Source organism: Dissulfuribacter thermophilus (assembly GCF_001687335.1).
Classification (GTDB): domain Bacteria; phylum Desulfobacterota; class Dissulfuribacteria; order Dissulfuribacterales; family Dissulfuribacteraceae; genus Dissulfuribacter; species Dissulfuribacter thermophilus.
Genome location: NZ_MAGO01000009.1, coordinates 1 through 115,343, shown reverse-complemented (window position 1 = coordinate 115,343; position 115,343 = coordinate 1). Strand labels below are relative to the sequence as shown.

Annotated in this window: 106 protein-coding genes, 3 tRNA genes and 4 pseudogenes; 54 read left to right on the top strand and 59 right to left on the bottom strand. The window is 45.6% G+C overall.

Going from position 1 to position 115,343, the window contains the following annotated elements:
* Nucleotides 1-123: 123 nt before the first annotated feature.
* The 9 genes from DBT_RS11820 to DBT_RS08850 all read left to right on the top strand — a co-directional run bounded on the left by DBT_RS11820 (nucleotide 124) and on the right by DBT_RS08850 (nucleotide 9,935).
* Nucleotides 124-1,362 carry a ribonuclease R family protein gene (locus DBT_RS11820; protein ID WP_083186735.1) on the top strand — a complete coding sequence of 413 codons (1,239 nt, stop codon included), beginning with the start codon at nucleotides 124-126 and terminating at the stop codon, nucleotides 1,360-1,362.
* Between the two features lie 121 nt (nucleotides 1,363-1,483).
* The gene (locus DBT_RS12900) at nucleotides 1,484-2,251 is read left to right on the top strand and encodes an RNB domain-containing ribonuclease (RefSeq protein ID WP_083186734.1); all 768 of its coding nucleotides are present in this window, start codon (nucleotides 1,484-1,486) and stop codon (nucleotides 2,249-2,251) included.
* 4 nt (nucleotides 2,252-2,255) lie between these two features.
* Nucleotides 2,256-4,301 carry an NAD-dependent DNA ligase LigA gene (ligA, locus tag DBT_RS08880; RefSeq protein ID WP_208600909.1) on the top strand — a complete coding sequence of 682 codons (2,046 nt, stop codon included), beginning with the start codon at nucleotides 2,256-2,258 and terminating at the stop codon, nucleotides 4,299-4,301.
* Nucleotides 4,285-4,578 carry an acylphosphatase gene (locus DBT_RS08875; protein ID WP_067619361.1) on the top strand — a complete coding sequence of 98 codons (294 nt, stop codon included), beginning with the start codon at nucleotides 4,285-4,287 and terminating at the stop codon, nucleotides 4,576-4,578. The genes ligA and DBT_RS08875 overlap by 17 nt, the downstream gene beginning before the upstream one ends.
* A gap of 46 nt (nucleotides 4,579-4,624) precedes the next feature.
* Nucleotides 4,625-5,188 (top strand): elongation factor P, encoded by a 564-nt coding sequence (efp, locus tag DBT_RS08870; RefSeq protein ID WP_067619358.1) that lies wholly within the window; start codon nucleotides 4,625-4,627, stop codon nucleotides 5,186-5,188.
* Complete coding sequence (locus tag DBT_RS08865; RefSeq protein WP_161939950.1) at nucleotides 5,169-6,080, top strand: amino acid--tRNA ligase-related protein; 912 nt, start codon at nucleotides 5,169-5,171, stop codon at nucleotides 6,078-6,080. Before efp ends, DBT_RS08865 begins: the two co-directional genes overlap by 20 nt.
* Nucleotides 6,081-6,349: 269 nt before the next feature.
* On the top strand, nucleotides 6,350-7,507 hold the full coding sequence (locus DBT_RS08860) for a PAS domain-containing sensor histidine kinase (RefSeq protein ID WP_083186732.1): 1,158 nt from the start codon (nucleotides 6,350-6,352) through the stop codon (nucleotides 7,505-7,507).
* Nucleotides 7,508-7,965: 458 nt separating this feature from the next.
* Complete coding sequence (locus DBT_RS08855) at nucleotides 7,966-8,538, top strand: glycine cleavage system transcriptional repressor (RefSeq protein WP_067619352.1); 573 nt, start codon at nucleotides 7,966-7,968, stop codon at nucleotides 8,536-8,538.
* Nucleotides 8,539-8,561: 23 nt separating this feature from the next.
* Nucleotides 8,562-9,935: a PFL family protein gene (locus DBT_RS08850; protein WP_067619349.1), complete on the top strand. Its 1,374-nt coding sequence runs from the start codon at nucleotides 8,562-8,564 to the stop codon at nucleotides 9,933-9,935.
* A 27-nt stretch (nucleotides 9,936-9,962) separates the two neighbouring features.
* Here the strand turns inward: DBT_RS08850 and DBT_RS08845 are convergent, their stop codons facing one another.
* Nucleotides 9,963-10,601: a shikimate kinase gene (locus DBT_RS08845; protein ID WP_067619348.1), complete on the bottom strand. Its 639-nt coding sequence runs from the start codon at nucleotides 10,599-10,601 to the stop codon at nucleotides 9,963-9,965.
* Between the two features lie 128 nt (nucleotides 10,602-10,729).
* Between DBT_RS08845 and DBT_RS08840 the strand changes: the two genes are divergently transcribed.
* On the top strand, nucleotides 10,730-11,149 hold the full coding sequence (locus DBT_RS08840) for a secondary thiamine-phosphate synthase enzyme YjbQ (RefSeq protein ID WP_067619345.1): 420 nt from the start codon (nucleotides 10,730-10,732) through the stop codon (nucleotides 11,147-11,149).
* On the opposite strand, the gene DBT_RS08835 is transcribed toward DBT_RS08840, so the two are convergent.
* A complete protein-coding gene (locus DBT_RS08835) occupies nucleotides 11,136-11,936 on the bottom strand; it encodes a DUF3786 domain-containing protein (RefSeq protein ID WP_067619342.1) in 801 nt (266 codons plus the stop codon). The two genes, DBT_RS08840 and DBT_RS08835, sit on opposite strands and share 14 nt — an antisense overlap.
* A gap of 756 nt (nucleotides 11,937-12,692) precedes the next feature.
* On the opposite strand from DBT_RS08835, the pseudogene DBT_RS08830 reads away from it, so the two are divergent.
* Both DBT_RS08830 and DBT_RS08825 read left to right on the top strand, forming a co-directional pair.
* Nucleotides 12,693-13,500, top strand: a pseudogene (locus tag DBT_RS08830) (AAA family ATPase).
* 128 nt (nucleotides 13,501-13,628) lie between these two features.
* A complete protein-coding gene (locus DBT_RS08825) occupies nucleotides 13,629-16,007 on the top strand; it encodes a nitric oxide reductase activation protein NorD (protein WP_161939949.1) in 2,379 nt (792 codons plus the stop codon).
* An 84-nt stretch (nucleotides 16,008-16,091) separates the two neighbouring features.
* Here the strand turns inward: DBT_RS08825 and DBT_RS08820 are convergent, their stop codons facing one another.
* The 9 genes from DBT_RS08820 to nifH all read right to left on the bottom strand — a co-directional run bounded on the left by DBT_RS08820 (nucleotide 16,092) and on the right by nifH (nucleotide 25,250).
* A complete protein-coding gene (locus tag DBT_RS08820) occupies nucleotides 16,092-16,499 on the bottom strand; it encodes a winged helix-turn-helix domain-containing protein (protein WP_083186731.1) in 408 nt (135 codons plus the stop codon).
* Nucleotides 16,500-16,584: 85 nt separating this feature from the next.
* On the bottom strand, nucleotides 16,585-17,832 hold the full coding sequence (locus DBT_RS08815) for a radical SAM protein (RefSeq protein WP_067619336.1): 1,248 nt from the start codon (nucleotides 17,830-17,832) through the stop codon (nucleotides 16,585-16,587).
* A gap of 30 nt (nucleotides 17,833-17,862) precedes the next feature.
* Nucleotides 17,863-19,221 (bottom strand): nitrogenase component 1, encoded by a 1,359-nt coding sequence (locus DBT_RS08810; protein ID WP_067619333.1) that lies wholly within the window; start codon nucleotides 19,219-19,221, stop codon nucleotides 17,863-17,865.
* A gap of 2 nt (nucleotides 19,222-19,223) precedes the next feature.
* Nucleotides 19,224-20,567, bottom strand: a complete 1,344-nt coding sequence (nifE, locus tag DBT_RS08805) for a nitrogenase iron-molybdenum cofactor biosynthesis protein NifE (protein ID WP_067619332.1) — start codon at nucleotides 20,565-20,567, stop codon at nucleotides 19,224-19,226.
* Nucleotides 20,568-20,631: 64 nt separating this feature from the next.
* Complete coding sequence (gene nifK, locus DBT_RS08800; RefSeq protein WP_067619330.1) at nucleotides 20,632-22,005, bottom strand: nitrogenase molybdenum-iron protein subunit beta; 1,374 nt, start codon at nucleotides 22,003-22,005, stop codon at nucleotides 20,632-20,634.
* A 16-nt stretch (nucleotides 22,006-22,021) separates the two neighbouring features.
* Entirely contained in the window at nucleotides 22,022-23,653 is a 1,632-nt protein-coding gene (nifD, locus tag DBT_RS08795; protein WP_067619329.1) for a nitrogenase molybdenum-iron protein alpha chain, read from the bottom strand.
* Between the two features lie 23 nt (nucleotides 23,654-23,676).
* Entirely contained in the window at nucleotides 23,677-24,075 is a 399-nt protein-coding gene (locus tag DBT_RS08790) for a P-II family nitrogen regulator (protein ID WP_067619328.1), read from the bottom strand.
* A gap of 2 nt (nucleotides 24,076-24,077) precedes the next feature.
* Nucleotides 24,078-24,407 carry a P-II family nitrogen regulator gene (locus DBT_RS08785; protein WP_067619325.1) on the bottom strand — a complete coding sequence of 110 codons (330 nt, stop codon included), beginning with the start codon at nucleotides 24,405-24,407 and terminating at the stop codon, nucleotides 24,078-24,080.
* Between the two features lie 18 nt (nucleotides 24,408-24,425).
* Nucleotides 24,426-25,250 (bottom strand): nitrogenase iron protein, encoded by an 825-nt coding sequence (nifH, locus tag DBT_RS08780; RefSeq protein WP_067619323.1) that lies wholly within the window; start codon nucleotides 25,248-25,250, stop codon nucleotides 24,426-24,428.
* 394 nt (nucleotides 25,251-25,644) lie between these two features.
* On the opposite strand from nifH, the gene nifA reads away from it, so the two are divergent.
* The gene (nifA, locus tag DBT_RS08775; protein WP_279614877.1) at nucleotides 25,645-27,276 is read left to right on the top strand and encodes a nif-specific transcriptional activator NifA; all 1,632 of its coding nucleotides are present in this window, start codon (nucleotides 25,645-25,647) and stop codon (nucleotides 27,274-27,276) included.
* Nucleotides 27,277-27,319: 43 nt separating this feature from the next.
* Here the strand turns inward: nifA and DBT_RS08770 are convergent, their stop codons facing one another.
* From DBT_RS08770 to DBT_RS08695, 18 genes and pseudogenes are all read right to left on the bottom strand, one after another.
* Nucleotides 27,320-27,676, bottom strand: coding sequence for a gamma-glutamylcyclotransferase family protein (locus DBT_RS08770; RefSeq protein WP_067619321.1), 357 nt, complete (start codon nucleotides 27,674-27,676; stop codon nucleotides 27,320-27,322).
* 525 nt (nucleotides 27,677-28,201) lie between these two features.
* Entirely contained in the window at nucleotides 28,202-28,510 is a 309-nt protein-coding gene (locus DBT_RS08765) for a DUF2513 domain-containing protein (RefSeq protein ID WP_067619319.1), read from the bottom strand.
* Nucleotides 28,511-29,026: a hypothetical protein gene (locus DBT_RS08760; RefSeq protein ID WP_067619316.1), complete on the bottom strand. Its 516-nt coding sequence runs from the start codon at nucleotides 29,024-29,026 to the stop codon at nucleotides 28,511-28,513.
* The gene (locus DBT_RS08755) at nucleotides 29,023-29,580 is read right to left on the bottom strand and encodes a hypothetical protein (protein WP_067619314.1); all 558 of its coding nucleotides are present in this window, start codon (nucleotides 29,578-29,580) and stop codon (nucleotides 29,023-29,025) included. The genes DBT_RS08760 and DBT_RS08755 overlap by 4 nt, the downstream gene beginning before the upstream one ends.
* A 15-nt stretch (nucleotides 29,581-29,595) precedes the next feature.
* Nucleotides 29,596-29,676, bottom strand: a pseudogene (locus tag DBT_RS12895) (type II toxin-antitoxin system HicB family antitoxin); the annotation flags it as partial.
* 79 nt (nucleotides 29,677-29,755) lie between these two features.
* Nucleotides 29,756-30,172: a type II toxin-antitoxin system VapC family toxin gene (locus DBT_RS08750; RefSeq protein WP_067619310.1), complete on the bottom strand. Its 417-nt coding sequence runs from the start codon at nucleotides 30,170-30,172 to the stop codon at nucleotides 29,756-29,758.
* 2 nt (nucleotides 30,173-30,174) lie between these two features.
* Nucleotides 30,175-30,354 (bottom strand): hypothetical protein, encoded by a 180-nt coding sequence (locus DBT_RS08745; RefSeq protein ID WP_067619307.1) that lies wholly within the window; start codon nucleotides 30,352-30,354, stop codon nucleotides 30,175-30,177.
* A gap of 39 nt (nucleotides 30,355-30,393) precedes the next feature.
* The gene (locus tag DBT_RS08740) at nucleotides 30,394-30,975 is read right to left on the bottom strand and encodes a hypothetical protein (protein ID WP_141674262.1); all 582 of its coding nucleotides are present in this window, start codon (nucleotides 30,973-30,975) and stop codon (nucleotides 30,394-30,396) included.
* A 162-nt stretch (nucleotides 30,976-31,137) separates the two neighbouring features.
* Complete coding sequence (locus DBT_RS08735) at nucleotides 31,138-31,323, bottom strand: hypothetical protein (protein WP_067619300.1); 186 nt, start codon at nucleotides 31,321-31,323, stop codon at nucleotides 31,138-31,140.
* Nucleotides 31,324-31,416: 93 nt separating this feature from the next.
* A pseudogene (locus tag DBT_RS12890) lies at nucleotides 31,417-31,632 on the bottom strand (SOS response-associated peptidase family protein); the annotation flags it as partial.
* Between the two features lie 226 nt (nucleotides 31,633-31,858).
* Complete coding sequence (locus tag DBT_RS08725) at nucleotides 31,859-35,158, bottom strand: Swt1 family HEPN domain-containing protein (RefSeq protein WP_067619295.1); 3,300 nt, start codon at nucleotides 35,156-35,158, stop codon at nucleotides 31,859-31,861.
* A gap of 150 nt (nucleotides 35,159-35,308) precedes the next feature.
* Nucleotides 35,309-36,427, bottom strand: coding sequence for a Fic family protein (locus DBT_RS08720; RefSeq protein ID WP_067619290.1), 1,119 nt, complete (start codon nucleotides 36,425-36,427; stop codon nucleotides 35,309-35,311).
* Nucleotides 36,428-39,142 (bottom strand): DUF1156 domain-containing protein, encoded by a 2,715-nt coding sequence (locus DBT_RS08715; protein ID WP_067619284.1) that lies wholly within the window; start codon nucleotides 39,140-39,142, stop codon nucleotides 36,428-36,430.
* Between the two features lie 135 nt (nucleotides 39,143-39,277).
* Nucleotides 39,278-40,612, bottom strand: a complete 1,335-nt coding sequence (locus DBT_RS08710; RefSeq protein ID WP_067619282.1) for a hypothetical protein — start codon at nucleotides 40,610-40,612, stop codon at nucleotides 39,278-39,280.
* Nucleotides 40,613-40,646: 34 nt separating this feature from the next.
* Nucleotides 40,647-40,772: pseudogene (locus tag DBT_RS12885) on the bottom strand (DUF1156 domain-containing protein); the annotation flags it as partial.
* A gap of 83 nt (nucleotides 40,773-40,855) precedes the next feature.
* Nucleotides 40,856-41,146: an AlbA family DNA-binding domain-containing protein gene (locus DBT_RS08705; protein ID WP_067619280.1), complete on the bottom strand. Its 291-nt coding sequence runs from the start codon at nucleotides 41,144-41,146 to the stop codon at nucleotides 40,856-40,858.
* Complete coding sequence (locus tag DBT_RS08700) at nucleotides 41,143-44,661, bottom strand: helicase-related protein (RefSeq protein WP_067619278.1); 3,519 nt, start codon at nucleotides 44,659-44,661, stop codon at nucleotides 41,143-41,145. The genes DBT_RS08705 and DBT_RS08700 overlap by 4 nt, the downstream gene beginning before the upstream one ends.
* 104 nt (nucleotides 44,662-44,765) lie before the next feature.
* On the bottom strand, nucleotides 44,766-45,389 hold the full coding sequence (locus DBT_RS08695; RefSeq protein WP_067619275.1) for a S24 family peptidase: 624 nt from the start codon (nucleotides 45,387-45,389) through the stop codon (nucleotides 44,766-44,768).
* Nucleotides 45,390-45,514: 125 nt separating this feature from the next.
* Here DBT_RS08695 and DBT_RS08690 point away from each other — a divergent pair, with 125 nt between their 5' ends.
* The 6 genes from DBT_RS08690 to DBT_RS08670 all read left to right on the top strand — a co-directional run bounded on the left by DBT_RS08690 (nucleotide 45,515) and on the right by DBT_RS08670 (nucleotide 48,279).
* Entirely contained in the window at nucleotides 45,515-45,889 is a 375-nt protein-coding gene (locus DBT_RS08690) for a helix-turn-helix domain-containing protein (RefSeq protein WP_067619273.1), read from the top strand.
* 97 nt (nucleotides 45,890-45,986) lie between these two features.
* Complete coding sequence (locus DBT_RS08685; protein ID WP_067619271.1) at nucleotides 45,987-46,520, top strand: replication protein; 534 nt, start codon at nucleotides 45,987-45,989, stop codon at nucleotides 46,518-46,520.
* Nucleotides 46,521-46,784: 264 nt separating this feature from the next.
* Complete coding sequence (locus tag DBT_RS08680; RefSeq protein WP_067619270.1) at nucleotides 46,785-47,114, top strand: VRR-NUC domain-containing protein; 330 nt, start codon at nucleotides 46,785-46,787, stop codon at nucleotides 47,112-47,114.
* Nucleotides 47,107-47,271, top strand: a complete 165-nt coding sequence (locus DBT_RS12115; protein WP_153304060.1) for a hypothetical protein — start codon at nucleotides 47,107-47,109, stop codon at nucleotides 47,269-47,271. The genes DBT_RS08680 and DBT_RS12115 overlap by 8 nt, the downstream gene beginning before the upstream one ends.
* Before the next feature lie 61 nt (nucleotides 47,272-47,332).
* On the top strand, nucleotides 47,333-47,986 hold the full coding sequence (locus tag DBT_RS08675) for a hypothetical protein (protein ID WP_067619268.1): 654 nt from the start codon (nucleotides 47,333-47,335) through the stop codon (nucleotides 47,984-47,986).
* Nucleotides 47,983-48,279, top strand: a complete 297-nt coding sequence (locus DBT_RS08670; RefSeq protein ID WP_067619265.1) for a hypothetical protein — start codon at nucleotides 47,983-47,985, stop codon at nucleotides 48,277-48,279. Before DBT_RS08675 ends, DBT_RS08670 begins: the two co-directional genes overlap by 4 nt.
* Before the next feature lie 348 nt (nucleotides 48,280-48,627).
* Here the strand turns inward: DBT_RS08670 and DBT_RS08665 are convergent.
* Both DBT_RS08665 and coaE read right to left on the bottom strand, forming a co-directional pair.
* Nucleotides 48,628-48,704: transfer RNA gene (locus DBT_RS08665), tRNA-Arg, on the bottom strand.
* 32 nt (nucleotides 48,705-48,736) lie between these two features.
* Nucleotides 48,737-49,390 carry a dephospho-CoA kinase gene (gene coaE, locus DBT_RS08660; protein ID WP_083186729.1) on the bottom strand — a complete coding sequence of 218 codons (654 nt, stop codon included), beginning with the start codon at nucleotides 49,388-49,390 and terminating at the stop codon, nucleotides 48,737-48,739.
* A 120-nt stretch (nucleotides 49,391-49,510) separates the two neighbouring features.
* On the opposite strand from coaE, the gene DBT_RS08655 reads away from it, so the two are divergent.
* The 7 genes from DBT_RS08655 (at nucleotide 49,511) to glmM (ending at nucleotide 57,354) form a co-directional block, all read left to right on the top strand.
* Nucleotides 49,511-49,996, top strand: coding sequence for an FKBP-type peptidyl-prolyl cis-trans isomerase (locus DBT_RS08655; protein WP_067619262.1), 486 nt, complete (start codon nucleotides 49,511-49,513; stop codon nucleotides 49,994-49,996).
* A gap of 2 nt (nucleotides 49,997-49,998) precedes the next feature.
* Nucleotides 49,999-51,456, top strand: coding sequence for a tRNA lysidine(34) synthetase TilS (tilS, locus tag DBT_RS08650; protein ID WP_067619259.1), 1,458 nt, complete (start codon nucleotides 49,999-50,001; stop codon nucleotides 51,454-51,456).
* A 50-nt stretch (nucleotides 51,457-51,506) separates the two neighbouring features.
* Nucleotides 51,507-53,309 carry an ATP-dependent zinc metalloprotease FtsH gene (gene ftsH, locus DBT_RS08645; protein WP_067619256.1) on the top strand — a complete coding sequence of 601 codons (1,803 nt, stop codon included), beginning with the start codon at nucleotides 51,507-51,509 and terminating at the stop codon, nucleotides 53,307-53,309.
* 98 nt (nucleotides 53,310-53,407) lie between these two features.
* Nucleotides 53,408-54,226: a dihydropteroate synthase gene (folP, locus tag DBT_RS08640; protein ID WP_067619424.1), complete on the top strand. Its 819-nt coding sequence runs from the start codon at nucleotides 53,408-53,410 to the stop codon at nucleotides 54,224-54,226.
* Nucleotides 54,227-54,229: 3 nt separating this feature from the next.
* Nucleotides 54,230-55,030 carry a diadenylate cyclase CdaA gene (gene cdaA / locus DBT_RS08635; protein ID WP_067619254.1) on the top strand — a complete coding sequence of 267 codons (801 nt, stop codon included), beginning with the start codon at nucleotides 54,230-54,232 and terminating at the stop codon, nucleotides 55,028-55,030.
* The gene (locus DBT_RS08630; RefSeq protein ID WP_067619247.1) at nucleotides 55,027-55,929 is read left to right on the top strand and encodes a CdaR family protein; all 903 of its coding nucleotides are present in this window, start codon (nucleotides 55,027-55,029) and stop codon (nucleotides 55,927-55,929) included. The genes cdaA and DBT_RS08630 overlap by 4 nt, the downstream gene beginning before the upstream one ends.
* Before the next feature lie 12 nt (nucleotides 55,930-55,941).
* Nucleotides 55,942-57,354 (top strand): phosphoglucosamine mutase, encoded by a 1,413-nt coding sequence (gene glmM / locus DBT_RS08625; protein WP_067619245.1) that lies wholly within the window; start codon nucleotides 55,942-55,944, stop codon nucleotides 57,352-57,354.
* A 3-nt stretch (nucleotides 57,355-57,357) separates the two neighbouring features.
* Here the strand turns inward: glmM and ftsZ are convergent, their stop codons facing one another.
* From ftsZ to mltG, 15 genes are all read right to left on the bottom strand, one after another.
* Nucleotides 57,358-58,575 (bottom strand): cell division protein FtsZ, encoded by a 1,218-nt coding sequence (ftsZ, locus tag DBT_RS08620; protein WP_067619242.1) that lies wholly within the window; start codon nucleotides 58,573-58,575, stop codon nucleotides 57,358-57,360.
* A gap of 21 nt (nucleotides 58,576-58,596) precedes the next feature.
* On the bottom strand, nucleotides 58,597-59,823 hold the full coding sequence (gene ftsA / locus DBT_RS08615; RefSeq protein WP_067619421.1) for a cell division protein FtsA: 1,227 nt from the start codon (nucleotides 59,821-59,823) through the stop codon (nucleotides 58,597-58,599).
* A 19-nt stretch (nucleotides 59,824-59,842) separates the two neighbouring features.
* Nucleotides 59,843-60,646 (bottom strand): cell division protein FtsQ/DivIB, encoded by an 804-nt coding sequence (locus DBT_RS08610; protein WP_067619239.1) that lies wholly within the window; start codon nucleotides 60,644-60,646, stop codon nucleotides 59,843-59,845.
* Nucleotides 60,643-61,656, bottom strand: coding sequence for a UDP-N-acetylmuramate dehydrogenase (gene murB / locus DBT_RS08605; protein ID WP_067619236.1), 1,014 nt, complete (start codon nucleotides 61,654-61,656; stop codon nucleotides 60,643-60,645). The genes DBT_RS08610 and murB overlap by 4 nt, the downstream gene beginning before the upstream one ends.
* Complete coding sequence (gene murC / locus DBT_RS08600) at nucleotides 61,625-63,031, bottom strand: UDP-N-acetylmuramate--L-alanine ligase (protein ID WP_067619234.1); 1,407 nt, start codon at nucleotides 63,029-63,031, stop codon at nucleotides 61,625-61,627. Before murC ends, murB begins: the two co-directional genes overlap by 32 nt.
* Nucleotides 63,032-63,036: 5 nt before the next feature.
* Nucleotides 63,037-64,314 carry an undecaprenyldiphospho-muramoylpentapeptide beta-N-acetylglucosaminyltransferase gene (gene murG / locus DBT_RS08595; protein ID WP_161939948.1) on the bottom strand — a complete coding sequence of 426 codons (1,278 nt, stop codon included), beginning with the start codon at nucleotides 64,312-64,314 and terminating at the stop codon, nucleotides 63,037-63,039.
* The gene (gene murD, locus DBT_RS08590; RefSeq protein ID WP_141674261.1) at nucleotides 64,268-65,659 is read right to left on the bottom strand and encodes a UDP-N-acetylmuramoyl-L-alanine--D-glutamate ligase; all 1,392 of its coding nucleotides are present in this window, start codon (nucleotides 65,657-65,659) and stop codon (nucleotides 64,268-64,270) included. Before murD ends, murG begins: the two co-directional genes overlap by 47 nt.
* Before the next feature lie 7 nt (nucleotides 65,660-65,666).
* On the bottom strand, nucleotides 65,667-66,746 hold the full coding sequence (mraY, locus tag DBT_RS08585; protein ID WP_067619229.1) for a phospho-N-acetylmuramoyl-pentapeptide-transferase: 1,080 nt from the start codon (nucleotides 66,744-66,746) through the stop codon (nucleotides 65,667-65,669).
* 10 nt (nucleotides 66,747-66,756) lie between these two features.
* Nucleotides 66,757-68,280: a UDP-N-acetylmuramoyl-tripeptide--D-alanyl-D-alanine ligase gene (locus DBT_RS08580; protein WP_067619226.1), complete on the bottom strand. Its 1,524-nt coding sequence runs from the start codon at nucleotides 68,278-68,280 to the stop codon at nucleotides 66,757-66,759.
* On the bottom strand, nucleotides 68,274-69,809 hold the full coding sequence (locus DBT_RS08575) for a UDP-N-acetylmuramoyl-L-alanyl-D-glutamate--2,6-diaminopimelate ligase (RefSeq protein WP_083186726.1): 1,536 nt from the start codon (nucleotides 69,807-69,809) through the stop codon (nucleotides 68,274-68,276). The genes DBT_RS08580 and DBT_RS08575 overlap by 7 nt, the downstream gene beginning before the upstream one ends.
* The gene (locus DBT_RS08570; RefSeq protein WP_067619224.1) at nucleotides 69,784-71,016 is read right to left on the bottom strand and encodes a hypothetical protein; all 1,233 of its coding nucleotides are present in this window, start codon (nucleotides 71,014-71,016) and stop codon (nucleotides 69,784-69,786) included. The genes DBT_RS08575 and DBT_RS08570 overlap by 26 nt, the downstream gene beginning before the upstream one ends.
* Nucleotides 71,017-71,027: 11 nt before the next feature.
* Complete coding sequence (locus DBT_RS08565; protein ID WP_067619222.1) at nucleotides 71,028-71,372, bottom strand: hypothetical protein; 345 nt, start codon at nucleotides 71,370-71,372, stop codon at nucleotides 71,028-71,030.
* Entirely contained in the window at nucleotides 71,365-72,318 is a 954-nt protein-coding gene (rsmH, locus tag DBT_RS08560; RefSeq protein ID WP_083186725.1) for a 16S rRNA (cytosine(1402)-N(4))-methyltransferase RsmH, read from the bottom strand. Before rsmH ends, DBT_RS08565 begins: the two co-directional genes overlap by 8 nt.
* Nucleotides 72,281-72,721: a division/cell wall cluster transcriptional repressor MraZ gene (mraZ, locus tag DBT_RS08555; protein WP_067619209.1), complete on the bottom strand. Its 441-nt coding sequence runs from the start codon at nucleotides 72,719-72,721 to the stop codon at nucleotides 72,281-72,283. The genes rsmH and mraZ overlap by 38 nt, the downstream gene beginning before the upstream one ends.
* Nucleotides 72,722-72,919: 198 nt before the next feature.
* Entirely contained in the window at nucleotides 72,920-73,945 is a 1,026-nt protein-coding gene (mltG, locus tag DBT_RS08550) for an endolytic transglycosylase MltG (RefSeq protein ID WP_067619207.1), read from the bottom strand.
* Nucleotides 73,946-74,408: 463 nt separating this feature from the next.
* Here mltG and DBT_RS08540 point away from each other — a divergent pair, with 463 nt between their 5' ends.
* A complete protein-coding gene (locus tag DBT_RS08540; protein ID WP_067619199.1) occupies nucleotides 74,409-75,134 on the top strand; it encodes a PP-loop family protein in 726 nt (241 codons plus the stop codon).
* On the opposite strand, the gene DBT_RS08535 is transcribed toward DBT_RS08540, so the two are convergent.
* Nucleotides 75,109-75,711, bottom strand: a complete 603-nt coding sequence (locus DBT_RS08535) for an L-threonylcarbamoyladenylate synthase (protein ID WP_067619196.1) — start codon at nucleotides 75,709-75,711, stop codon at nucleotides 75,109-75,111. The genes DBT_RS08540 and DBT_RS08535 overlap by 26 nt on opposite strands.
* Before the next feature lie 116 nt (nucleotides 75,712-75,827).
* On the bottom strand, nucleotides 75,828-77,612 hold the full coding sequence (purD, locus tag DBT_RS08530; RefSeq protein ID WP_067619414.1) for a phosphoribosylamine--glycine ligase: 1,785 nt from the start codon (nucleotides 77,610-77,612) through the stop codon (nucleotides 75,828-75,830).
* A gap of 105 nt (nucleotides 77,613-77,717) precedes the next feature.
* Here purD and DBT_RS08525 point away from each other — a divergent pair, with 105 nt between their 5' ends.
* Together DBT_RS08525 and radA are read left to right on the top strand one after the other, a co-directional pair.
* A complete protein-coding gene (locus DBT_RS08525) occupies nucleotides 77,718-78,989 on the top strand; it encodes a sensor histidine kinase (protein ID WP_067619195.1) in 1,272 nt (423 codons plus the stop codon).
* Between the two features lie 11 nt (nucleotides 78,990-79,000).
* Complete coding sequence (gene radA / locus DBT_RS08520; protein WP_067619192.1) at nucleotides 79,001-80,377, top strand: DNA repair protein RadA; 1,377 nt, start codon at nucleotides 79,001-79,003, stop codon at nucleotides 80,375-80,377.
* Here the strand turns inward: radA and DBT_RS08515 are convergent.
* Nucleotides 80,355-81,074, bottom strand: coding sequence for a sulfotransferase family 2 domain-containing protein (locus DBT_RS08515; protein WP_067619189.1), 720 nt, complete (start codon nucleotides 81,072-81,074; stop codon nucleotides 80,355-80,357). The genes radA and DBT_RS08515 overlap by 23 nt on opposite strands.
* A 97-nt stretch (nucleotides 81,075-81,171) precedes the next feature.
* On the bottom strand, nucleotides 81,172-82,830 hold the full coding sequence (locus DBT_RS12230) for a glycosyltransferase (protein WP_067619187.1): 1,659 nt from the start codon (nucleotides 82,828-82,830) through the stop codon (nucleotides 81,172-81,174).
* 595 nt (nucleotides 82,831-83,425) lie between these two features.
* On the opposite strand from DBT_RS12230, the gene DBT_RS12110 reads away from it, so the two are divergent.
* The 5 genes from DBT_RS12110 (at nucleotide 83,426) to DBT_RS08490 (ending at nucleotide 88,015) form a co-directional block, all read left to right on the top strand.
* A complete protein-coding gene (locus tag DBT_RS12110) occupies nucleotides 83,426-83,563 on the top strand; it encodes a hypothetical protein (protein WP_153304059.1) in 138 nt (45 codons plus the stop codon).
* Nucleotides 83,564-83,629: 66 nt separating this feature from the next.
* Entirely contained in the window at nucleotides 83,630-84,685 is a 1,056-nt protein-coding gene (locus DBT_RS08505; RefSeq protein ID WP_067619185.1) for a radical SAM protein, read from the top strand.
* Between the two features lie 137 nt (nucleotides 84,686-84,822).
* Nucleotides 84,823-85,092: an amphi-Trp domain-containing protein gene (locus DBT_RS08500; protein ID WP_067619182.1), complete on the top strand. Its 270-nt coding sequence runs from the start codon at nucleotides 84,823-84,825 to the stop codon at nucleotides 85,090-85,092.
* A 180-nt stretch (nucleotides 85,093-85,272) separates the two neighbouring features.
* Nucleotides 85,273-87,399: a ribonucleoside triphosphate reductase gene (locus DBT_RS08495; protein ID WP_244155341.1), complete on the top strand. Its 2,127-nt coding sequence runs from the start codon at nucleotides 85,273-85,275 to the stop codon at nucleotides 87,397-87,399.
* Between the two features lie 7 nt (nucleotides 87,400-87,406).
* Nucleotides 87,407-88,015: an anaerobic ribonucleoside-triphosphate reductase activating protein gene (locus DBT_RS08490; RefSeq protein WP_067619180.1), complete on the top strand. Its 609-nt coding sequence runs from the start codon at nucleotides 87,407-87,409 to the stop codon at nucleotides 88,013-88,015.
* On the opposite strand, the gene DBT_RS08485 is transcribed toward DBT_RS08490, so the two are convergent.
* From DBT_RS08485 to pyrF, 3 genes are all read right to left on the bottom strand, one after another.
* On the bottom strand, nucleotides 88,012-88,203 hold the full coding sequence (locus DBT_RS08485) for a hypothetical protein (RefSeq protein WP_067619177.1): 192 nt from the start codon (nucleotides 88,201-88,203) through the stop codon (nucleotides 88,012-88,014). The genes DBT_RS08490 and DBT_RS08485 overlap by 4 nt on opposite strands.
* A 162-nt stretch (nucleotides 88,204-88,365) precedes the next feature.
* A tRNA-Phe gene (locus tag DBT_RS08480) sits at nucleotides 88,366-88,441 on the bottom strand.
* Nucleotides 88,442-88,481: 40 nt separating this feature from the next.
* Nucleotides 88,482-89,213, bottom strand: coding sequence for an orotidine-5'-phosphate decarboxylase (pyrF, locus tag DBT_RS08475; RefSeq protein ID WP_067619174.1), 732 nt, complete (start codon nucleotides 89,211-89,213; stop codon nucleotides 88,482-88,484).
* Between the two features lie 108 nt (nucleotides 89,214-89,321).
* Here pyrF and acs point away from each other — a divergent pair, with 108 nt between their 5' ends.
* Entirely contained in the window at nucleotides 89,322-91,223 is a 1,902-nt protein-coding gene (gene acs, locus DBT_RS08470; protein ID WP_067619171.1) for an acetate--CoA ligase, read from the top strand.
* Nucleotides 91,224-91,242: 19 nt separating this feature from the next.
* Here the strand turns inward: acs and DBT_RS08465 are convergent.
* Nucleotides 91,243-91,318 (bottom strand) — tRNA-Arg (locus tag DBT_RS08465).
* Between the two features lie 34 nt (nucleotides 91,319-91,352).
* Between DBT_RS08465 and tsaD the strand changes: the two genes are divergently transcribed.
* The 3 genes from tsaD to rsmA are packed head-to-tail and all read left to right on the top strand — an operon-like array spanning nucleotide 91,353 to nucleotide 93,710.
* Nucleotides 91,353-92,372 carry a tRNA (adenosine(37)-N6)-threonylcarbamoyltransferase complex transferase subunit TsaD gene (tsaD, locus tag DBT_RS08460; RefSeq protein ID WP_067619408.1) on the top strand — a complete coding sequence of 340 codons (1,020 nt, stop codon included), beginning with the start codon at nucleotides 91,353-91,355 and terminating at the stop codon, nucleotides 92,370-92,372.
* Nucleotides 92,335-92,922 (top strand): DUF2062 domain-containing protein, encoded by a 588-nt coding sequence (locus tag DBT_RS08455; protein WP_141674259.1) that lies wholly within the window; start codon nucleotides 92,335-92,337, stop codon nucleotides 92,920-92,922. Before tsaD ends, DBT_RS08455 begins: the two co-directional genes overlap by 38 nt.
* A complete protein-coding gene (rsmA, locus tag DBT_RS08450) occupies nucleotides 92,919-93,710 on the top strand; it encodes a 16S rRNA (adenine(1518)-N(6)/adenine(1519)-N(6))-dimethyltransferase RsmA (RefSeq protein WP_067619165.1) in 792 nt (263 codons plus the stop codon). Before DBT_RS08455 ends, rsmA begins: the two co-directional genes overlap by 4 nt.
* Nucleotides 93,711-93,726: 16 nt before the next feature.
* Here the strand turns inward: rsmA and DBT_RS08445 are convergent, their stop codons facing one another.
* The 3 genes from DBT_RS08445 to DBT_RS08430 form a co-directional block, all read right to left on the bottom strand.
* Entirely contained in the window at nucleotides 93,727-94,437 is a 711-nt protein-coding gene (locus DBT_RS08445; RefSeq protein WP_244155340.1) for a polysaccharide deacetylase family protein, read from the bottom strand.
* Between the two features lie 17 nt (nucleotides 94,438-94,454).
* A complete protein-coding gene (locus DBT_RS08440) occupies nucleotides 94,455-95,552 on the bottom strand; it encodes a glycosyltransferase (RefSeq protein ID WP_067619405.1) in 1,098 nt (365 codons plus the stop codon).
* A gap of 1,093 nt (nucleotides 95,553-96,645) precedes the next feature.
* Nucleotides 96,646-96,912 carry an RNA recognition motif domain-containing protein gene (locus DBT_RS08430; protein ID WP_067619156.1) on the bottom strand — a complete coding sequence of 89 codons (267 nt, stop codon included), beginning with the start codon at nucleotides 96,910-96,912 and terminating at the stop codon, nucleotides 96,646-96,648.
* 503 nt (nucleotides 96,913-97,415) lie between these two features.
* On the opposite strand from DBT_RS08430, the gene DBT_RS08425 reads away from it, so the two are divergent.
* Genes DBT_RS08425 through DBT_RS08410 form a run of 4 tightly spaced genes read left to right on the top strand, consistent with a single transcriptional unit; the run spans nucleotide 97,416 to nucleotide 101,856 of the window.
* Complete coding sequence (locus tag DBT_RS08425) at nucleotides 97,416-97,607, top strand: hypothetical protein (protein ID WP_141674258.1); 192 nt, start codon at nucleotides 97,416-97,418, stop codon at nucleotides 97,605-97,607.
* Entirely contained in the window at nucleotides 97,597-100,341 is a 2,745-nt protein-coding gene (gene glnE / locus DBT_RS08420; protein WP_067619150.1) for a bifunctional [glutamate--ammonia ligase]-adenylyl-L-tyrosine phosphorylase/[glutamate--ammonia-ligase] adenylyltransferase, read from the top strand. The genes DBT_RS08425 and glnE overlap by 11 nt, the downstream gene beginning before the upstream one ends.
* Before the next feature lie 20 nt (nucleotides 100,342-100,361).
* Complete coding sequence (purM, locus tag DBT_RS08415) at nucleotides 100,362-101,447, top strand: phosphoribosylformylglycinamidine cyclo-ligase (RefSeq protein ID WP_067619403.1); 1,086 nt, start codon at nucleotides 100,362-100,364, stop codon at nucleotides 101,445-101,447.
* A gap of 7 nt (nucleotides 101,448-101,454) precedes the next feature.
* Complete coding sequence (locus DBT_RS08410; RefSeq protein ID WP_067619147.1) at nucleotides 101,455-101,856, top strand: 2-thiouracil desulfurase family protein; 402 nt, start codon at nucleotides 101,455-101,457, stop codon at nucleotides 101,854-101,856.
* Between the two features lie 8 nt (nucleotides 101,857-101,864).
* On the opposite strand, the gene DBT_RS08405 is transcribed toward DBT_RS08410, so the two are convergent.
* Entirely contained in the window at nucleotides 101,865-102,158 is a 294-nt protein-coding gene (locus DBT_RS08405) for an HU family DNA-binding protein (RefSeq protein ID WP_067619144.1), read from the bottom strand.
* 158 nt (nucleotides 102,159-102,316) lie between these two features.
* Between DBT_RS08405 and ftsY the strand changes: the two genes are divergently transcribed.
* From ftsY to DBT_RS08365, 8 genes are all read left to right on the top strand, one after another.
* The gene (gene ftsY / locus DBT_RS08400) at nucleotides 102,317-103,300 is read left to right on the top strand and encodes a signal recognition particle-docking protein FtsY (protein WP_083186721.1); all 984 of its coding nucleotides are present in this window, start codon (nucleotides 102,317-102,319) and stop codon (nucleotides 103,298-103,300) included.
* A gap of 584 nt (nucleotides 103,301-103,884) precedes the next feature.
* Nucleotides 103,885-104,361, top strand: a complete 477-nt coding sequence (locus DBT_RS08390) for a hypothetical protein (RefSeq protein WP_067619139.1) — start codon at nucleotides 103,885-103,887, stop codon at nucleotides 104,359-104,361.
* Nucleotides 104,362-104,367: 6 nt separating this feature from the next.
* A complete protein-coding gene (gene mfd, locus DBT_RS08385; RefSeq protein WP_067619136.1) occupies nucleotides 104,368-107,865 on the top strand; it encodes a transcription-repair coupling factor in 3,498 nt (1,165 codons plus the stop codon).
* A gap of 29 nt (nucleotides 107,866-107,894) precedes the next feature.
* On the top strand, nucleotides 107,895-108,827 hold the full coding sequence (locus tag DBT_RS08380) for a peptidylprolyl isomerase (RefSeq protein WP_067619134.1): 933 nt from the start codon (nucleotides 107,895-107,897) through the stop codon (nucleotides 108,825-108,827).
* A gap of 9 nt (nucleotides 108,828-108,836) precedes the next feature.
* A complete protein-coding gene (locus DBT_RS08375; RefSeq protein ID WP_067619131.1) occupies nucleotides 108,837-109,283 on the top strand; it encodes a helix-turn-helix domain-containing protein in 447 nt (148 codons plus the stop codon).
* Complete coding sequence (gene recO / locus DBT_RS08370; protein WP_067619129.1) at nucleotides 109,267-109,953, top strand: DNA repair protein RecO; 687 nt, start codon at nucleotides 109,267-109,269, stop codon at nucleotides 109,951-109,953. The genes DBT_RS08375 and recO overlap by 17 nt, the downstream gene beginning before the upstream one ends.
* A 37-nt stretch (nucleotides 109,954-109,990) precedes the next feature.
* Nucleotides 109,991-110,224 carry a hypothetical protein gene (locus tag DBT_RS11960; protein ID WP_141674257.1) on the top strand — a complete coding sequence of 78 codons (234 nt, stop codon included), beginning with the start codon at nucleotides 109,991-109,993 and terminating at the stop codon, nucleotides 110,222-110,224.
* A gap of 17 nt (nucleotides 110,225-110,241) precedes the next feature.
* The gene (locus tag DBT_RS08365; RefSeq protein WP_067619127.1) at nucleotides 110,242-110,952 is read left to right on the top strand and encodes an LOG family protein; all 711 of its coding nucleotides are present in this window, start codon (nucleotides 110,242-110,244) and stop codon (nucleotides 110,950-110,952) included.
* Here the strand turns inward: DBT_RS08365 and DBT_RS08360 are convergent.
* Nucleotides 110,938-112,665 carry a DUF6178 family protein gene (locus DBT_RS08360; protein WP_067619123.1) on the bottom strand — a complete coding sequence of 576 codons (1,728 nt, stop codon included), beginning with the start codon at nucleotides 112,663-112,665 and terminating at the stop codon, nucleotides 110,938-110,940. The genes DBT_RS08365 and DBT_RS08360 overlap by 15 nt on opposite strands.
* A 154-nt stretch (nucleotides 112,666-112,819) precedes the next feature.
* On the opposite strand from DBT_RS08360, the gene DBT_RS08355 reads away from it, so the two are divergent.
* The 4 genes from DBT_RS08355 to DBT_RS08345 form a co-directional block, all read left to right on the top strand.
* Nucleotides 112,820-113,494, top strand: a complete 675-nt coding sequence (locus DBT_RS08355) for a response regulator (RefSeq protein ID WP_161939947.1) — start codon at nucleotides 112,820-112,822, stop codon at nucleotides 113,492-113,494.
* 5 nt (nucleotides 113,495-113,499) lie between these two features.
* On the top strand, nucleotides 113,500-114,621 hold the full coding sequence (locus DBT_RS11800) for a response regulator (RefSeq protein ID WP_083186720.1): 1,122 nt from the start codon (nucleotides 113,500-113,502) through the stop codon (nucleotides 114,619-114,621).
* Nucleotides 114,572-115,063: an HD-GYP domain-containing protein gene (locus DBT_RS08350; protein WP_161939946.1), complete on the top strand. Its 492-nt coding sequence runs from the start codon at nucleotides 114,572-114,574 to the stop codon at nucleotides 115,061-115,063. The genes DBT_RS11800 and DBT_RS08350 overlap by 50 nt, the downstream gene beginning before the upstream one ends.
* A 6-nt stretch (nucleotides 115,064-115,069) precedes the next feature.
* Nucleotides 115,070-115,343, top strand: a 274-nt coding sequence (locus DBT_RS08345; protein WP_279614876.1) for a histidine kinase dimerization/phospho-acceptor domain-containing protein, incomplete at its 3' end; no start/stop codon positions are given.

Sequence of the window (115,343 nt, the reverse complement as noted above, 5' to 3'; positions counted from 1 at the left end):
CGACTCCATCCAGAGACTAGAGCGGGCAGGTTCCAACTCAAAAGGACCTAGTGATCTACATTGTAGCCTCTGAAGAGGCCACTACTTATTGCTTTTTCACCAAAAAAGTGTCTAATATCATCAATGAAGAAGAAAAAGAAAAAAGAAAAAAACAAGAAATTAGCCCTTGATTCTAGGCTCTTAAATGCCCTAAAAAATGCGGGACGTCCCATATTCAGAAGGGAGATATTTCATCTTGCCCACGTACGTCCTGAGGAAAAAAATGAGGCCAAGGCCCTCTTAAATCAATTAGTACGAGCAGGCAACATAGTAAAGCTCAAGGGGAGCCGCTATGGTCTCCTTGACATGATGACCCTTATCCAGGGAGAGCTGAGGCTCCATCCCGATGGATTTGGATTCGTCATACCGGAAAAAGAGGGGCAAGAGGATATATTCATCCCTCCAAGCGGTATAAAGGGTGCCCTTCACGGAGACAGAGTCTTGGCCCGGATCGACAGAGTCGCAAAAAAAGGGCCTGAGGGGACAATCGTAAGGATATTGGAGAGGGGAAGAGACAAGATAGTCGGCACTCTATACAGAAGCAAGAATATTGCCATTGTAACCCCTGAAGATGAAAGATTTGGACCTGAAATTATAGTCCCCAAAAAAGACGTTAAGGGTATTAAATCCGGAAGGGCAGTGGTGGTGAAAATTACCTTCCCTGATCCTGAAAAGGTCATCAGCCCAAGGCCTGGCCCGCTTAGGGGAAGGATTGTGGAGGTACTGGGAGACCCTGAGGACCTCAACGTCCAGACCAAGATCGTCATACGCTCCCATGACCTTCCCTACAAATTTGAAGATGAAGCACTCCAGGAGGCGGAAAAACTACCCAAAAAAATCCGTCCAGAGGATCTAAAAGGTAGACGAGACCTTCGCGACCTTCCGTTCGTCACCATAGATGGTGACACTGCAAAGGACTTCGACGATGCCGTGTACGTAAAAAAACATAGGTCTGGTTATACACTCTACGTCTCCATTGCAGACGTCAGCCACTATGTACCCATTGGATCTGCCCTCGACCTAGAGGCATATAAACGGGGGACGAGCGTGTACTTTCCCAATGACGTTGTCCCAATGTTCCCCGAAGCACTCTCAAACTGGATAGCCAGCCTTGTTCCCTACGAGGACAGGCTGACAGTAACGGCAAAGATATCTTACGATCTCAAAGGAAATGTAAAGCGTTGTGCCTTTTATCCTTCAGTGATCAGGAGCTCCCGTAGGTACACCTACACAGAGGTGCGAGACCTACTAGAACAGGATTCATGCCCTAAAGAACTCAAGTGGATGGAAGAGCTATGTAATATCCTCAACAAAAAAGGATAGATAGAGGGAGCCTGGATTTTGATCTGCCAGAACCCAAAATCGTTATTGGTCTTCAAGGTGAGCTGGAACAGATCGTAAAGAGGGAGAGAAACAAGGCACACAGGGGATAATTGAAGAATTTATGATCGCCGCCAATGAGGCAGTGGCGACCTTCTTCCTGGATAGGGAAATTCCAACCCTGTTGAGGGTCCATGAACCACCAGACAAGGAAAGGCTAATGGACTTTCAGCGTTATGCAGAATCTGTTGGGATACACGTAGAGATTCCAGACGAGATAACCCCTGAATTCTGCCAGAAGATCATAAACAATGCCAAGGGGAAATCCTACGAGCACATGATCAATACGCTCCTATTAAGGAGTATGAAACAGGCAGTGTACTCTCCTCACAATATTGGTCACTTTGGACTCGCATCACCCAAATACCTCCACTTCACCTCTCCCATAAGGAGATATCCGGATCTCATTGTCCACAGGGTGTTGAAGGCCAATAAGAGGAGAGTAAGAAAAAGGCCAGTCTATACATTGGAACAGCTTGAAAACATTGGAAAACACTGTTCAGAACGTGAACGGACGGCAATGGAAGCAGAACGTGAGATGTTTGATAGAATCAAGGTCCGCTACATGAAAGACAAAATTGGCGAGGTCTTTCAGGGGACTATTACAAACTGCACTGCCTTTGGCTTCTTTGTGGAACTAGATGAACTATTTATAGATGGTGCAGTGAAGCTCGTAGACATGGCAGACGACTATTACGTATTCGATAAAGAGGCCATGCTCCTAAGAGGCCGCAGGACCGGCAAAATCTACAAGGTAGGCCAAAAGATAAGGGTAAGACTCCAGTCCGTTAACATCCAGAGGCGACATATTAATTTTGTAGTGGAGGAATAGGACTGTGCCAGCACCTGCTGAGGTCATTGAACGACTAAAATGGCTAAGGGATGAGATAAACTACCATAACTACCTCTATTACGTACTTGATCAGCCCAAGATCAGCGATGAGGACTACGATGCCCTAATGCGCGAACTAAAGGAGCTCGAGGAACAGTATCCTGAGCTCATTACCCCTGACTCTCCCACACAGAGGATAGGGGCAGCGCCGTCAGAAAAGTTTGAAAGTGTCCCTCACCGCGTGCCCATGCTGAGTCTTGATGACGCATTCAGCGAGACAGAAGTCTTGGAATTTGACGAAAGAGTAAGGCGGCTTCTGGATATCCCAGGCCCAATCGAATACACGGTTGAACCCAAAATGGATGGCCTTGCAGTGGAACTTACCTATGAAAACGGGGTATTTGTACGGGGTTCTACCCGCGGAGACGGTTACTTCGGTGAGGATGTAACCCAAAACCTGAGGACCATAAGGCAGATCCCCTTGAGGTTGATACATAGGCACCTGGATATACCAGAACTAATAGATGTGCGAGGCGAGGTCTTCATGACAAAAGATGCCTTCTATGCCCTGAATGCAGAGCGAGAAAAGGCCGGGCTTCCTCCATTTGCAAATCCCAGGAATGCTGCAGCAGGGAGTTTGAGGCAACTGGATCCAAATGTAACTCGAAAGCGCCAACTTGACTGTTTCTTTTATGGTGTTGGTGCAGTCTCAGGCCATAGATTCCGTACCCAGTGGGACATATTGTCTTCGCTAAAAAAGTGGGGTCTTAAAATCAATCCTCACTCCAAAAAGGTAAAGGCGATCAAGGAGGCCATTCATCACTATGAACACCTAAGAGACATAAGGCCGACTCTCCCATATGAAATCGATGGCATGGTCATAAAGGTAAACGACCTCGAGTATCAGAAAAGGCTTGGGTCCAAGGCGCGGAGTCCTAGATGGGCAGTAGCCTTTAAGTTTGAGGCAGCACAGGCTGTTACAAAGATCCTAGACATAGAACTCAGCGTAGGAAGGACAGGCGCCGTTACCCCTGTGGCCATAATGGAACCTGTAAAGGTTGGAGGGGTAGTTGTCTCGAGGGCAACCCTTCACAATCAGGATGAAATAGCAAGAAAGGATGTCAGAGTCGGGGATTGGGTCATAATCAGACGGGCCGGAGACGTAATACCAGAGGTAGTAAGGCCATTAAAAGAAAGACGCTCAGGCAATGAAGTCCCCTTTACAATGCCAAAGGCCTGTCCTGTATGCCATACTCCCCTTGAAAAAAAGGAGGATGAAGCCGTTTGGAGGTGCCCGAATCCCGATTGCTTCCCAAGACTTGTAAAAAAGATCTCCCACTTTGCCAGCAAAAATGCCATGAACATAGAGGGACTTGGGGGGAAGGTGGCTGAACTCCTAGTAACAAACGGCCTTGTCCGTGATATATCTGATCTCTTTAAACTCAAGATGCCTGACCTCATGAGCCTTGAGGGTTTTGCAGAAAAGAGTGCTCAAAATTTGATCGACGCAATTTCAAAGAGTAAGAATGCCCCTCTTTCTAAACTAATTTATGCCCTTGGCATCAGGCATGTAGGCGAGGTAACAGCCCAGATACTTGCAAGGCAATTTGGCTCTATTGAACGATTAAAAGAGGCCTCCCAAGACGAACTAGAGGCCATAGAAGGCATTGGACCAGAGGTAGCAAAGAGCATTAGGAACTGGTTCAAGGATGAGGACAATTTAAAGGTCCTGGAGGCATTGAAGGAAGCGGGTTTTGACCTTGGGGCAAGAGAAGGCGGGCCTCAGAAGACGCCCGACAACCCAATTTCTCAAAAGACGTTTCTCTTTACAGGGGGGCTCAAAAACTTTTCCCGAGAAGAGGCAAAGGCTGCTGTTCTTGAACGTGGCGGCAGCGTTACGAACTCTGTCAGCCGTCGCGTAGACTTTGTGGTAGTTGGAGAAAAACCTGGATCAAAACTCGAAAAGGCCCAAAAACTAGGACTAAAAATAATCTCAGAAGACGAATTTTTAAACCTTTTGGGAGGATTGAACGATGACAACACAGAGTGATAAAAAGGCAGTCCATGCCTTTATTTCAGGGAAGGTACAGGGAGTATTTTACAGGTCCTCTACCTGTGACGAGGCAACAGGCCTGGGACTCGAGGGCTGGGTAAAAAATCTCCCAGACGGTCGAGTCGAACTCTTTGCCCAGGGGCCAGCCGAACTGGTTGACAGACTCCTTGAGTGGTGTAAGGTTGGGCCTCCAGCGGCCAGAGTAGACAATATTGAGCTGGAGGTCGTGGAACCAAAAGATGAATATACCTCCTTTGAGGTAAGATTCAGGTAAGGGAAAAGGAAGCAGGATTTAGGTAAAATATTAAAAGGAGCCAAATATGTACGATTCTTCAGACCTTAGAAAAGGACTAAAGATAGTCATTGACGGTGAGCCTTACATCATTACAGACTTTGAGTTTTCAAAGCCTGGAAAAGGCCAGGCCCTTTACAGATGCAAGTTAAAAAACATGCTCACCGGCTATACCATGGACAGGACCTACCGTTCAGGAGACAAGTTCGAACCTGCCAATCTGAATGAAGTAAAAATGCAGTTCCTTTACAAAGACGGTGATGGCTACCATTTCATGAACATGACAACTTATGAACAGATCGACATGACAGAAGACCAGGTGGGAGATGCCAAAAACTTCCTCAAGGAAAACATGGAGGTCAGCATACTCTTTTTTGACGAGACCCCCATCTCCATCGATCTACCAAACTTTGTGGAACTTGAAGTAATAGATGCTCCTCCTGGGGTCAAAGGAGACACTGCTACAGGTGCCACGAAACCTGTCACGCTTGAAACGGGCTACACCATTCAGGTGCCGCTCTTTGTGGAGGAAGGAGACTGGCTCAAGATCGACACGAGAACTGGCCAGTACGTTGAGCGCAAAAAGAAGTAGAATTATACTTAAGGCCCGGATCATACAGGCTATTCGGGCCTTTTTTACTAACAAGGGGTTTGTAGAGGTCTTCACCCCATTCCTTACCAGGGCCCCGGCCCCAGAGCCTTATATAGAGGCCATGGGGGTAGAAGATGGTTTCTATTTGATCCCCTCCCCTGAACTCAATATCAAGAGGCTCATGGCCGAAACCGGCCTTGAAAAGGTATTTCAACTGGGGCCGGTCTTTAGAAAAGAGGAGAAGGGAAGATTTCACAACCCCGAATTCATAATGCTCGAATGGTATAGTGTTGGTAACAACTATTTTGATCTAATGGACGAATGTGAAGAGCTCATAGGTTTTGTACTTGAGTCTTTGGGTATGAATAGGGCAATCGAATACCGGGGGAAACAAGTGGATTTTACACCCCCCTTTAAAAGATTGACTGTCAAAGAGGCCTTCAGTAGGTTTGCTGGCTGGACGCCATCTTCTCCACTGGACGAAGAGAAGTTCGACCTCGATTTCGTCGAAAAGGTAGAAGTGGGCCTGGCCTCTATGGGCCCTGCATTTGTCTATGATTGGCCCAGGGAACGGGCATCTCTTTCACGCCTCAAAGAAGACGATCCCACTGTAGCGGAGAGGGTGGAACTCTATGCCGGAGGACTCGAGCTTGGAAACGGTTTTTCAGAGCTCACTGATCCGGGCCTTCAGGCCGAACGCTTTAAGGTCATGATAGAAGAACGACAAAAGATGGGCAAAAGGGTCTACCCGTGGCCTAAGGACTTTTTAGAGTCCCTTTCAAAACTCCAACCCTGCGCTGGCATGGCCTTTGGCGTTGACAGGTTCACAATGCTTATTGCCAATGCCGAGACAATTGATGAGGTTTTACCCTTCTCAATTGATAATGCTTAATCTGGCATAAAGTCCAGCTAACGGTCTCCTGATTAATGAATAACAGGCATCTAGACAGATAGTGAAAAAACACGCCAAACTAAAAATATGATTTTTAGCTAAGAATTAGTATAAATGCATATATTTCGTCATTTTCTACAATTTATTGACATATATTTTTATCATGCTATGTTATATTTTAAATAATTATAAAAAATCAAGCTTGCTCCATATTTAATAAAATCAAAAAAATATTTTTTATCTTTTCATTTAATTAATAATTTAGCCGTATGACTGATTCACTAAAAAAACAACTTTCTATATATCAACATGTTATAGACGCGGCACCAGACGCGATCCATATCATATCGCCTGATATGCGTATTATCCTCAGGAATCGTCGTAGTCGTGAATGGTTTCCATCTCTCAAGACTGGCGGTCTATGTTACCGGTGGCTACATGACATAGACAAACCATGCCCTCACTGCTCGGTCCGCAGAGTGTTTCTAGACGGGCACAGACATGAGCACGAGTCCGTCATAGAGTTTCACGGCCAAGAACGTATGGTGGTTCACTCAGCAGCCTCCCCCATCTATGATGAAAATGGCGAGCTGATTGGTGCACTGGAGATCTTGCGCGACATCACCGAACGAAAGCAGATGGAACAAGCCCTTCAGGAAACAGCTGTGGGCCTGTCAAGGGCCAATAGGCTAAAGGACCTGTTATTACGCATGGTACGTCATGATCTTGGGACCCCTATTGGAGCCATACTACATGCCACCGAGATGCTACTGGATGAACCGGAAAAGCTCGGTCCAATCAAGGATGATATAGAAGACATATATCAGAGTGCTAGCCATATATTACAGCTCATACGGGACGTAGATGTACTGTCAAGCGTACTCAATCGTCAGCAATTGACTTTCCAGGATGTCGACGTGGCCGCCCTCATCAAAGAATTGGTATCTCAACTTGAGCCTACCTTCAAACAGGCTGGTATGAAGGTGGAAAACCTCATTGATCAGAGCCTTCCCATAAAAGGACTGTCCATACTCAAGACAGTATTTGAAAACATCCTGGTAAACGCAGCCAAATACGCATCCAGTGGCGGCAAACTGATACTGTCTGCCAAAGAAGACCCAGAATACATATCAGTATTTATCACTGACTTTGGTCCGGGCATACCAGACAAGTATAAAAAACGCATCTTCAAGCAATTTGAAAGGCTGGCCAAAGACATACCTGGTACAGGACTTGGACTGGCCATTGCCAGTCAGACAGTTGCCCTGCATGGCGGTTATATCAACGTAGAGGACAACCCACAGGGGGGTGCAATATTCCACGTCCGCCTGCCCAAAAAACCCATTGTATGGCCGTCTTCTAGTGGTTCCAAGGAACAGGAAGATATAGATTTCCCTGAACTGTGCCGTCGTTTATCAGAATACTGACAAAAACGAGGTATGGTATGGGAGCATTCCTGGTTCGTACCAAACACAGGCGTTACTCGTGTACCCTAAGGCCTGTAAGTGCATCATACTACACGACACCAGGATAATATGCTGTAATCATGAAAAATTTACCCCGTACAGTGTAACAGGTAGAAGGAAGAAGGTAGAAGGGAGAAGCATGAATTGCTGATGCCACTGCCTATGGGCCACTGGGTGGAACTTGGAGTAGGGTTTGCCAGGCTTTCCCGCAGGCCTGCAGGCAATAGTATCAGCTTTTGCCAAGCTTCTACCTTCTTCCTTCTACCTTCTTCCTAATAACTATATCATAAATTGGCAGAATGTGGTGTCGTGTAGTATGAAGTGTATAATTCGGGAAAACTATTGACTTTTGGGTAGATCTTGAGCTATACCGGATTGTACATAGAGAAGATGTAATAGAGAGTATTTGATTTGATACCATGAACGTACAAAAAAAAGGGAAGAAAATAGTTATCTCGGTCTTGGGTACTGACAGGCCAGGTATAGTGGCACTGGTAGCCAGACATCTTTTCGAAAATGGTTGCAATATTGAAGATGTAAACCAGACAAGGCTCCAGACAGAATTAGCTGCCATATTCATCGTTTCCATCCCAGATGGTTTGGAGGCACATGGTCTCCGCTCACTGTTACAGGATGCCCTTGACCCCCTAGGACTCCACGTGCTGGTAAAGGAGATGGTAACAGACGAAAGGTATGTACATAATGTGGAGGGAGAGCCTTTTGTCGTTACCACTATTGGCCCAGACAGGCTCGGTCTTGTGGCTGGAATTACCGAAGTCATGGCTGACTTCGGGGTAAACATCACCAATTTGAGAGCTGTGTTCAGAGGGGGAACAGATCCTGCCCGCAACATCATGATCTATGAAGTTGACATCCCCAAGGACATCGATCAGGAACGTTTCAGAAAGGCCCTTAAAGACAGGGCTGAAGCCCTGGGCATAGACCTAAACCTTCAGCACAGGAAGATATTCGAGGAAATTAACCGGATTTAAACCGTTGATTAGAGGCTGACCCTATGTTGACTGAAAGAGAAATAGTTTCAACCCTTGAAATGCTTAAAAATGAACACCTGGACGTCCGCACAGTTACTCTTGGAATAAGCCTACTAGACTGTGCAAGCCATGATCTAGACACCTTTAGGTCCAGAGTCAAGGAAAAGATTACTGGTGTGGCAAAAGATCTGGTACGGGTCTGTGACGAGGTGGGAGACAAATACGGCATACCCGTAATAAATAAACGCATAGCTGTGAGCCCTGTGGCAGTTGCGGCAGCACCTTTTTCAAGTGAACAGATGGTTAGTGTGGCCTTGACTCTGGATGAGGCCGCACGTGAGGTAAATGTAGACTTTGTAGGCGGCTTCAGTGCATTGGTTGAAAAGGGTTTTGCAAATGGCGACATCTCCCTCATCGAGGCGATCCCAGAAGCTCTTGCTGTGACAGATCGAGTCTGTGCGTCTGTAAATGTGGCCTCAACTCGTGCGGGTATCAATATGGATGCTGTCTACCTCATGGGGAAGATCATCAAGGCCGCTGCTGAAAAGACTGCTGACAAAGACGGACTGGCCTGTGCAAAACTGTGCGTTTTTGCCAATATCCCAGAAGATATCCCCTTCATGGCAGGTGCCTATCTAGGCATTGGAGAACCAGACGTAGTCATAAACGTTGGAGTAAGCGGGCCCGGAGTAGTTAAAAAGGCTATAGATAGGGCACGGAATGCCAACCCCTCTCTTACCCTTGGAGATTTATCAGAGATCATAAAAAAGACTGCATTCAAGGTCACAAGGGTTGGTGAGCTTATTGGTCGTGAGGTGGCTGACAGGCTAAATGTAGCCTTCGGCGTGGCAGACCTATCCCTTGCCCCTACTCCAAACGTTGGAGACAGTGTTGGGGAGATATTCCAGAGCCTTGGCCTCGCAAGTATCGGCTCCCCAGGCTCTACAGCCGTACTTGCTATGTTGAACGATGCAGTCAAGAAGGGAGGGGCTTTTGCCAGCTCCTACGTCGGTGGGCTAAGCGGTGCATTCATACCGGTTAGCGAGGACCTAAATATTGCTCAGGCCGCAAGAGACGGCTTCCTCTCTCTGGAAAAACTAGAGGCCATGACCAGTGTGTGCTCCGTGGGGCTAGACATGGTGGCACTGCCTGGAGACACCCCTGTTGAGACTATTGCTGCAATTATCGCTGATGAAATGGCAATAGGGGTGATCAACAAGAAGACCACTGCTGCTAGACTCATCCCTGTTCCCGGTAAGAAAGCAGGGGAGAAGGCTTGCTTCGGTGGCCTCCTGGGAGAATCCACCATCCTTCCAGTAATGGACAAGGGAAGCTCAGAGGATTTCATACGTATAGGGGGAAGGATTCCCGCACCGACCCAGAGCCTGGTAAATTAGGATCGAACAGATTGACTCTATTCACAACTAGTGGGAGTGTGAAGAGATAAGTTTTAGTAGATCCTCAACAGAAAAGTCCTGTCCTCTTTCTACACGGTAATCTATGGTTACATTAGCGTATTGACTGTAAAGTCTCTCTCTTTTGGAAAGTAGTATAGGGTAACACCGTCTCATGGCATCCATGCCGCTCTCGCCCTCTTTCTTGTCATAGGAGTCCAACCAAAGCATTGGAGTCGGCCTTTGCACAAAGGCGGAAAACATCTTCTCCTGGACATCAGGAGGTGTGGAAAAGTGCACGATACGGGTCTTCTTTTTTAGTCGTTCGAGAATTTCGTCACCTGTGTATATGACGCTTCCGGTGGTATCTATTACTATGTCTTTCATCTGTCCATAGTGATCGGCTCTTTCAAGTTCATCTAATATCCAGTTCATTACCTCTTTCTCATATTTTAGGTAAAGGGCCTCCCGCTCTCTAAATCCCTTCTCAAACGGGAATCCCATCCACTCTCCCATGTTCATTCGTGTTCCATCGGCTCTAATAAGTACCGAAGAAAGCTTTTCTTCTATAAGATCATCACAGCAATAACGGACAAACCCCTGCCCTTCCAGCTGCTTAGACCAATATGATTTTCCAACACCAGACATCCCTATAAGAGATATTCGCATTCCAGATTCTCCTTTTCCTGAACAGTATGTTTTGAATATTTTTGACGCGTATTCCAGATCTTAAAATTGATATAAAAAAAATACTAGTTTATTTTTATTAGACAAAGCTTTGAGAGGAGACGAACTTCATGAAATCTTACAGAAAAGAACTTTGGTTCCAGGTGCCAAGTAGGAGGGCTTTTATAAATATCACGCCTCATGTAGAGGAGTGTTTGAGGGAAAGCGGCATAAAAGAAGGACTCTGCCTTGTAAATGCGATGCACATCACAGCCTCAGTCTTTATCAATGATGATGAACCAGGGCTTCATCAGGATTATGACCAATGGCTGGAAGAGCTTGCTCCACACGAGCCAATAGAACGCTACAGACACAACAGGACTGGTGAGGACAATGGCGACGCACACCTGAAACGCCAAATCATGGGACGCGAAGTAGTGGTTGCAGTAACAGATGGACGTCTGGATTTTGGTCCCTGGGAACAGATCTTTTACGGTGAATTCGATGGAAGACGCAAAAAGAGGGTATTGGTAAAGATTATTGGTGAATGATCTTTTCAACAGCCCTCTCTGCTGCAAACACAAGGGACTCTAGGTCCAGGAACTCTATGGCACGTCTGTCATAGAGGACCTTTGCCCTGGCGCTAAAGCCCTCCTCAGGCTCTTCCCCCCAAAAGTGAAATCTAAGGATAAGCTTTGGAAATACCTGTATCTCAAAACACAGGTCAGCGCTACAGGGCTCTACAAGCTGGCCTCCAATGGCCGTGACTCTCTCTGTCAGGGCCTCGATGTTACTTGAAAATTCTTCTGATAGCTTATCCTCAGTGTAACGCTTGAGGGTGCTAACCTTTGAAACAGAATTTGGGAAAGACTCAAGGCCAACCCATTGGCCTGACACAGGGCCTCTGCCCCCAAAAAAGCAGTAGTTGTAAATGAGGATCTGGTCCCTTGGGTCTAGCTCTATATCTTTTGCTGAAGTCAATTCGTCTTTGGAGACATAAACAACATCGTCAAAGAATGGGAGTTCTAGGACTACTTCGGCACCTTTGTTGGAAGTTTTTAGTCCTGCCCCCAGGTCTGCTGCTATTCGACTAAGATCAATACCTCGTATCTTCTCTCGGAGTTCCTTTAGTAGTGCTGTTTCAGGATCATTGTCCCTTGGACCTCCTCCCTCAGTCTTTTCTGCCAACTCAGCTGGAATCTCTTTGATATAGGGACATCCTCGTATGTCCAATCCTCTGGTAACCACCTTTGTGGCAAAGGACATGCAGGTTGGCTCTCCGCACTGCCCGCAGTTATTTTTTAAGGTTAACTTGATAATATCAAATACTGTAACCATTATGCAAACCTCATAAGCAAAACTAATATCTTTCGACTACACTTTCCAAATCTTAACAGGTAGAAGGCAGAAGGTAGAAGGTAGAAGCAAGCCCTGCTCGTACAATAGCCAGAGGCCCTCCCTTCTAGCTTCAACTCAAAACTTCCAAAGTTCTTTTCCTTCAACTCATAACTCAACACTTAAAACTCAACACTTCTGAAGTGCTCATAACTCAACACTTTTAAAAAGCTTCTAACTTCTCCCTAATCTTAACAGGTAGAAGGCAGAAGGTAGAAGGTAGAAGCAAGACCTGCATGTACCAAACTCAGAGGCCGAAGGCCGAAGACATTATAAAAAGGTAAAGGTTCAAAGTCTTTCCTTCAACTCAAAACTCATAACTCAAAACTCAACACTTCTGAAGTGCTCAACACTTTTAAAAAGCCGGCCAAGCGGAGCATGGAGGAAAAAGCGAGACCATGTTCCGTTTGAAGACGCCACCGCCCGCACGTCTTCCGCCTGGCCCTATTACTGCTTTGACCAAGTCCTATGTCATGACTATTGACTCTTCTTTGGTCTCTACAATTGCATAATCCGCTTTCCTGCTTAATTTGAAATAAGACCTAAATCCTGCACTCGGCGATTTTACCCGGGTCTTTGCGTTGTCAGGGGCTTGGAATACCTAAGTAGGCTTACGCCCCTTCCGCCTTGCATCTTGGGCAAACTCGCCAATTACAGAATTTTGGTAAGAATTAATTTTTAATTTCAAGAGGCGTATAAATGGCAATTAAATCAGACAAATTTTTTATTGAAAAACAACCATATTATAAGCCCCAGGCAAATGAAATCGACATTGCAACCGCGGCATATGAACACAATCTCCCTCTCTTACTCAAAGGACCCACTGGGTGTGGCAAGACAAGGTTCATGGAATACATGGCTTGGAGACTAGAGCGTCCCCTTATAACTGTTTCCTGCCACGATGACCTGACTACCAGTGATCTTGTGGGACGCTATCTCATACGCTCAGGCGAGACTGTATGGATAGATGGCCCTTTGGCCCTGGCTGTAAAGGCAGGGGGCATCTGCTACCTAGATGAGATAGTGGAGGCCAGAAAGGACACCACAGTGGTTATTCACCCACTTGCAGATGACAGGAGGACCCTTCCAATCGAAAAACGTGGTGAGATCCTCACAGCCCCAAAGGAATTCATGCTGGCCATATCCTATAACCCAGGCTACCAAAGCGTTTTAAAGGATCTAAAGCCCAGTACTAGGCAACGTTTCGTGGCAATTGAATTCTCTTATCCAGAACCAGAGCTAGAAGCTGAAATCGTTGCCCATGAATCAGGGATAGATGAAACCCTCGCCAAAAGTATCCCCTGTGTGCCTTGGACACCTTACACGAAACCTGAAGGAACAGGGCCTTCAGGAGGGTGCAAGCACGAGATTGCTCATCCATGCCGGAAAGTTGATACGAGGCGGAATTGAGCCGAGGTTGGCATGTGAGGTGGCTATATGCCAGCCATTGACAGATGACCACGAACTCCTTTCCGGTCTTTCGGAGATGGTAAAGGCCGTGTTCTGACACAGTGGCCGCTTTGTCTATGGAATTTCCAAGTGTGCCATCAGAGGTCCTAGACCTCATACCTTTGGTGATCCTGGTCATTCCATAAGAGATGGCACGTAAAACTTAATGTGAAGCAAATGGATTATATGTCGACAAAATCTTATTCTAAAAATTTGTGTGGTCCAGATAATCTAAAAACTGAACAGGCGCTTAGATCTGCGCTATTGGAAATCTTTTTTTCAGAAAACATCGGCCACTACCACGTAGACCAGGCTGTTGAATCCCTTTTAAAAGTCCCGAAACGCGACATAGGCCCTGTGCTTTCTCTTGTAAGATTGATAGCATATTCTGTATCTGATCTTTTGGCCTTCAGTTTTATTGAAAATGTACCACGTGCCCTGGAATTCCTAGACACAAATCAGTTACGCGACTGGGTCACAGGGGCCTTGGCTGTTTATGAGGAACAAGGGCTGCATCCTGCAGAGGACTATCTAGCAAGACCAGAAGAGACATCTCTTCAATTTTGCAGGGCGAATCAGTTTGTCTCTCTGGACGAGGTGGCCTCCAGACTCACACTGCTCGTTACAGGCATCACAGGCAAGATTATGCCCATAAAAAAGGGGGATAGGCTGTTCACTGACACTGAAAAGATATATCTACGGGACCACTTGTCACTTTTTCCCAGCCGCCAAGACAATGAACTCCTTTTGAAAATCATGATCCTCCACAAATGCGCACAAACACGTTACGCATCTTTCAATCTCCCTCTACTGCCCTCTGATACCTTGAAGACGCCTAAATCAAATGCATTGACCGTTGACCATGAAAATACTGGTATATTTGTTTTCCTCAAAAATCTTCACAAAGACATAGAAGTTGCCAGCAGGCTTTATGTCCTGGTTGACACCGTACGGATAGAAGCCGCACTAAAAAGGGACTTTCCTGGGATCTTTCGCGACCTAAACCGCTTAAAACAGACTTTAATACTGGGGATGCAAAAATCCTTCGAAAATAATTCATCTCCTGTCCTTAAACTTGCCTCCTGGATCCTACAAGGATACCACCCAATAGATCAACTCGATATACCACCTGAGATGAGAAGAATGCTTTCGGAACTTATTCAACCTTGGGCCACGGCGAGTCAAAGTGCTGTGGTTGCGAAGTTCTTGGCAGGTTCCAATGAATTGGAAACAGCTCTTGACGAAGCAGAAAAGATTCTACCCTATATTGGTACTGCAAGCCCAACGTTAATCAATAAGGCGCTGCTAAAGAGACGCAAAGAGTGCGAAAAAAAATTCCTGGAGATCATGGCAGCCATAATAGCCACTGGTGAGGCCAATAGGGGCAAAAAAGATAAAAATGCCTGTATAGCACCCCTTGGTCCAAGCCTCTTGGACAAAGACAAGGCAACTGCACTCATCACTGGGTTTGGGACTAGTGAAAATGAAAGAACTGACATCAATGAAATCCTAGAGTGCATCCTTTTGTCATGTCAGGACGAATCCCTAGCAGAGGAGCTTCGCAATTTGATCTCTGAAATCAAATCGGATCTAGGGCACGTCCCTTCTTCATACGTATCAAGTGGTTTCGGGCTATCTACTAATGCATGGGCAGACGTGAACCTAGACCTTGAAGAAGAAGGCGAAGGAAGTCATTCGTTTTTCGCCTATGACGAATGGGACTTTAGAAGACAGGCCTATAGGAAGAGGTGGTGCACCTTAAGAGAAATCCAACTTACTGAGACCACTGGAGATTTTGTAGATCAGACCCTCAAAAGATACAGAGGACAGATCTCCATCCTAAAAAGACAATTCGAAATGTTGAGACCCCAGCACTGTTTCCTGAAAAGACAATCTGAGGGAGAAGAAATCGATTTGGATGCAGTTGTTGAGGCATACTCTGATATCCATGCGCGCTGTAGCCCTTCAGAACATCTTTTCATAAGACAGGAGAGAAAAGAAAGGGACATAGCAGTCACCTTCTTGGTTGACATGAGCGCCTCTACAGAAGGATGGATAAATCGTTCAATAAAGGAGGCACTCATATTGCTGTGTGAGTCGCTTAACGTATTAGAGGACCAATATGCCATTTATGGCTTCTCAGGCATGAGACGCACTGGCTGTCACTTCTTCCGTATAAAAGATTTTGATGAGGCATATGGCCACAGTGTCAAGGCAAAAATAAGCGGGATAACACCACGAGATTATACGAGAATGGGACCGGCAATCAGACATGTCACTAAACTCTTCAAGGAGGTTGAGGCCAGACTTAAAATACTTGTCACCTTGAGTGACGGAAAGCCCGAGGACTATGATGAGTATAAAGGACCTTATGCAATAGAAGATACGAGGAAGGCGCTCCTAGAGGCACGAGAACAAGGCATAAAACCATTCTGCATAACCATAGACAAAGAAGCCAAACAATATCTGCCCCACATGTATGGGGAAGTTAACTATGTCTTGGTCAAAGATGTTTCTCATCTACATAGAAGGATAGCAGAGATATATCGCTTACTTACCACTTGACCCTCTATATATTATCAACATCTCAATATCCTGATAAATCCGAATTTGGTGGGACCAGCCTTGCATCGTACAAAGGAGCTTCACTTAAAAATCCAGGCTCTTCATCTCTTCCTTTAAAAAGGTTTCAAATTTAGAATAGAGCCTCCAGAAAAATTCTATTGCCCTTTCACCTTCCCTGGTGACTTGGGCTCCCCCGCCTCCTTTCCCCCCTATAGAGGTAATCACGAGAGGGGACTTGGCATTACGATTGATAGAATCCACAAGCTCCCATGCATGTCTATATGACATGCCCATGGAACGGGCTGCCTTAGAGATCGATCCATACTTCTTAATTCGCTCTAAAAGCACTACTCTACCATAACCAAGAAAAGTGCCTGATGAGCCTTCAAGCCAAATCCTGCCTTTGAGTTCATAGTTTCCATTTCCCACCGAGATATCCGGTGGAGATCGATCCTTTTCACTGACTCTGAATTTGGGTTTGGTTATTTTCATTCCAGTACACTCCATTTCATTGTACTCTTGGCAAAACTATAACGCCGACAATAGGCCCTTTAATTCATAATACTCGGAATTTCTGCTAAAGGCATCCTTTTCGCCCCATGCCCCCAGAACAACAGGCCTTTTTTCTCTTTTTAAAGGCGTTGATGTTACCGTCATTGAAGATGGCATCTAATCCCTCTTCAATGAAACCTGACATCTCTATGGGTCTTATACCCGACTTCTCAAGGATCTGTCTTGGATTTTCACCAATCCCGCTTACCAAAAGATATTTACAATCAAAGAGGAGTTGGGACAGCTTTACCCAGCGACGTATACCAGTTCCAGGAGGTGGTGTTTCCCTTTTACAAATCAACTTGAAACCATCTCCACTCTTTCCCCATATCTCTAGGGATGTTGCTTCACCCAGATGTTGATTTACCAATATCCCTTCCCTGGTAGCCACTGCTACATATTTGCGGTCCTTCGAACCATCAATGGAAAGCTTGGAGCACGCTGATAGACATCCCCTGAATTCGTCTGTTCTATCCGCCTCCAATAACCCCACTGCATCTGCCCTACACCTTGTACAGTGGCGCATCTGGGGAAGGTATTCCTCTGCAATGGCCCTTACGCGATCCATTTCGTCCTTTGACGGCTGAGGCAACGTTCCAAATGGGGCTCCAGGATTGGGAAACATGGCCATACAATTGAAGAGATCCACGCCGTAGCCCTTCATTTCCCTGGCCACATCAGCTACATGATGATCATTTATACCAGGGATCACTATATAGTTAGTCTTTACGGTGATACCACAATCTTTTAATTTTTTTATGGCCTCTTTTTGCCTTCTAAGCAGCAATTCAGCGCCCTTTATGCCTCTATAAACCACCTTTCCATCCCTTACCCAGCTATATATCTTGCTCCCAATCTTGGGGTCCACTGCGTTGATAGTGATGGTCACGTGGGTTACGCCAATATCTTTAAGTTCCTCTACATATGGACCAATATTTAGACCATTTGTGGCAAGACAGAGTATGATGTCTGGAAATTCCTTTTTAACAAGCCTCAAGGTCTCCATTGTCTCCACTGGGTTTGCAAACGGATCCCCAGGGCCGGCAATGCCTACAACTGTGATACGGGGTTCTTTTTCTAGGACCTTCTTTAAATAGGCAACTGCTTGATATGGCGAAAGCACAGTGCTTGTGACACCAGGCCTGCTTTCATTTACACAGTCGTACTTCCTATCACAGTAATTACATTTAATATTACATTTTGGAGCCACAGGAAGATGCACTCTGCCGCATTGTCCCTTGACCTTTTCGTTGAAACATGGATGTAATATCATGATGACCTTCCTTTCTGTCCATTGAATATTTTAAAAATATCCGTAACCTATGTCAGAATCTCTTTGTTTCTTGGCGATGATTGCATTCGCTACCCTGTCAAATAGCATCTGGGCCCCTCGGTAGCCTATGTGAAGAATTCGCTGTCCACCTATACGATCGTGAATGGGAAATCCTATGCGAATAAGTGGGATTCCAAGGGCCCTCGAGATCTTGTAACCTTTGCTGTGCCCCATAATGAGATCTGGCTCCAGCTGCCTTGTAAGCTCTTCTATCTCCCAAAAGTCCACATCTTCTCTAATCTCTGGTAAATCCCTCAAGATACCGTCTACAACGGACTTGATTGCGCTCTTGAACCTTCCGCTCTTTCCTCCTGTGGCACAGAGAACAGGCCTTGCACCTATCTCTGCTAAAAATGAGGTTATGCCCACCACCAGATCCTCCTCACCATAGACCACGACCTTCTTTCCAAAGACATACTTGTGGCCGTCTACCATGGCATCGATGAGCCTATCCCTTTCCTCTCTGTGAAAGGATGGGGTCTTTTTCCCTGAAATCTTTTCCAGAAGACTGAAAAAACGATCTGACTCTCGTATGCCTATTGGCGTTCCTATCCTAAAGTCCTGGACTCCAAACCTCTCACGAAGATATAATGCCGCAGACAACTCATCTGAAACCGTACGACCGAACTCAATAGATGCACAGGCGCTACCCATGTCTCTGATGGCATCTATAGGGGTTCCACCAGCAGGAATCTTCGGATATTCCAGCAGTATTGGAGCATCAAGAGTCTCTGATAGGTCCGGCAGAATAGTGAGTGGAAGTTCAAAATCTCGAGATAGCTCTTTCAAGTATCTGATATCCTGGGGCGACAAAAAACCAGGCAGGAGATTCACCCTTTTTTCTTCTGCACTTGTAAGCCGATGCTGGGCCAGTTTCTCTACGATGCTTCTAGTTGCCCCTCTGAAACCCTCCATATGGGTCCCTGCATAACTTGGGGTGGAGGTATTAATGAGGATTGGGCTATCTGCATCAGCCAGAAATTCCCTCTTGAACTCATCGAGCATCATGGAGACATCGTCGCCAATAGTCTCAGTGAGACAGGTGGTGGCAACACCAATTAGAGAGGGCTCGTACTTTTTGATAACATTTATGATCCCCTGTTTGAGATTGGGGCCGCCGCCAAATACGGCGTGCTTTTCCCCCAGGGCTGATGAAGCTATATCTATGGGTTCTCCAAAGTGACTTATGATGTATCGTCTCATATAGGTTGCACACCCCTGAGACCCGTGTAAAAAGGGTACTGCTCCTTCAACCCCTCTGAAGGCAAGACATGCCCCTATGGGTCTACAGAGTTTACAGGCATTGGTGGTTGATACGTATTGTTTCATCTTTAGCCCTCCTTTCTTGGCACAAAACGCCAAACCGGGCTCATGACAGTGGAATAGACCTCTTTTGCAAAGTTATACATGCCTATGAACCCCTCTAAGGCCTCTTTTCTCTCATGATTGTGGTCGCAGAAACCTATCCCCAGCTTGTATGCAATGGGCCGTTCCTTCACTCCACCGACAAAGATGTCTACCTTCTTTTCTTTGAGAAATTCCGAGAGCTCAAGGGGGTTTGAATCATCAACAATGATGGTCCCTGGGTCTGTGATGGCCTCAAGCTCTTCGTAGTCCTCTTTGGTCCCGGTTTGGGATCCCACAAGGACCACCTTCATTCCCAGGAGCCTGAAGGCCTTTATAAGCGAGAAGGCCTTAAATGCCCCTCCCACATAGATGGCAGCCCTCTTACCAGCCAGTTCCCTCCGAAATTCTTTGAGAGCTGGATAGAGCTTATTCAGTTCGTCATTTATGAGGGCCTTTGTATTTTCCATAATCTGTCTGTCTTTAAAGAAGTCCGCCACCCTGTAGAGGGCATCAGCCATGTCATCCACACCAAAATATGAGACCCTTATGTACGGGATCCCGTATTTTTCCTTCATCATCTTGGCCAGTGCCAAGGTTGCACCAGAGCACTGCACCACATTCAACTTGGCCCCGTGGGCCCTGCTAATATCTTTGACCCTTCCATCACCGGTAATGGTGGAGACCACTTCAATCCCCATCCGTCTGTAATAGTCCTTTATGATCCAGATCTCTCCTGCGAGATTAAAGTCTCCGAGTATGTTGACGCTAAAGGGGGAGATCCCTTCTATATCTCCATCGCCTATCAAATTGATCAGTGCCCTGCAGGCGGCCTCATAGCCAGCCCTTTTGTTCCCCTTGAACCCCTCAGACTGGACTGGAATGCACTTGATCCCAGTTTTTTTGGATACCCTCTTACATACCGCACCAATGTCATCTCCAATGATCCCAACGATGCAAGTTGAATACACAAATGCAGCTTCTGGATTATATCTTTCGATGAGTTCCAAGAGAGCTGCCTCAAGTTTCTTTTCACCACCGAAGATCACGTCTTTTTCCCGCAAATCTGTTGAGAAGCTGAATCTGTGAAGTTCACGATCTGAGGAAAGGGCTCCCCGAATATCCCATGTATAGACGGCGCAGCCGATGGGACCATGAATAAGATGCAAGGCATCTGTGATGGGGTAGAGCACCACCCTTGAGCCGCAGAAGACACACGCCCTCTGACTCACTGCGCCAGGCAGACTGTCTAAGTTGCATTGCAACTTAAAAGGACCGGCACCCTTTTCATACACCTGTCCTGTACGTTCTTTTAAGACGACTCCGTTCATGATTCTCTCCAGTGAATTTAGGGTTAGAGGGGGCAATTAAGAAATTTTGCCCCCTTTTTATGCACTACATTACAAGTTCGAATTTGGAATCTGGGGCATCTCGATCCTGTCTGTCCAGAAGGGCATCGAGCATCTTTTCAAGTAATCTCATAGCCCCTCTATAGCCCACGGTTGGGAAGTAGCTATGACCGATCCTGTCTAGAATTGGGAATCCAAAACGCACAAACGGGATGTCTTCGGCCCTTGCAATGTATTTGCCGTAGGTATTACCAATCAACAGATCAACTGGTTCATTTTTGATCCACTGATGGAGCAAAAAGAGGTCCCCGAAGGCCTTTACATTCGGATTGTCCACCACGCCTTTAACTATTTCCTTTATGCGTCTTTCAAAGTACTTACCAGGAGTCCCTGTGACTATGTGTACGGGTTTCATTCCGAGATGAACCAGGAATTCCGTCATGCTAATCACCTGGTCTGGATCTCCAAATACGGCGACCTTTTTTCCATGAAAATACTGGAGCATATCAGTCATTATGTCCACGACCCTCCCCCTTTCATCTGTTATGGATTCAGGGGGCTCTTTGCCAGTAACTTCAATGAGGGCCTCGATGAACCTGTCTGTTGCCGCAATACCTATGGGTAGATCAAGGACCTTGTATGGTACCTCACACATCTGATCCAAGAGTGTTGCCGCACCTTCTGATGCAAATTTTCCCAGGGAAAGCGTAATCTTTGATGATCCTGTGTCCTTGAGATCCTCAATTTTCACTCCTCCCTTTGGATACATGCTGAATCGCGCCCTCTGTGGCGAGTCAAGGACGTCTGAGGTATCGGGGAAGAGTATGTACTTTATCCCCATTTGACCAACCAGTCTCTTGATCTCGCGCATGTCAGATGGCTCAACGTATCCTGGAACGACGTTTATGGTGTCTTTAGAGGCACCATTTTTTTTCGCAAAATACTTGACCATGGCCGCTGTCATGTTGGAGAATCCAGTGACATGCGAACCCACATAGCTTGGTGTATTTGTATGGATTACGAACTTTCCCTCAGGAATTATCCCGTCTTCCCTCGCCTTTTTTATTAGGCTTGGGAGATCGTCTCCAATGGTCTCAGACAGACACGTGGTATGTACTGCCACGATCTCTGGGTCATAGACCTGAAATATGGTCTTCAAGGCCTGTCTAAGATTTGCACCCCCTCCAAAGACTGAGGAGCCTTCAGTAAATGAACTTGTAGATGCCATTATGGGCTCTTTGTAATGACGTGTTAGATGGCTCCTGTGATATGCACAACAGCCCTGGCTCCCATGGCTATGGGGAAGACAGTTGTGGATACCAAGTGATGCATAAAGGGCCCCAATAGGTTGACAGGTCTTGGCAGGATTTATTCTCAAGGCCTTTCTTTCAAATATCTCTTTTGGTGTCATGTTGAGCATGTTCTAGATCCTCCTTCTACTCAATAATAAGAGCGCCCTTTATGAGTGGAGATGCTTCCCATGGGGCCTTTGCAAAGGACCACGACGGATTATTGATTAACATGTCGATTTCCTTTGCAAAATTCACTGCGCCTTTATAGCCAGCAAAGGGACCGCTATAGTCGTAGTTGTGAAGCTGCTTAGATGGCACCCCCATCTTCTGGATTACGTACTTGTCCTTAATGCCTGAACAGACAATGTCTGGCTTCAGTTCTTTCATTAGGTATTCGAGTTCGAAATGGCTGATATCGTCTACCACCAGGGTCCCAGACCCCATGTCCTTCATCATTCCCTCGTAGGTGTCTACGATGCCCATTTCCTTCAATTTTTTAAGCTTCTCAGGGTCTTTCCTTGGTTTAAAACGCTCTGGATCAGGCTCTACATCAAGTTCTGGGATGTTCCTACTGTCTGCATCGACTTTAATGTAAGGGAGTACATCACGTCCTTCGTAATCATCCCTGTGGGCAAACTCATAGCCTGCCACAATGGTCTTCATTCCAAGATCTCTAAAAAGATCTTGATAATGGTGGGCCCTGGAGCCTCCTACAAAGAGGAAAGCGGTCTTGCCCTCAAGCCTTTCCCTGTAAGGAGCTATGGCCTCTTCAGCCGCTCTTTCTTCTTCTTCAATAACCTTTTCAATCTGCTCTGTAAGGGCATCGTCCTCAAAGAAGGCTGCAAGCTTTCTAAGAGATTTTGAAGTGGCCTTTACGCCAATGAAATTCACCTTAATCCATGGAATACCGAACTTAGTCTCCATCATCTCTGCCATGTAATTTATTGAACGGTGACACTGAACGAGGTTGACGTTTGCCATGTGAGCACGCCTGTATTCAGTGTAGGAACCGTTACCGCTAAAGGTAGAGGCCACCTTGATACCACAGCGATCAAGGATGCGTTCAATCTCCCACGCATCTCCACCAATGTTGTATTCTCCCAGACAGTTTACTGTGTAACCGTCCAGCTCTATGTCATCTTTTCCAACAATGTGTTCAAAAAGGCCATTATTTGCTATATGATGGCCTGCAGACTGGCTAACACCACGATATCCTTCACAACTGAAGGCAACTATATCGATGCCAAGCTCTTTACTCATTTCCTTGGCAACGGTATGAATGTCATCGCCAATAAGGCCTACAGGGCACGTTGCGTGAATGCTTATGGCCTTGGGTTTAAAGATTTCATAGGCCTCTCGTATTGCGGCCCTTAACTTTTTCTCACCTCCGAAGATGATATTGTCCTCCTGCATGTCTGTGGAGAAACAATATTCCAGGTAATAGTGCCCGTCTTCCCTTGGAACCCCCTGGTTTCTGCGGGTCATCCAGGAATAGTAAGAGCAGCCAATCGGCCCATGGACTATGTGAATCATGTCCACTATTGGGCCTATGACAACTCCCTTACACCCGGCAAAACAGCAACCGCGCTGGGTAATTATTCCTGGCACCGTACGGACATTGGCCTCTATTTCCTGAGGTTCTGAAGGGTCTCGTACAACAATGTGTTTTCTCCTCTTTTTGGCCACCTTTGTTGGATAGACCCTTATAATATTTTCAACGACGTCTTCTATATCGAAATCTATGTCTCGCCTCTTTTCTTCTATTACAGCAGTCATATCGCTCATCCTCCTGCTAGATTTCAGGCACTCATCATCTCATCAATTGCCTGTTCTCCGGTCTCGCCAGTTCTAACCCTTACTACGTCTGAAATAGGTAAGACGAATATCTTCCCATCTCCCGGGCTATTAGTCTGGTTCACCTTGATTATTGTCTCAACCACCTCACTCACAGCACTATCAGGTACCACCAACTTCACCATTCGTTTTGGCATTAGCCTCGGTCCCTGAGCCACCAGGGAGAGGGCATCCAGACTGTCTTCAGGGTTTTCCTCGATGGCGGCGACCAACTTCTGGTCCAGTGCCTTTTTCCCCCTTCCCATCACCTTTGTCGCTGTAAATGCGGGGAATCCAGCCTGGACAAGGGCCTCTTTGGTCTGGTTCATCTTGTTTATCCTTATGACGGCAACCACTTCCTTCATTATCACGCCTCCTTTGTCCCTGAACTGATGGTGTAGATCTCTTCAACTGGGGAGACGAAGATCTTGCCGTCACCAAAGGCGCCCTTTTCTCCTGTCTTTGCACTCTCCATTATGGCCTTGACCACGAGGTCCTTTTCTTCTTCAGGGACAACTGTAAAGAGCATTACCTTGGGAAGTTCGTCATAGTAGACATCCCCTACCTTGATTCCCCTCTGCTTTCCCCTTCCATAGACCTCAATCTTTGTGACTGCTGGATATCCTGCGTCGAGAAGGGCACTCATCACCGCGTCGGATTTTTCAGGCCTCACTATGGCCCTTATCATTGTCATCATTTTTCATTTCCTCCTTTTTTAGTCGTATAGACCGTATTCCATGAGAAGAGATTCGAGTTCGTCCTGAGTCATTGGTTTCGGGATGACGAACATGTCATTGTCCTCGATGGCCTTTGCCAGGTTTCTATAATGGTCTGCCTGTGGATGATCAGGGGAATAGTCTATGACAGTCTTTCTGTGGATCTCAGCCTTTTGGACTATATTGTCTCTGGGGACAAAATAGAGCATCTGTGTCCCAAGCCTTTCTGCAAAGGCCCGGATGAGCTCTTCCTCCCTGTCGACCTTCCTGCTGTTACAGATGAGACCGCCAAGCCTCACCTTCCCAGACTCTGCATACTTCCTGATGCCCTTACTAATGTTGTTGGCGGCATACATCGCCATCATCTCGCCAGATAGAACGATATAGATCTCCTCTGCCTTACCTTCACGAATTGGCATGGCGAACCCACCACAGACAACGTCTCCAAGGACATCGTAAAAGACGTAATCGAGTTCATGCTCATCATCATATGCTCCTAGTTGTTCAAGGAGACTGATGGATGTAATGATACCCCTTCCAGCGCAACCAACGCCTGGTTCAGGCCCACCAGACTCCACACATCTCACGCCCTTGAATCCCTCTTTCATGACGTCATCGAGTTCAACGTCCTCACCCTCTTCTCTCATGGTATCCAGCACTGTCTTTTGAGCCATGCCGCCCAGCATGAGCCTTGTAGCATCTGCCTTTGGGTCGCAACCAACGATCATCACGCGCTTGCCCATCTCGGCAAGGCCAGCCACTGTATTCTGGGTGGTGGTTGACTTTCCAATTCCGCCTTTTCCGTAAATAGCAATTTTTCTCATAGCATCACTCCTCCGGTTTTTTTTGGTTTTGCCTTCTTACAGAGCAAGACCGATGCCAAAGGAGGGAACAAACTCTATCATGGAATGTTAATATATTGATTTCATTGTTTTTTCATAAAAAACACAAACTAAGATCACAAAAAAATCCATCAAGGCAGGATACTCGTTTATGAAATAAAAGATTCATTTTTGAAATATCTGTAACAATTCTGTAAGGAATGTCCCAGAACGGAATTAGTTAACAATTTTGTAATTTTTCAACTAAAATGATCCACAAAATTGTTATGCAATTGAGAGAACCACTAACCTCTTAAGCATAACATGCTGAAATAATTAATCTTACCTCCTGGAACAGTTTTTGCTTTAATAGCTTTGAAGGAGAAAAGGAGTAGCCATGAGGACCAATATCATTCAAAAAGGGACCCGGAGTCGTATGACTTTCATTAAAACAAATGACCTTAATATAAAAGGGCTGGAACTCGAGACACTTTACGAGATAGCTAAGCTCATAGGTTCAGCTCTAGATCTGGACAAAGCCCTTAACAAGGTGTTGTACATCCTAAACAAGAGACTAAAAATGGAGAGGGCAACCCTCCTATTGTTAGATGAATCTGGGACTACCCTTAAGATAAGGGCATCGTATGGACTGACCCCAGAACAGGAAAAAAGGGGAATTTATAAGATTTCCGAAGGGGTGTGCGGAAAGGTATTTAGGACTGCCACCCCTTTCGTAGTTAAAGACGTAAATAGCGAACCACTATTTCTGAACAAGACTGGGGCTAGAAAAAATCTCAAAAAAGGCACTATTTCGTTTATAGGTGTCCCTATCGTATTAAACAATGAGGCCGTTGGGGTATTGACCGTGGATAGGCTCTTTGGGCCCAATATCTCGTTTGAGGAAGACATCAGTTTTCTATCTGTAGTTGCCACCCTAATCGGACAATTTCTACTCCTAAATAATGCCATCAAACTCAAACACGCCAAACTCGTTGAAGAGAATCTGGATCTAAAGGCTGAACTCCAGAGCAAATACAGTTTTCCCAATATAGTGGGGAACTCTAAGGCCCTTAGAGACATCTTTAAGATAATAAAGAGAGTCGCACCAAGCACTGCCACAGTGCTCATATTAGGAGAATCAGGGACTGGTAAGGAATTAATAGCAAGGGCGATTCATCAAGCTAGCGACAGGGCAAATGGCCCATTCATCAAGGTGAATTGTGCTGCGCTACCAGAAAATCTCCTAGAAAGTGAGCTCTTTGGCCATGAAAAGGGCGCCTTTACAGGGGCCAGCTCCAAGAGAATGGGGCGCTTTGAACTTGCCCACGGAGGCACACTGTTTCTGGACGAAATAGGAGAGATGCCAATCTCTATCCAGGCCAAGCTCTTGCGAGTAATCCAGGAAAGGGAATTCGAGAGGCTTGGGGGCACCAAGACCATATCCGTGGACGTGAGGCTGATTGCTGCAACCAACAGAGACCTCCACGATGAGGTTTCAAAGGGAAGATTCCGAGAAGATTTGTACTATAGGCTAAATGTAGTACCAATTCCAATACCGCCCTTGCGGTCACGAAAATCGGATATCCCCCCCCTAATAGACCATTTCTTGAGGGAAAGTAACAAGAGGCACAAAAGACATGTCACTATATCAAAGGAAGCCCTTGACATCCTCCTAAAATACAACTGGCCTGGTAATGTGAGAGAACTGGAAAATCTAATTGAACAGCTCGTAATAATGTCTGAAACTTCGCGGATCCTGCCTCAGAACTTACCTATGTACATAAATGTCGATGAAAAAGTAGCCTGCTCCAACCACAGACCGCCAACCAGAAATGAAGGGCATAACGAAGAGACCGTAACACAAGCTACAACCCTAAAGGAACTGGAAAGGCGGGAAATAATATCTGCCCTCGCTAGAAATGGTTGGATACAGGCAAGGGCTGCCAGAGAACTGGGGCTTACGCAAAGGCAAATTGGTTATAAGATAAAAAAATATAATATAAAATTTCCATGGGAGTATGAAAACTAAGAGATCCACCTAGGGCAACAATGCCCTATGGTGGCATCACGATCTACTTGAAGACCCCATCCCTTACAAGCCTTCCCCTGGGTCTTGGGAAAAAGTATATCCAAGCCAAGACCTCTTCCTCTTTCTCTTCAATTATAACAGGGACCTTTTCCCTACAGTATAAGTCAGGATGTTCCTCTAGCTCATCCACGTGAGATAGGATCGCTTCATTAATTTCATATAATTCACCAAAAATGTTGGAAAGAGGCTGATTCTTGACAACGAATGGGTACTCCCCCACATAGAGTGCATATTTTGATTTGGTATATGCCTTACCAACAAATTTGGCACCCCTAAGATATGAGTGATTCACAAAGCCCTTCTTTAGTGTCCCGTAAACAAAAAGATAATCCTCACTCATAGATGCACCATTAACAGGATTTTCTAAAAGAAACAAGTCATAGGCAGACAGATTTTCTAGAAAAAGGAGGTGGATATGGTCGAGAGAAATCAGTCGTTGCTCTCTTCTTTTAAAAAAGACACCTACGAAAGCTCATAAGTACCTGAAATCATTGGCCCGCCCACAGGGATTCGAACTCAGAACCTACGGATTAGAAGTCCGTTTTTTGAGGAAAAGGCAGGAATTGACAGGTGTTGAAATATGGGTAAAAAAGTCTTTGACTACAGTAAGTTATCTATATTATTTACATGATAGAAAAGTACTAAAGGTGCAAGAAAATCCCGAAAGATGTTTAGCCCTGATTTAGCCCTGGATTTTCTTTTGAGACCAACGGATTCCATTGAAAGGGTCTGAAAGTGGCTTCCAAGTAAAAAAAAATCAAAAAATATACTGGGGTCTATTACTCAGAAAACAAGGTCAAAAAATGGCGGGAAAGACCAGACAGATGTTTCTGGGTGGTATTCCAAGACTCCCAAACTGGCAAGCTCAGGTGGGAAAGATGCGGATGGGCTTCCGAAGGCTGGACGCCTGAGGCTGCCCAGAGAAGGCGTTTCGAGCAGCATCAAGGAATTCATGCCCGTCCCATGTGAGGCGATGAACAATAACAGCTTCTACACCTGCCTGATCACTTTCCAAAAAAGTTGCCTTTATAAGTCCTGCTTCAGCCAATAAAACAAGGTGGTACTTGATTTCATCGTCCTGGTACCCGGGTATGTTAAAATTATCTGTCCCCTTTATTTCACCGGCCTCGACGCGGTGCAACAGTTCCCGAATAAGGTCAATATTGCGTTTCATTCAGGCCAAGACCTCCTCAAAAAACTGCAATAAATATCTTGAATGATCATCTTTTCTAAAAAGAATATGGTGATGAGCAAAATCTCTGCTGGCTTTTTCTCCTTGAGACCACCAGGAAACATCCCTCTTGGACGTATTTGAAATGATAAATGCCTCAAGTTTTACGTCAGGATCGCCAAGGCGTTTTTCAAGCTCCTTGTTCTTTTTTTGAAAAGCGTATCTTTGATCCTTAAAGCCGTGAACCTGTCTTAGTCCTTTGGAATCAATGAAGACCACGTGCTGTCTCTGGCCCTTTTTTATCCACATGATAAAATCTGGATAGAAATTGCTTCCCACAAAGAAGCCTATGCCTTTTTTGGACATATTTCTGAGGAGATCAAGCTCGCAATCTTTCAAAATATCAGGCATTGAACTGTAAAATTCCCTGAGATCCGAAACAAACTCATATTCTCCCTTGTTTAAAGGGACAGGAGCTATGCGTATCACTTGTGAAAAGAGGGCCGGCAGACTTTTCAAAAAGGGAGCCGCTTATGGGCCTTTTTGAGATAGTGCTGAAATTGTAGGATGTTTACGTGCATTATAAGGGTCTTACCGCCGCCTGTGGCTATCCAGACGGCAAGCTTGTTAAGATCCCTTTCAGCAAAGGGTAAAATGGCCTCGGCCTTTGGAAGCCTTTTATTGAACTCCTCTTCCAAAAATTGATTGAGTTCATCACAAAGGCCTTCCTTTCCAGCAAAGTACCTGTCCAGATAATATTCTGTAAACAGCATTGAAAGGTACTGAAAATAGAGAGGATAGAGCACATGGCCAGAGCTGTTTCTTTTCTTGGTGATCTTTTTCCAGTGCCTTACGATGTTGGCATCATAGGAAGAGAGCATCTCTTTGCTAATGGGGCTTTGGCTGGCCTTAAGGTGTTCTGAAAGCTCATGGGAAAAAAGTGTGGAATTTTCCTCGTCAAAGCCGATGAGGTCATCATTTGACAGGATTTTTTTAAGCTGAACAAATTCTTCTGCCCCAAACTGGCAGAGCAGCCAGTGAAACAGTGCAAGCTTTTTGTCAAAAGAGGCCATCTTCAGTTACACCTTTTCTTTCAAATTCTTTTTCGCTTCTTCCATGGTCGAACCTTGAGACGCAATATCCAGCTCAGGGCACAAGGTCACATACATATCGTCGAGGGTCAGTTGCCGCCAAGGAGCGCCAGTGGAATAGCGGTCAACTGCACCCAATTATTAGCGCAATATCTATCTATATTTCTATAACTTCCAATTCTGCAATACGTTTAAAATCAGCGATATTGTTAGTAGCGATCACTGATATACCATGTGCCATACCAATACTGGCTATTTCCACATCATGAATCCATAAACCACGAGGATTATATTTGCGAACTAATTTCTGAAAGACATCCATTGATATAGGAGTAGGATACAGGATTTCAATATCACTTAGTAAGCTGCTAAGGATATCTAAACATTCACTGGAAGATAGCTCTATTTCCGCGTTCCTGGTTAATACAACCAAAAACTCGGAAATATTTTTGGAAGTCGTAAAAAGCTTCAATGCTGAATCAGACAAGAACTTGACTGCCTGATTATTAAATTGAGAGTCGGCATCCACAGCATAAATCAGCACATTTGTATCAACTAGTATTGAATTATCCATAATTATTCATATGCCAATTTTCTTATATTCGCATTGTCATATTTTCCTTTTAAATGTACAGTCTTGATACGCAGGTTCCTTCGCTTGCCGCTTTTTATTATTTTAAGATATTGCTCAAGTTGAGGTAAATACTCCTCGGGTATCAAATCGATCTCCTTTTTTATTTTTTCTTTTAATTCCATTTTTAGGCCCCTTAGTGCTTTTGTTACATCGAATTACATTTAAGCGCTAACATCTTCTTTATGCAACGTGGAATATAATGCGCCTGTCCCCTTTTCTTCTTTTCTGATATCTATCACGGCCAAACCTTTTCCAGGCTCTCGACCGCTATCTGGAGTGACACCCGCCAGTTCGTTTATTTTTTTATAAGAAATATCACCATGAGAAAGATGATTAGCCAAAAGACTTCTAATGGCAACTTGGGCACAGGCCTTGTTTAATGAATTCTGCTGACAATATAGGATTCCTTTTATTGAAAAACGTCTGTTCCCACAAGCAAGTTGGAAGGTTTTGGGTCTAGCAACATAATTATGAGGATGCGGATATTTTTTGAAAACAGCTTCAAAGATATGCCACCGATCAAATTTTTTTGACGATACCACGTCATGCTTTAATATGGCATAACCTATGAGATTTCGGCTAGTTACCTTTTGTAGTCCATCCTGATTTTGAAACCGCGGTTTCCAGAAACAAAGCCTGATTGCTTCTTTAAATTCATAATCAGGAAAATATTCTTTCAGTTCATTATTTTCTTCTAAAATTAGCCCATGGGCGGGAAGTTTTTCTAATGTGATTGTCTGCATCCCAAGGGATCTTGCAAGAGAAAAACAACACCTTGTAGAGTCTATGCCCTTAAAATAGGATTCTACAAAATCAAAGCTGGAAGATGGCGAAATAGCTGGATGAATTTCAATTTGATCAACTGAAATATTTCTATGACTGGACATTACAACAAAAACGCCCTTTTAAGAGAAGAAGAGGGTGCTTTTTTCTGCCTTCTTGTGAGCTCGTTCAATTTTCCTGATAAATCGCCCTATATTTCTTTTATATTTCAAATTTATAGGAATAACTTCGGCCTGATTGGCAAACTTTTTTCTTAGTTCTTTAGCAATCTTAGGGCTGGTAAATTTTGCCTGTTCCTCCTTTGTCATACAAACCTCCTTGATAGCAAAACCTTAGCATAACTATAAGAAATTGTGAAGGCTATCACTAAAAATTGCTTTTTTCCAATAATTGCGGTGCATTCAAAAAAACAATGCTGGAAATTTCAACAGAACATAATTAGCCTGTCCCCTTTTCCCTTTTAAAGTGATGGACCAGGGCTGTTTTCTGCCGTCTCTTTTTTGCCACTCATAAAATCCATTTGCAGGTATTAGACACCTTCGATACCGAAAGGCATTTTTGAAGGCAGGCTTTGTGGTAACAGACTCGGCACGAGCGTTTATCATACGGTAACCTGCCTTTTTGTCCTTTGGCTATGATGGGATAAAGCTCCCAGCGGACAAGGGCAAGCTGGCGCGGATGCCCTGGAAGCTGCCTTATGGCCGTAATATCGGTTCCTGAGGCGATGTTGTAACAGAGCGGAATCTCTGGGGCTAAAGGAAGGGGAGAAGTGTTCCAGGAGCTGCCTTTTCGAGGCTGTGAAGGCGAAGCGGCCACACATTTACTTTTTTGGCCCTTCTCTGATTACTCCTCTTCAAAATCGAAGCTATCGAATTTGAGCGTATGGCAGTTTTCTCTTAGAGAGAGCATAGTTTCTTCACTGATGCCATCTGGAATATTGGCCTGAATTTCTAAAGTTACCTGGACATCTGCTCCCATGAGCTTAGTGAGATGCTGAATGACCTCATCAGCAATCTGTGCGGCATCCCGGCCCACACGCAGGGGATCCAACTTAACCGAACCATAAAACCTTCGATAAACAGGTTTTTTGGGCCGTTCTTCATACAGGATTTCTTCCCGATTTTCCGATATCGTTGGATCTTTTTTTGATTCCTCTTCAAAAAGGGGATATCTTTTTTCCTTTCTTTCAGCCTCCCTTTCAGCCTTTTCTTTTTCGATCTGCTTAATTGCTACATCCGGCTTTACGATGAGATTTCCCGACTCGGCCTGGATATTCACGTTCGCCCGTCCAGCAACCAGGCCAAGATAGCGTCCTGTGGTCTCATCTTTCCCCTGGGCATAGGCAAATGTATCTGTTCCCCAGGTTAGAAGAGAAACGCCCTCTCGAATGGCGGCAAGCAGCACTTCCCTATCGCGAAGCCTCGGAAGATAGTTATAGGTTGCGAAATATTCTACCAGCTTTTTTATAGCCACATCGTCGCCGTTCCACAGGGGTACCCGGTCAAGTTCCATGCGCAGCCGGATCCCGCCCATCTGGGTAAGGAGCAGTTCCTCATTCTTTAGTTTCTTGCTGGCCCTCACAGCAAGACTCCCCGAGCCCTGCAGCCTTATTTCCACCCACTCCATATCTCCATGAAGTTCAGGCTGATCCGGCACCAACAGCCAGATCCAGGTCTCCGGAATCCTGGCCCTTACGGTCTCATCTGCACTCTTCAGCTTTGTCTCAGCCTGTTTTGTCTGAAAGGGATCGAGATTGAGCTGTTCCCGCTCATCAAAAATGGATTTCCAGGCAAGATATTTCCGGACAGCGCCACTTTGTTCCTGCAATCTTGTAGCGTCTGCTGCCAGAAAGACAAGGCTGTTCTTGTAATTCCTTGGGCTGCTGCCACGCTTTTCCAGGATCTGGGCCGCCTCCTTCCTTGCCGGGCTGTCATGGTTTCCTTTGCTGTGGGGGAATTCTGGCCCCAGGATCACCAGGCGGGCCTCCTTCTCATCCGGAATATCACTGCCTGGCGAACAGCTATGGACCCTATGGAAATCTCCTCGGCTCCTAGCCTCTTTCCTGAGTCGAGCCGTAATCTCATCTATAACCTCATGCTCATTGAGCTGACCCGCCCTGTCTTCGGCCAGTCTTGTAACTGTAGGCTGCGTGGAATACCAATATCTATTTCCATCAACATAGAGATAGGTGGCCCTGTCTGTCAGCCTCCTCAGGGCGTCCCCAAAGGTTGCCACCGTCTCTCCCGGCTGCAGGCATCCTAGCTTTATCTGTTTGTCGTCGATTCCCTTGTTGGCCACCCGCTGGAGAGGGGCTGAGCCGATATAGATGGTCCTTGCCACCCTGCGACAGGCAGAATACCGGCCAAGATTGGGAACCTCCCTGTCAATGGCAAGGGGCAGGGAATGCTCTCCGTCCACATCTTTGGCAATAACCGGATTCCAGTGGTCATCAAGATATCGGGTAAGCTCAAACTGCACTGCCGGGTCATCGATTGGTACCGTGGCGGGCATTATCAATAGGTTTGAATCCTGTCTCTCCCAAAGGGAGTGAATAACTGATGCCATTAGACGCAGCACACCTCTGGTGCGTTGGAACTTATCAAGGGTTGACCAGTCATTGTAAAGCCTGTCAAAGAGTTCAGGATGTATAGGATAGGCCATTTTGATACGCCGTTCATATTCTGCTTCCCGGCATTCAGAGGGAAATTCATTGTGCTGGCTCCCATACATTTCAACAAAGGCCCTGGCGACTGCATCACGGGCCACAAAGGCCTGCTTATGGGTAATTGGCTCAAAAAGCCGCCGCCTTACTATCTCAAATCCCTCATCCGGGCTTGCTGGCCTCCAGCTTGACTCCACCCTGCCTATGGCGTTTTTGAGCCGCTCCAGTGCCCTTGCGCCCCATTCTCCTCCAATTTCATTGTCAGAGGCAGGTATGCTAACCACAAGAAAGGTATCATTGGCCGCCTTTGCCGCTTCACTAAGGGCCTGGGCAAATGTGAACTGGGTGTCAAATGAGCCTGCAGGTAGATCGCTTCCGGCATGAAGCTGACGGGCAAAGGCCACCCATTCGTCAATGAGGATGAGGCACGGTGCATAACGGTTGAAAAGGTCTTTGAGCTTGTCTCCTGGATTAGTGGCCTTTTCATCATCCAGCCGCACCATCTCATAGCCCTCTTTGCCGCCAAGCTGCCAGGCGATCTCACCCCACAGAGTCCGGACAACTGTTCCGTCCTCCTTCTTACTAGGATTTCCAGGTGAAATTTTGGTGCCTACGAGAACCGCCCTTCTGACAGTAGTTGCCGGTATCTTGCATTCGGTCTCTCTGATGAGCTCTTCAACTCCTGGGAGTTCTGCTACAGGTGTTCCGGAAAAGAGGTGATACAGGGCCAGCATACTGTGAGTCTTGCCGCCTCCAAAATTGGTCTGAAGCTCCACCACTGGATCTCCACCCTTTCCGGTAAGACGGCACACCGCGTTCAGGAGTAGTTGCCCAAGACCCTCTGTAATAAAGGTCCTGCGGAAAAACTCTGATGGATGTTGATATTCAGATGAAGCTTCTCCCAGGTAGACCTGCCAGAGATCTGCTGCGAACTCTGCCTGCTGGTATTTTCCGCTTGCAACGTCTGGATGCGGAGTTACGATCTCGCGCCAGGGTTTGAGCCCTCCTTTCGGCTTTCCGTCTGTGGCCTGAACAGCAATCTTCCGCATCTCATTTCGGCGCTGCTCGTCAAAACGCACCCGTAAAAGGGCCATCTTCTGGCCCTCGATCTCCCTGGCTTCCGGGGCAGACACTGCAGAAAGGAGCCTTCCCATGCTATCAAGTGCCCTGTAGGCATCGTCGCTCGAAAAGGCCTCCTGGTGCGCCCACCTGTTCCGTACATCCCTCAGTTCGCTGACCAGAGAACGCTCAGAGCGGCCGAGTACATCCCTGAAGACCACATTCCAGGCATTCCACATGAGCTTGAAAATGGCTGCAATGTCCCAGTTGATGTTCCCAGATTCGATATTCAAGAATCCGGCCGCCTCTTGTTCCCACCTCTCTCCATATTTGGCCCGGAATTCCCTTTCAACAAAGGGCATCAGCCCCTTTCTCAAAAGCTCCAGTGCATCTCCTACTCTGGCATGGTTGGTCTTGGCCATGGTTTCATTCCCCTACAGTTTTATTAAAGAATCCTTAATGCATCCTTCAAATGGTTTGATTAGCAGCTCATGAAATGACCGCTACTCATTTTGTGGATCGTAAAATAAAAAATATGATCCACAAATGATTTTGTTGCTATTCTATTAGAGTCAAAATGCATCGTATCCTTCCACAATGTTCAATAGTTTTGTTAAAGCAAGTATAGCGGCCCTGCGGCCTCTGCCTGGGGCCAGGATATTTATTATCTTCTCTTGTTTCAACACCTTTAGAATTCTCTTGGCAGTAGGCTCTGGTATATTTGCCGACCGCACGAAATCGGAACTCTTGAAAATCGGCTGCTGGAATATCCAGTCCAGTGCGGTGATGGCATACTGAGAATGGGTCAGCTCAACAAACCTGTCCTTCATCTCGTCATAGAGATCAAGGATCTGCCTGGCCTTTTGCTGATTCTCATTGGCCTGCTGCCGAATGGCCTCCAGGAAAAAGGCACACCACTCGGTCCATTCATCATGGCTTGAGATGCGCCTTAACCTTTCATAGTATTCATCACGGTGTGCTTCCAGATAGGCGCTGATATAAAACATTGGGCTGTTGATGATCTTGGTGTAATACATGAAAAGCGGAATGAACATCCGCCCCAAGCGGCCGTTGCCATCAAGAAATGGATGGATGGCCTCAAATTCCGCATGAAGTATGGCAAGCTGCACCAGCCGGTCAGGGGCCGTCGAGTGGAGATACCTCTCCCACCTGCTCATGGCATCTGGCACATTCTCTGGTTGAACAGGGACGAAATAGGCCTCATCTTGTGAACAGCCCTTTGGACCTATCCAGTTTGGGACCTTCCGGTACTGGCCGGGAGCCTTGTTTCTTCCCCTGACCCCTGTCATCAAGACCTCGTGACAATGCTTTATTACCCGCTGGCACAGGGGAAGCTCTTTCAACATCTCCTCTGCCATACGCATGGCAGCTCGGTAGTTCAGGATCTCCTGTATATCCGCCTTGCGCTCTGAAGAGAACCTGTGGGAGTCACCCTCTGCCTCATACTCCAGCACCTCTCCCATTGTGGCCTGGGTCCCCTCGATCTTGGACGAAAGGACTGCTTCCTGGGTAGTCAAAGGGCTGAGGAGCACTGCGGCATTGGGAATGGCGGACAAGAGCCCGTCGTATCTGGCAACCGCGGCATTTGCAGGCCCGATGGATGGGATCAGCCGCTCCCAGTCGAGCCTCTTGGGAGGGAATTTGTTATCATGGTAATAAACAGGCGGCATTTAAAAAAGCTCCTTATTCCTTAGCCTTTCTTTTCCGACTTCCTGACTCATGGCAAGTCTGCTTATCTCCGGCCAGGCGATGACTAGGCTGTTGTACGCCAGTGCCTCGCCGGACCACCCCTTACGCTCGCAGATGCTGAACAGACGATAGGCCAGATCTCTGGCCGTTTCACCAAGACCGCCCAACTTTCTCAGAAGTCTTGCGGCACCGCTTTCACCGTCTTGATCCAACGCCCGAATTAGGTGCTGCGTGGCTTCCCATACAGTCAGACGGCTTTCTGTTGCAGGGTCCCAGTCTTTTGGCATTTGATCGCGGGGAATCAATCTGACCTTGCCTGAACGTGCAGTGATAAGCCCCGCATCAACAAGACCGTTAACTGCCGTATTCTTTGCGCGTGAAAGAGTTTCTGCCTCGCCAAACTCTCCTTCATCCATCCCGTACTGTTCAAACCAAGCCAATGCCCAGCGAGTATCAGCATCAAATTCGCCTTCCTGTTCAGCAAAGACTTCATCCAGCACTCGGTTGATAAGCTCCAAAGCTGCACGAACCGTCATATACGACCCATCAGCTTCAAGAACGTGGGCATATCTTGAAAATACGCTGATACCAGGTCCAATGGATGCCTGTGCCAAATCAACTGGCGCGATATTACTCTGCGTAAGCCCTGCCACGGCCTGTGGCAGTTCCCGCCGGAGGGCAGCAATGAATTCCTTACGGGTGGCCAAGGAAGCATCGACTCGACGTTTCCGCGTCACCAATACAATGGCAGATGCCAATGCATTGGCGTCTTTTGCAACAGATCTTGCCTTTTTGGTCGTTCGCACAGGCCAAGTGCCAGTAATTTGAAATCCTGCTTCAATCAGGCCTGTCAACATTGTCTCCCAACCGGTGGATGCGCGGTTATCGGTAGATTTGTCCGTTTCTTCCTGTTTGAACGCATAATAAATCGTGCAGGGAACATCATCTCGACTGACAGCCAACAGGTTCCTAAATACCGCTTGAAAGCCACTGCGAAAGTGCTCCTCAGCTTTTTCCACAGATCCGTGGCGTGTCGGAGAGGCGATCAATTCCGGAGCTTTGGGTGTATTAAGCGTTGCAAATGTTTGCGGATCAACACTCCGCAACACTTTACGTAACCAACAGTAGAAGAAGTCGCCCAGCTCCGCATAACTGATATTGTCATAGTAAGGGGGATCGGTTGAAATAACCGCCCCTTGTTCGAAGTCCAGTTCTGCCCGGCAGGCATCCAGTTGTCGAACTCGTGCTGGAATCCGATTCTCTGGCAAGTTGGTCAAAGATGATGCGACCCACTCGGTTGCCACTTCATAACTCAATTTCCCCTCGATGGGATTCGCTTCGCAGAAATCCCATGCCATTGGAATGGCCTGTCGTTGAAACAGATGGCTTACATTTTCATTCGTGGGATTCCATGTGCATAAATTGCAATGGTAGTCAGCCATTCTTGATAACGCACAGGCCAGATATGTAACCAGTGCATCGGTATATTCAACATCATTGTCAGTACGAGCAAGAACCGCCTTTTTCACGTCTTCATTAATGATCCTGGCGAAGGTGTTAAAGGCCACAAGCTGACGGTTGGTGAAAAGATCACCCACATTGTCCATCCCATAGACAGGTGGCTGAAAATTCCTGTGTTTCTTGGGTAGCTCACAGTCCGGTCTCCATTCCGGTTGAGCGGATAAGGCTATCTGCTCCTGTTCCTCTGTCGGGGCGTAATAATGGCGAGCTCGGTTTCCCTGGCAAACAAACGCCATTAAGCGAATCCCCATTTGCCCGTTTCTTGCGGATTCCCGGATGTGTGCGAATGGGATATTTGCACCGCTGAGGATGCAGGTAGCGCCCTTATTCTTCCCGGATACAGTTGTTTTGATAGTTGGTTCTGTAGTGTCTATAGAAAAGCTGTAAGAATTGTTTTCTCGATCAACTTTGAGATGAACCCAAACTGGATGTTTCTTGCCTGCCAGTTTCATAGATCGCACGAGCGGAACAGCTGCGCCCTTGGTGGAAGGATCTGGACTGGGAATTGTTCTTGCCCAAATCCAGGCAAACACAGCCTCACCACCTGGCCCATGTGGATAGAGATTGGCAAGTTGTTGTTTAGCCTTTTGGCACACCCAGCGTCCATACCACCTGATATCTTCTGCCAATCCCTGAGCGCCTCGCCAATTACCCTGGGTCAGCAGATTATCATCGGTAGGATGCACAGGCGGCTTGCCGGAAAATTTCTGCGGATATTCAAGTAAAGCACGTTGAATTGTCACGGCCACGGGATTCAGGTCGCTGCTGGTCACCTTCAGGCCCAAACGTTGCGCTTCCAGAGGAATGCTCGCCCGCCCTCCAAACATATCCCAGAATTCCGGCATGTTGCCGTTAAACTGCTGCCTGATTAACTTCCGGGCCTTGTCAATGAGTTCATAGTCCGTGGTTGCCTCCCAAGTAGCAATGCGGGCAACCAATTGAAGAAGTTCCTCTCGCTTTGCCCGAGCATCTTTCGGGGGAAGGTCATTACCTGGGTCGTCAATTAACTGGGCAAAAAGAATAGCCCTGGCCACAGACAATGGAGTACGTGCCCACCAGTTATGAACAGCTCGAGGATGTCCTTTAAGAAAAGGGTTTTCTGTCTCAGGTTTTGCTCCTTGATTGATCGCCTCCAGCGGCAGAGCCACCTCAATGAGTTTCTTACGATAAGTCATACTTTGAAAGTCTCCATCGAGTCTACTCCCCTCTCGAAATCGTACCAATCGATTCCATTATGGAGAACCTGTCCCGAGTAATTATGCTCGTGATCCTCCTTGAGGTGTGGGAAGGCAGCATTTCGTAACTCGGGATCACTTCCCACCTCCATGAACGATCTTGGCTATGCGCTCGACGAACTTGAACAGTTGGTCCCCCCGCAAGTAAATATTCTTCAATGCCGGGAGGTCATCTTCTCTATCTTGTGAAACCCCCTGCCCGAAATACTCATCGGCCTTCTTCTCGATGATTTCCTTCTGCTTGGCTTCATCCAACTTGACAAGGAACGGGTCCAACGCCGCCAACTCCAAAGCTATTCGCCGATTGTGCTTCTCAGCATTCCAGTGCCGCGATGCCTCCTTGGCGCAGTAAATTCCAGGAATGAGGAAGGCGGTACCGAGCGATATCCTAAAGGCAAAAGTACTCCAGTTTATTCCGTTGGGGCCAAGGTTCATTGACGATACCGCCCAGATGACCATCCCGCCCATGCCCAGGAATGCCAGAATTGCAATTCCTCGCATGATCCAAGCATTCTTGTACTCTCTGTTGGCAATAATCTGATAATTCCCGCTCATGGTTGTTTTGACGATGGTGCCAACAATCTCAACGGCCTTGTCGAGTTGTCCGTTGATCAAAGTCAGCAGTTCATCTGATTTTTTCTTTCCATCCGATTCGATGCTGGCCAGTTCTGCCTGATGCTTTTTAATTACTTCTTTCTTGGTTTTCTCAAATTCATTGACCATCGCATCAAACTTACTTTTTCTTTGTTCCTGTGCTTCTCCGAATTTGGTTATGCGCTCTTGTTCAGTGTTTGTAAACTGCGTTGCCCGCTCCTGCTGCGCTTTTGTAAAGGCTTCGTTATGCTGGATCAGCATTTGATCAAGGCGAGCTTTTTGCGAGGTAATCTCCGCCGCTAACCCTTTGAGTTGCTCATTTGTTTTCTGGAACTTCTTCTCAGTTCCATCTGCAGTGTTCTGCAGATCCAGGATGGCTTTCTGCGCTTCTTCAATGGCGGCGTTCATGTCAGTACGTAGTTCTTCAAGGCATTCCTCCAATGCCTGCGCCCCGTCGCTCGTAGCGAGGGTTCGAATAAGATTGATGAGGCCTTCCGTGTGATTATCGAGCTGTTGCCATTGGCCGGTTGGATTACTCAGGTATTGGATCCAAGGATTCTGCAGTTGTGACAGATGTTGATTGATGTTGTTAAGGACTTTTGTTTGAGCCAACATCGGGTTCAGTTTGTCGAGTCTAGCCTTGAGGTCTCGGAGAACCCAACGCAGACGCACGTAGGCATTCTTAGGATCAGGATCCAAATCCTTAAAATTATCCGGTCGCTCAGCAGGAAGTTTTTCACGCCACTGGTTGAGCGTTGTGTGAACAGGATGGGCTCGATAGCGTTGTGTTGATGGGCTTGGTTTATATTGCGTCATGATGTTATTCTCTCATAATGTGGTTAAACAGAAGCCTGGCCCACCAAAGATGCAGGGTGGAGGGGTGGCCATGTCTTATGGATTTTTCCCTGGCTGCCTGCTCATTGATTTTTTTTAAGGGCAAGGCCACTTCAATCAGTTTCTTGCGGCGTTGTATCATATACTTGTTCCTGTTTTATCACTTGCCATTGCGCCATAATTACCTTTGGCTATTTTTATCGGCGCAAATTATTTACTTACATTTCAATAAGTTATCAGAGTTGCATTGCGCCATATTGCGCTTCTTCTCTTTTTAAGCTGTATCAGCCCTGCCTGTTTCCGTTCAGGTTGATTAAAAGCCTGAGTCCCGACGATTCTCCTCGGTCTTTTGTCAGTTACCCCAAGAATAAAATCTCCTCCGCCTTCATTGGCCAGAGATGCACAATATTTCGCTAATGTCTCAAAATAATAGTTGTTTTTCGCTTCCTTGAATTCGCAATGCTCACCTTCATGAGAATCGACTACCTTTTCCAGCTGCTCAATCATCGTGATCATAGTGGCTGTTTCCCTCTGACTAACAAATCCTCCAACCTGTAATTCACACTGGTTACCCCGAAATCGGGTTCCTTCTTAAAGGGCCGCTTCACATACCAGACGGAAGTCTCATCTTTATCCACCTCCACTATGGCCAGAATGAACTGCTCTGGCTTGTTAAGTGCGGTTAGGATCTCGTTTTTGGTGATAGTGACGGTTTTGGCCCCCTTGATCCGGCCCTTTACTTCAATGAATCGCAGTGTGCCTGGGTTTTGAGCATCCTTCGATTCGATATCATAGCCGCACTTTTCTCCAGATACATCCAATGGCTCAAAACCGAGACGCCTCTCTGTTTCCATGACTGCCTTCATGGCGGCCTGTTCTACTCTTGTTGTTTCCCTGGCAAAGGTAGCGGCTTCATGGTCTCCATCTGGACGCTGATACTTCCTGATGAGCCCAATGGGTACTATGAGCGCCCCTCCTGTAACATTTGGAGGCAGGGGGGAGACCTGCCGTTCCTGTTTCAGCTCCTCCATGCGTTTATGAAGCCTGCCTGTGAGTTCATCCGCCCTCTGGCGGGCCTTTACTGAGTTTATCTTTGCATTGATCTTGCCTGCCTGCTCCTGGAGCTTAAGCTCTTCTGCCCTGTGGTCCCAATATGTAATCTCAGCAGTCAGCCGCTCTTTTACTGCAGCCATGATCTTATTTGTCATCTCCTCTTTCCTGGTCTTGACCTCCTGAAGATGTTTGGGGACGAGGTGTTGAACAGCATATTTTAGAGCCAGTGACTCAATATCTGAACGCTGTCTGCCGTTTTGGCTAAATATCTGGTCTATGATTTTCATCTCCTGCTCTTTTGGCGGACGATAATCAAGATATGGTGCATATCCAGCAAAAGAGACATGTCCATCCTGTAATACCTCTACAAACTGCATTGCCCTTGAAACCACTCGGCGATTGCCGTTTCTATCAACCCGTGCATCCTGGATGGTGTGTTCCAGATAGATGAGGATGCGAGGATTATTACCAGGATCGTTTTCATCTATCAGGACTGCACCCTGTTTCAGAAGGTCCCTGTGGCGCTCTAAAATCAGGTCCATTGTTGCATCAAGTAGGGGATGGCCAGGGCATATAAATTCTGCCATAGGTTTTCCTGGTAAGTTGATGAGAGCCTTTTCAAAGGTGATCCTTTCATATCTCAACAGCACTGGGTCCCGTGTGCCGATAACCCGGTCACGGTTACGGATGACGGCTGGGACCCTGGTAATCTCAAACCTCTTTGGCTCACGTTCATAGACCTTTCCACCAAGGCGTTTGAAGGCCTCAAGGAAAAATGAAGAGATGAAGTGGGGTTGAAGGCGCCTTGCCTCGGCACGCTCCATCTCTTCTCTTATCTTCTGGACCCTAGTGGCATCCATGGTGTCGTGGGCAAGAGCGTGTTCTTCAATGAGGGCTTGGAGCTTTGCCCTATCCAGGGCATATTCCACTACCTCCTCTAGTTTTTTCCTGACCTCCGGCCTGTCTCCATAGCGAACAGCCTCGATGAGAAGTTGTCTCAATGGCTTGTCATTGAATGTGAGCTTGCCAAGAATGTCGAAGACCTTACCCCCCAGGGCCCTTCGCTCCTCATCAAGCTTTTCAAGGAGCCTGCGATATACATCTCCTTCCCTGGTCTCAGAGGCAACAAGGTTCCAGCAGTGGCACACTTCTGTCTGGCCGATCCTGTGGATTCGCCCAAAGCGCTGCTCCAGCCGATTAGGATTCCACGGAAGATCGTAATTGACCATGAGATGCGCGCGTTGGAGATTGATTCCCTCGCCTGCTGCATCCGTTGCGATTAGCACCTCAACCTTCTTGTCCTGGGTAAAAAGCTGTTCCGCCTTTCGACGTTCTTCCCTTCCCATGCCTCCATGAATGGTGACCACTGCATCAGGACGGCCAAGAAGAGCACCGATACGTTCCTGCAGGTAGAAAAGGGTATCTTTGTGTTCTGTAAAAATGATGAGCTTCCTGCGATGGCCAAAGGAATCAAACATCTCTCCCTGATTCTGGAGAAGGCTTGAAAGCTCATCCCATTTCCTGTCTGATCCTGATTGTCTTACTTCCAGAGCGAGTTTTTCAAGACTTTTCAGAATGGCAATCTCTGCTTTGAGCTCGGCAATGGTGCGTGCTGCCGAGGCCAGGTCAACCACCTTCTCTTCAGTTTCCTCGACCTCGCTGTCAGGTGCATCCTCCAGGTCTTCTAGATCTTCGGATGTGAAGGAAGGCACCTCCTTTTTCCAGCTCAAACTGGCTTCAGCCCCGCGTTTTAAAAGCTCTTCTTCCCTCAAACGTTTTTCAAGACGTTCGCGACGGCGGCGCAGGCTCTGATAAATGGCCTCGGGGGAGGAAGCAAGCCTGCGTTGCAGGATGGTAAGAGCAAAGCCAACAGTGCCCTTCCTGCCCTCGTTTTCTAGTTGCTCAGCCCTGTTGAACTCCTCCCGGACGTAATCAGTGACCTTTTTGTAAAGTTCAGCCTCGCCATCTGACAGGGTATATTCCACTGTATAAGCCCGGCGCTCTGGGAATAGGGGTTTACCATCAAATGTGAGAAGTTCCTCTTTTACCATACGGCGCATGAGGTCCGAGACGTCTATGGAATGGACGCCATCTCTAAATCTGCCTTCAAAGCGGTCACCGTCCAGCAGGGCCATGAAGAGCTGAAAGTCTTCTTCCTTTCCATTGTGCGGCGTGGCTGTGAGAAGCAGGAAGTGGCGGGTGAGGGTGGAGAGAAGTTGACCGAGCTTGTAGCGTTTTGTGCGGCGGATTTCGCCTCCCCAGAAAGAGGCGCTCATTTTGTGGGCCTCGTCAATAACTACCAGGTCCCAGTCAGTGGTCTTTAGCTTTTCCTGTACGTCTTCATTTCTGCTCAACTTGTCCAGTCGGCAGATGGCCAGGGGATTTTCATTGAACCAGTTTCCAGTCCGCGCTGCCTCGTAGTTGTCGTTGGTCATTATCTCAAAGGGTAGATGAAAGCGCCGGTGAAGTTCATCCTGCCACTGCTCTACCAGGTTTCCAGGGCAGACTATAAGACAGCGGACAAGATCGCCCCTTGCCATCAATTCCTTTATGAAAAGTCCTGTCATTATGGTCTTCCCAGCACCGGGATCGTCCGCGAGTAAAAAGCGCAGGGGTTGCCTGGGCAGCATGTCTTCGTAAACAGCGGTTATCTGGTGCGGCAGGGGATCCACCAGGGATGTGTGTACGGCAAGGAGCGGATCAAAGAGATAGGCCAGGCGGATCCTGTGTGCCTCTGAGACCAGGCGGAAGAGGGCAGGATCGCCATCGAAACTCCAGGGCCGTCCGCTTTCGACGAGTTCGAGTTCCGATTCGCGATTTCTGTACATCAGCTCGTTTCCAAGCCGGCCTTTGCTGTCCTTGTAGGTGAGTTCTATGCACTCAGATCCGATCCACTGAACAGCTACGACTGTAACAAATCCATCAGGCAAAATGCCTTTTACGATGGATCCCATTGAGAGATCTTCAAGACGTACCATGATACCTTCTATTTTTTGAAATTATCGAAAGATAACTTTTAAAATTCAAATTAAAAAACACTGTTAGCATATCCAGCCACTATATCTCTTTAAAAATTAACCTCTCAATACCTCTTAATCTTCTCCACTACCACCCCAACTACATAGAGCTGGCGGTTGTCCACCTCTATGTCCTCATATTTGGGATTGAGCGGATGGAGCACCCACTTGTCCCCCTTTTTCTTGATCTGCTTGAAAGTGGCCTCGCCATCTGAGTTCTTGACAATGACATAGTTTCCCACCTCCCAGGCTATGTGCGGGTTTACTATGATGATCTCCCCCTCCCTGAACTCAGGCTCCATGGAATCGCCTTCTACTCGCAGGGCAAAGACATTTGGCCCCCTGGTCTGGATCCAGACCCATTCGTCATAGTCTGCAAGCTGCCTGGGATCGTCTGCCATGGCAAAATCACCGGCATTTACCCAGGAGATGATGGGAACCTTCTGGAGGTCTCTTGGCGCAAGGCTCATGCCCTTGACGTTTTCCTGGAGCCACGCGTCTATGACCCTGGTCTCGTCCATTTTTAGCACCCTGGCCACCTTCTGTAAGGTCTTTGGTGACATGGGGCGTTCTCCCTTTTCCACAAAGCGCAGGTGGGCCTCAGAGATCCCTGCCTTTTCTGCAACTTGTCTCCTGCTGAGTTTGAGCTGGCTCCTGGCCTCTTTTATCATTTCCCAATAGGTTGGCATTTGGATTTTTTCCTTCAGGTGCGACCTTTTCTTTCGAGTTTACATTTGAGGGGAACAAAATGCAACCTTTTGTTTGCTTTTTTGCGTCTTATTTGTTATAGAGAGTTTTAAGAGTTCATGTCGGAGTGCTGGAGATAGCCTGGAGATTTGCAAATGAAAAGATAGCTGAAAGAAGACTTGACCTTGGCCTTTCAAAGAGGGCCCTTGCCAAAAAGGCTTCTATTTCAGAGGTGTCCTTTAGAAGGATAGAGGCTGGGGTCCACCAGGCAAGGGCATCATCCCTGGCAGGTCTGGCAGAGGCCTTGCAGGTTGAGCCAGGATATTTTTTTGAAGATTATGCGTCTAATAGAGACGAGTTACGGAAAGAGAAAGGAGAAGGAAATGGATCAAATTTTTCAGATAAAGAAGGTGACCAACACCAGGAAGGCAGAGGAGATAGAGGCCCAGGTAGTGCTGACCTTTGCCATAAACGACCAAAAGGGAAGAGAAAACCTGTTTGAGCTGGTAAGGCTCCAACAAAGATAGGTCAAGGCTGACTTTCACCCCACTGAACTGGAAGTGGAGATGGTCTGATCCCCTTTTTTGCTGTGAAAGCAAGTGGCAAGCCCACAGTGCGAACATGTATTTACCCGCATTGCAAACGAGCTCCTGGACGCCTTCCTCAAGGCAGGCAGAAGGCTTACAAAGCGCGAGGCTTTGGTGTGGCTGGCCATCGTCCGTCTGCCCTATGGTATTAACAAGAAGGCGGATTTTATACCGGTAAGAAGGATAGAGAAGATGACAGGAATAAGGTTCGATCACGTGCATGAAACCGTCTGGAGGCTGAAGACGAGGGGCCTCATTCATCTAGAGAAGAGAAACGGCAGGCTCTTTCTTGGAATAAACAAGGACTATTCCGTCTGGTTTAAAGCACAAAGGCCAGGGATCAGGCCGGATGGCCCAAGGGAAAAGGACATGCCCCAGACATGTGGCGTTCCCGAACCGGGTAACAATAACAAAAAAGGAAGGCCGGTAAGAAAAGGCGCCTTACAGGAAAGGAGGAGGACGTCTTCCTTGAATGGAAGAGGATATTTGGCACAAGACTCCCTGAACGGCTTGAGGAAAAGGCAAGGCTTCTTCTTTCAGAGATAAGGGCCGGACGGATCGAGCCATCCAGGATCAGGCTTCCCATCAGGTATCTTGATGCCTTTGAGCCTCCAAGGAAGGGACTAGACCTTCAGCCTGTGGCCATAAGTGCAGGCATGAGGGTGTCTTATAAGGGAATGACCTTTGAGATAACAGATGGCCTTTGCATATTCATGAAAGACGGACTCATGGTGGAGGGGACCATTAGGAAACTTATACAGACAGGCGAGATGAAAATAATAGGAGGCAAATGAGAAGCTGAATGAAAAGGTGTCGTCTGGCATAAGCGGTGGGCTTTCTGAAAAGGTAATTACGCGGCAGATAATGGCCTGGGTCTCATGGAACGGCTTTTTCGTCTGGAAACAGTGGCAGGGGCCAATGAGCAGGCCCGGGGTTTCGGACATACTCGGAGTGCTACCGGGTGGCAGGTTCCTTGCCATAGAGGTGAAGACAAGGCGGGGCAGGCTCACAAGGCGCCAGGAGGCCTTTCTTTCCGCAGTGAACCGGCAAGGTGGCCTGGGCTTTGTTGCAAGGTCCCTGGAAGACGTGGTGGGAACCCTGGAAAGCTACACCAGAAAGGCGGCCTATATAGATGAATAAAGAAGGCACATTCGAGATAAAGATTCCCACCAGGACCAGGAGGAAAATGAAAATCAGGATGAGAGCAGACAACCACCTGCTGGCGCTGAAGGCTGCCGCAAGGGTGCTTCGGCCAGACTTTCTTCCCCATGAGGTAAAGCCGGAAGATGGAAGGTAGAAACTCCTTTCTTCTGACGGAAAGGCAGTTGGATACATCAGGAAGATAAAAGGGTAAAACCATGAAAGGGGTAGCTTTATATCAGAGGCGAAAGAGGCGCTCAAGGGCAGATGCAGTCTGCCTTTTAATTGCAGTTTTATGGACCTTTTTGCTCCATGCTTCCCCTTCAAAGGCCCAGGATGCCCTTGAGTTCATAGTAAGAAACAACCCGGAGCTAAGGGAGCTTTGCCGCTACAATGAAAACGCCTTTTCCAGGCTGAGGATAAGGGCAAGGGCATCTTTTGGCACAGGTGCAGGGACCATTGGTGCAGATGGAGTCTTTAGCCAGGGAGACTATGACGCAAGAATAATTGCCGAGATGCCCCTTTTTAGCCCGAGAGAGCGGCTTGAGATGAGGATGAATGAGTTTGGCTTCAGGCGCCAGCTAAGGAGCGAGGCCTCAAGGGCCCTTTCAAGATACAGGAAGCTCAGGCGCTGGTTAAAAAGAGAAAAGAGCATCTTAAAGGATCTGAGGCTTGAGCTTTATTGGCTGAAGCGCAGGGCAGAGGCAGGCATAGAGCCGCAAAAGGTGATAATGGAAAAGGCCCTTGCCCTAAAGGAGAGGGAGCGGAACCTTTCAGCCCGCCAAGAGGAGCTGAAAGATGCTCTGGAGGCGGTTTTGTCCTTTGTGCCAAAACAAAAGCGAAGGAAACTAAAGAGGCTTATCAAGGAGTGAAACGCATTTATCCATATCTCCAGGGAAACCTCCTGAGGCTCAGGGTGGCTGTGGGAGGAAAGACCATAAGGGCGGTGAACCTTGGCGCAGGCCAGATAGTGCTCATAGAAAAAGACAACGGCAAGATGAGTGTAAAGCTTGACACAGTGCCGGTTTCCGGACAGTGGGACGGCTTGCTGGTGGTGAGCGAAAGAAGAGACAGGGACGGAAGCCCACCAGGAGGTAGGGATAGAAATAGGGATGCCTTGATGGAAGGGGCCCCTCCGGAAGGTTATGAGGACCCGCCCTTTTGATTGGCACATGAGATATAAGGAAAGAGTGAAAAGGATCAGCCCAGGAGGTTATAACAATGAAGGAAGTACTTAGCAGAAAGGAGACAGCCCAGCTTTTGGGATTAGACATCAGGACCCTGGACAGATAGCGTAAGCTCGGACGCGGTCCAGCCTATCTGGATTTGACCCAGGGACAAGGGAAAAAACCTTGTATCAGGTATGCAAGGAGAGAACTGGAAAGATTCTTGGTTTCATCTACAAAAAAGCCTGTGAGGGAAAATTGAGAGAAAAACCAGGACGATGTTTAGCCCTGATTTAGCCCTCAAGCAAAAAGGGGGATGTCAGAAACTGCCAACCCCTTGATTTTATTGGCCCGCCCACAGGGACTCGAACCCCGAACCTACGGATTAGAAGTCCGTTGCTCTATCCTGTTGAGCTATGGGCGGGCGAAACAATTGGCGTAAATATAACCTCTACTTTAAAACACTGCAACACAGTCTTTGTATTCTTTTTTAATCCACTTGGCCAAGGCCTCTACCTTTTCTTCCAATTCCTCTATCGAACCATCATTTGCAACTACAAAGTCTGCCATTTTGGCCTTTTCTTGAATGGGAATCTGGGTCCTTAACCAGGTCTTTGCTGTTTCTTCGTCTACATTATGTCTCCTCATGAGGCGTCTTAAAGCGGTTTCTTCCCTAGAGACTACGCAAACCACACAAGCGAACAAAGACTGCCAGCCCACTTCATATAGAAGAGGGACCTCCACAACTACTATTCCTATCCCCTGCTCTACATAGGCCTTTATCTGTGCCTCCAAATCACTTAAGACCTGAGGGTGAACTATATCTTCCAGGAGTCTTCTTTTTTGGGCATCCTGTAGTATAATATCTCTTAAGCAGGCCCTATTGATCTCTCCATTAGGCAGAAGAATTGAAGGACCAAATAGTGCCACGACCCTTTCATAGCAGCTGGTTCCTTTTCTCAGGGCATCCTTTGCATACTTATCTACGTCTATACACGAAAAACCTCTAGTTTTCAGGCCTGCCAATACAGTGCTCTTGCCTGTACCAATACCCCCAGTGAGTCCGACTAAAAAGAGCATTGAACCTTTAAAAGAATCTTTTTTAAGCATTTTGTTACTCTTGTTTTAAAAGAAGGTATTTCCCAAAAGGGATATAGATGTTAATTTATCAATAAAAAAAACAGGAGAAAATAGCTTCATTTACTCAAAATAGGAGGTGTGGAAAGATAAATGAAGATCGGATTAGACACCATCGTAAAAGTAAACATATCCATGAAGGTAAAGGATGGAGAAACTCCTGATATAATAAAGAAACCATCGAGCATCGAATTTATATACGGACGAGACAGAGTTCACCCCATTCTTGAGAAGGCACTTTTAGGCCATGAAAAGGATGATTCTGTCCAAATTGACGTCCCTCCTGAACAGGCCTTTGGTCCCTACAACCCAGACCTTGTCAATGAGGTACCCATTGCAAATTTAAAGCATCCTGAACGTTTAAAAGAGGGCGAATTCTATCATGAACCTAGTGGATATGGAAACGATATTGCCTTCACTGTAAAAGAAATCTGTGACGATTATGTAGTTGCAGATTTTAATCACCCTGCAGCTGGAAAGACCATTACGTTAGATGCCAAGATACTTGATGTTCGAAAGGCCTCGATAATGGAGATTATGGCAGCTCTTAACGCTGCAAGAGGTGCTGGAGGCGGGTGAGCGTGCTAAAAAAGGTCCGTGAGACCTTGTATCATATTGGAATTGAGAAAGCCGATTCAGTTGTTGTGGCCTGCTCAGGTGGTCCAGATTCAGTGGCCCTTGTCTTGGCACTCGATGATTTAAAGGAAGAATTTGCGTTATCTCTGTATGTGGCGCACTTTGATCACGGTCTAAGAGGAGAAGAGTCAAAAAGAGATGCCTTATTTGTCAAAGATTTTTCCCAAAAGCTAGGACTTCCATTTTTTCTTGGTCATGGCGAGGTGAAAAGCTATTCAAAGGCCAAGGGCCTTTCTATCCAAGAGGGAGCAAGGGAACTCCGCTATAAATTCCTGAGGAATCTAAGGGATAGGCTGAGAGCAAGTTGGATTGCCACTGCCCATACCGCTGACGATCAAGTGGAAGAAATGGTCATGAGGCTATTGAGGGGCGCAAGCCTCTCTGGACTCTCTGGTATCCCTTTGAGGACCGAGGATAAAATTATACGCCCACTACTTGGCATTGAAAAGCATGAACTACTCGCATTTTTAAAACAAAAGGGACAGGACTTCTGCATTGATTCCTCCAACCTCTCTAATAAATATTTAAGAAATAAAGTACGCAACGAGGTTGTTCCCATACTAAAAAAGTTAAATCCAGCCATTACCAAAACTGTCTCAAGGACTGCCAAAGTCTTAAGGGAAGATGATGAATTCCTTGATCATTTTGCTAAAAAAATCTTTGACAAGGCGGTTCTTTCTAAAGAAAATGGAGCTATTATTTTAGCTCTCAACAGATTAAATAACAAACCTTCATCCATCAAAAGAAGGGTCTTTAAATTGGCATTGAGAAATTTGAAACCTGATATATTCAAAAACCTCACACTGGAACACCTTGAATCCATTGATCGTCTCGTTAGCACTCAAGGCTCCACAAAAGAAATTGACCTCCCAGCAGGAGTTGTTGCAAAAAAAATTTATGGTAAATTATATTTTTATAGTAAAGGCATTGAGAAAGAAAACATTTTTGCCGATAAATTTGACACCCTGGAGCCAAAGAAAATTGACGGTCCAGGAGACATCGCCCTTTCAAGGACCTTAGGAAGTTTGCGCATAGAGCGGTCTCCAAAAAAATTTGAATACAAATATAATAGTGAAAAACTTTTCCCTAAGGACCTTTTTTTGGATGCCAGTTCTGTGAGCTTTCCTCTCACTATTCGAACAAGACAAAATGGGGAGAGATTTTGGCCTCTTGGGGCACCTAGGCCTTATAAATTAAAGGATTTTTTTATTTCCAAGAAACTCCCCAGACATATTCGTTCAATGATTCCCTTGATAATTTCAGGGAACGAAGTAGTGGCAGTAACTGGTATCGAAGTATCAGAATCTCATAAGGTGCGCCAAACAACCGAAGAAGTGCTCAAACTTTCCTGGGAACCAGGGCCTGAAATTAAAAAAGAATTTGAATTATTATATCAAAATTAAAGACGGGATTGAAGGTTATGAAGAAGAAGAATAATAAGGAGGATAATTTCTTGAACGCTTTCTATAAAAACCTCAGCCTCTGGCTAGTCATTGGCCTCGTTGTGGTTTTTCTCTTTAATCTTTTCAGTAAACCCCAAAACTCCATACCAGAGATCAGTTATACGGATTTTTTGACATATGTTAACAAGGGTGAGGTTGCTAAAGTAACAATAGAAAACGAAAGGGTGAGAGGTCAATTCGTAAACCAGAGTCCTTTTAGGACTGCCATTCCATATCAAGATCAAGACCTCTTCAAATTGTTAAAGGAAAAAAAGGTAATAATAAAAGTAAAGCCTAAGGAAGACACTCCTTGGTATATGACCCTCCTGGTCTCATGGTTCCCAATGCTCCTCCTCATTGGAGTATGGATATTCTTTATGAGGCAAATGCAAGGCGGCGGTGGAAGGGCCATGAGCTTTGGCAGGAGTCGGGCAAAGATGCTGACTGGCCAGAACATAAAGGTTAAGTTCGAGGATGTAGCTGGCGTTGATGAGGCAAAGGAAGAACTCACTGAGATAATCGACTTTCTGAAAGATCCACAAAAATTCACACGCCTAGGAGGCAGACCGCCCAAGGGAGTACTCCTTGTAGGGCCACCGGGTACTGGCAAAACCCTCCTTGCAAAGGCCATTGCAGGAGAAGCAGGATGTCCCTTTTTCAGCATAAGCGGATCCGATTTCGTAGAAATGTTTGTGGGAGTCGGAGCATCCCGCGTAAGGGACCTCTTTGTACAGGCCAAAAAGAATGCCCCGTGCATAATCTTCATAGATGAAATCGATGCTGTTGGACGTCACAGGGGCGCAGGCCTTGGAGGAGGTCACGATGAAAGAGAACAGACATTAAATCAGCTCCTTGTGGAGATGGATGGTTTTGAGACCTCTGAAGGAGTAATTGTCATTGCAGCCACAAACAGGCCAGATGTCTTGGATCCAGCACTCCTCAGGCCTGGTAGATTCGATAGGCAAGTCACAGTGCCTGTTCCAGACCTCAGAGGAAGAGAGCAGATCCTCAAGGTTCACGCCAGAAAGATACCATTGGCAAAAGAAGTGGACCTATCCGTTATCGCAAAGGGCACTCCTGGATTTTCAGGGGCTGACCTGGAAAATCTGGTAAATGAGGCAGCCCTTTTGGCTGCACGTGCCAATAAAAATACTGTTGGAATGGATGACTTTGAAAAGGCCAAAGACAAGGTATTGATGGGTGCAGAAAGAAAGAGCATGATACTTTCAGAGGAAGAAAAGCGCACCACTGCCTACCACGAAGCAGGACACACATTGGTCGCAAAACTACTTCCAGGCTCTGATCCCATACACAAGGTGAGCATTATACCAAGGGGAAGGGCTCTGGGTATTACCCAGCAGCTGCCAGAAGATGATAGGCACACATATCCGAGGAGTTATCTCGCAAATAAACTCTCTATACTCCTTGGAGGTAGAGTGGCTGAAGAATTAGTCCTAAATGACTTCACAACAGGTGCAGGAAACGACATAGAAAGGGTCACTGATCTTGCAAGAAAAATGGTGTGTAACTGGGGTATGAGCGATGAATTTGGCCCAGTAGCATTTGGCAAACATGAAGAGCACATTTTCCTTGGCAAGGACTTTGGCCAGGTAAAAGACTACAGCGAGGAGACGGCCAAGCAAATAGATGAAGAGGTTAGAAAACTGGTACTTAGTGCTTACAATAAGGCAAAGGAGATTATTGAGACACACATAGATTGCCTACATGGCATAGCAAATGCTCTACTTGAAAAGGAAACGCTTACAGCAAAAGATATCGACGAAATAATGAAGAGGTGTTCCCAAGAGGCGTGATAGAAAAAAAAACAGCTAACTACTCACAGCAAAGGTCACTACCAGGGTATGAAGAGGAGAGTAGGTCCCCTCTGAACTCGCAAAAAAAGATCCTCATTATGGGGGTAGTTAATTGTACCCCCGACTCATTTTCAGATGGCGGCCTCTTTCTTCAGACAGAAAAGGCCGTCTCACACGCTATGTCACTCCTAGAGGCAGGAGCAGACATACTCGATATAGGAGGAGAATCTACAAGGCCTTTTTCAGAGCCTGTGGACCTGGAAGAAGAAAAGAGACGAGTCATACCGGTAATAAAAGAAATACGCAAGAGGACCAAGACTCTGATATCTGTCGATACCCAAAAGGCCGGAGTGGCCCGTGCTGCACTCAGTGTTGGGGCAGACATAGTGAATGACGTTAGCGCCCTAAGGGCAGATCCTGACATGGCAGAGGTCATTAAGGATTTTAAGTGTCCGGTATGCCTAATGCACATGAAGGGAACGCCAAGGGATATGCAGGTAGCCCCTTCATATAACGACTGTGTCAAAGAAGTCTACGACTTCCTCGAGGAGAGACTGAACTATATAGAGAGCCTTGGAATCTCACGAGAGATGGCCATAGTCGATCCTGGTATTGGATTTGGAAAACGTCTTAATCACAACCTAGAACTCCTTGCAAACCTTGATTATTTTAAGTCTCTTGGTGCAAAGGTACTCATAGGAGTTTCAAGAAAATCATTTCTCGGTGAGATAACTGGCCTAAAGGACCCCAAAGAAAGAGACATTCCTACCCTTGGTGCTGTTGCCTGGTCAGTCATTAGGGGAGCAGATATCGTAAGGGTCCACAACGTGGATTGGACACGAAGACTTCTCCAGGTGGTAGAAGCACTTATGGAACATGTAAGAAATGGACAACATATGAGCATTTGCAGGAAATAGGCGATGTTTCAGGTGATACAGGGCTACATACCGGTATTAAGGTGGCAGGACCTAGTGGACATACTGGTTGTGGCCTTTATCATCTACAGGGTCATCCTCCTCATTCGTGGGACAAGGGCCGTGCAAATGGCAGCTGGCCTTGCCCTTATAACAGTGATCTATTTTGCTGCAAGGTGGTTGCAACTCTATACCCTACACTGGCTACTTGGTACTATCCTAAGTTCATTATTCCTGCTAATAGTCATAATATTTCAGGATGATATTCGAAGGGCCCTAACTCAAATGGGGCAAACTCCATTTATCCGAATGAGGATAAAGACCTTTCATACCCTTGAAGAGATTGCAAAGGCCGCCTCTTCCCTAAGTTCCTCAAAGACTGGAGCCCTCATTGTCATGGAAAGGCGCGTAGGACTCAATGACCATATAGATTCAGGAGTCCTCCTTGATGCAGAGGTCTCAAAGAGTCTCCTTGAGTCCATTTTTAATAAAGAATCGCCCCTCCATGATGGTGCTGTTATCATCCAGAAGGGTAGACTCACAGTGGCCGGCTGCGTGCTGCCTCTGTCCACAAGTCCTTATATCGATCGCCAACTTGGCACCAGACACAGGGCTGCCATTGGAATTACTGAGCAGACAGACGCTGTTGCCGTAGTGGTATCAGAGGAGACAGGTTCCATATCAGTTGCAATGGATGGAAAATTGACCAGAAATATTGACTCAAGTCTACTAAGACGAATCCTGCACAATGCATTTTCCATTGAAGAAAATGACAAGCCCTGGTGGAGGAGGAAGCTCCTCGGATGACCAAAAATCTCGGCCTAAAAATTCTGTCACTGGCGTTTGCCATAATGCTTTGGTTCTTCGTAGTAGGGGAAGAAAAAGCAGAAATTACAATCTCCCTGCCTGTTGAACTCGTAAACATTCCTTCCAATCTTGTAGTAGCCAACGATGTGCCCTCCTATATAGACGTCCGGGTCTATGGACCAAGGAGCCTTATAAGGGCTGTGGCCACTCAAGGTATTAGCCGAGTTATAGACTTGAAAGGGGCAGTACCAGGGAAATTTTTAGTCCATATTACCCCAGACAGCATTCCACTTCCTGCTGGCATCAGAGTGATGAGGATAAATCCTCAAAATATTGAGATCGAATTGGATCACCTCCTCAGAAAGAGGGTTTTGGTCCACCCAGTGGTAAACGGAAAACCCAATGAATACTTCAAAATAATTAATATTATGGTAGATCCAAGCGAAGTCCTCCTCATAGGACCAGAAAAGGAACTCATGCGTCTGCAAAAGATCGACACTCTGCCAATTGATATTGGAGGAGCAACCTCAACAATAGAAAGAACCGTGGCCCTGGATCTGGGAAAGATACATGCGAGCCCTGTTGACACCGGTTCTGTCAAGATAATCGTCAATATAGGCCCTGTACAAGGCGAACGCCGTATTACACACATTCCAGTGATACACCGAGGCCCCAAAAAATTTAAATTTTGGCCAAAAGTTGTATCAGCAGTACTTGAAGGACCCAAAATTGGTCTCAAACAGCTTGAACCGAGGGACATACTCGTGGAGATAGATTCTAGGACCCTTGAGCCAGGCAAACACAAGGTCAGCCCTGTTGTCACAGTACCAGATGGCTTTAAATTAAAACGAATCATACCAGAAACTATTACTGTTACTGTCAAAGAAGCACAAAAATAGTTGGAGGTGGATATGGCAAGGCTTTTTGGAACGGATGGTGTTAGGGGAAAGGCAAACATCTACCCAATGACGGTGGATATTGCCTTAAGGATTGGCCAGGCAGTGGCATGCCTCTTCAGAGAAAATGGAGTTAAGCACCGGAAGATACTCATTGGAAAGGATACCAGGATTTCGGGCTACATGTTTGAAAATGCGCTGGTGTCTGGAATATGTTCAATGGGTGTTGATGCCCTTCTTGTTGGCCCAATGCCCACACCAGCAATTGCCTTTCTCACTGCCAACATGAGGGCAGATGCAGGAGTTGTCATATCTGCATCGCACAATCCCTTCGATGACAACGGAATAAAGATTTTTTCTGGAGATGGCTTTAAGCTGCCAGACGATATAGAAGATGACATAGAAAATCTGATAAAGATTCTAGAAGACTCCTCAAAAGAGCAACGACACCGTGGCACAGAATTCATAGGACAGGATTCAGGCCTATTTTCCAAATGTATGAGGCCAACTGGAACAGATGTTGGTAAGGCCTTTAGAATAGACGATGCCCCAGGACGCTACATCGTATTTCTAAAAAATACCTTCCCAAGGCACCTCACCCTCGATGGCATCAAAATGGTAATAGACTGTGCAAATGGTGCCACCTATAAAGTTGCACCTCAGGTTTTTGAAGAGCTAGGGGCTAGGGTCATAAAAATAGGTGTAAGTCCCAATGGAACCAACATAAACGAGGGCTGCGGTGCCCTATGCCTGGGTCCCTTAAGAAATGCAGTTCAGGAATATGACGCACACATCGGGGTTGCCTTTGATGGTGATGGCGATCGGGTCATAATAATAGATGAAAAGGGCAAGGTCGTTGATGGTGATCACATCATGGCCATCTGTGCCAAGTATTTAATGGAACAGGGTAATCTCAATAAAAATACCGTTGTGGCAACTGTCATGAGTAATATGGGGCTAGAACTCGCCCTTTCTTCAATGGGAGCAAGGCTCGTGAGGACAAAGGTCGGAGATCGATACGTTGTCGAGGAAATGCGTAAAAATGGCTACAACTTTGGTGGCGAACAAAGCGGGCATCTTATATTCATGGATCACATTACTACTGGAGATGGCATACTTGCTGCTCTCCAGGTCTTATCTGTTATGCAGACTACAGAAAGACCTCTCTCTGAACTGGCAAAGGTCATGGAATGTTTTCCCCAGGTATTAGAAAATGTAAGGGTACGAGAGAGGAAGGCAGTGCATGAAATACCAGGCCTAGGAGACCTGGTGTCGTCTTTTGAGGAAGAATTTAAGGGCAGAGGCAGAATTTTGATAAGACCCTCTGGGACAGAACCCGTCATCAGGGTCATGGTGGAAGGAGAAGACCACGATTACATAACAGAGGTGGCTAGGGCCCTTTGTGAACACATACAAAGGGCTGCCTAGCCCCTAGTCTGCCTTTTTCCTCAAAAAAGTAGGGACCTCTAACTCGTCCTCATCTATTTCGTCGAGTCCTTTCAATGGGACTTCGTTTGTCTTTTTCCTGGTGACCACCCCACCTCTGAGGTCATCTATTCTTATTACACTGGGTTCGTCCCGGGTTGTATATATCTTTACGCCCTGGTCAGTCAATCCCCTTGGATCTCCATGGACATCATTTTCCCTCTGGGACTTTACATTTACCACCATTGGCTCTGCCTGTTCAGCCTCTCCTCCTATTCCAGTAGCGATCACTGTAACCCTGATCTCATCTCCAATACTCTCATCAAATACTGTTCCCCAAATTATGTTCGCATCCTCATGGGCCTCATCGTGTATAAGTGTGGAGGCCTGTTCGACCTCTTCCCACGTAAGAGTATCTGGGCTCGCAGTAATATTCATCAATATTCCCCTTGCACCACTTATGGTGATGTCTTCTAGGAGTGGATTGGCTATTGCCATACGAACGGCCTCTATTGCACGTCTCTCTCCTCGTGCCATGCCAGTCCCCATCAATGCCAGCCCCATCTCTGACATGACTGTCCTCACATCGGCAAAATCGACGTTTACATAGCCCTGCACCACGATTAGATCTGAGATACCCCTTACCGCGTAATAGAGCACTTCGTCTGCCTTTTTGAAGAGCTGGAAAAACGGCGTCTTTGAATCTGCAAGGCTACGTAACCTATCATTAGGTATGGTAATGATAGTGTCCACTACCTTCCTCAACTCCTCGAGGCCGCGTTCCGCGATCTCTCGACGCCTCTTTCCCTCAAACAGAAATGGCTTGGTAACCACTGCCACTGTAAGTGCCCCTAGCTCCTTACTGATCTCCGCAATTACAGGGGCCCCTCCTGTTCCAGTTCCACCTCCCATGCCAGCTGTGATAAAGACCATGTCACTTCCCTCAAGGGCAGCACGCACCTCTTCAGCACTCTCTTCAGCTGCTTCTCTTCCGATCTCAGGCCTGGCCCCTGCTCCAAGGCCTTTAGTAAGCCCTTTACCGAGCTGAATCTTGACCCCAGCCTTGGAGCGATCCAGGGCCTGGGCATCTGTATTTGCAGCTATAAAATCTACTCCTCTAAGATTGGATTCAATCATATTGTTAACGGCATTACCGCCGCCACCACCTACACCTATTACTCTAATCTTTGCAGAAAGATCAGATTCCACAAATTCAAAGCTCATCTCAACCCTCCAATCAATTAATCAAATCCTGAACCAAGATTTCATTCTTGAGGTCACCCTGTTAAAGATATTCCTGTCCCGTATCCTGAATTTTCTTTTTGGGGCCTTTTTCGCACCATGAAGTAGCAATCCAACAGCAGTAGCAAACTGAGGGCCGTTTATAATATCAGTGAGACCAGTGATGCCCTTTGGAAAGCCAATACGGGTCGGCAGATCAAAGATCTGGTCTGCAATCTCGGCCATTCCAGGGAGTAACGCTGATCCCCCTGTAATCACGACCCCAGAGGCCAAAAGATCCTTGAATTCCGTACGCCTAATCTCCTGTTCAAGCAGTGATAGTATCTCTTCAACCCTCGGCTCCAAGATCTCTGCAAGTATATGTCGGGATAGGAGTCTTGGTTTTCTGCCCCCAACACTCGGCACCTCTATCATCTCATCCTTCTTGACATAGGAACTTAGACAACTTCCAAATCTTAGTTTTATTTTCTCCGCCTCTGTCATTGGAGTCCTTAATCCAACTGCAATGTCATTTGTGAGATTGTTGCCACCGAGTCCAAGGACAGAAGTATGTTTAATAGTCCCTTCAGTAAATATGGCCAGATCTGTGGTCCCACCTCCAAAGTCTATCAACGCTACACCAAGGTCCTTTTCCTCGCTGGTAAGCGTTGCATGAGCAGAGGCCAGAGGTTGAAGCACAATATCTTCTACGTCGAGTCCAGCCCTATTGGCACACTTAATGAGATTTTGCGCTGCTGTCACTGCCCCAGTTACAATGTGAACCTTGGCCTCAAGTCGAACCCCTGTCATGCCAACTGGGTCTGAAATTCCGCCCTGATCGTCTACAATGTATTCCTGTGGAAGACAATGAATGAGTTCTCTGTCCAGAGGGATCGCCACTGCCTTTGCAGCCTCGATCACACGATTTACGTCATCTTCTGTGACTTCCTCTCCCTTTATGGCAATGACACCATGACTGTTGAACCCTTTAATGTGGCTGCCTGCAATACCTATCAAGACCTGTGAGATCTCACAGCCAGCCATGAGTTCGGCCTCTTCAACGGCCCTCTGAATTGAATTGACTGTGCTCTCGATATTTACCACAACCCCTTTTCGTAGCCCTACTGATGGGTGGGTTCCCACTCCCACAACCTCAACTCCGTCTTCAGTCAGCACCCCAACCAGGGCACATATCTTGGTTGTGCCAATATCGAGACCAACGATTATATCACTGTCAGGTGTTGAGCCCATTCGACTCATATCTCCCATCTCATACCCTCTTATCCATAAAAGCCAATGCCATGTTCTTACCTACTGAAAGATTTACAATCTTTACATGCCTATATTTGCCCGAAGAGTAAAGGTGAAATAATATTGATTCTGCCCTCTTAAACTGGACCTTCAAGCCCTGATCCAGGGAAAACACAAGGGGAATTCTAGAGCCCCTTGTTGTGACCACCATGGATTTTCCATCAAATCCCACAGATTTGATGTTCCTTTCGCAAAGTATCCTGCCACGCTTATTTACAAGTCTCACAAACTCCTTAAACGTTCCTACATATTTTATGGTCCTGTCACCATTACCAGAGGCTTTTATCCCCTCTATTTCTATCAGACCATCTGCCTCCTTTCCCTCGGCAACCTTAAAGATCTCGCCATCCGAATCCAATAGATAGGTCTTACCTCTGTCCTTTAAGAAAGCTATTGCACGTCTTTCAACGATGTCTATCACCAGGGTATGTGGGAAATCAGTTGAAATTTTTAAAGACTTTATCCACGGATTCTCTAAAATACGCTCTTTAATGTCCTCCTTCTTTAGGCCCAGTATGTTCTCGCCGTCCTTTAAATCAATGGCGTGGAGCACCCATTGTTTCTTGACCCTATTTATCCCATTTATCTTAATTTCCTGAACCGCAAACAAGGGAGTGGAGTGCAACCATTTCCAGCCCAGACGTATACCATACGTTCCGCCAACAATTAAAATGGCGATAAAGAGCACAGCCACCAGAACCTGTGGCCTAACAGTCTTTTTTGCCTTTGTCTTCTTCCTGTATGTTTGCCTTACAGCTTTCAAAGACTCACTCCCATAGTTTTTACCTCAGGTTCCAACAAGACATTAAAATTCTCAAATACCTTTTCCCTCACACGTTTTATAAGATCAACTACATCCTGTGCCCTTGCTCTATCAAGGTTCACTATAAAATTGGCATGTTTGACAGACACAGCTGCCCCGCCACATTGCATTCCCTTCAACCCTGCCATCTCAATAAGTTTTCCAGCAGGGGTGGAGCGAGGATTTTTAAATATGCAACCGGCACTGGGTTTACCTAAAGGCTGTGTCTTTTTTCGCCGATCCATTATAGACAAAACATAATCCCTAACTATTCGTTCCCTTGATTTTTGCAGGGAAATCCTGGCCCCAGCAATGATAAGTTTTGAGTTTTGAGTGTTGAGTGTTGAGTTGAAGGAACGCTCCATTAAAAGTTTTGAGTTTTGGGTGTTGAGTGTTGAGTTGAAGGAACGGTCTTCGATCACGCACTTTCTATAGCCAAACTGCACTTTTTCTCTGGGAATCCATCTTGTACCGCCTGAATCAGCAATAAGTAAATGGGTAACCAAGTCTCCAATGGCGACGTTTTTTCCCCCAGCATTCATTGCAATTGCCCCACCTACACTCCCGGGGATGCCGGCAAGCCCCTCGCAGCCGCTTAACCCATTCTTAACTGAAAGGGCAACTAATCTTTTAAGGGAGAATCCAGCCCCCACTTCATACTGTCCTTCACCTATGCTCTTGATCCAGGCAAGTCCCCTGGTATCTAAAACGCAATCAACACCATGGTCAGAGATGATTACATTGCTACCCCCACCTAGAATGTGAAAGTCAATCTCATTGTCTTTTAGCAGCCCAAGGCACGATACCAAGGCATCCACAGATAGGGGCGCAATCCAAAGTCTTGCATCACCTCCAATCTTGAAGGTTGTTAGCGAAGAGAGATTGCTATCCCTCTTCACCCAAATATCTGGAATGCCCTTTAACTGGGTATATATTTTTTCAAATAGTTGCCTTGATGGCCTTTTGTTCATTTACAAGCTCCGCAATCGTCTTTCCAATCTTGCCCATGTTTCCTGCGCCAAGAGTTAGAATCACATCTCCTGGCTTAATATCTTCCATGACCTTTTCCGGTAGCAAAAAAGGATCTTGGACAAACTGGACCTCACCACCCCATTTCTGTTGGATTGTAGAGGCCAACCGTCTTCCTGTTATACCTACAATGGGTTTCTCACTTGCTGGATAAATTTCAGTCAAATACAACCTATCTGCTTCATCAAAACACGTTTGAAATGCGTCCATCAATGCCAAGGTCCTACTGTATCGATGGGGTTCAAATAGGACTACCAGCCGCCTTCCTGGAAAACATGCCCTTGCTGCCTTGAGAGTGGCCTGAATCTCTGTTGGATGATGTGCATAGTCATCAACAAGTGTCAGTTCTTCAGTATCCAGCAGGATCTCAAAGCGCCTACCCACTCCTCTATAGCGTTCAAGACCACTGCGTATGACCTCAAAGGGTAATTCTAATTCAAGGCCAACCCCTATGGCTGCAAGGCTGTTCCTCACATTATGTAGACCTGGGACCTTGAGGGTGATGTCTCCGAGAAACTCATTATCTTTCCACACTTCAAAACTTGAACCATAGCCTTTGTATTGGATATTCTTTGCCTGGATATAGTTACCCTCTGATACACCATAAGTTATAGTGCGTTTCTTGATAAATTTTGCACATTCCAGGAGATTCGGATCATCCCCACAGATTATTGCAGCTCCGTAAAAAGGGACCTTTTTCAAAAAGTTAGTAAATGTCTGTTTGATGTGCTCAAGGTCTTTATAATAATCCAGGTGTTCTTCTTCGATATTGGTCACTACTGCAATCGAAGGGGTGAGATATAGAAAACTTCCGTCACTTTCATCTGCCTCAGCAACTAAAAATTCACCCCTTCCCCATCTGGCATTGGTCCCCAGGGACTTCACCTGCCCTCCAATAATGAGGGTTGGATCAATATTTGCTGCCTCAAGAACAGCACCAATCATTGAGGTCGTTGATGTCTTACCGTGGGTACCTGAAACTGCCACACCAAATCTCTTGAGACGCATGAGTTCTGCCAACATCTGCGCCCTTGGGATGATGGGGATCTGAACACGCATTGCCTCCAATACTTCAGGGTTTTGTTTTGAGACAGCACTGGAGGTAACTACTACGTCTGCTCCGTGTACATTCTCTGGTTTGTGTCCAATAGAAATATGAGCGCCCAGTTTGACTAACCTCTGGATCGTAGACGAATGCCTAATATCCGATCCAGAGACCTTATAGCCCAGTTCCAACAACACGCTGGCAATAGCGCTCATTCCAATTCCGCCGATACCTACAAAATGTATATGATGTTTCCTAATCTTTCTGTACATCCTAATTACGCTTCCTCCACAATCTTCAGAATTTGCTCTGCAATGGTCTTCGCTGCGTATGGCTGCGCAATGGATCTCGCAGCCTGCCTCATCTGGCTCAGCCTTTCAGTATCTAACAACAGGGCCTGAATTGTTGAAGCAAGTCTTTCTGGACCCACCTCGTTTTCGCGGAATGTAATAGATGCACCACAGCTTTCAAGCTCCTTGGCATTTGCCTCCTGGTGGCTAGAGGCAGCATGAGGATAAGGTATCAATATAGACGGTGTCCCCGTAACTGAAAGCTCGGCACAAGTGCCAGCACCTGCCCTAGAAACCACGAGATCTGCCCAGGCATAGGCACTGGCCATATCATTGATGAATCCATATACCGATGCCTTGATTCCAGCTTCTCTATACACCCTTCTAGTATATTCCTGGTCCTGTTTACCGGTCTGATGAATGACTTCCAGATCTATTCCTGATTTGGCAAGGATAGCTAAAGCACATGTGGCTAGCCTGTTTATGGCCCTGGCCCCTTGACTGCCGCCAATCACCAGTATGTGTTTTGGCCTTGAAGCATACTCTTTGCCATCATCGTGTTTATTGAGTTTTAAAAACTCCTCTCTAACGGGGTTTCCAGTAAGTATTGATTTGCCCCCAGGGAACCAACTCTGCGATCCCTTGAAACTAATGAATATCTTTTGAGCAAATCTGGCTCCAAGACGATTTGTAAGGCCTGGTATGACATTTTGTTCATGAATCACAAGTGGTATATTGAGGCTTCTCGCAGCGATCATGACTGGACCCGCCACATATCCACCGATACCAAGGACTACATTGGGATTGAAATCCTTCAAAATGGAACGGGCCCTCGATATAGAAATGGGTAGCGTTGTAATTGCCCTAATCAAACTACCCAATCCAGCTCCGTGAAATGGCCGGACCTTGAGTTCTGTATACTCTATAGTCAACGATTCAAGGATCTGTCTTTCCACTTCTTTTCCAGTTCCTATCCATAGGATATTGAGAGGTCTCAAGGCCTCGAGCGCTCTTAGAATGGCGACACCAGGAAAGATATGTCCTCCGGTCCCGCCACCTGCCACGGCCACGTTAAGCCTATTTGACAAACGATCACCGCCCAGCCCATCTGCATTGCTGTCGGGTGCTCTATGGCTAGACATTGTGCCTTCGCAGTCTCCGTAACGCATCTGAAACAGCATGCCAGGGCTACCAGTAAAAGGATTGATTGTAATGGGGTTAGAGCCGTTTGACTGCATCTCTAAAGGCCTCACCCCTTTCTTCATATCCGCCAAAAAGGTCGAAACTTGCACACGCTGGGGACAATAGCACCACATCCCCATCTTCAGCTTTTGAAAAGGCAAGTTTCACTGCCTCTTCCATCTTCTGCCATCCATCACCTTTCCCATTGACCAAAAAACAAGGCACGTTGCCTAAACTACGCTTCAGATCTTCTGCTGAACTCCCCATTAGTACTGCCGCCTTTACTCTATTTTGAACGTTTTGTTCCCTTAATAGACTGAAGTCCTGTCCCTTTCCTAGGCCTCCGGCTATTAAAACTATTGGTGCATCAATAGATCTAATAGCGGCCAGGGTGGCGTGGAGATTCGTCGCCTTAGAATCATTAATAAACTTCACACCCTTTACTGTTTTCACCAATTCAAGCCTGCTTTTAGGGAGTTTAAATCTCTCTATAACCCTTTGAATAACCGAAATCTTCGCCCCCATTAACCTGGATGCGGTAATGGCTGCATATAGGTTAGAGATGTTGTGTTCTCCTGGCAAATTGACCTTACTGAGGTCATAGTCTTCTTCCCCACCCTCTGGCCACATAATCGTGAGCACTGAGGTCTTTGGGCCTAGACTAGAGGACTTAATCACTATTGTCCTTGCCTTAGGCACCACACCTAGCCCCTTCAACAGTGCCAGTTCATCTTCTCCTGTTATGGCCCACCCCGATCTGTCCTGAAACTGAAATATCCTAGCCTTGCTCTTGGCGTATGCGTCAAAGTCCTCATATCGTTCCAGGTGATCCTGGGCAACATTGAGGAGGACCGCCACATCGAAAACTGGTTGCGGTAATTGATAACTATCCCGTTCCCATGGAAAAAGGTCTAACTGAAAACTGCTAATCTCAGCAACCAGTACTGTGCCTGGAGGAACGGAATCCACCTGTTCCAGTATTGGATTACCAATATTTCCCCCAACAAAGACTGGGACACCAGACTCTTTCAACATCTGTCCCACAAGGGTGGTTACAGTAGTCTTACCATTAGTTCCGGTAATACCTATCTTTGGCCCCTTCCAAAGGCTTACTCCAAGGCAAGCCTCACCAACAATGGGGATATTGAGGCGCCTTGCCTCCTCAAGTATGGGAATGTCATGTGGTATCCCTGGGCTAGGACAGATCACATCTGAGGTCAATATTTTATCTTCACTGTGCTCCCCAAAATCCACTACGACCCCTTTGGCCTCACACCACTCGAGGAGGTCTTTGGGCCATTGATCTTTGGGCCTTTTATCGCTCAAGACGCACTCAAAGTCCATCTTGACTGCCCAACGAGCAGCAGAAATCCCGCTTTTGCCTATGCCTAGAACAGCAAGCTTTTTCATTGCCCTACGTCTATTCAATCCCTTTCTATCTTAACTTTAACGTACTCACTCCCAGCAGTCCCAAGATGACAGCTAAAATCCAAAACCGCACTATTACCTTTGGCTCAGGCCATCCCTTTAATTCAAAATGGTGATGTATGGGAGCCATCCTGAAAATTCTCTTACCACCTGTTGTCTTGAAATAGGCCACCTGTAACATCACAGAGAGCGCCTCGACAACAAAAATGCCCCCTACTATCAAAAGCAGTAGCTCTTGCTTAACAATTACGGCCACGGCACCGAGACTCCCTCCAAGGGAAAGACTACCTACGTCTCCCATAAAGATTTCAGCAGGATAGGAATTGTACCACAAAAATCCTAATCCTGCCCCCACCAGTGCCCCGCAAAAAATTGAGATCTCTCCAGCCCCTTTGACATGAGGGATCAGCAGGTATCGTGCTAGTTCAAAGTGGCCTGCTAAATACACAAACAGACCGTAGACAGCGGCACATATTATGAAAGGACCAATGGCCAGACCATCAAGACCATCTGTGAGGTTTACTGCATTGGAAGCACCTGTTATTACTAGTACTATAAAGGGCCAGTAAAAGACGCCAAGGTCAGGATGTAGATTCTTGAAAAAAGGGACACTCAACCTCGTATCCAACAAATCAAACTTGTACAGCACCATGCCGAAAATTAACGAGATGAGTATTTGAAAAACCAGCTTCCACCTACCGGCAAGTCCCCGTGAATCCTTGAGTCTTATCTTTTTTAGGTCATCAATGAGGCCAATACAACCGAACGACACCAATATCCATAAGACAAGCCATATGTACACATTTTTTAGGTTTGCCCAAAGTAGTGTGGAGACGGTTACAGCCCCAATGATAAGGAGCCCCCCCATACTAGGTGTACCTTCTTTTTTCAGGTGAGTCTTTGGTCCCTCTACGCGAATGGTCTGGCCCGCCTTGAGCCGCCGCATCTTTTCTATGAACCACGGCCCCAAAAAAAGGACGATGGCCATGGCAAATATTGCAGCATAAATGGCCCTAAAGGTAATGTACCTGAAGACATTGAACACTGGGCACAAGTCTTGAAGGGGTATTAGGAGATGGTACAGCATAGCCTCTCTTTCACCTTCTCAATGCATCAATGATCTTTTCCATCCTCATTCCCCTGGAGCCTTTCACAAGTATCCAGGCATCCCTTGGAAACAACTTGCTGGCTTGTTCTTTTATATAGTTAAAAAGTGAATCAGTATCCTCAAACATGAGACATTTTTCCTCACTCATACAGGCTTGGCTTGCTCCTCTTAAAATGTCTTTTGCATAGGTTCCAGCAGCTAAAATCATTGATATTCCCGTAGACGCAGCGTATTTTCCCATTTCAAAGTGATAGTGACTGGCACTTTCTCCAAGCTCAAACATGTCTCCTAGGACTGCGCAACGAAATTCGCTCTCAGACCAGAGGGCCAGAGTTGCCAGGGCATTTTTCATAGACGCGGGATTTGCATTATAAGTATCATCTATTACTGTCCAATCCCCCATCTTTGTAATAAACAGCCTTCCAGGCATTGGCTTTGCCCTCTTTATGGCCTCTTTTATAATTTTTAAGTCAATACCTCCTGCAATCCCCACACAGATTGCCGCAATCAAATTCTGAAGGTTCCCAAGGCCTGGAAGAAGACTGTAAAATTCCTCCCTGACACCGTTTACTTCAACGACAAAGCTAGTGCCAAAACCATTGGGTCTCCACGACACAAGCCTTACAAACTCTTTAGTTTCAGGACTTTTTTGCCCTTCGAGAGAATAACCAATCTTTTTACAATGGATATTAGAGGCATATTTTTTTATGAATGGATCATCTAAATTTACGCAGGCCACGGAATCGTCTCTGAGATTTTGAAAGAGCCTTGCTTTCTCCTTGGCAACACCTTCTATTTCCCTAAGCCCCTCGAGGTGAGCTGGGGCTATGTTGGTGATTAGGGCTATATCAGGCATTGCCACTCGAGTAAGCCTTTCAATCTCTCCTGGTTGATTCATTCCCAGTTCAAATACGCCCCATTCATGAAAACTTTTGGCATTCAATATGGTTATGGGGAGGCCTACAAGATTATTGAAATTTTTATAGGTAGATATGACTTCAAAGGATCCTTCATATATCTTCGTAACAAGCTCTTTCGTCGACGTTTTGCCACAACTTCCGGTTATACAAATTGATTTTAAGGCCAGTTTTTTTCTGTACCATGCGGCAATAGAAAGAAGTGCTTCCAATGTATCCTCTACCACAAGACAAGGTATGGAGTTAATGACAAAGTCTTCGGGTATAAATTCTACTATTAGGAGTCTTGCCCCATTCTTTACAGCTTCACCGAGAAAATCATGGGCATCAAACCTTTCTCCTTTGAGTGCCAAGAATGCATCACCTGGCTCAATAAATCGTGTATCAGTGGCAATGGGGCCAATCTCTATGCTTGGGGCACCATTTACGATTTTTCCCCTTGTAATTACGGCTAATTTTTCAAGACTACAGCCTATAGGACCTGTCCTACGCTGTTCAAAGGGGTTTTCCCTCTGACCTCCAAAGGAGGAGGCAGCTCCAGCCTGTGACTCAGGGATATCTTTATATTCGGGGAGATTTTGTGAGACCTTCAACATGACAACTTTTCCTCTAATGCCCTTTTTAAAATCACCCTATCATCAAAATATATCTTTTGATTGTCAATTATCTGACAAGTTTCATGCCCCTTACCCAAAACCAAGACTGCATCCCCGGTCTTCGCCTGTTCAATTGCCCAGAAAATTGCCTCTTCTCTGTCGGGAATGACCTTTATTGATTCTCTCATCCGATCCCTGTCACTAACGCCATGGAGCATGTCATCAATGATCCTCAGAGGGTCTTCAGACCTTGGATTGTCAGTGGTAAAAACCGCTATATCAGAAAGCCTGGATGCTATAGCCCCCATAAGAGGCCTTTTCCCCCTGTCTCTGTCACCTCCACATCCCAAGACAGTTATTACACGTCTTGGTCCAAGGAGACTAATCTCTTTCAATATTCGTTCCACTGCATCTGGAGTATGGGCATAGTCTACAAAAGCCATTATAGAAGAGTCGCTAGCCACTCGCTCCATCCTGCCAGGTATGTTCCTGCACTTGGCTATTCCCATTTGAATGGCATGGGAAGGAATCTCCATGGATATAGCAGCAGACACAGCGGCAAGTATGTTGTAGACATTGAATTTACCAATGAGCTCAGAAGTAATAGAGACAGTCTTCCCATAGAGGTCTATGGCCATATAAATGCCATTTATGTCGATATTGAGTTTCTTTGGCCTAATATCGGCCTCATTGTCAATTGCATAGGTAATGCTTTCACCCCTTGAATGAAGATACATGGTCTTCCCATAGGGATCGTCAATATTGAACACAGAGACCTCTGGACAATAGTCTGAAAAGAGGCTTTGTTTTGCCAAAAAATAATTGTCCATTGTCTTGTGATAGTCCAAATGATCTCTGGTCATATTGGTGAATACAGCACACCTAATCTTGGAACCCCAAAGACGCTTTTGATCCAATGCATGGCTTGATGCCTCCATAATTATGGAGTCCGCGCCATTTGTTATCATTTCCCGTATTGTCCTTTGAAGAGTCACAGGATCAGGAGTTGTAAGGGGAGCGGGCCACGAAAGTGACCCTAGTCTATAATTCACAGTACCAATGACCCCTGGCCTCAGTCCTGCCTCTTTTAAAATGGCTTCCATAAGATAAGTAAAAGTGGTCTTACCATTGGTACCGGTAACAGCCACAACAGGGCAACTCTCTGTTGGGTTTCCATAAAACAGGCTTGCTGCAATCCCGGCACAGGCCTTTGTGTCTCGACTCAATATGGACGAAATATATTTAGGGATGCCTGCACCTTCTGGAAGAATCACCATATTGGCGCCATTTCTAACGGCATGTTCAATATATTCTTCGCCAGAACTGCGTTCCCCCCTTATGGCAACAAAAAGGTAGCCTTGCCTTACCTGTCTGGAATCAATTGCAATCCCCTTGATATCAGGTGGTAGTTCACCGTGGATAGAGACTACTAGATCACCAAGACCTCGAACCAATTCTTTGGTCTTGAGACAAAAGGGCTTAACTGGAACACCCAGCGAGCTCTTATTGGACGACTTTTTTAACGTCACCTTCTCCGCCTACCCTATAAGAGAGTATTTTTTCCTCAGGTAATGCTGCTCCGAGCTTGAGTGCACGTCTGGCTCTGCTTAGTATCCCAGGCCTTTGAATAGGATCATAGGATGCGCCTTTAATGGCGGTTATGTAAACCACCTTGGGAGATTGCCTTGGCCAATAACCCAATGCAATAATCTCGCACCTCTTTGATCCTGATGTCTCTTCCTTCTTCCACCAAACGCTTGCTATGGAAGGAGTAGAGAAACCAGACAAGAGCTCTCTAAGAGATTCTCTCTTTTTCTGATCAAGCCACGGTATGGCTCGCTTTTCAGATGGAAAGTCTAGGGTGTTGATAAAATATGGAGAGATCAATCCATTATCGTTAATTAAGGATGCGAAGGCCCTGAGAATATTTAGGGGAGAGGATTTGAAGTCTTCCTCAAAGATATTGTAGGTGTAGATAGGCACCTTTCCATTACCATCTCCAAAACCCAAATCAATTAGTTCTTTTGTTACTGACCTCTTTTCATCTAAAAAACGTTGCAGAGTGGATTTAGTCCAGGGGGACCAGAGGCTTTGGCCACTATCTATGTCAACCCACTTATGCCCACTCTTGAGATTGTCTTCATCAAATTCTTCATTTTCCCGTAACCATCTGATTGGGATTGAGAGCAGCCCTGGATGAAAAAGTGGTTTGAGATAAAGTGGTTCACCTATGTGTGCCTCGTCTTCCTTAAGCTTAGACCTAGTTGAAAGGGCAAGGATTTCTCCAGTATTTGCATCCATCATTATAAAACAGCCAAAGGTGGCATTAAATTTGGCCATTTGCATATTGAGGACTTCTTCTGACGTGATCTGAACCTCTCTTTCGAGGGTAAGACTGATGTCTTTTTGGGATAACAAGACCTCATCCATCAAGAGCTCTGCACCAAATATACCCCTTCCCCATGAATCCACCTCACCAATAATGGCCTTGGCCATGTCGCCGTAAGGGTAAATCCGTTTTACTGCTCCACTGGGGTCTTTTTTACTATAGGCGAGCAATGTCCCAGTCCTGTCAAATATATTTCCACGTATTGGAACGTAGTTAGGCCCAGTATTGGCCTCTATTTCAGTTTCAGGTCCCCTAAACAAGAAACAAAATAGGGGAACAAGGAGTACCACCAACAATGAGAGGAAGGGGATTTGGGGTCGTCTTGTCTTTTTTCTATTCCTTTTCATGGATGTCCCCTCTATTTGATGTGGACGATTTGGCTTTTCTTGGGAGGATGTAGGCCAAGGGCCCTTCCTATTTTCTCCAAGCGCGTCTTTTCAGTAAAGCGCGCCAACTCCCCTTTTAGTCTCTCCTCCTCTTCACCGAAGGCCTTCAGTTCCTCCCTGTAGGTCGAGATCTCTTTGGATACACTTTTGATCTCGTATCCTGTTACCACGCTCAATCCAAAAAGGACGACTGAAATAAATATTAGCCCCATCTCTCTCAGAGATATGGTACTCCTTGCCCCAGATCTCTGTCTGGTTCTAAGCCTGTGGGTGGACTGCAATCTGGCTGTTTTTAATGAAGCGGCCCTGCTAAACATTATTTACCTCCTCAGCGCTGATCCTCTCAGCGCATCTAAGTTTTGCACTCCTTGCCTTTGGATTTACAGTTATTTCCTGGCTAGTTGGCCTGAGAGGCCGTTTTGTTATGGGACGCATGCGTGGGTCATTTTTGAAGCTGTGTTTTACGAGCCTGTCTTCCAGAGAATGGAATGAAATAACAAGGAATCTTCCACCCTCATTCAAGATGTTTGGAAAGTCATGTAGGGCCACTTTAAGGTTATCGAGTTCTCGATTGAGAGCGATCCTGAGCGCCTGAAACGTGCGAGTTGCAGGGTGGATTCTTTTGGGATGAAAACGCCTTGGTATTGCGCGCTTAATAGCCTCTGCAAGGCCTTTACTCGTGGGAATAGAGGTGTGCTCACAGTAGTCTTTCACTACCCCTGCGATCTTTTTAGCCCATTTTTCCTCGCCGTACTCCCTGATGAGTGCGGCTAACTGGGCCTCTGAAAGGTTATTGATGAGATCGAGTGCTGTTGTAGGTTCCGAGTCGTCCATGCGCATGTCCAGTGGTTCATCCTTTGTGAAACTGAATCCCCTACCGCTAGACGTAAGATGCATGGTTGACAGCCCCAGATCCAATAAAATGGCATCGAGTTTTGATATGCCATAGGCGGGAATGAGTTGCGGGATGTGTCTAAAGTTTGAATGAACGAATTCCACCCTATTTTTGTGCGAGTTCAGTCTCTTTCTGGCGATACTTAAGGCATTCTTATCCCAGTCAATGCAAAAATATCTCTCAATAGATGACACGTTTTCCAAAAGTGTATGTGCATGTCCACCTGCTCCACAGGTGCCATCAGCTACGGATCTTGGCCTGATTTCAGCAAGGAGCCTCAACACCTCTTCTTCCATTACAGGAACGTGAGGTAGGTCCTCCGGATTCGATTTATTTTGTATTATCTGAGACAAAGCTACTGTATTCATCAAACTGTTCTTTTACGATCTTCAATTCTTGTTCTAATTTATCCCTGCTCCAAATCTCGAAGTGATCAAGCATTCCCAGTAGGACTACTTCCTTTTCTATTTCCACTTCATCCCTCAAAGTAGCAGGAATGAGTATACGCCCATGTGAATCTAGCTTGCACTCAACTGCAGATGCAACAAAATACCTTTGAAATTGTTGAATTTTTGGGGGCGGAAGGGGGTGACCTAAGAAACGCTCTTCAATCTTCCTCCACTCTTCATAAGGATAGGCAACTAAGCATTTTACCTGGTTTGTAACGAACAGTTTTTCCGAATATTTACTTTTAAGCACCTCCTTGAACCGTGCAGGGATACTGAGCCGTCCCTTAGCATCCAGAGAATGTATGGATTTCCCGCGGAACACAGCTCCCCCTTTTTCCCACTTTAGCCCACTAGTTACCACTATAGGAAAAACAAAAGGGGAGTGTCAAGGGGTTTTTTATCAAAAAAAGGGGCTAAAGTCTGCTATATTAGCTATATAATCTTTAAAAATCTTGCCAAAATCTCCGCCAACCTTGTTATTTCTTTCATTTTTAGAGAGGTGGGAAGAAGTGGTACATTTTTACTTAGGACGCAATTTTTTAATCTGATAACGATAAACCGCCCTATTGTGTTCTTCAAGGGTCTTGGAAAACTTGTGGGCCCCGTTGTTCATGGAAACAAAATAAAGATAGTCTGATTTTACTGGCTCCAAAACTGCTCTGATTGACTGAACACCTGGATTACAAATAGGGCCCTTTGGCAACCCCTTTATGATATAAGTATTATAAGGGCTTTTATACCTAAGATGCCTGGTACGAAGCCTTCTCGGATAGATCCCCTTATCTACCAGCAGCCCATAACGAACCGTCGGATCTGCCTGGAGTCGCATACCTTTTTTCAATCTATTCAAAAATACTGATGCGATCAGAGGACGCTCTTTGGGCAAAAGGGCCTCTTTTTCTACAATTGACGCCAGTATCACTACTTCTTTTATCCCAAGATCTGTTTCTTTTATCTTTTCATCGAATCCATTTTCCTTCCATACTTGCCAAAATCTCTTTACAAATATCTCTATAACCTCTGTGGCGTTTAAACCTGCTGAGACGAAATATGTATCTGGGAATAAAAAGCCTTCAACAGTGTCCCCAGGCACTCCGAGAGATTTAAGCAGCTTTTTGTTTTTTGCCTCTTTCAAGAATTCAGATCTTGGAAACAGTCCAGCCTCTTCCAGTAGTTTTGCCACATCATACATATTTTTCCCTTCCGGAATAGTTATGACATAGCGTATTTCACGACCCTCAACTAAAGCCTGAAGAATCTCTGCAGAAGACATGGACGGACTTAAGATATATTTCCCCGCCTTTATTTCTCTTTCTTTTCCTTGAAAAAGAGTAAGAAGGCGAAAAGCGAGTCTTGATCTTATCAGATTTTTCTCTTTTAATCCTTGGGCAACTTCATTGAGGGTGCTACCTTTTTCCACAGTAAAAATTGTGGAGTTATCACTAACTGAAACAGGTTCAAGCGACCGCTTGTAATATGTTATTGCTGCGATGAAAAGGAATAGAAGTATAAAAAATATCCATATTGACCAAAGACCCTTTTTCATGAGCTACAATCAGTCCCTGTTATGTGATTTTAGCACAGAATTAATTTTCCGTGTCCGTCTGCGTCAGCCCAGTAAACAAAGAAGACAGAGGGCCTGTTTTACATGGTCACAGACAGACGAAGCCATTTTGAAAAGTGTCAACCCATGTGTGACCTATTCCGAATTTAGAGACATCAAGTTCAATTCTTCCCAATACATGAATTAAGGAGCAAATGCAAGGGGGTCACATGAGGGCTAATTTTTTAAACGTTCATGTGTTAATTAGCACACCCCGTAGGATGAAACGGGAAAAGAGGGAGAAGGGAGAAGCCGGCAATCTGGAACTTCAGACCCTATGCCCTTTGGCCACTGACTTTCGGTACTGGCAATACTTGCTTCTACCTTCTACCTTCTTCCTTCTACCTTATGTAAAGAGCGGGAAGCACGTATTTTTCACAGGAAAAATATAGCATTTGGAGTTGATATGTCCTTTCTCAAAAAAGAGGTAAATCGACTTGTAGGAAAGTGTATACACACCTATGGGTTATTGGAACATGGAGACAAGATACTCGTTGCAGTTTCAGGTGGAGAAGATAGCCTTGTAGCCCTGTATTTTCTAAGGCAGTGGCAAAAAAAGGCGCCAATCAGCTTTAGTATCCTCCCTGTATATCTGGATATGGGATTTGGAGGAGACACAAGGGCCATATTAGAAGATTACTTTTCCAAAGAGGGGCTGTCTTATCACATTGAAGACACAAATTATGGGATCCTTGCCCATAGCCCATTTAACAGGAAAAAGAGCCCCTGTTTTCTATGCGCCATGCTCAGGAGAAAACGCCTTTTTGAGCTGACCCATGCCTTTGGTTGTAACAAACTCTGCCTTGGGCACAATCAAGACGACATTATTGAAACCTTTTTCCTGAACCTCCTCTTCAGTGGGGAACTCAGTACAATGGTGCCTAAACAAGTCATGTTCAAAGGCCTCATCACCATCATAAGACCCCTTGCATTTATCCCCAAGGGAAAAATCGGGGCCCTCTCCCTTGAACTCGGTCTTCCAACCTCAGAAAACCCCTGTCCTTCTGCTGGAAAGTCTAAAAGACAGGAGGTCAAAGACCTTTTACAAGGTGTCTACAAACTCAACCCGGACGCAAGAGGAATAATCATGAGAGCCCTTTCAAACGTCAAGACAGAATATCTTCTGTCTTGATGACCCCTTCTCTCAACACGGTAGGCGGAGACGTTGAAGGATCAACGATGGTACTTGGCGGGCTTAATGGCAAAACACCTCCGTCAAGGATATAGACTAAAAGGTTTGATTTAAGATTGCCTAACACCTCTTGCGGAGACCTTGCAGGTGGGGCACCAGAAGGGTTTGCACTGGTACCTGTAATGGGAATGCCACTGGCCTCGATGAGTTCCCTGGCTATTGGATGAGAAGTAAGCCTTACTGCTATCTTGCCCTGGGGATTCTTCAATCTATTGTCCAGCCCAGGCAATGCGTCAAAAAGTATTGTAAGGGGGCCAGGCCAAAAGCGTTCTATCATGGCCCTCGCCTCATCTGGAATCCGTTCTGTTACCTTTTTCAGATCATCCAAACGTGAGATCAGGACTAAAAGGGGCTTTTCTTCTGGACGCTCTTTGAGATCATAAATGGTCTTTAACGCCTCACTATGGTAAATGGAGGCGCCTAGGCCATAACTGGTCTCTGTAGGAAAGGCTACGACGCCTCCATCTCTTATTATTCTTGCCGCTTTCTTGATTGATGTCCCAATTAGTGAGGTCATGTACTTGCCTTCAAGGTCCCAACCCAGATTATTCCCCTTCACTCCCGCACAAAGTTGACATGGGCTTTAACTACATCAGTTCCTCTGAGCCCCTTCAACGAAGTACAAAATTTGGGTTAAACCTTAAACTTTGAACCTTCTTCAATACGCCTTCTCATTGCCTCTTTGAGAGACAGTATCCTCCTTTGAACCCCTTGATCTCCCACAGCAAGTATTTGGGCAGCGAGTATTGCGGCATTCTTTGCACCAGCTTTTCCAATCCCCACAGTGCCCACTGGAACACCAGGAGGCATCTGGACAGTGGATAAAAGGGCATCAAGTCCACCTAGGGAAGAGGAATCGATGGGAACGCCGATTACAGGCAGAGGCGAGTGTGCTGCAAGGGCTCCTGCAAGGTGCGCTGCCATGCCTGCACCGGCAATCAGGACCTTTATCCCTCTTTGTCTGGCATTCTTTGCATATTGGGCTGCAAGTTCTGGGGACCTGTGCGCAGAGATACAATGCATCTCACAGGCTATGCCAAGCTCTTCAAGGGTCTTTTTGGCCTCATTCATAATACCCATATCTGAAGGGCTTCCCATCAAGATGCCAACCTTTGGGGTGTTATCCCTTCTGGATGTTGGATATTTGAGGGCCTTTTGACCTATATCCAGCCTGTAATGCATGCCCTCCCAGGAAATCAACTCCACGGCCTCATAGGCCCTGTTTATGGCGTCTTCTATGGTGTCACCCAATGCAGTTACCCCAAGGACTCTCCCGCCATTTGTATAAAACTTGCCTCCTTCTTCCCTGGTGCCAGCGTGGAAGCAAAAGACGTCCTCCATCTTTTTGACTTCTTCAAGGCCGTGAATCTCTTTTCCCTTTTCATAGGGACCAGGATAGCCTTTGGAGGCCAGCACAATGCATACCGCAGCCCTGTCGTCCCACTCAAGCTCGATTTCATGGAGTCTCCCTTCCATTGCAGCTTCTATAACCTCAAAGAGGTCGCTCTTTAATCTCATCAAGATTGGCTGTGCTTCAGGATCACCAAACCTGCAATTGTATTCAAGTACCTTGGGCTGGCTGTTGTCTATGATTAGTCCCCCGTATAGCACTCCTCTGTATGGGACCCCTTCCTGCTCCATGGCCTTTATGGTGGGAGAAATAATGATTTCCATAGTCACGTCAAAGAGTCTTGGATCGACTACAGGCGCAGGGCTATAGGCACCCATACCACCTGTATTTGGACCTGTATCACCGTCAAATACAGCTTTGTGGTCCTGGGAAGTGGCCAGAGGCAGAGTGGTCTTTCCATCGGTTATAGCCATAAAAGAGGCCTCTTCACCCTTTAGGAATTCTTCAACTACAAGTCTTTTCCCAGCCTCACCAAACTCTTTGTTTACCATGATGCGCATGAGCGCATCCTTGGCAGCCTCCTTTGTCTGGCATATTATGACCCCTTTTCCAGCAGCAAGGCCATCGGCCTTTAGCACAACCGGCATGTCTATGTACTCTATATAGCCCTCTGCCTCCTTTGGATCTTCAAAAACCTGAAATGCACCTGTTGGAATTCCATATTTGTCAAGGAGATTCTTTGTAAAGACCTTGCTCGCCTCTATCTGAGCAGCACCACTATTAGGGCCAAAGATCCTGAGCCCCCTCTTTTCAAACTCATCTACAATCCCTAATGCTAGCGGGGCCTCTGGTCCAACCACTGTTAAATATACGCCCTCTTCTTCAGCTAGTTTTGCCAATCCCTTGATGTCGTCGGCAGAAACGTCTACGCAACGGGCGTGCATCCCAATTCCAGAATTTCCTGGGGCACATATTACTTCTTCAATATGGGGACTAAGGGAGAGTTTCCAGCAGAGGGCATGCTCTCTACCCCCAGAACCTACAACCAATACCTTATGCTTTGCCATGACGCCTCCTAACATTCATAATCTTCCTTTCTGGCTATGTCCGTCTAGTGAGCTAAACCAACTAGAAGCTCTAGACAAACGTATTATTTACCATATTATAAGGCTGTGAAAAAACAACCTCTTCTAACATGTTCAGTATTCTTCCTTCTACTACTTTTTTCTGTTCTAGCAGTCCTTAGTGCTATAGGCACCTATAGGATCTCTGTAGATGGCTCCAAGAACCTGTTACAGACCAAGGCGACAGATATTGCTCTTAGCGTTAGTTTTACACTTGAACGCTTCGGTCTCAAACAACAGCTCTTCAACGACATGCTTTCGCGCCCTAGATGGGATGATGTGGCATATCTTGCACTCTATGATCAAAACCTCATAATAGTGCTTCATTCCAATCCCAACCTCATTGGCATATACGATGAAAAGCCAACCATTATCGAAACTTTTAAGACAAAACACATGTCAGTGCACTCAGAGCGCCTTGCAACCGGAGAAAAGGTGTTCATCCTCGATTTCCCCATTACCCTTCACGTGGAAAATGAATCCAAGATCTATTGCCTCAGGGTCGCTCTCCACCCTTATCCTGCCGAGGCCATTGTAAGAAGGGCAAATTTTCAATTGATATTAATTGGTATCTCTATTGTGCTTTTATGGGGATTTACAGCCTTTTTCTTACGTTTTTGGCTCAAGGCCCTACGTCTCGAAGAAGAATTAAGGGAAAAGGAGAAAATGGCAGCCCTTGGAGAGATGGCCGCAGTTTTAGCCCATGAAATCAGGAATCCCCTGAGCAGCATCAAGGGCTTTGCTCAAGTTTACCAAGAAACAGCCGAAAGCGAGGAAGAACGGGAGGATTTCTCTATTATTGTCAATGAGGCCACCAGACTCGAGAGATTGACCACAAATCTCCTCATATACTCAAAACCATTGAGCATCAGGCCAGAACCATTTTCAGTAAAAGAGTTTGTGTCAGAATTGAAAAAGGAGGCAGAGTTACTCACCCCGGATAAGAATGTGAAAATTACCTTCCAAAGGGCCCAAAAGGTCAATCTCGACAAGGAGGCCCTAAGACAAATTGTCCTAAACCTCCTACAAAATGCCCTGGATGCCGCGAACCATACCAGTGATCCCGAGGGTCCGAAAGTTGACGTCATGGTGTCTGCTCACAAAAATGCCCTTCAACTCGTGGTAGCGGACAACGGTCCTGGAATTCCAAAAGATCTTCAGGCAAAGCTCTTTGTTCCCTTTTTTACCACCAAGACCAAAGGAACAGGACTAGGCCTTGCCATTGTCAAGAGGCTTACCGATCTAATGAACGGCAAAATAAAAATTGATTCTGATAAGGGCAAAGGCACACGTATAACCATTGAGATTCCATTAAATTAGGGGGACGAGACATGAAACGGGCACTCACTACATCTGTATTCATATGCTCCCAGTGTGGCCACGAAGAATCGAGGTGGCTCGGTAGATGTCCGGATTGTGGTTCTTGGAATACCTTTGAAGAGGTCTTAAAAAACAGAACCAAGAAGGGGGCAGCCCATGGGCCAAGGTCGCGTTCCACAGCCAATCCTGTTCAACTTAAAACCGTTGAAGCCGAAGATGACATAACGCGCTTGAAAACAGGGTCCATAGAACTCGACAGGGTCCTTGGAGGTGGATTTGTACCAGGAAGTCTCATTCTAATAGGAGGTGAGCCAGGAATTGGCAAATCCACTCTACTACTGCAGGTCCTTTTTAGACTGGCCTCTATGGGCTTGAAGGTGCTCTACGTAAGTGGAGAAGAATCCCCAGGTCAGATTCGAATGCGCGCTCAAAGACTCCAAAGTGATGTCCCAGAAGGCCTGTGGCTTTTGGCCGAAACCGACATTTTACAGGTTGAAAAGGCCATCTTTGAACTCTCCCCAGACTTTATAGTAATAGACTCGATTCAGACAATGATATCTCCAGACATACAGTCTGCCCCCGGCACTGTAAGCCAGGTAAGAGAGGCCTCGAGGAGACTGATGGAAATCGCAAAGGGCGGTGGGGCACCAGTGGCCATAGTAGGACATGTAACAAAAGAAGGCGTGATTGCAGGGCCAAGGGTATTAGAGCACATGGTAGATACGGTTTTACTCTTTGAAGGCCAACGGACTGAAAACTTTAGACTCCTTCGTACGGTTAAAAACAGGTTTGGCGCAACCCATGAAGTTGGAGTCTTTGAGATGACAGAATCAGGGCTCAGAGACGTCCCAAACCCATCTGAATTTTTTTTAAGCCTTCGCCCCTCCTCTGTACCAGGCAGCGTAATCGTTCCTGTCATGCAGGGGACACGCCCAATCCTCGTTGAGATACAGGCACTTGTAAGCCATTCATATCTAGCTGTTCCACGGAGGACCACGATTGGTATTGATTCCAACAGGCTTGCCCTAATGCTTGCCATTCTTGAAAAACGCCTTGACATGCCTTTTTTTGACAAGGATGTCTTTGTGAATGTTGTAGGAGGTATGAAGATACAGGAAACAGCTACTGACCTTGCTCTTTGTCTGTCCTTGGTCTCAAGCCTTCGAGATCAGCCACTGCCCAATGATCTGATCGTATTTGGCGAAGTAGGGCTTTCAGGAGAGATAAGACCCGTAAGTTTCTGGGACTTACGTATAAATGAGGCGCAGCGTCTTGGATTTTCTAAGGCAGTAATACCATTTGTTGACATGCTCAGAGAGGACAAAACCCAGGAGAACCTAGTTGGTGTTACAGGCCTTAGAGACGCTATTGAGGTCGCTTTTGCCTGAAGGTCAGGTTGAATTCCATAGGTTCCTCTGGTGCCACCTTGTCAAATGAGTATCCCAGGGAGTCTATGTCTTTTTTAAAATGTTTTTCAATCATTTCGGCAAGCCTATCATTGTAGTAGGCCCTATAGTCGCGCATTCTTCCAGTTGCACGCCTTTTATGGGGAAGAGGCGGCGGAACAATACCGGCCTTGGTGCACGCCTTTTCAAAATGATCCACTAGGTGCTCATATCTCCCTACAAAATCCACAATAGGAGTTCCATCCAGATCAATAAGATAATTCCATTGAAGCTCAATAGATGTATCGATTATATAATGATAGGGTCTATCCTCATCCAGCTTCCATTTAATAAAATCCTCGAAAGTCTTAACACTTTCTGGGATAATATGGGGTCTTTCTCGCCTTATGTGATGCCATGAGCTCACCTGTAAGTCCCAGGGGTTTCTAACAAAGGCAAACTTAAAGAGCTGATAAAAGGTCTCGTGGGGAAGGAGTTCCTTTGCAGCAATCGCCTTAGCATGTCTAGGGATCTTTACTCCTATCCTGTGGCCCCACAGTTTACTCATGCGATTACAGATAGCGGAAAACCACGCACTCGGGTCCCTCCACCTGTAGCGTTGAAGGGCGGAGCGTATACTGGTACCGCCTGTCTTTGCAATATGTATAAAAAGAAATTTGTATCTAAGGGATATAAGCATAGGCGGAAAATTACTTTTGAGATGTGGGGATTGTCAACTAGTATGTACTGGCCAGTTTCACTTGATGTGGTCTCATAAATATTTTAAGAGTTGGCGATCAACGAAGCCTAACCTTTTTAGAGGGAAAAGATAGTCCTTTAAGCCCCAAGTTTGTTAAGAACTTTCCAAAGGGTCTTTCAAGATAGGCCCAAGCGCTTTTGATTTCCAAGGCCCCTTTAGGACATATGTTAACGCAGCGGCCACATCCCATACACTCCACAGTCCTTATTTTGCCCTTGCTTACATATTCTCGAATGGGGATTCCCATATCGCAGACAGTCTCACAGAGACCGCATCCTGTGCATTTATGGCTATTAGCCTCTATGCGGAAAAATCCCAGATAGCTGTAAATACCCCAAAGCGCGGCATAGGGGCACATCACTCGACAGTAACTTCGGTTCCCCCAAAGAGGCAGAAAAAGATAGCTGAGATAATAGGTATTGGTGAGCATCTTATAATAAAAGCCTCCCACCTTTTGATAGGCATTGGTAGGATCAAATAAGAGATATCCAAGATAGACCAGAAGTAGGGCCAAAAAGGCATATTTCAGATATCTCAAACGCCACCAAAACTTGCCTCGGGCTGTCATTCGCCTAAATGCAAAACCAACAGTCTCTCTGGTTGCTACGCAAGGACAGTTCCAACCGCAGTCAAGTCTTCGTCCGAAAAAGATCATTAAAAGACCGTAGATGAAGAACATGACCGAACCTATGACGTGAATGGCTGGCCAAAGGACCATTCCACCACCTAAGGTTGGGACCTTTAGGCCAAAGAAATAGGGCATAATCCCCCAAAAGATCAAATAAAGCCAGACTATCACATGGATGCGAATCTTTTGGTATGGATGATCCTTCGAAAAAAAACGATAAAGGCCAAAGACAAAAACATAGCTAAAGACTAAAAAGTCTGTCAGGTACACCACCTGGCCACGTATATTAAAGAGGGGTTTATTATAAAAATAAGCCAGGATCAAACCAATTATGGCCAAGTAGCTGATAAAGCCCAAAGAGAGATATTTTCTGTCTCTTAGGGCCTCCTTCACTATCCAACTGATGATTTTCCACCCTGCCAGACAACTTCCCATGATTGTACCACTGACCTTGGATTGGCCCCCCTGTCGTTGTCGATAGTTGGCTGGGATCTCCTTGACTCTCAATCCGAGACGGGCGGACTTGATCTGCATCTCAACAGTCCAGCCATAATCGGGATCTGACATCTGAAGGCTCTTTAATGCCGACCAAGAAATGGCACGATATGGACCAAGGTCTGTAAATTTCCTAGCCCAGATAAGGTCTATGAGCCAAGAGGCCATTTGGTTTCCAAATTTCTGAACAGGAGTCATGGCCCCAGACTCTACCTTACCCAGAGTCCTACTTGCCAAAACAAGATCACATCGGCTCTCGACTATGGGGCGGAGGAGATCTTCCATCTGTTCGGGATCATCACTGCCATCTCCATCCATAAACACAATAATATCCGGCCTTCTTAGGCTAAGGTATTCTATGGCAGCCAGGCAGGCAGAGCCGTAACCCCGCTGCCTAGCAAAAACTACCACTGCCCCTGCCCTTCTGGCCTCTTGAGCTGTTTGATCTTGTGAACCATTATCAGCCACTACTACTTGATCTACAAACTCGGGCAAAGATCTAACTACCTGGCCTATAGTTTCAGCCTCATTTAGGGCTGGAATTACAACGGCGATGTTTTTGTCCTGATACATCTTTTAGTCTCTTTAGAAAGTGCTGGGGTTTAAAAATAATGACTTAAAATATTAGGCAAAATCGATAAATCAAATTGAAATTACCAATCCTTTTATCTATGACGATAAAGAAAATCTATTTTGAAAAAGGCGTATATATGCCAAGTGGCACCTCTAATAAGATTTGCTTGATATTTCCTATCTCCTACCTTATCAATCATTTATTTTTCCGATTTGACCTAAAGCATTTTCCTTTATAAGTTTGTCTCTCAAAGAGGACGACTCTTACATACTCCATAGGCCAAACCCCATTGAGCCTATAAAGCAAACAGAGTGGAGCGTAGATTCTCCTAATGCCATAAAGGGAGAAGGGAGAAGCTTTTTAAAAGTGTTGAGTTTTAAGTGTTGAGTGTTGAGCATTTCAGAAGTGTTGAGTGTTGAGTTGAAGGAAAAGAGCTTTGGAAGTTTTGAGTTGAAGCTAGAAGGGAGGGCCTCTGGCTTGGGTACTGGCAGGGCCTGCTTTTACCTTCTCCCTTCTACCTATTAAGATTAGGAAGAAGGGAGAAGGCAGAAGCTGAAGAACGGGTATTTTCACGGTAAAATAGAATTAGCCCCCATGGGAAAACAAAATGCTGTTATCAATAACCTTGTCCAACTCCTTGGAGATCATCTTATGGCTAAAGACTATAAGGTCGTGGCATCACAGGGAATTAGAGTCAAACCTTTATCCCAAAACAGTTCCATTAGAAATTAGATATGTATATGACAAAATGACGCCCTAACACATAGGATTCATTATTGAAAACAGGAGACAATAAAAATGAGACAGCTCAACGAAATTTTCAAAAAGGCTAAAGATGGGCAAAGGCTTTCAGACGATGATCTTAGAGCCCTTCTCTATCAAGTCCGGCCGGGGTCAGAGGAATACTATCATCTGCTCTATCTGGCCCGACGACTTACCTTTGAGGCCAATGGCGGTCTGGCCGAGGTCCATGGCCAAATAGGGATAAATGTAGCTCCCTGTCCTATGGATTGTGGCTTCTGTAGCTTTGGCAAAGGTAGTGGTGTCTTTAAAGAAAATAAAGAAATAGGTCTAGAGGCAGCCGTTGATTTGGCCCTTCGTATGGAGGCCGATGGTGCAAATGCCATCTACCTCATGATTACGGCTGATTTTCCCATGGATCGTTTTTTTGAATATGCCTATGCTGTAAAAAAGGCCCTCAAACCTGAAACCCCATTGGTGGCCAACATTAAAGATTTCACCGACCAGGAGGCCATGGCCCTAAAAGAGGCCGGTTTTGTCGGTGTCTATCATACGGTTCGCCTTAGGGAAGGGTTGGATACTGGTATTGCGGTTAAAAGGAGAATAGAAACCATCGAGGCGGCTAAAGATGCCGGACTTATTCTTACGTATTGTGTGGAGCCCCTAGGTCCAGAACATACCCCTGAAGACATAGTAGCCGCAGCCAAGGTAGGAAGGCAATACGGTGCTGTATTCAGCGGGGCAATGAGACGAATACCCATTGCCGGCTCTCGGCTCTATGAGAAAGGGACCATTACTGAAATGGAACTGTCTCTTGTTGTCGCGGCCATCGGTCTCTATATGGGGACTCCGTTCAATTGTACCCATGAGCCCAACATGCCCTCTCTTATGGCCGGTGCTAATATCGTATGGGCAGAGACAGCCTCCAACCCCAGGGATACCAGAGAAAACACCGAGGAAGGACGAGGTCTCTCTGTCCGAGACTGTCAAAGGCTTTTACAAGAAGCGGGCTTGAGACCACTGTGTCCAGATTATTCACTCCAAAGCCAGAACAAAAATGAAGATTCACCCAAGAGAAGAATCCGCTCCAGATCAAAATTATTCAACATTTGATGCCATTAGTCATGGTTCCTTTTGCCCTTCATATTGGCTTGCACAAAGGCAATAAGTGATAATTGTATGTTAGAAGAACAATTTTCTCTAAAAACAAACCATTTTAATCCGTTTGTAATTATATGAAGGAGGTCACTATGGGACGTGAAACAATACTTTTCAAGAGTGAGGAGAGAAAAAACAGGTCTGAGATCGCCGGAATCCTCCGCCTCATTGCTGACAAGGTGGAAGAGGGCAAAGTGAGTCTAAGCAATAATGCACAGAGTGTCGAAGTCTCTCTGCCGGAGAATATGGTCCTCGAGATCAAGGTGGAGGAAGAAGTGAAACACAAGAAAAAATACTCCCTTGAGATCGAACTTGAATGGACTGAAGGTGGAGAGGAGCCAGGCGGTGTAGTGATAAATTAATTTTGACACCAATAAGGTCTTATTTGTAGGGGTTAGCAATATAAGCTAACCCCTCTACCCCCATCTCATCTCATCACCCAATCCCTAAAAAGTGATTGACTTAACGATTACGCACGATATATTGTGCCCTCATAGATATAGCCACCAACATCATGTATTAAAATCAAAAAAGGAGAGAAAATGCAGTCCAAAGACAGAGTATTTGCAGCAGAGGATTCACCTATATTTGTGTTCGACAAAATCATCAAACGGGATGGACGCATAGTCCCTTTTGACTCAACAAAGATTACCACAGCCATACTAAAGGCAGGCCGTGCCACTGGCGAATTTGGAGACGTGGAGGCAAAGCGCCTGACCATAAGGGTACTCACCCTCGCCCAGGCTGTATTCGCAGACGTAATGCCAAGTGTTGAGGAGATACAGGACCTTGTTGAAGAGGTGCTCCTGGCCTCTCCATTCAAAAAGACTGCAAAGGCCTACATTCTTTACCGAGACCAGCACGCCAGAATCCGACAGATGGTACAAAAGGCCGACATTGACCTTATAGAGAACTATCTGGAAAGATTGGACTGGAAGGTTCGAGAAAACAGCAATATGGCCTATTCCCTCCAAGGCCTCAACAACTATGTATCGAGCGAGGTCACAAAGACCTATTGGCTCAATAAGATATACACCCCAGAGGTACGAGAGGCGCATCTTAGAGGCGACATTCACATCCATGACCTTGGTCTGTTGTCCGTGTACTGTGTTGGCTGGGATCTTCAAGACCTTTTAATGTCCGGCTTCAGAGGGGCCCCAGGAAAGGCTGAAAGCAGCCCTGCAAGGCACTTTCGTAGTGCCCTGGGCCAGATAGTCAACTTCTTTTATACCCTTCAAGGGGAGGCTGCAGGTGCGCAGGCCTTTTCAAATTTTGACACACTGCTGGCACCATTTATAAGGTACGACAAACTCACATATCGTGAGGTCAAACAAGCGCTTCAGGAATTCGTATTCAACCTAAACGTTCCCACCCGCGTGGGATTCCAAACGCCTTTTACGAACCTCACCATGGATCTCGAGCCCCCAAAGACACTGAAGGATCAGCGGGTGGTTATTGGAGGTGAATTCAAACCAGAGACATATGGTGAATTCCAGGAAGAAATGAACATGCTTAACCAGGCCTTCTTAGAGGTGATGTCTGAAGGCGATGCAAGGGGTAGGGTGTTCACGTTTCCCATTCCCACATACAACATAACCCCAGACTTTGACTGGGAAAACCCTGGACTTTCTAGACTATGGGAGGTCACAGCAAGATATGGCATCCCTTACTTCGCAAATTTTGTCACCTCTGACATGTCTCCAGACGATGCCCGTTCTATGTGTTGCCGTCTCAGGCTCGACGTCCGAGCACTTGAAAAAAAGGGCGGAGGCCTCTTTGGAGCAAATCCCCTTACAGGCTCCATAGGTGTGGTCACTATCAACATGGCTGCCATAGGTTATAGGTCAAACAGTGAAGCAGAATTCCTGGAACAGCTTGAGCGCATGATGGAGATATCGAGGACCAGTCTTGAATGCAAACGAAAGGTCCTAGAAAGATTTTCAGAGCAAGGACTTTATCCATATACCAAGTTTTACCTACGGCACATCAAAGAGCGACACGGAAATTATTGGTCCAATCACTTTTCCACCATAGGGCTCATAGGTATGAACGAGGCGTGCCTGAATATGTTTGGGAAAGACCTCTCAGACCCTGAAGCCGTGGCCTTTGCCGCAAGAGTCTTGGATTTTATGAAGGACGTGCTCGTGCGTTTTCAAGAGGAGACTGGCAACCTCTACAATCTAGAGGCAACTCCTGGCGAGGGGACTGCATACAGGCTCGCCAAGCTAGACACCAAACGATTTCCAGGGATCAAGATAGCAAACATGGAAAAGACCGATACCCCATTTTACACCAATTCCACCCATCTGCCTGTTGATTTTACTGACGACATCATTCAGGTCCTGGATCTGCAAGAACCCCTTCAGTCAAGATACACTGGCGGTACAGTACTTCATGTCTTTTTGGGAGAGGCAGCCCCAGACCCCCAGGCAGTGAAGGATTTCGTCCGAATGGTGTGCGAGAACTATTCCCTCCCCTACTTCACTATCACGCCTTCGTTTTCCATATGCCCGAGCCACGGATACCTTGAAGGCGAGCAGCTACAATGCCCAAAATGCGGGGCATCTACCGAAATATACTCACGAGTAGTGGGCTACCTCAGGCCAGTCAACCAGTGGAACGATGGGAAACAGGCAGAATTCACCATAAGATCCAGATTCTCAGTCTGATATAGAAATGGAAATCGGAGGCCTCACACCATTTACCCTCTCAGACTATCCAGGAAGGGTTGCAGCAATCGTGTTTACCCAGGGTTGTAATTTTGCCTGTCCCTTTTGCCATAACAGTGGGCTAATTCCCACAGGACATGGCTCAAACGAGATGGTAAAAGTATTGGAGTTTCTATCAAAAAGGAGGGGACGGCTTAAGGCAGTAGTGATCTCAGGAGGAGAGCCAACCATACACCCAGATCTCCCTTTTTTCCTTCAGGAGATTAAGAGGCTTGGATTCGAAATCAAACTTGATACAAACGGAAGCAGACCTAGGGTCCTCGACCAACTCATTCAAATGGGGCTACTGGACTTCATTGCAATGGATGTCAAGGCCCCATGGAGAAAATATGAAAAGCTTTCAGGATGCAAGGTGGATACATCTGTTATAAAGCGTTCAATAGAAATCATTTCAAAAAGCAACATATCCCACCTCTTCAGGACCACCTTGGTCCCTGGCCTCCTTAATGAATTAGATATCCAAGAGATAAGGCGTTGGCTCCCTAAAGACTCTAAACATATTGTCCAGGCCTATAGGCCCTCTCCTTCTTTAAAATCAAGACATTTTATTAGTTAAGTTAAATACTCGATGAGGAAAGGCCCTTCCAGTTCCACGACTCCAATGTCTACAAAATTACCACACAGTGCAGGCCTGTCCACACACCATGGCTCCAGGCTTATGTCATAAGATGGATCATAGTCTGGCCTACTTGTAATCTTGTTGTTGACGAATGTCCTTCTTGATATGGAATAGGCTGATTTCACAGATATATACGGTCAACAGAATTGATTTAGTTGAGGGAATTGGACAGTTTTCTAAGAATCGATTAGAAAAAATTCTAGAATTTATTTTCGCACACTGGTTATCTCTGAGTTATCTCTCATTAAAAAAGGCACTTACGAAAACTCGTAAGTGCCTGAATTTTCTGGTGCCGGGACCCCGAATCGAACGGGGGACACGTGGATTTTCAGTCCACTGCTCTACCGACTGAGCTATCCCGGCTCAAATTGTGTCTGCATTATTCCCAAGCATGAGATATTTGTCAAGATGGGCTTTTAAGATAATTTAAAATTTCTTGTTTTATAAGACGAGCGGCTCCCACTGGATCTTCGGCATTCCTTATAGGCCTACCAATCACTATATGATCAGCCCCTGAAGAAATTGCCACACCAGGAGTCTCGGTCCTTGCCTGATCGTCTCGTTGAATAACCTTAGAGGAAAAAGATGGCCGAATACCTGGAGTCACACATTTGAAGTCAAACCCCAATTCCTTACGAAGTAGCACCAGTTCCCTAGGAGAGCAGACTATACCATGGCACCCTAGGGCTACTGCACCTTTAGCCCTCTCAAGGACTACGTCTTGAATTGTACGTGCCTCGCCAATGCCAAGATCTTTCTTATCCTCTTCTGAGAAACTGGTAAGCACAGTCACTGCCAATAGTTCAAAGTCTGGATCTGCCTCAAGGGCTGCCTGAACAACTGACTTGAAGCCATGGACTGTCAAAAAGCTTATGCCCGTGCCCTTTAGATTCGCTACGGCCCGCTTAACAGTCTCTGGAACGTCGAAAAACTTTAAATCCAACATCACCTTAAAGTTTTGCCCAATCAACCACTCTACAATGTCCGGACCCGCAGAGGAAAAGAGCTCGAGCCCTACCTTGAAAAACCTGACCTCTCCCTCCAGGCGTCTCACCCACTCTTGGGCCAACTTCTTTGAGGGGACGTCGAGTGCGAAGATTATCCTCTCATCTAACGGAATTTCTCTCTGATTCATAATCTTATCTCCTACCAATTCAAACTAATCTCTTGCTTAAATTCAAATTTGCGATTACCCAAATGAAGTAAATTTTTAAAAGATTATCATAATCGAGTGGGAGGAACTATGGGAAAAAATTTTAAGCAAGAAATTGAGGCCCTGACCAAGATAGACGAGAAGATCGTCCCTCCGCAGCGAGTGATAGAAGAAGCCTTTATCAAAGATTATGATTCTGTTTATGCCTATTCAATAAGGGATCCTGAAGGCTTTTGGGGGCAGATTGCCAATGAACTCGTGTGGTTTGAGCCCTGGGAAAAGGTAAGAGAAATCAATCTTCCACACCACAAGTGGTTTATAGGCGGTAAGACCAACATCACAGTCAACGCCCTAGACAGGCATGCTGATTCCTGGCGCAGGAACAAGGTGGCGATTATCTGGCTCTCTGAAGAAGGTGAAGAACTCGTTGCCACCTACGGACAATTACGAGACAGGGTAAACCAATTCGCCAATGCCCTTAAGGCCAAGGGGATCAAAAAGGGAGACAGGGTGGTAATCTACATGCCCCTGACCATTGAAGGCATCATTGCAATGCTAGCATGTGCCCGTATTGGCGCCATCCATTCCGTAGTCTATGCTGGGATGGGTTCTGGGGCGTTAATGTCCAGGATATTGGACTCCAAGGCCAAGATGGTCATCTGTGCCGACATTGGATACAGGAGGGGGAAGGTCGTAAGGCTAAAGGCCACTGTGGATGAGGCAGTAAAAGACCTGGACTTTGTGGAAAATATTATAGTCTTAAGGAGACAGGAGCCGAAGATTGAATTGAGCGAATGGGAATATGACTTCTGGGAACTATTAAATTCCCACTCTCACCACTGCCCTGCTGAAGTCATGGACTCAGAAGATCCCCTTTTCATCCTCTACACCTCGGGTACGACAGGAAAGCCCAAGGGAGTGGTCCACGTCCATGGGGGATTCATGGTTGGGACTTATTATCTCACAAAGGCCTTCTTTGACGTGAAGGACAAAGACGTCTACTGGTCCACTTCTGATATTGGCTGGATAGTCGGTCATTCCTACATAGTTTATGGCCCTCTTTGCGCAGGAGCTACCATACTCATAAGAGAAGGCGCACCAGATTACCCTCATCCAGGAGTGGTATGGGAGATGGTACAAAAATATGGGGTCTCAGTGATGTTTACAGCCCCCACTGCCATACGTATGTTCATGAGGTTTGGAGAAGAACACATCAAAAAATATGACAGATCTACCCTCAGAATCCTTGCCTCTGCTGGAGAGCCACTCAATCCCGAGGCATGGAACTTTGCCCAAAAGGTAATCCTTGAAAATAATGGCCACTGCATTGACAATTTCTGGCAGACTGAAGTGGCATCTCCTATTCTTGGTACCATGCCTGCTATGCCCAACAAACCAGGGCGTGCTGGAAAGCCCATGCCAGGCGTTGTTGCAGACGTCGTTGATGAAGCGGGTAATCCTGTTCCAGCAGGCCAAGGCGGAAACCTGGTACTTCGTCAACCCCTGCCCTATATGATGCGCACCATCTATGGTGATCCTGAAAGATATAAAGAGATCTGGAACGTTATCCCCAATTGCTATTGCACCGGAGATATTGCAGTGTGCGATGAAGAGGGATATTTTTCAGTCCTCGGTCGCTCTGATGACGTGCTCAATGTGGCAGGACACAGGATTGGCACTGCAGACATAGAAAATGCCCTGGTAAGTCACCCAGCCGTTGCTGAGGCCGCCGCTATTGGAATCCCAGACGACATAAAAGGTGAAGTGATCAAGGTCTTCGTAGTACTTCGCGCTGACAAGTCTCCCTCAGACGGCCTTAGAAAGACCATAATACAACACGTCAGGCACGAACTCGGCCCTATTGCAACGCCAAAATTTGTTGAATTTGTAGAAAAACTTCCAAAAACGAGGTCTGGAAAGATCATGCGCAGGCTATTAAGAGCCCAAGAGTTAGGTTTGGAAATAGGGGATACATCGACTTTGGAAGATTAAAACTGAGAGAGGAAAAAGCTGGTGCCCCCGGCACGATTCGAACGTGCGACACCAGGATTAGGAATCCTGTGCTCTATCCCCTGAGCTACGGGGGCACGGCGCCTCTTGGATACCACAGAAAAGGCTTTTATGTCAAGAGCAAACGAAAATAAAATCATTCTTGGAATTGAAACCTCCTGTGATGAGACTGCTGCTGCAGTTTTAAAGGCCCCTAATAGGGTCCTATCAAACGTCGTATCGTCTCAGGTCAAGATCCACAGCGTCTACGGTGGTGTTGTCCCTGAACTTGCAAGCAGACACCATTTGAAAAATATAGTGCCAGTTGTAGAAAAGGCCCTGTCTGATGCAAATATCACCCTAGACGACGTAGATTGCATTGCCGTTACCCAGGGGCCCGGACTAATTGGGGCCTTGGTAGTTGGGCTTTCCTTTGCAAAGGCAATTTCTGCCACAAGAAAACTCCCACTTGTTGGAGTCAATCATGTACATGCCCACCTCCATGCAATATACCTTGAACATCCATCTTGCCCATTTCCTCACATCGGAGTCATAGTTTCAGGTGGACATACTAGTATCTACATAGTAAGGGATGCCATACAATACGAACTCCTGGGACAAACTAGGGACGATGCTGCAGGCGAGGCATTCGACAAGGTTGCAAAGGTCCTTGGGCTCCCTTATCCAGGCGGCCCAATCATAAGCAAGCTGGCTGAAAAAGGAGATAGAACAAGATTTGCCTTTCCTAGGGCCCGATTGGCCGAAACCCCTTACGATTTTAGCTTTAGTGGCCTCAAGACCGCAGTGATAAATACCATTCGAAAGATTAAAAATGCCGGTCAAGATGTACCTACGGAAGATGTGGCTGCATCATTTGAAGAGGCAGTTGTAGAGGTAATTGTTGATAAGGCCATTCGAGCAGCACAGGAATACTCCTTGGATACAATAGTCCTGTCAGGAGGAGTTGCGGCAAACAAGAGGTTAAGGGATGCCTTAGAGACAGAAGCCCAAAGACGCAAAATTCAATTCCTAGTTCCCAGCCCTCTATTATGTACAGACAATGCAGCAATGGTGGCGTCTCTGGGGCTTGAAATGCTAAAAAGGGGGATAACCATTGACTCAGCCGCAGATGCCTACTCCCGTGCCCTCTAATAATAGGCCGCCCAGGGCCAAAAGGGGTTTTAGACCTGTAAGGGCCTTACGATATCAGTGGATTAAACTCCTAAGACTTAAGGGAGATCCCGTGGTAATTGCTCGTGGCATCGCCGTGGGCACCTTCGTTGGCATTACCCCAACAATTCCATTTCACACCATTCTCATCATCATATTCTGCGGGATATTCAGGGCAAATCTCATTGCTGCAGTTATTTCAAACTGGCTTGTGAGTAATCCCATCAGCATACCCATTGAATACTATCTTTCATGGAAGATTGGAGAGTTTTTATTTGGCTCTGGCCTTGGCTCATGGCAAGAGATCGAAGGACTCTTGACTGTCTTAAGACATGCCTCAATATTGGAAGGTGCAAAACTCATTGCTGAAAAAGGGACTTTTTTTATTATGTCCATGACCCTTGGTGGCTGCATCCTGGCCTCACCTTTTGCTATCTTGGCTTATTTTTCCTATATAAAATGGTATGTATATCGCCAAAAAAGGCGTTATGAAAAATTCCTCAAGACAAAAGCCAAAAGGGAAATTCCATGAAACCAAAGCCCATTAAGGGATTGGGACAACACTTTCTAATCGACAAAAATATCGCCCAAAACATCGTGAAGGCAGCTCAGATCTCAAGGGACGAGGTGATTATAGAACTCGGTCCTGGGCTAGGGGCCCTTACTACCCATCTGTGTAGCCAGGCAAAAAAGGTCATTGCCATTGAAATTGACCACAGAGCGATTTCTTTCCTGGAAAATCTCAAATTACCTAACCTCGAGATCAGAAGGCACGACATGCTGAAATGTTCCTTTGAGGAACTGGCGAAAGAGACTGACGGCCCCCTTAAGATTGTCTCCAACCTTCCATACAACATATCTGGGCCGATGATGGCAAAATTCTTTGATGAGAGGCTTTGGGTAAAGGCAGCCGTAGTCATGGTTCAACGCGAAGTGGGAGAAAGACTCCTCTCCTCCCCAGGGAATAAAGACTATGGCGTACTCAGCGTATTGCTAGGCTATTGTTTTTCCCTCCAGAGACTTTTCATTGTGCCTCCCACAGCATTTAACCCCAGGCCTAAGGTATTTTCCACTGTCTTGAGAATGGACAAAAAAGACCCTGAATATCCATTAAAGGATGCATCTTTTTTCAAAAGAGTAGTTAAGACCGCATTTCAAAAGAGGAGAAAAAAGATCAAAAATGCATTGAAGGATCTTTCAGGACAAGAACCCTTGGATAACATCTTCAATGATACAGATATATCCCCTGAAATAAGACCCGAATGCCTGTCTGTGGAGGAATTCGTGAGGCTCGCCAATCGTATCCAGTCAAAGGATTGAACTGATTTAATTTCCTTTAGATCTCAGGCAGTTTTCGCCTATTTTTCATATGCAATTTCCAAATAAATCCCAAGATACTGTCACCATATGAAATTGCTTTTCTGGGAAGCTGATACAGATGGTCTCCAGGGTACGCTGAACCTCTAACGCAGCTCACCGCGCTATCAAATCCTGCCTCTTTCACAATCTGGATCGCCCTTTTATCAAAACTACCGTATGGATAGCAAAAATGCCTGAAAGGCCTCTTAAATTTTTCCTCCAGCACCTTTTTACTCTCTCGGACCTCAAAATAGATCTCCTCGTCAGAGGCCTCTCCAAGCTTGAGATGGGTCACTCCATGGCTGCCAAAACTAATTCCCTTGTCCATTAACTGTTTAATTCTCTCTTCAGACATTATGGGTGGAGTTGATCTTCCATCCTTTTTAAACCAACTGGCTTCCTTACCAAGGTAGCCGGAAAGGAGGTAAACAATTGCAGGGAATCCATACCGTCTGAGTACAGGATAGGCATACTCATAAAAATTTTCATATCCGTCATCAAAAGTGAGGGCAACAGCCCTAGGTGGGACCTCTTCCTCGCCCTTTATACACCTCAGGACAGTATCGAAATCAAGGACTCTGTAGCCCAAGATCCTCAAATAAAACATCTGTAAGGCAAATCTCTTGTGATGACAATATGTAGAACGATGTTCCCTCATGGAGGAGAATGGACCAATCTGGTGATACATCAGGATGGATATGCCTCTCATGAACCAGCCCTTATAATCTGTGATGTCAGTTCTTCATAAATCTCATGATATCTCTTTAAAACAACTCCCTTGGAAAACTGACTGTTTATCTTGGCATGTCCTGCCAATGCCAGCTCAACTCTCATCCCATCATCATCTAAGAGACTATGAATCGCCTTCTTCAAGGCATGGGAGTCATTACATGGCACTCTGATGGCGTCCATTTTGTCCTCAGTAATTTCTCTTGCCCCTCGAAAGGAACTGGTGACCACAGGACGCTTCATGGCCCAGGCCTCTAGAATCACATTTCCCAGGGTCTCCATCTCGAGACTTGGAAAGACTATCATATCCGAGGCAATATAGTATCTTTCCGGCTGGTTAACCCAGCCTGGAAAAATGATCCTCTCTTCGTACCCAGTGCCCTTTATCTTTTCAAGATACTGTCCTTTGAGCGGACCATCACCAAGTATAGCCAGATAAAGTGGCCTATTGCGAATGCGCTTCGGGAGATCTAAAAAGGCATCTATCAGATATTGATGCCCCTTTACCGGAATGAATCTGCCAGCTGTTACCAAAAGCCATGCATCAAGAGGTATACCCAACTCTTTTCTAAGCTGTTCCTTGGAACCTATCTTTTCAGGATCCACTTCCTCCACGAAATTTGGTACGTAAAACACCCTATCTTTTGGGAAACCATTGGAAATCAAATAGTCACACAAGCCTTTGGTATTCACAACCCAGGCGTGGGCATGTCTATATCCGTTTAATTTGTAATAACCACCAAGCCTCGAAACGTGAATGGGTAATTGGCCCTTTTTGAGCCGTGTTAATCTCGTAGCCCTCCCCATGTAGGTCTGCACCACCGTTGGTGAAATCCGCCTTATGGCCCTCTTGATTTGTATCATGGATAACGGATCCCAGACCGTTCTCATAGGAAGACCTAGATATGATACTGCTTCTGGTAGGCTCTTTTCTACCTCACTTCCCTTCCTAACAAAGGCAATACAGTCTGTACCAAACTCATTTAGGGCGCTAATGAGCCTAAAACAAAAACGCTCTGCACCGCCCATGGTCTTACTTCCGATGATATGTACTGTTTTAAAAGTCTTCGCCATTTCAATCAAATACAACTGTTAAATTATAATTCAAGAGTATCATCGCCAATAGACAGCAAGGGACCTCGCCCCTACAATTATCCCAAATTATGCACTGCGAAAAGGGGCAAATAGGCCTGCCGGCAGACAGCTATTTGCAAAAGGGCTTTTTCTTTGGTCGGATGCGCTCCAAACGGAACATGGTCTCGCTTTTTCCTCCGTGCTCCACTGGGCCGGCCTAATGGGCATCCATGCCCATAAGGCCGGGGCGTGCGTCCATGCACGCCCCCTTGGCCCTTTCAGGGCCTCGGGCCTGTTTCGCTTCGCACACGTAAGCTCGACCAAACCGTTCCGTTTTAGAGACGCCTCCGACCTTTTACCAAACCGCTGATCCAAAGGCCATAATGGGCTTTTCCCTTTATTTTTCATACATTAACCTCGTTTGCTAAAAAAATTTTCATGACGGTGTCAAGTGTGTACAAGAGCCAGCCCCAAAGGGGGATTGAGGGAGGCTGGAACTTCCAGCCCTTACAACAAAAGCCCATTTAATAAAACAGTGGGTGTACAGCACAAAGTAGGAGACGGCCAGAAGGACAGCGCAACCCCTGGGGGACGGTTTGGTCGAACAGGACATGCGGAGCGCAAATAGGCCCGAAGCCCCGAAGGGGCTGAGGGGGCATGCATGGACGCATGCCCCGACCTTGTCGGCAGGGATGCCGACTAGGTCGGCCAAGCGGAGCATGTACGAAGACTGAGACCATGTCCCACGGGGGCTGCGCTGCCCATCCCGTCCATTCCTATCCCATAGCGCTCCATTCCCACTCACTGCTCTTCTTGCATCTCTTAGGGGGCATTTCCTTCTCGTTTGGCCTCCAACAAAGACCCACGGTGTCAAGTGTGTGATAGGACCAGCTTTGGGAGAGAGAATGGGGGTGGGCGGAGGGCATGAAGGCGTACTTCCTTGTACGTCGAATGCCCGACAACGCTGTAGATGCGGTGCCCTGTGAGCAAATACGCAACTTCGTTGGGGGCCATTATAAAAAAAAGGGTGGAAAAATTCTCCACCCTTGTTCTCATCTTAGACCCAAATTCTGCAATTACAGAGTTTGTCAAATTAATACCAATTCTGTCTTCTACGTGGCTGGCGAGGACGTGCCTCGTTGACCTTTATGGTTCTACCACCAAACTCCTTTCCATTTAATGCCTTGATAACTGAATCAGCTGCAGCGTTTTCCATTTCTGCAAAGCAGAATCCACGGCATCTGCCGGTCTCTCTATCGATCAACCAATCAAATGACTGAATCTCACCGTGTTCTTCCAAAAGCGCACGAACTTCTGACTCAGTTGAGCTAAATGGTAGGTTTCCAATGTAGAGTTTCATAATAAGTCTCCTTATATTTTTAATCTATCCCCTAAAGGGGAAATTCTTGATAATTTCTTCAAACAATGTTTTTCCCACGAAATTTTCTGAATAGTGTTTTTCCCAGGATGAGACTTTTAATTCGAAGGCAAGGCATGAGATAGCGCAAGAGGCGGGTGCACCTAGAGTAGGTGAACGCTTGTCGCTGACGAGCAACGCAGCCATCAAATAAAAGGACCATTCTGGGATGGACACTGATTGAGATAAGCCGTAAAGGCGGGCATTGAAAAGAAAAATCTGTCACAAAACCTAATTCCACAAAAAATAAAATCTAAAACCAGAGGAATTACTAGAAGAACTTGAGTGATCTTAAGTAGCTCCCCAAAGTTTCAGACAACCTTACGACACCTGCTGGTAAGTGTCAATCTCTTTTTGTATAAATTCTGAATTTCTAATGCGAATTTTTACACACAAAATCTCCCCTTGACGTCACATTTTCCAACATGTACCTATCTCCATTAGAGATGAAAGATTGGGATGAAAGAGAAAAAGATTTATATAATGAACCCAAAGAAGAATTGAAGATCATCGTTAGGGCAGATCTTGCGAGGGCCTTTAGAAGGTGTGTATGGATGGAGGTTAACGAGACCGGTCTTTCCCCTTACGAAGTTCAAAATCTCTTAATAGAGGAACTCTTGAAAAATCGTGGATGTTAAACAAAAAATCTGCTCCTATTCGAGATTTATAAAGCGAACCATAGATCGCCATCCCCATATCCTCAAAGATCTAGTAGAGTCCGGCGACTTATCCACGTCTTATATGGATAGAGACCCGACCACGCGTTATAAAAACGCCCAATCCCTCCTTGGGAAAGAAAATTTTTCTGAACCTGGTGCCTTTATGAAGGCCATCAGGCTCTTTAGGGCGCGCGAGATGGTTCGAATTGCCTGGAGGGATCTCGCCAACATGGCAGATCCCATTGAAACAATGATGGATTTGACTGTACTTGCAGAATTTATTCTAGGCATCACAGTCGATTTTTTGACCCATAATCTCCAAAAAAAATTCGGCCCTCCCCTTTCCTCAGAGGGAGTGACTCAGGACCTCGTTGTCTTTGGAATGGGAAAGCTAGGAGGAGAAGAACTTAACTTCTCCTCAGACATCGACCTCATATTTGCATATCCACAAAAGGGAAGGACTGATCACAAGCACCCCATTACCAACCAAGAATTCTTTGAGCATCTGTGCAGGGATCTTGTCAAGATAATTGGGACTGTAACAGAGGATGGTTTTTGTTTCAGGATTGATACAAGATTGAGACCTTTTGGTGAAAGCGGGCCCTTGTGTATGAGCTTCGACCAAATGGAGGCCTATTACGAGATCCATGGTCGGGAATGGGAACGTTATGCCCTGATCAAAGCAAGACCAGTTGCCGGGGATTTGGACTCTGGGGCGCTACTCTTAAAAAGACTCAGGCCATTCATATATCGCAAGTATCTTGACTACGGGGCTTTGGAATCCCTTAGAGAGATGAAGGCCTTAATCGAGCAGGAATCCAGACAAAAAAGGCTCTTGGACAACATAAAGTTGGGGCCAGGTGGCATAAGAGAGGTGGAGTTCTTGGTCCAGGCATTTCAGCTAATTCATGGAGGAAAACAGCCAGAGCTCATGTGCCAGTCTACCCTAAAGGCCTTAAATACTATCAAGGGGAATGGACTACTGCCCAAATCAACCTGTGACGAATTAAAAGAAGCATACCTCTTTCTTCGAAAGCTAGAACACACACTTCAGGAAAAAGATGATCAACAGGTGCATGTCCTCCCCAGCTCATCAAATGAGCTTGAAGAGCTAGCTAAAGTCCTAGGAATGGACTCCAAAGATGCCTTGACAACCACGATTGACCAGGAAAGAAAAAAAATAGAAACACACTTTAAGGGGCTTTTTCAGGAAAACAGCTCAGACGTTACCCAAAGTTCAGGCCGCCACCAAGACATTTTAGCACTATGGGATGGAGCCCTTGACAAAGAAAATGTGCTAAATCTCCTGGAAAGTCTGGGGTTCAATTCCCCTGAAACAATCTATGGACGGATCCTAAGCCTCAAATCATCCCGTACAGTTAAGGCGATGACTGAGAGATCTAGGACCTTTTTGAGGCGTATCATAGCCAGCTTGATAAATATTGCACCTGAGTTGAAAGATCCGGACACTGCACTCCTCAGATCTCTAGAAGTCCTAGAGGCAATTGGACGCCGAGGATTTTACCTGGCCCTCTTTGCAGAAAATCCAAATGTGCTAAAAAACCTAGCGCAATTTGCAGGGGAATCCCCGTGGATCACACGTCATATTTGTACTCACCCAGGGGTAATAGACTCCCTAATTTCAATTGAGACTATAGGGGATCTGCCCAATAAAAATGGACTTAAAAAGACCCTGGAAATAGCCTTAAAAGGAATTGAACCAGGGGATCTGGAGGGCTTCATGGAGGGTCTAAGGCACTTCAAACACAATCAGACCTTCCAGTTCGCCTATCTGGGCCTTGAAAAGGGGATACGGGCTCGAGAAATTTGCCTTGGACTCACAGAACTTGCCGAGTTAATTTTAAACGAGGTATCAAAGGAGGCGTGGCTACACGTTGCAAAGCGGTTTGATTCGCCACAAGGAGATGGAACACAGAGAAAACTCTTACAGGACTTCTTGATCATCGGATATGGTAAACTCGGAAGTCGTGAACTCACTTTTGCTTCAGACCTAGATTTAGTCTTCCTTTACGACCTAAAAAGAAAAGGGGATTCGTCCATATTCTTTTCCCGAATTGGACAAAGAATAATCCACATTCTCACTACCTTGACCCCATCTGGACGCCTTTATGAAGTTGATATGCGCCTAAGACCCAACGGATCATCAGGGGTACTCGTAAGCTCTATAGAGGCATTCCACAATTATCAGAAGACTCAAGCATGGACATGGGAGCACCAAGCCCTAATAAGGGCAAGGCCAGTTTCAGGATGTGAAAAACTTGCAAAAAAATTCAGCGACATTCGAAAAGAGGTCTTAATACGTCCAAGAGATGAGGGAACCCTTGTCCAAGAATTACGTGATATGCGATATAAGATGCTTCAATCCAAGGGGAAAACCCCAAAAGGACTATTTCACGTAAAAAATGACCTGGGTGGAGTCACAGACATAGAATTTTTGGTGCAGTTTTATTGCCTCTTAAATGCCAATAGATTCCCACAGTTGATCGAAGAGACCAGCACTATGGGTCTACTTGAACGCTTTGAGGAATTTGGCATAATCCCTGAAACCGATGCCAAAAACCTCATGGAAATCTATGAAAATTATCTGGGCATAATCAATCAGCGCTATCTCGAAGGCAGGACCTTAGAGATAAAACTCAGTCCATGGATTAAGGAAATGAAGGAATTTGTAATGTTAAAAATTTTTTATTAACATTGACTTCCTATGTCAAAATGGTAGAAATAGCAGATAAAGGAGCAGGCGTCTTGAAGAAGAGCAGATACGAAGAAGCAGGAGTCAACATAGATAAGGCCAATGCCCTGATTGAGGCCATTAAACCTATAGTGACCTCCACATTCAAGCGTGGAGTATTAACAGAGATTGGGGGTTTTAGCGGCCTTTTTGCCTTAGATACTGAACAGTATAAAGAACCAGTTCTGGTTGCATCCACAGACGGGGTCGGCACAAAGATAAAGATTGCCATAATGGCTAATCGACATGATACAATTGGCATCGATCTGGTTGCCATGTGTGTGAACGATATAGTTGTCTGTGGAGCCAGCCCACTCTTTTTCCTGGACTACTTCTCTACAGGACAACTGGAAAATCAAGTTGCAGAAGCAGTAATCAAAGGCATTGCCGATGGTTGCAAAGAGGCAGGTTGTGCCCTCATAGGTGGGGAAACCGCTGAAATGCCAGGTCTATACCAAGTTGGTGAATACGACCTAGCAGGCTTCGTAGTGGGCGTAGTGGAACGGAATAAGATCATTGATGGGTCAGAAATCGGAGTTGGAAACGTCTTAATAGGTCTGGCTTCAAATGGTATTCACTCAAATGGCTACTCGCTTGTAAGAAAGATCTTTTTCGATGAATTGGGTCTAAAGATACACGACGAAATACCAGGATTTGATGGCAAAACCGTTGCAGACGAACTATTAGTACCGACTAAAATCTATGTTCCAGTAGTACTCCATCTCTTGAAGGCAGGCTCTCCCATTAAGGGAATTGTACACATCACAGGCGGAGGATTTTTCGACAACATCCCAAGGATCCTTCCATCGTCTTGTAAGGCTGTGATCAAAAAAGGATCATGGCCAATGCCTCCGATATTCAATTTCTTGCAAGAGCGCGGTGACATTTCAAAGGAGGAGATGTTCAGGACATTCAACTGCGGCATAGGAATGATATTGGTGGTTCCTGAACAAGATGCCAAAGATGTCCTCTTCCAAATACAGGCAATGGATGAAAAGGCATTTTCCATAGGATATATTGCTCCAAGAAAAAATGAAGAACCTCAGGTAGTTATAGAGAATATCTAAAGACCCTGTGATCATAGTAAGCGCATGTCTTTTAGGACTCAAAACTAGATATGATGGCAAGACCAAGGCCGCTCCAGAATTGGTGAGCGGCCTTGCCAATATGCATGTAATTCCTATATGCCCAGAACAATTAGGAGGGCTTCCAACCCCAAGACCCCCTGCCTCAATCCTTTATGGTAATGGAATAGATGTCTTAAACGGCAAGGCCAAGGTAATTTCAGAATCTGGAGAAGACGTAACCCCATACTTTTTGAAAGGGGCCAAAGAGGCATTGAAATTGGCCAAAATGTTTCAGGTTAACTGTGCGATATTAAAGTCTAAAAGTCCTTCCTGTGGGCTTTCACCCGTCATTGGCGTAACTGCAGCTCTTTTACTGTTAAATGGCATTAAAATAAAAGAGATGGGTTAATAAATTCATCAGTCTTTCATCTGGACCTTGTTTTTCACTCTTTCCCTCAGATCCTTTCCTACTTTGAAAAAGGGCAACTTCTTTGGAGGCACCTTTATCTTTTCCCCTGTCTTTGGGTTTCTGCCTTCATAAGCCTCGTATTCACGGATAGAAAAGCTGCCAAATCCCCTGATCTCGACCCCTTCACCTTGAGCAAGGGCCTCTGTCATGGCCTGAAATACCTCATTTACAATAAACTCAGCATTTGCACGGCTTAGGCCTGTCTCTTGAGAGAGGGCTTCAATAAGCTGGGATTTATTCACGTTTTACCTCCATTTCAAAACTTGCAGTATTTACAATAATTTTAACTACGTTAATATTTGCTCCTAGTCAAGACCTAATATTCAATTGAGATATATGGCTGTTCTTCAATCAGCAATATAATCATGACAATAAAACATTCCCAAAAGGATTAAGAAAGATGCTTGGAAGACTTTTTAAAAAAGATAAAGAAGAGCAACATACTGCAAATACAATAGAAAAACAAGAATCTCAGGGTCTGATCTCAAAACTAAAGCTAAGGCTCGAAAAAAGCCGCAAGGGCTTCATGAGACAGGTTGATGACCTACTCTTTGGGAAGAGTAAAATCGACGATGAACTCCTAGATGAACTAGAAGAGCTCCTTGTAACCGGAGATATCAGTGTAAGCACAGTTGAAGAAATCTTTTCACAGGTGAGGAGTGAAGTTGCGAGATCTGAACTCCAAGATGGAGAGGCACTAAAGACTAGACTTAAGGCAATCATTTCATCTATGGTAAAGGTAACTGACCATGATATCCCCTGGGAGCCCACTCCCTATTGCATACTTATGGTCGGCGTAAATGGAGTTGGTAAGACCACTACCATTGCAAAACTGGGTTATCACCTAAAAAATCAAGGGAAAAAGGTCTTGTTTGTTGCCTCAGACACCTTTAGGGCTGCAGCAATCGAACAACTCCAGACCTGGGGAGAACGCCTTGACATACCTGTGATTCACCACAGTCCTGGGGCCGATCCATCAGCAGTTGCCTTTGACGGTATTCAGGCTGCTCTAAAACGACAGGTCGATGTAGTACTCATTGATACTGCTGGAAGGCTCCATACCAAGGTCAACCTAATGGAGGAGCTTAAAAAGATTAGGAAAGTCATAGGTAAGAGACTAGATGGCGCGCCTCATGAAGTGCTTTTGGTACTTGATGCAACTACTGGTCAGAATGCCCTGAATCAGGCCAGACAGTTCCACGAAGTGACTCCGCTCACAGGGATCATTCTCACAAAACTCGATGGTACGGCAAGAGGTGGCATTGTCGTGAGCATTACCAATGAACTCAAATTACCAATCCGCTTCATTGGTATCGGCGAAAAGATGGAAGACCTAGAACCCTTTGAGCCAGAAGTCTTCGTCGACGCGCTCTTTAGTAAATGAAATGAAATTTCATTCCGGATGACAAAGGCACAACCTTTTAAAAGTGTTGAGTTTTGAGTTATGAGTTAGAGGAAGCAGCCTTTAATAGCCCTATTCCTTCAACTTAAAACTCAAAAATCAACACTCAAAACTTTATTACAGGGGTTGAGGGGATGTGCATGGACGCACGCCCCGACCTTGTCAGCAGGGATGCCGACTAGGTCGGCCGAGCGGAGCATGTCCGAAAAGTGAGACCATGTCCCACAGGGGTTGTACTGCCCATCCCACCTCACCTCACCCCACCACCCACATGCTGCTCCTCTACCCTCGCCAAAAGACATCTCCTTCTTGTTCAATCTCCAACATTGCCCCAAGTACTTTGATGGAGACCTATTTTGTGAACAATTGCTCATTTCATGCCTTGACACCGTGCGGTTTAGCCCTTCAAATACCCACGGTGTTAAGTTCAGAAACTTGAGACAAGGAGAAAATGTAAACGTCACTGTCACAAAAAAGCCGGATGATGTTGAAATCGCGATAGTTTATTAGTGAAATTTTTAAAATAGGCCTTGACAATAAATGCACTTCTTTTTTTAAATTAAAATATGTATGATCACAATGAATTGGCATCCTCTCTCCTTCAAAGTCTAGATCACTCTTTTCGTAAAATTCTCAATAAAGATCTTAGAGATAAAGAGCTCTTTTTTAGGACTTATGTAATAACTCACCTATTTGCATTTTATTGGATTAATGATAACAGTTTGATATCCTTATTATTAAAAGAATTTTCAAAAAACAATATTATACTAAAAGACAGTTATAAAAAAATAGAGAAAGAATATTTATATCTATTGTTGAGCAGTCAATTCAATGAGTTAAAAAAAGAACTGGATGTGCTTATAAAACAAGAGGGCCAAAAAAAACAAGCGGCCTTGCAATCACTTTTGACCCAAATCGGAGTAGAAGACTCGATCCCTGAAAAAATCTCCAAAAAAATTATTTACTCTTTGGAGGCCCTTGAACTTCCTCAAGACCATGGCTACTATCTCCAGACTGAAACTCTAAAGGCTGCTATATTTTGACGAAAATTGGACCCAAGAAATCTATTAATCTTCATACAAGGCCTTTCAAATAGGCCATCTTCTGCGGCATGGCTCTTAAAAGAATATAAAGAGAGTCTACCCAATAGGTTTAGGTTTTTCGTATGGATTACAAAGGATCAGGAAAGCGCGGAAGAAAGGGCAAAGGACCTTAAATTTTTCTTTAAGCAACCTGTAGTTATTTACCCCAATCGTTTCACACTGCCATATGTGCACATGATTCCTGATGCTGAGATCTCAGCTGAACGCATCAGCACCCTCTTTGAAATACTCGAAATGGGAAAAGAGGAAGAAATCCATATAATTACCCCTGTTAGGGCGGTTATGGAATACACAGTCCCGAAAGACGTCTTGAATGCGGGGCTTGAATATCTAGAGGAGGGGGAAGAGGTCGACAGAAATGCCATTGAAAGATGGCTTGTTGAGTCAGGCTACGAACAAAATCGCAGGGTTGAAAAGGTAGGTGAATTCTCGAAACGCGGTGATATCCTCGATATCTTCCCTCCAAGGACAAAATTCCCTCTGAGAATAATCTTCTTTGGTGACTTCATCGAAGAGATCCGCACCTTTGATCCCGAGACCCAAAGGTCAGTAGGCAGAGTAAAACAATGGTTTCTTCTCCCATGTATCGAGGTCTTTTTTAATAAAGACCTTGTAGGTCCTGCTTGTGAGCAGCTTTTAATGCGCGCTGAATCCATAGGCTGGTCCTCAGAAGATGTTGTCACAATCATGAATTCCCTTAGAGAGGGAATAATAGAGGAAAATGTCCTCTCCCTCTTACCCATTTTATACAATAGGCCCGAAACCCTACTCGACTATATTGGAGACAATGCCCTTTTTATAATGGATGACGTATCTTCCATAATTGAGGAGGCTACAATCTTTTGGGAACGTGCAAACTCTGCATACAACGATGCAAAAGACAAATTACCTCCACCAATTGGCTCATTGGAAGAGTATATACTCCCGGTCGATGGTCTAAAGGATGCCTTTAAAAAGAGGCCCATTGCCATTTGTAAAAAAGAGGTATCTCTAGAAAAGACCCTCTTTGAGATTCACATCGGGCAAAGAGATACAGTCGAGAGAATCCCAAAAGCCCCTCTCGAACTGACCCCTCCAACCAACATATCCATAATATCAAGTACTGGAAAAGGCAAAGAATCCATAGCACCTTTTCTCGAACACCTGAATAATAGGATCAGAGATGGGGAGCGCATAATTGTTTCATGTTCCAATGAAAAGACTGTAAAGAGGATTTCTTCTCTACTCTCTATCAGTCCTGAGCACCAACTCCTTGGGCTTGACTCCAGTTTAAAGGCGCCGATAGAGATCCTACCTGATGATCCTGGCATCTATCTTGTAGAGGGTGAACTGTCATCTGGCTTTTCAATAGTTGAAAAGGGCATAACTTTCCTGAGTGAAGACGAATTCCTTGGAACCCCAAAAGAGAGAAAGAAAAAGTCCGTATCCAGAACCAAAGCCAGGAAGATAGCCCCAGTCGAGCTTGAAGAACTGGCTCCAGGGGACATAGTGGTCCACAGAGACTTTGGTCTGGGTATATTCAGGGCCCTTGAAACTGTAGAAGCAGGAGGCATACCCGGAGAATACTTACTCCTCGAATATCGAGATGGAGACAAACTCTATCTACCTGTTGACAGAATAGGATTACTCCAACGATACAAAGGTCTTGAAGACAAGGTCCCAAGGCTCGACAAACTCGGTGGAACATCTTGGGAACTCACCAAAAAACGCGTCAAAAAGGCCATCCTTGAAATTGCCAATGAACTCGTTGATCTCTACGCCCTAAGGCAGGTGCAACGCGGCTATGCCTTCAATCCACCGGATGCAATGTACCATGAGTTTGAGGCAGATTTCCCCTACGAAGACACTGCTGACCAGAAAAGGGCTACTTTTGAGATCCTTAAAGACATGGAGTCGCCAAAGCCTATGGACAGGCTCCTTTGCGGAGACGTAGGTTTTGGTAAGACCGAAGTTGCAATGCGTGCCGCATTTCTTGCAGTTGAGAATGGAAAACAGGTAGGCGTACTCGTTCCAACAACACTCCTTGCTGAACAACACGAAAGGACATTCAGGGAGCGTTTCAAACGGTTTCCAGTAAAAATTGCTGCCATAAGTAGATTAAAGAGCAGAAAAGAACAGCGAGAGATCTTGGAAGGGGTAAGAAATGGATCTGTAGATATAGTTATTGGGACCCATAGGTTACTCCAGGCAGACTGTACCTTTAAGGACCTGGGATTGCTCATCATTGATGAAGAACACCGTTTTGGAGTTCGACACAAAGAAAGGCTAAAGCAGCTCAAGAAAAATGTAGATTGCCTAAGCCTAACGGCCACACCCATTCCCAGGACCCTACAACTTTCTCTTCTTGGCATTCGCGATCTTTCTGTCATTGAAACTCCGCCTAGAGACAGACGTCCTGTCAAGACATTTCTATCTGAATTTGATCCACCAGTTATAAAGGATGCATTTAGAAGAGAACTTGAGCGGGGTGGACAGATATTTTACGTCTACAATAGGGTAAAAGGCATTGAACGGATGGCGGAAAAACTAAAGGCCCTTGTCCCAGAGGCCAGGATAGACGTAGCCCATGGCCAGATGGACGAGTCTAAACTTGAAGACGTTATGGTACGTTTTATCCGGGGAGAGATAGATTGCCTTGTCTGCACCACCATTATCGAATCCGGGATAGACATACCTTCTGCAAATACAATGCTCATTCACAGAGCAGACACCCTTGGCCTTGCTCAACTCTACCAGCTCAGAGGCCGTGTTGGAAGGGGAGCAGAACAGGGCTACGCTTACCTCCTTGTTCCAGACATTGCCAAGATACCAAAAGATGCCCGCAAAAGACTTATGGCAGTCCTAGAGATGGAGACCAAAGGCGGCGGACTTACCCTTGCCATGGAAGACCTAAAGATCAGAGGGGCGGGAAATCTCCTTGGCACTGCTCAATCCGGACAAATCGCCAAGGTTGGCTATGATCTGTTTCTTGAACTCTTAAAAGAGGCTGTGGATGAATTAAAGGGTGTTCCCCCTGAAGAAAGCATCCATCCTGAAGTGAACTTAAAGGTTCCGGCCTACATACCTGAGGAATACTGTAAGGATGTTTCAGAACGCCTAAGGCTCTACAGGACTATTAGTCAATGTAGAGATTCACAAGAGCTTGAAGAAAAAAGGGCCTATTTATCCGATGTTTATGGACCAATACCAGTTGAAACTGAAAATCTTTTTGCGATTACAGAGTTGAAATTGCTCCTAAAGAAAATTCATTGCGTAAGACTCGATGAACAGCACACAAAGAAAGACACACGTTTTATCTTGACATTTGATGAAAAGGGTCCTCCAAACCTTGAGAAGGTTGTAAACTTTGTTAAAAGTGGAAAAGGAAGCCTGATGCCTGACGGAAGACTTGCAATCACTACTTCTTTTTCTATGCTTAAAGAAATTTTACGTGGCCTCGATTGAATATAACACTTAAAGGAGATTATTTCTTTATGAAAAAACACCTGTTTTTCGTCCTAATTGTCACCTTTTTTATATCCCACACGATCATCCTCCGTCCAACATATGGGGAAATTGTGGACAGAATCGTTGCCATTGTAGATAACGATTGCATAACCCTATCAGAGCTCAAAGATAAGGCCAAAGACATACTCCGACGAACAGGACAGACAGGGAGGCCCCTGGATGACACACTACTGGCGCAGATTTTGCCACAGGTCATTGATCAACATCTAATCAAAAAGGAAATAGAGGATAGGGGGATTAAGGTATCAAAAAAAGAGGTGGATCTAGCATTAGACGAGATCTTGAAGTCAAACGGCCTCACTATTAAGGAACTGGAAGACATATTGAAAAAACAGGGAAAGGACTTAGATGCTTACAGGGAAGAAATCAGGACACAAATAGAACATTCAAGGCTCATATCCTCTGAAGTGAGGGGAAAGATTGTGGTAACCGATGAAGAGATTGAGGCATATTTGAAGGAACATCCTCTCAAGGATTTAAAAAAAGGACCAATTTATGAGCTTCAAGATATTTTTATCGGCTTTGATGGGCAACATAGGACTAGAGAAGAGGCTAAGAAAGAAGCCCTTAAAATCCTAAAAGAGCTTAAGGAGCCACAGACCCAAAATGCCGTCATGGAAAAGTTTCAAGATATTGGTTCATTCACCCTCTCTGAGATGGCACCTTTTTTAAAGGAACACGTAAAACACCTAAAAAAGGGGGAAATTTCCAATATAATTGAGACTGAAACAGGATTTCACATACTCAGAGTCAAGGATATACTTAGTTCCAATGAAGAGTCTTTAAATGCTCAAAAAAGGGAAATAAGAAATCTACTTTTCAAGAAAAAGCTAAATCAACAATTTGAAGAATGGCTCAAGGAACTCAGGCAAAAGGCCTCCATTAGAATCCTCTTATAGTGTGTCAAAATGGGCTCAGAAAAACTAAGTGAATACCTAAAAAGGGAGAGAGAATTACGAGGCATTTCCCTCGATGAAATTTCTGAAGGGACTAAAATCCCTAAAAGATCCTTAATATATATGGAAAGCGGCAAATGGGATGAACTCCCTGGTGAGGTATTTATCAAGGGATTCTTAAAAAGTTATGCTGAGTTTATAGGACTAACTCCAGAGGAAATATTACTCCGCTACCAAGAAGAAAAATCTAAGGAAGAATCTGAAAAAGGGACCGGACAGGAAAATCATTCAAAAACTTTGATAAAAAATACTGGCATTTTTCTATTAATTCTAATCATCGCGATCATATTGGGTTATTTTGCATTTGAAACTTTGAATAAAGATGCAATTTCTCCTCCCAAAGCGGGGAATACCACTCTACAAATGAGGCCTCCTTCAAAAGATGGAGAAGCTTATTGAATCGGACTCAATAGTCCTCAAAGGCCAAGACTTTGGGGAATCTCATAGAATTATCACTCTCTTCACTGTTTCTCATGGAAAAATCAAGGCCCTAGCAAGGGGAGCTAAGAGGAGCAAAAAGAGATTTTTAAATGCCCTTGAAGACTTGAATTATTTAGTTGCAACCCTGAAGCCCCCAAGGACCGAGGGACTCTATCACCTGCATTCTGTGGGGGCCAAAGACACCTTTCCCGAAATAAAAAATCATGCAATAAAGTTTGCGTGTGCTGGTCTTGGCTGTGAATTAGTAGACCTGTGGACCCGAGAGCTGTCTCCTGAAAGGGATATTTTTGAGCTTTTATTGTGGTTTCTCAACGAGCTCAATCAGGGTATGGAGCCATATACATTGACTCTGTATTTTAAGACTCGCTTATTAAAAATAGTCGGTTATGGGCCAGAGTGGACAAACCTTAAAAAAAATGGATTACGCATTTCTGATGGGACATTGAGATGCCTAGATTTTGTCCAAATTAGTCCTTTAAATAGATTAAATAGGTTAAAGATGTCCAAACAAAATATAAAGGAGGCATGGGCACTACTCAAGGCAATGCATTTAAAACACCTTGAGAAGGAACCTAAATCCTATTATGTGCTTAGACAAATAGCCAGTGCAACTATTCAGACAAAATAGTTCTACCTAAATCCTGCACGGCAAAAGGGGGCAAAAAATGAATTTTGAACGATTAAATAGGGAATTAGCAGATATTTGGTCTTTCCTAAAATTCACTTTTTGGGTGAATCCATATTCCGTGTTTTTTGCCCCCTTTTGCCGCCCTGCGGGATTGGCGATTTTGCCCAATCTGCTTTGTTGCAAAGGGCTTGAAGTGCCTGAGCACGTCTGCGCCCCTTGCGCCTCGCATCTTGGGCAAACTCGCCAATTGCAGAATTTAGGTTCTAGCTAAAGGGGGGATTTAATCCATTGAATAAAAAATCTAGTCCAGACCTAAAAGACCGTTTTGTACTACAGGATCTAAACGCAAGGGAATCGTGGCGTCTTTTCAGAATAATGGCCGAATTCGTAGATGGGTTTGAAGATCTCTGTAGGATTTATCCTGCAGTGGCCATTTTCGGTTCAGCCAGACAGGAACCAGATTCGACTTACTACCAGTTGGCAGAGACCATTGCCTATGACCTTGTCAAAGCTGGCTATAATGTAGTTACAGGAGGTGGCCCCGGCATAATGGAAGCAGCAAACAAGGGGGCCAGAGAGGCAGGAGGGATATCTGCTGGTCTAAACATAAAACTACCTCACGAGCAAAAACCTAATCCATATGCTACAATTAGCCTTAACTTCAGATACTTCTTCATAAGAAAGGTGATGCTCGTCAAATACGCCGTAGCATTTATATGCCTACCAGGTGGATTTGGGACCCTAGATGAATTTTTTGAGGCCATAACCCTTATACAGACCAAGAAGATTGAACCATTTCCAGTAATATTAGTGGGCAGTGATTTCTGGAAGGGACTGGTCCACTGGATAGAAAAAACAGTACTTCGTCATAACATGATCTCCCATGAGGACATGGCTATCTTCCATGTCCTCGATGATCCAAACCAGGTAATCGAGGTAATCCAAAAGGCTGTACCAATTTCTCAAGAAAACAACAATGAAAATTCATGTACGATCTGACAATCTAACCAGTATCCCATGGATAAGCCTTCCATCGATTTCTCTAGGCCTTCCCATGAGAATCCAGTCTTCCAAAAGTTCTTGAATCTTTTTGTCCAAAAAGTCTAAAAATGATACTGAACAGTTACGTTTCAATTCTGGGATCATTGAACTTATAATATCATCTAGGCCTTTCAGCCCTTCAAATTTTGAAAAGAGTTCAAAAAGGTCCCTTTCTAGAATAGGTCTCACCTCTTTAGAGCCATTCAATAGAAAATTGCCCATGGCAGTCAATAGACCCTTAACTAAATCGAACTCCATCAGATCATTTAAATTAGTTCCATCAAGAGACACTTCATCTGGCCACCTGCTCCAATGAGGCACGATAAATTCCATTAGATCTGTGAGGTCTCTGACTATCTCACCGTCTCTTCGCACACCTTCCAGGTCTTTGACATTTGTAAATGGACGCATCACGAACCGTTCGTCATCCCACACCTTTGGAGGCTCATTGAGCAAGGCTACACACCTTTCCCTGAGTCCATCTGGGAGATGAAAGAGTTCAGGAGGACTATTGGGATCTTTGGCCAACTCAAATATTGGCTGCGCCGCCTCTTTCACCCTGGTGAGGCCCAGCCTTACCAAATCCTCGAGCACTGATGTCTTGAGCCCTTCCTCAAGGCCCATTCCTTCCTCACTACACAGACATTCAAGACCAAGATTTATCAGTGATGTCCCTTCCAGTAGGGCCTCTTTCAACCGTTCAGGTTCATCTAGAGGAGTACCCTGGGCTATTAAAATCTTGTTGGCCACTCCTATCCATTCATGGACTATCCTCTCCATGAAAACTGATCCCTTAAGGGCTTCAATGGCCTTAAGCAGGGAATTTGCACCCTCCATATAAATTGTGGGGATAAAACTCATGGGCAAATCTGTTCCAAGGGCACCTGCGTCAAGGTAATCCACATTGACTTTTCGCACCTTCATGCCAGGTGCAAAGGCAAATATGTCTATTGCCTCATAATAGTCAGGAATTCCAAAATCAGAGAGTCTGGAGCGCCTCCACTTAAAGGCAGTCTCCATTTGTTCTAGCCTCGTCTCCCACAAAATCGCCTCTAAAATATCCCTATATTTCCCAGGAGACTCTGAATATAAAATTGCAAGAAACCGCCCCCATAGAGGTTGAAGTTCAATATTATTAAACCGTATGTAGTAGCAATCATCTAGGGTAAATGGGGCCAGCACATCCCTTGCCTCTTGAATTTCCATGTCATCAGGCCTTTTTAAAACTTCTATGAAAGAACGTAGCAAAAGAGGTAATATGGTCTCATCCCGCTCATATATGTAGTTTATCCACTCAATTACCTTTCCTTCTCCAGCCTCGAATAAAAGGACCATCCAGGTAAGGGCCTTTGAAGGCTTAAACGTATCTTTTTCCCACCATTCCAGATCGAAAACCAATTGCAAGGCCGAAGCAGACATTGCCTTCAAAACAGAAATGGCATCACGAGGACCAGTGGCCTTTATAGTCCAGTAGAGCTCTTGAATTGGATAGGCCTCAACTATCTCGTCAAACTTGGGGCTCATCTCTAGAAAATTCAGACGCTTTTCCCAGGGCAGCATCAAAGACACACTCAGTACCTCGGAAGGCTCCATCTGGGCAACAATACTTTCCTGTTCCTCTCTAGGTAGGGTCAAAAATGAGTCCAAATTTTTTTCTTCAAAAAAGCTCAAGCCACTCACCTCTTTTACCGATAAAGATTTATAGATTCTATGTCGTTGATTTTAATTAAACTTAATCACATTTAGCTCTAATAACAACAGGAGACAGGGTATTGAATGAATGCATGAGACCGCTGATCAATTCCAGAGAGAAAGGACGACTTTAATGGAATCAAGGGCCTTAAAACCTGAAGACAAGCTCCAGATTCTCATTGCAGAGGACGAAAAAAACGTCGGAGATCTCCTCGTAGAATTACTACAAAGTGATGATCGGGAAATTACAGTGGTCAATAACGGGCTCGATGCAATAAAAAAACTGAAGAAAAAAAGATTTGACCTTCTGATCACTGATCTCATGATGCCAGAGGTTGACGGTATGGAGGTAATGCATAAAGCTAAACAACTCTATCCTGACATACTAATGATCATAATTACCGGATATGCCTCTCTTGAAACCGCGATCCAGGCTGTAAAGGAAGGGGCATATGACTATCTTAGAAAGCCCTTTAGGCTCGATGAGCTCAAGATTAGCGTTGATAATGCATGCGAACGCATTTACCTCATACGGGAAAACAGGCTTTTATTGGAGGAAATTAAAAAGGCAAAATGTGAAACCAAAGAGGACAAGACCAACGGGACAAAAGAAGAAGTTACTACATCCTTTGGAATTCACGGTCTCTATGGGATGGACTGGATTCCTCCAGACTCCTATAAAAGCCCTTCAATGAGCCCTTCAATGGCATTGACAGAGCTTGAACGCCTGGGGAAGTTGCTGCAGCAGGGTTTGATCAGTGAAGATGAATTTCAAATGCTTAAAAAGAAACTCATAGGGACACTGTAAAAAAAATGGATCTCAACCAGCCTATACCCTACAAAAGTGCCCCCAATATAGTACGCACCAAGGTCAATAAGAGTCCACTCAAGATCCTCATCGTGGATGATGAGAGGCTTGTCAGAGAGACCTTAAAAGAATACTTACATGCCCTTGGTTCCTTTGAAGTCTATTTGGCAGAAAATGCCTTCGAAGGCCTAAACACCATCCACCGTCTTGGAGGCGGACTGGATGGTGTCCTTGTAGACATAAATATGCCGGGCATGGACGGTATTGAATTTGTAAAACGCGTCAAGAAAAAGGACCGCTCAATAGTCGCAATAATTATTACAGGCTACCCATCCAGTGAAAAAGTAATTCAGGCCATGAGGGCAGGGGCCTCAGACTTCCTTGCGAAACCCTTTAGTCTTGATCAACTCAGCGTATCATTGGAGCGCCTCGCTGGTGAACGAAAAGTTTTAAAGGAAAATGTCTATTTATCCAGGGAACTTCAGGTAAAAAAGGCACTTGAGGAAACCAACCAAAAACTCCAACAAAAGGTAAAAGAACAGGCAATTCTCTTCACCATAAGTGACACATTGAGTAAGACAAAGAGTACAAAAGAGCTTTATAATACCCTTGTTGAACTGGCCTGCACACTTACCCAAACAGAACAAGGGCTCTTTTGGGTAATCAATAGAGATGAACAAAAAATGATACTAATGGCAAGTAAGGGGTTATATGATCCGGAGCTGGAGACTATTCACTATCCAGACAGCCCCCTGCCATATGCTCAAGTGGCTAAGGATGGAATTCCAACCCTAATTCCCGCAGTAGACGGTGCCAAACGCGATGCCGCTCTAATAGCAATCCCACTTTTCATCCAAAAAAACATATTCGGTGTCCTTTCAATTGCCTGCCCCAGGCCTGGAGTAATACTTGAAGATGATGCAGTATTTATTTTGCACCTATTGACTGAGAGGGCCAGCCTCACTATTGAAAATCTATTATTATACGAAAGTGTCAGCTACAACCTTTATTCTACACTCACTGCCCTTGTCAGCACTCTCGAGGCCAAAGACTCATATACCAAGGCACTCACAGAGAGTGACTGCCATTTCCATAAAAATTGCAGAACAGGCAGGATGCAAAGATGAAGAACTAGAGATTCTCCAATTTGCAGGTTCACTTCACGATATTGGGAAGATTGGAATAAGGGACGAGATCCTCATGAAGACTGGTAGGCTTACCCCGGAAGAATACGGAATAATAAAGAAGCACTCTATTATAGGAGAAAAAATTGTTAAAAAATTGGGGCTTCTCAGTATTGAACCCCAAATTATCAGACATCATCATGAGAGATGGGATGGGAAAGGATATCCCGATGGACTTAAGAGAAAAGAGATCCCTCGACTTGCAAGGATACTTGCAATTGCTGACACCTTTGATGCAATTACTTCCAATAGACCATATCGACCTGCAAGGGAGCCTGAATTTGCTGTTAAAGAAATATTAAAAAATGCTGGTTCCCAGTTTGACCCAGAACTAGTGGAAATCTTTTTGACCACATATAAACAAAAAAGATTGGATGTAATATAGGATAATATGTCTGATACATTGAACAAACTCTGCAGAAATCAGTTTAGAGATTTTCTAATCGGCCGTCTTTGGCAGGGAGTGATCCACAACATAAACGGACCACTCCAAATAGTTTCCATGAACCTAGAATTATTAAAGATGTTAAAAGATGGTGATCCAGATCTCCCAGAACAACTATGGGGGAGAATAGAACAAATTGTTGACTCAATAGAAAGGATTCAAAACATAACTAATAACCTCAGCAGACGAAAAGAACACCCGTATTCCACCTGGACGCCAA

What these genes read in the sequence shown, in the direction of transcription:
- DBT_RS11820 (WP_083186735.1), top strand. Translation starts at nt 124, where the DNA reads ATGAAGAAGAAAAAGAAAAAAGAAAAAAACAAGAAATTAGCCCTTGAT.
- DBT_RS12900 (WP_083186734.1), top strand. Translation starts at nt 1,484, where the DNA reads ATGATCGCCGCCAATGAGGCAGTGGCGACCTTCTTCCTGGATAGGGAA.
- DBT_RS08875 (WP_067619361.1), top strand. Translation starts at nt 4,285, where the DNA reads ATGACAACACAGAGTGATAAAAAGGCAGTCCATGCCTTTATTTCAGGG.
- efp (WP_067619358.1), top strand. Translation starts at nt 4,625, where the DNA reads ATGTACGATTCTTCAGACCTTAGAAAAGGACTAAAGATAGTCATTGAC.
- DBT_RS08860 (WP_083186732.1), top strand. Translation starts at nt 6,350, where the DNA reads ATGACTGATTCACTAAAAAAACAACTTTCTATATATCAACATGTTATA.
- DBT_RS08855 (WP_067619352.1), top strand. Translation starts at nt 7,966, where the DNA reads ATGAACGTACAAAAAAAAGGGAAGAAAATAGTTATCTCGGTCTTGGGT.
- DBT_RS08850 (WP_067619349.1), top strand. Translation starts at nt 8,562, where the DNA reads ATGTTGACTGAAAGAGAAATAGTTTCAACCCTTGAAATGCTTAAAAAT.
- DBT_RS08845 (WP_067619348.1), bottom strand. Translation starts at nt 10,601, where the DNA reads ATGCGAATATCTCTTATAGGGATGTCTGGTGTTGGAAAATCATATTGG.
- DBT_RS08840 (WP_067619345.1), top strand. Translation starts at nt 10,730, where the DNA reads ATGAAATCTTACAGAAAAGAACTTTGGTTCCAGGTGCCAAGTAGGAGG.
- DBT_RS08835 (WP_067619342.1), bottom strand. Translation starts at nt 11,936, where the DNA reads ATGGTTACAGTATTTGATATTATCAAGTTAACCTTAAAAAATAACTGC.
- DBT_RS08825 (WP_161939949.1), top strand. Translation starts at nt 13,629, where the DNA reads ATGTCGACAAAATCTTATTCTAAAAATTTGTGTGGTCCAGATAATCTA.
- DBT_RS08820 (WP_083186731.1), bottom strand. Translation starts at nt 16,499, where the DNA reads ATGAAAATAACCAAACCCAAATTCAGAGTCAGTGAAAAGGATCGATCT.
- DBT_RS08815 (WP_067619336.1), bottom strand. Translation starts at nt 17,832, where the DNA reads ATGATATTACATCCATGTTTCAACGAAAAGGTCAAGGGACAATGCGGC.
- DBT_RS08810 (WP_067619333.1), bottom strand. Translation starts at nt 19,221, where the DNA reads ATGAAACAATACGTATCAACCACCAATGCCTGTAAACTCTGTAGACCC.
- nifE (WP_067619332.1), bottom strand. Translation starts at nt 20,567, where the DNA reads ATGAACGGAGTCGTCTTAAAAGAACGTACAGGACAGGTGTATGAAAAG.
- nifK (WP_067619330.1), bottom strand. Translation starts at nt 22,005, where the DNA reads ATGCTCAACATGACACCAAAAGAGATATTTGAAAGAAAGGCCTTGAGA.
- nifD (WP_067619329.1), bottom strand. Translation starts at nt 23,653, where the DNA reads ATGACTGCTGTAATAGAAGAAAAGAGGCGAGACATAGATTTCGATATA.
- DBT_RS08790 (WP_067619328.1), bottom strand. Translation starts at nt 24,075, where the DNA reads ATGAAGGAAGTGGTTGCCGTCATAAGGATAAACAAGATGAACCAGACC.
- DBT_RS08785 (WP_067619325.1), bottom strand. Translation starts at nt 24,407, where the DNA reads ATGATGACAATGATAAGGGCCATAGTGAGGCCTGAAAAATCCGACGCG.
- nifH (WP_067619323.1), bottom strand. Translation starts at nt 25,250, where the DNA reads ATGAGAAAAATTGCTATTTACGGAAAAGGCGGAATTGGAAAGTCAACC.
- nifA (WP_279614877.1), top strand. Translation starts at nt 25,645, where the DNA reads ATGAGGACCAATATCATTCAAAAAGGGACCCGGAGTCGTATGACTTTC.
- DBT_RS08770 (WP_067619321.1), bottom strand. Translation starts at nt 27,676, where the DNA reads ATGAGTGAGGATTATCTTTTTGTTTACGGGACACTAAAGAAGGGCTTT.
- DBT_RS08765 (WP_067619319.1), bottom strand. Translation starts at nt 28,510, where the DNA reads ATGAAACGCAATATTGACCTTATTCGGGAACTGTTGCACCGCGTCGAG.
- DBT_RS08755 (WP_067619314.1), bottom strand. Translation starts at nt 29,580, where the DNA reads ATGGCCTCTTTTGACAAAAAGCTTGCACTGTTTCACTGGCTGCTCTGC.
- DBT_RS08750 (WP_067619310.1), bottom strand. Translation starts at nt 30,172, where the DNA reads ATGGATAATTCAATACTAGTTGATACAAATGTGCTGATTTATGCTGTG.
- DBT_RS08745 (WP_067619307.1), bottom strand. Translation starts at nt 30,354, where the DNA reads ATGGAATTAAAAGAAAAAATAAAAAAGGAGATCGATTTGATACCCGAG.
- DBT_RS08740 (WP_141674262.1), bottom strand. Translation starts at nt 30,975, where the DNA reads ATGCAGACAATCACATTAGAAAAACTTCCCGCCCATGGGCTAATTTTA.
- DBT_RS08735 (WP_067619300.1), bottom strand. Translation starts at nt 31,323, where the DNA reads ATGACAAAGGAGGAACAGGCAAAATTTACCAGCCCTAAGATTGCTAAA.
- DBT_RS08725 (WP_067619295.1), bottom strand. Translation starts at nt 35,158, where the DNA reads ATGGCCAAGACCAACCATGCCAGAGTAGGAGATGCACTGGAGCTTTTG.
- DBT_RS08720 (WP_067619290.1), bottom strand. Translation starts at nt 36,427, where the DNA reads ATGCCGCCTGTTTATTACCATGATAACAAATTCCCTCCCAAGAGGCTC.
- DBT_RS08715 (WP_067619284.1), bottom strand. Translation starts at nt 39,142, where the DNA reads ATGACTTATCGTAAGAAACTCATTGAGGTGGCTCTGCCGCTGGAGGCG.
- DBT_RS08710 (WP_067619282.1), bottom strand. Translation starts at nt 40,612, where the DNA reads ATGACGCAATATAAACCAAGCCCATCAACACAACGCTATCGAGCCCAT.
- DBT_RS08705 (WP_067619280.1), bottom strand. Translation starts at nt 41,146, where the DNA reads ATGATCACGATGATTGAGCAGCTGGAAAAGGTAGTCGATTCTCATGAA.
- DBT_RS08700 (WP_067619278.1), bottom strand. Translation starts at nt 44,661, where the DNA reads ATGGTACGTCTTGAAGATCTCTCAATGGGATCCATCGTAAAAGGCATT.
- DBT_RS08695 (WP_067619275.1), bottom strand. Translation starts at nt 45,389, where the DNA reads ATGCCAACCTATTGGGAAATGATAAAAGAGGCCAGGAGCCAGCTCAAA.
- DBT_RS12115 (WP_153304060.1), top strand. Translation starts at nt 47,107, where the DNA reads ATGAATAAAGAAGGCACATTCGAGATAAAGATTCCCACCAGGACCAGG.
- DBT_RS08675 (WP_067619268.1), top strand. Translation starts at nt 47,333, where the DNA reads ATGAAAGGGGTAGCTTTATATCAGAGGCGAAAGAGGCGCTCAAGGGCA.
- coaE (WP_083186729.1), bottom strand. Translation starts at nt 49,390, where the DNA reads ATGCTTAAAAAAGATTCTTTTAAAGGTTCAATGCTCTTTTTAGTCGGA.
- DBT_RS08655 (WP_067619262.1), top strand. Translation starts at nt 49,511, where the DNA reads ATGAAGATCGGATTAGACACCATCGTAAAAGTAAACATATCCATGAAG.
- folP (WP_067619424.1), top strand. Translation starts at nt 53,408, where the DNA reads ATGGGGGTAGTTAATTGTACCCCCGACTCATTTTCAGATGGCGGCCTC.
- cdaA (WP_067619254.1), top strand. Translation starts at nt 54,230, where the DNA reads ATGTTTCAGGTGATACAGGGCTACATACCGGTATTAAGGTGGCAGGAC.
- DBT_RS08630 (WP_067619247.1), top strand. Translation starts at nt 55,027, where the DNA reads ATGACCAAAAATCTCGGCCTAAAAATTCTGTCACTGGCGTTTGCCATA.
- glmM (WP_067619245.1), top strand. Translation starts at nt 55,942, where the DNA reads ATGGCAAGGCTTTTTGGAACGGATGGTGTTAGGGGAAAGGCAAACATC.
- ftsZ (WP_067619242.1), bottom strand. Translation starts at nt 58,575, where the DNA reads ATGAGCTTTGAATTTGTGGAATCTGATCTTTCTGCAAAGATTAGAGTA.
- ftsA (WP_067619421.1), bottom strand. Translation starts at nt 59,823, where the DNA reads ATGGGCTCAACACCTGACAGTGATATAATCGTTGGTCTCGATATTGGC.
- murB (WP_067619236.1), bottom strand. Translation starts at nt 61,656, where the DNA reads ATGAACAAAAGGCCATCAAGGCAACTATTTGAAAAAATATATACCCAG.
- murC (WP_067619234.1), bottom strand. Translation starts at nt 63,031, where the DNA reads ATGTACAGAAAGATTAGGAAACATCATATACATTTTGTAGGTATCGGC.
- murG (WP_161939948.1), bottom strand. Translation starts at nt 64,314, where the DNA reads ATGAAGAAAGGGGTGAGGCCTTTAGAGATGCAGTCAAACGGCTCTAAC.
- mraY (WP_067619229.1), bottom strand. Translation starts at nt 66,746, where the DNA reads ATGCTGTACCATCTCCTAATACCCCTTCAAGACTTGTGCCCAGTGTTC.
- DBT_RS08580 (WP_067619226.1), bottom strand. Translation starts at nt 68,280, where the DNA reads ATGTTGAAGGTCTCACAAAATCTCCCCGAATATAAAGATATCCCTGAG.
- DBT_RS08570 (WP_067619224.1), bottom strand. Translation starts at nt 71,016, where the DNA reads ATGAAAAGGAATAGAAAAAAGACAAGACGACCCCAAATCCCCTTCCTC.
- DBT_RS08565 (WP_067619222.1), bottom strand. Translation starts at nt 71,372, where the DNA reads ATGTTTAGCAGGGCCGCTTCATTAAAAACAGCCAGATTGCAGTCCACC.
- rsmH (WP_083186725.1), bottom strand. Translation starts at nt 72,318, where the DNA reads ATGAATACAGTAGCTTTGTCTCAGATAATACAAAATAAATCGAATCCG.
- mltG (WP_067619207.1), bottom strand. Translation starts at nt 73,945, where the DNA reads ATGAAAAAGGGTCTTTGGTCAATATGGATATTTTTTATACTTCTATTC.
- DBT_RS08540 (WP_067619199.1), top strand. Translation starts at nt 74,409, where the DNA reads ATGTCCTTTCTCAAAAAAGAGGTAAATCGACTTGTAGGAAAGTGTATA.
- DBT_RS08535 (WP_067619196.1), bottom strand. Translation starts at nt 75,711, where the DNA reads ATGACCTCACTAATTGGGACATCAATCAAGAAAGCGGCAAGAATAATA.
- purD (WP_067619414.1), bottom strand. Translation starts at nt 77,612, where the DNA reads ATGGCAAAGCATAAGGTATTGGTTGTAGGTTCTGGGGGTAGAGAGCAT.
- radA (WP_067619192.1), top strand. Translation starts at nt 79,001, where the DNA reads ATGAAACGGGCACTCACTACATCTGTATTCATATGCTCCCAGTGTGGC.
- DBT_RS08515 (WP_067619189.1), bottom strand. Translation starts at nt 81,074, where the DNA reads ATGCTTATATCCCTTAGATACAAATTTCTTTTTATACATATTGCAAAG.
- DBT_RS12230 (WP_067619187.1), bottom strand. Translation starts at nt 82,830, where the DNA reads ATGTATCAGGACAAAAACATCGCCGTTGTAATTCCAGCCCTAAATGAG.
- DBT_RS12110 (WP_153304059.1), top strand. Translation starts at nt 83,426, where the DNA reads ATGGGAAAACAAAATGCTGTTATCAATAACCTTGTCCAACTCCTTGGA.
- DBT_RS08505 (WP_067619185.1), top strand. Translation starts at nt 83,630, where the DNA reads ATGAGACAGCTCAACGAAATTTTCAAAAAGGCTAAAGATGGGCAAAGG.
- DBT_RS08500 (WP_067619182.1), top strand. Translation starts at nt 84,823, where the DNA reads ATGGGACGTGAAACAATACTTTTCAAGAGTGAGGAGAGAAAAAACAGG.
- DBT_RS08495 (WP_244155341.1), top strand. Translation starts at nt 85,273, where the DNA reads ATGCAGTCCAAAGACAGAGTATTTGCAGCAGAGGATTCACCTATATTT.
- DBT_RS08490 (WP_067619180.1), top strand. Translation starts at nt 87,407, where the DNA reads ATGGAAATCGGAGGCCTCACACCATTTACCCTCTCAGACTATCCAGGA.
- pyrF (WP_067619174.1), bottom strand. Translation starts at nt 89,213, where the DNA reads ATGAATCAGAGAGAAATTCCGTTAGATGAGAGGATAATCTTCGCACTC.
- acs (WP_067619171.1), top strand. Translation starts at nt 89,322, where the DNA reads ATGGGAAAAAATTTTAAGCAAGAAATTGAGGCCCTGACCAAGATAGAC.
- tsaD (WP_067619408.1), top strand. Translation starts at nt 91,353, where the DNA reads ATGTCAAGAGCAAACGAAAATAAAATCATTCTTGGAATTGAAACCTCC.
- rsmA (WP_067619165.1), top strand. Translation starts at nt 92,919, where the DNA reads ATGAAACCAAAGCCCATTAAGGGATTGGGACAACACTTTCTAATCGAC.
- DBT_RS08445 (WP_244155340.1), bottom strand. Translation starts at nt 94,437, where the DNA reads ATGTATCACCAGATTGGTCCATTCTCCTCCATGAGGGAACATCGTTCT.
- DBT_RS08440 (WP_067619405.1), bottom strand. Translation starts at nt 95,552, where the DNA reads ATGGCGAAGACTTTTAAAACAGTACATATCATCGGAAGTAAGACCATG.
- DBT_RS08430 (WP_067619156.1), bottom strand. Translation starts at nt 96,912, where the DNA reads ATGAAACTCTACATTGGAAACCTACCATTTAGCTCAACTGAGTCAGAA.
- DBT_RS08425 (WP_141674258.1), top strand. Translation starts at nt 97,416, where the DNA reads ATGAAAGATTGGGATGAAAGAGAAAAAGATTTATATAATGAACCCAAA.
- purM (WP_067619403.1), top strand. Translation starts at nt 100,362, where the DNA reads ATGGTAGAAATAGCAGATAAAGGAGCAGGCGTCTTGAAGAAGAGCAGA.
- ftsY (WP_083186721.1), top strand. Translation starts at nt 102,317, where the DNA reads ATGCTTGGAAGACTTTTTAAAAAAGATAAAGAAGAGCAACATACTGCA.
- DBT_RS08390 (WP_067619139.1), top strand. Translation starts at nt 103,885, where the DNA reads ATGTATGATCACAATGAATTGGCATCCTCTCTCCTTCAAAGTCTAGAT.
- DBT_RS08380 (WP_067619134.1), top strand. Translation starts at nt 107,895, where the DNA reads ATGAAAAAACACCTGTTTTTCGTCCTAATTGTCACCTTTTTTATATCC.
- DBT_RS08375 (WP_067619131.1), top strand. Translation starts at nt 108,837, where the DNA reads ATGGGCTCAGAAAAACTAAGTGAATACCTAAAAAGGGAGAGAGAATTA.
- recO (WP_067619129.1), top strand. Translation starts at nt 109,267, where the DNA reads ATGGAGAAGCTTATTGAATCGGACTCAATAGTCCTCAAAGGCCAAGAC.
- DBT_RS11960 (WP_141674257.1), top strand. Translation starts at nt 109,991, where the DNA reads ATGAATTTTGAACGATTAAATAGGGAATTAGCAGATATTTGGTCTTTC.
- DBT_RS08355 (WP_161939947.1), top strand. Translation starts at nt 112,820, where the DNA reads ATGGAATCAAGGGCCTTAAAACCTGAAGACAAGCTCCAGATTCTCATT.
- DBT_RS11800 (WP_083186720.1), top strand. Translation starts at nt 113,500, where the DNA reads ATGGATCTCAACCAGCCTATACCCTACAAAAGTGCCCCCAATATAGTA.